Origin of the sequence: Azospirillum agricola, from assembly GCF_020005195.1 — a bacterium.
GTDB classification, from domain to species: domain Bacteria; phylum Pseudomonadota; class Alphaproteobacteria; order Azospirillales; family Azospirillaceae; genus Azospirillum; species Azospirillum agricola.
Genome location: NZ_JAIFZR010000001.1, coordinates 1 through 115343, shown reverse-complemented (window position 1 = coordinate 115343; position 115343 = coordinate 1). Strand labels below are relative to the sequence as shown.

The window sequence follows — 115343 nt, the reverse complement described above, 5'->3', positions numbered from 1 at the left end:
CCTCCATCTGGGCCAGCGTCGCGGCCTCGGCGTCGCGACGGCGCACGGCGAGGGTCTGGTCGATGACGGCCAGCGTCTGGCCCGCCGAGACCCGCTCGCCGGGCTGGACCAGGAACTCCCGCAGGGAGCCCGGCCCCTTGGCGGCGGCGGAGAACACCTCGCCGCGCGCGCTCAGCAGGATGCCGTCCCCGGCGACGCGGGTCGGCAGCCGCCCGATCAGCGACCAGGCCACCGCGGACGCCACCAGCAGCGCCAGGGCGAGAAAGGCGATCCAGTAGCCCGGCGAGGCCGCGACGAAGACGGTGTCGAGGCGCTCCGGGCTGGACAGGCGGTCGAGCGCGCTTTTGCGGAACAGGGACATGAGGGCTCGCTCGGGGGCCTGCTCAGGGAATCCGGGCGCCCAGCTTCTGGGCGACTCCGATGGCTCCCCCGGCGAAGACGGGGATGGCGACGATGGCCAGCGTGACGGCGAGGGCGCCGAAGGTCAGCGCGAGGCTGCCGCCCGTGACCTGGTCGAGCTGCTCGTCCTCCAGTTCGGCCGCCGGCCTGCCGGCGCGCTCGGCGCCGATGCGGGCGACCTCCGCGACCTCGGCGTCGGTGACGCCGTAGCCGTCCCGGTGCATCCGCTCCGCCACCTCGGCGGTGGTCGACAGGGAGCGGTAGCCGTCGGCCAGCGCCGGATCGGCGCGCAGCGCGGTGGTGAAACGCTCGAACTCCTTGAGACTCATGGCGTGCGCTCCCAGGCGGAATTGGTGGGTGTGGTGGCCGGCTCAGCCGGCCTTTGGCGGCGGCTTCACCCCATGGACGATGGCGAGCATCGCCACCGTGCCGAAGGTGGCGACCGCGCCGACCGCCGTCAGCGCGCCGAAGATGAGGCCGAGCGACCCGCCGGTGACCCGATCGAGCTGCTCGTCCGTCAGGGTCCGGCCCGAGCGGGCGGCGTCCTCGAGCTCGGCGTCGCTGACGTCGTAGCCGTCGGCGCGCAGGCGGGCCGCCATCGCGGCGGCGCTGCCCAGATCCTTGTAATCCTGTGCCAGCGCGGGGTTGTTGCTGACGGCCGCGGCGAAGCGGTCCAATTCGGTCTGGCTCATCGTTGCTTCTCCGGTGGGTCGCGGTCCGGCGGTTCGGCGACGCGGTTCGCCGTGCCGATGCGTTGCTGCAATTGGACGAAGAGGAGGTCGAGCGTGCTGGGCGCCACGGGCGACGCGGGCGCCGGATCGTCCCGCGCCGTGACGGCGGGCGCCCGGCGGGTGTCCCGGCTTGTCGGATGGCCGCGCGGCCGGCGGCCGTTCACAGGCCGCCGCTGTCCAGGCGCCGCACCCCGTTGGCGCCGCCGTTGCGCTGGGCCGGCACGCCGGTCGACAGGATCGCCGCCACGACCGTGCCGGCCACGCCGAGCACCGCGTTCGCGAATCTCTGGAGTTCCGTCTGGCTCATGCGCGTGCCTCCTTTCCGGTGTCCGGCCCGACGGCGGGTCAGGCCTTGGGCAGCGTGCCCCTCCGGGCGGAGTCGGCGACGATCCCGGCGACGGCCCCGACGAGCGCGCCGCCCAACCCGAGCGCGAAGAGGTTCGCCATGACCGTCGCCACGACGAAGCCGCCGGACACCCCGTCGAGCTGCTCGTCGGACAGTTCGCTGCCGCCGCGGTGCGCCGCCGCCAGCTCGCCGTCGCCGATGTCGTAGCCGTCGGCGCGCAGCCGGGCCGCCAGCTCCGCCGGGGTGGCGGCCGTCCCGTAGGATTCGGCCAGCGCCGGATCGGCCTGCACCGCGGCGGCGAACCGCTGTAGCTCCGCTTGGCTCATGGGGGTGTCGTCCTTTCCTGTCGGATGGTTCCGGTCGGGTGCTTCAGGACCGCCAGCCGATCCGGTAGCTGCGGGGATCGGGGGTGGCGGGGGCGGATTGCCCGGCGCCCTGGGCGATGGTGGCCACGGCCCAGATCCAGGTGCCGGCGACGCCGGCGGCGAACAGGGCGCCGGCCCCGACCGCCACGCCGATCGCGGCGGTCGCGAGGATGCTGCCGCCCGACACCTGGTCGAGCTGCTCGTCCGAGAGCTCCCGGCCACGGCTCATCCCGGCCTCGACCTCGTCGCCGCTGACGTCGTAGCCGTCGGCGCGCAGTTGGGCCGCCACCTCCGCCGGGCCGGCAAGACCGGCGTAGCGTTCGAGCAGGTCGGGCGTGGTGCGGATCGCGTCGGCGAAACGCTGAAGATCGGTCTGGCTCATGTCCGGTTCCCCCTTGGTGTCGAAAGTGTCAGCGCCCGCCGAGCGGCCGGCCCGCCCTGGCCATCTCGAAGGCGGCCCAGCCCCCCACGCCGATCAGCCCGGTGATGGCGACGACGGCCAGGGCCGTGGCGGCCACGCCGACGGCGACGAGGACGCCGCCTCCCGACACCTGGTCGAGCTGCTCGTCCGAAAGTTCCCGACCGCGCCGGATCGCCGCCGCGATCTCGTCGTCGCTGACGTCGTAGCCATCGGCGCGCAGCCGCGCCACCAGCGCGGCCGGGTCGGCGATGTCGCGGTAGGCGTCGAGAAGCGACGGGTCGGCCTGGACGGCGGCGGCAAAGCGTTGGATGTCGACTTGGCTCATCCCGGGGACTCCGATGCTCGGGAAACGGGGTGGTCAGAACCGGATCATGTTGAGAAGCAGGGCCGGCGTCGGACGCTGCTTGAGGCCGCCGGACACCCTGTCCAGCTCCCCGTCCGACAGCTCCCCATCCGGCCGCTCCTCATGGAGGCGCCCAATGTCCGGCCCTTCGGCGAGGCGGGACGCGGTTTCGGCGATCTCGTCGTCGCCGACGTCGTAGCCGTCGGCGCGCAGCCGCGCCGCCAGCTCCGGCAGATCGGCCGCCGCGCCGTAGGACTCGGCCAATTCCGGGGTTTCCCGGATCGCGGCGGCGAACCGCTCGATCTCGGCCTGACTCATGTTCGGGACTCCTGTCTCGCCTGCGTGCTGCCGGGAATGCTAGAGGCCGGGCCGGGGCGCCGCCCGCCGCCGCGTCCCAGAAACTTGCCGCGGCGTCTCATCGGGGCGCGATTCCGCAGGCCCCGGTTCAATGGGGATAGAGCTTGGAGGCGAAGTTGCGCAGGGCGTCGTTGATCACCGCCGGCCTGCCGGTGACGAGGTTGTTGATCCCGTCGGCGGCGACCACGGCGCCGAACACCAGCCCGCCGACCAGCGCCAGCCCGCCGAGGCCGAGCAGCACCCCGGCGCCCCCGCTGACCTGATCGAGCATCTCGTCGGGCAGCTCGACGCTGCGGCGGTGGGCGTCCGCGACCTCGGCGTCGGTGACGTCGTAGCCGTCGGCGCGCAGCCGCGCCGCCAGCTCGGCGAGGTTGGCCGCCGCCGCGTGGCGCTCGGCCAGCGCCGGCTCGTTCAGGGCCGCGGTGGCGAACCGCTCCAGTTCCGCTTGGCTCATGGCCGTCGTCCCCCCCGGTTGATGATCGTCGGGAGCTTAGCGGGGACGGTGGGCGCCCACCCTTCAAGGCGTCCCAGAAACTTGCCAGGCCGTCTCAAATGGTCACGGGCCGGCGGTGGAAGCCGGCTTGACAGGAGCCGGGTGCAATGATGGTGCTATGTCGGGGAACTGGCGTGAGCGCGTTCGATGGCCGACACCGGAGGGGAAGCGTCCCCCGTTCTTCGCTTCGACAGCGCCGGCATGGCGCCGGAGGAGGGATTCTGGCTCTGGCGCGATCAGATGTCGCCGATCTTCGAGATCAGCGTTCCCGACCGGGACGCCGTCGGCGCCTTCCATGGCGTGCTGGAGACCTACCACATGGGCAGCGTGCTGCTGGGCCGCTGCGCGTCGGTGACCCAGAGCTTCGAACGCAGCCGGCCGATCATCGCCCGCAGCGGCATCGATCATTATCTGGTCCAGTTCCAGCACCGGGGCGATTCACGCGGCCGGATGGGCGCGCGCGAGGTCGACGTCCGCACGGGCGACGTCTGCATCCTGGATCTGGCGCAGACGGTCAGCACCGTCGACCATGACATCGACACCCTGACCCTCTGCCTGCCGCGCGAGATGCTGGCCCCGCTGGTTGTGGATCCCGACGCGCTGCACGGGCTGGTGCTGCCCGGCCGCAGCCCGCTGGGCGCGATGCTGGCCGGCCATGTCCGATCGCTGCACCGCGTCGCGTCCACCCTGTCGGCGCGCGAGGCGCTGAGCGTGGCGCGCGGCGCCGCCGCCTTCGTCGCCGGCTGCCTGGGGCCGACCGTCGACGCGCTCGATCTCGTCCGGCCGGAAATGCAGGCGTCGCGCGTGAGGGCCATCAAGCGGCACATCGACAGCCATCTCGGCGATCCGCAGCTGGACGCGGCGCGCATCGCCGAGGCTTTCCGCATGTCGCGGCCGACGCTGTACCGGCTGTTCGAGCCGATGGGCGGGGTCGCCGCCTACATCCTGCAACGCCGGCTCGCCCGCAGCCTGGCCGACCTGATGGCGCACCGGCCCCAGCGCATCGCCGATATCGCCCGGCGTTGGGGCTTCAGCTCCGAAACCGCCTTCAGCCGCGCCTTCCGCGCCGCGTTCGGCATGGCGCCGCGCGACGCCCGCGCCAACTCGCAGCGGGTGAGCAACTCGCCCACCAACGTCTCGGATGCGTTCAAGCGCTGGTTTCATGAACTCGCCGTGCTGTGAGCCGGCGAGCCGCGGCGTCCGGCGTCCGCTACCGCCGCAGCCCGCCGGCCCGGCCATACGCCGTCGCCGCCGTCCGCGCCGCGCTGCCGCGCCGGATCGTCACGCCGAGCGCCGCCCTGGCCTCCTGCAACCGCTCGATCAGCGTCAGCAGGTCGTCGGCGAGCGCCAGCCGCTCCGTCCGCGTCGACGGTCCGGCCAGCAGCCGCCGCGCCCGCGCGACGACGCGCCTGTGGTCGAGCAGCAGCGCGTCCTCCTCGGCGAAGCGGTCCGGATCGGCGTCCATGCCCCGGCCCTCACCGCTTCATGGCGATCAGCGTGTCCAGCATGTCCTGCGCCGTCGTCACCACCTTTGAGGCGGCGGAATAGGCCTGTTGCGCGGTGATCATGCGGCTGAACTCGTCGGTCAGCTCGACCGTGGAGCTTTCCAGCGAGCCGGCGGCGATACCGCCCGCCTTGCCGTCGCCGGCGGTGCGCAGCTGGTAGGCGCCGGACTCGTAGGTCTGGGTGAAGGTGCTGCCGGTCTCGCTGTCCAGCCCGTCGGCGTTGGCGAATGTCGCGATCGGGATCTGGTAGATCGCCCGCGTCTCGCCGTTGTCGAAGGTGGCGCGGATGACGCCGCTGTCGTCGATGGTGGTGCCGGTCAGCGTGCCCGGCGCGTAGCCGTTCTGCGCGCTGCTCCAGTCGCCGACCGACGGGTCGCTGTCGCCCGACGCGTACTGCGTCAGCCCGTCGGTGCCGTTGGCCGTTCCCAGATCGAGCGTGACCGCGCTGTCGGTGGCGCCGGTGGTCCACCCGCCGACCGAGAAGGAGATCGCCGACGGATCGACCGACACCATGGTGCCGGTGCCGTCGTCCTGCGTCGCCGAGGCCAGCGAGCCGTCGCTGTTGAAGCTGATCGACAGCGGGAAGCCCGCCATCGTGCCGGTGGTCACCGTGCCGTCGGACGATTTGGCCGGGTCCGACGCGTCGAGCGACCATGTGTTGTCGGCGGTCTTGGTCCAGCTCAGCGTCACCGAATGGCTGTTGCCGAGCGTGTCGAACATCTCGACGTCGGTGGTGAAGCTGTCGCCGGTCTCGGCGTCGGACGGCAGGTTGGCCTCGACCCCCAGCGTCGAAGTCGCCTTGGGCGTGCCCTTGATGCTGGTCAGGTTGACCGCCTCCAGGCTGTCGGTGGAGGTCTTGTTGCTGGCGGTGATCTTGCCGCTCTCGTCCAGCTTCCAGCCGTAGAGGTAGTTGCCCTCGTCGTTCTTCAGGTAGCCCGACGCGTCGGCCGAAAAGGAGCCGTTGCGGGTGAAGGCGATCGCGCCGTTCGCCGAGGCGTCGGAGATGACGAAGAAGCCCTCGCCGTTGATCGCCATGTTGGTGGTGGTGGCGGAGGACTGGATCTCGCCCTGGCGGTTGATGTTGCGGGTGTTGGAGGCGATGACGCCGCCGACCTGCTCGTCGACCGTGGTCGTCTTGTTGATGTAGGAGGTGAAGCTGGTGACCGTGCCCTTGAAGCCGGTGGTGCTGGAGTTGGCGATGTTGCTGGAGATCGAGGCGAGCGCCTTGCTCTGGGCGGTCAGGCCGGACATGGCGCTGTACATCGCGCTGGTGATGCTCATGGCGGCACCTGTCGATAGATCGGGAAATTCGGGTGGATGCGGCGGTCAGGAGATGGCGGTCAGGAGATCGCCAGCACGTCGTCGGCCGAGACGCTGACCCCGCCGACGTCGAGCACGGCGGATCCCGAGCTGCTGTCGACGCCGGTCACCGTGCCCTTGATGCGGGTGGTGGCGCCGACGGCGCTGCCGCTGGAATCGAAGGCGGTGACCGCCAGGGTGTAGGTGCCGCTGGTGTAGGAGTTGCCGTTGCTGCCGGTGCCGTCCCAACTCAGCGCGTGGGTGCCCGACGCGGTTTCGCCGCTGGTCGCGTACACCGTCTTGCCCACGGAATCGGTGATGGTCAGCGTCACCCTGGAAGCGGTGGAGTCGAGGTCGTACTCCCACTCGGCGCTGCCGTCCTGGAGTGCCGTGGTGTCGCCCTCGGCCTCCACCGTGCGTCCGAGATAGCCGATGGCGCTGCTGCCGGTGCCGAGCGCCGAGACGGCGGTGGTCAGATCGTCCAGCTTGTCGCCGATCGACATCTGCTGCTCCAGCGAGGCGAGCTGCACGAGCTGGCTGGTGTATTCGCTGGCGTCCACCGGATCGGTCGGGTCCTGGACCTCCAGCTGCTTCAGCAGCAGGGTCAGGAAGGACTGGTAGTTCTCGACCAGCGAGGCCGACGAGCGGCTCGACGATGCGCTGGTCGTCGCGGTCGAACTGGTCGCGTATGTGGAGCTGAGTGCTGACACCGACATCGCCTTCTCCACCCAAATCGCGGCCCGTTCGCGGACTCCGGTCGTGGGCGTCCGCGGCGGCGAGGCCGGTGTTGTCCAGGGAAGGGCCGCGCCACGGCGCCGCCCGTTCGTTCTGTGGGTATCCACGGGACAGGGCGGGAAAGCTGGCGCGGTTTTTTCGAAGAATCGGTCGGGGCAGCAAAAAGGCCGCCGTCCGGGAGGGACGGCGGCCTGCGTGCGACGCGGAAAAAAATGCGTAGGCCGTGGCGGCGTTACGCCGCGTCGCCCCAGAAATGCGGCATGGTGGCGTCGGCGCCGTAGCCGTCGCTGCCCATCGACGACCAGCTCAGGTCATGGATGCCGTGGGAGAGCGCCGCCGCATCCTCCTTCAGCGAATAGTCGCCGTTCGCGCTGTCGGTGAAGCCGGGGTTGAACACCGCGTCGTTCGGCCCGTAGCCCTTCCCGTTGGCGGCGAGGTTGCCGTCCATCAGGAAATTCTGGCCGGGGCTCATCAGCTTCCAATACTGCTCGATCGGCATGTCGCCGGCCGTGAGGTTGCGGATGATGGTGGTGTCGTCGGGGCGCGCCTGGTCGCCGGCCTTGGGCACCCACTCGACGCGGATGAAGGCGTGGTCCGGATCGCCGACGACGCCGAAATTGTTCTCCAGCAGGTTGCCGTCGCCGCCATGGACGTAGATGCCGCCCCAGGAGAAGCCCTTGACGAAATTGTCGCGCACGGTGACGCCGCTGGTCAGGTCGTCGAGCGAGATGCCCCAGCCCTTGTGGTCGGTCAACCAGTTGCCATCCGCGTCGGTAGCAAGACCGCCGGTGTCCTGCACGTCGTTGCCGCGGATCACCGAGCCGGTCGGGGTGCCGGAGCGGCCCAGCATCTCGATGCCGCCGCCGTCGGCGGTCTCCTGCCCGACATGGTGGATGCTGTTGAACTCGACCATGTTGTTCCGGTTGATCTGGCCGTCATCCCATTCCTTCAGCGACACGCCGTAGCGCGGCGCGTGGGAGATGTCGTTGTGGCTGATGACGCTGTCGCTGCTGCCGACGCCCCCGACCCCGGCTCCGCCCTTCACGATCTCGCCGATGTGCTCCATGCGGTTGGCATAGATGTGGTTGCCGTTGGCGGCGTTGCTCATGGTGATGCCGCTGGAGCCCAGATGCTCCATGACGTTGCCGCCGATCAGGCTGTTGTCGGTGCCGTTCAGGGCGATGGCAGTGCCGACATTGACGAAATGGTTGCCGCCGACCGCGTTGCCGTGCCCGCCGGTCAGCGACAGCGCCGCGCCGTCGTATTGCCCGTCGGTGAAGGTCAGGCCGGTGATGGAGAGGTCGCTGGCGTCCTTGGCGCTGATCAGCGTGCCGAGCCGCGCCACCACGGCGCCGTCCTTGAGCAGGGCGGCGGCATCCTCCGGCTTCACCACCAGGGCGTCGTCGCCGGCACGCCAGCCGAACTCGCCGGCGTCGCGGATCAGCGTGGCGTCGTTCATCACCCGGTAGGTGCCGCCGGAGCGCAGCGCGTAGGAGGCGTCGTCGGCCAGCGTGACGCGGTCGCCGTCGATGGCGCGCACCGCCGTGATGTCGTCCTTCAGCCGCTCGGTGTCGAAGGTCTGGACGACCAGCCCGTCATGGGTGGTCAGGCCGGCCGGAATGTCGCCGTCCTTGACGGTGAAGGCGGTCTTGCTGGCCCCACCCTCGGCGGCGCGCAGGACCTGCCAGCCGCTGGCCGGGTCGGCCGGGTCGACGTCGCCGGTCTGGGCGACCGTCTGGCGGACGCCGCCGATGGTCAGGTCGAGCCCGCTGGCGTAATCGAGCTTGGCGGAATAGAGGCCGTTCCCCTCGGCGGTGAAGCCGCGCACCAGCTCGCCGCCGCTGATCACCGGCGTCTCGCCCTCGTAGGCGGCGAAGCTGTGGCCGCTGTCGCGGGAATCGAGGGTGAGCGTTTCATCGAGGCGGTAGGTGCCGCCACGGATGTGGGTGGTGTCGGTATCACCCGCCCGCATCGCATCCCGCGCCTTCTCCAGGCTGGCGAAGGGGCCGTCGGTGCCGTCGGCGTTGGGGGCCGCAAGCCGGCCGGACCAGCTGTCGTTGCCTTGCGTCGAAACGTAGAAGGCCGTCTGGTCGGTGGTCGTCATGGTCAAGTCCTCCAGTGCTGTGGGCCGGAGGAAACGCTTTTATGGTTAATGTTTCCTTTCCTGCTGGAGTGCCCCAAATGGGGAAGGATATCTGCAAGGAACCATAAAATACATCTGACACTTATTGATTCCATTGGGAAATTCGGAAAAGTTGGAACCATAAAGCGCCTCATTGGAACCATAAAATGATCCCCTGGAACGGTTTTGGAACCATAAAATAGTTCTGTGAAAATACCTTATGGACATACGAGGTCCGTTAAAAAGGTCTGTGACTTTATACTCGCTTTGCGAGAAACCTGATCGGCTGAAGCTGTGGCGGGATGACTCACCCCAGCCCGCGTGAGTGCTTGGTGGTGGCGATCCCGCTACACTGACGCATGCTTTCCGATTCAGCCGGCCCTCCGCTTCGAGCAACCTACATCGTCGCAAGCCAACTGAACTTCGATCAAGGGCGCCGTGGCGCGCACCGGCGGTGCCGGGATGGGAGTCGTCGGATCCGACGGATCCCAACCTGAACGCGAATGCATGAGCGTTCGTCGCCCCTTTGACGGATAGCGCCCATGAATGATCTCATCTTCACCGTAAAATCTTCGCCCAATCTCCCTTGCGAGTTGCTTCGGCGGCTGTGTCCGGCGTCACCTGTCGGCGTTCACACAGCGCACGCCCGATCTGCTGCGCCGTGAGCGGCCGGTTGGCGATGCGCATGACACTCATGACCTCATGCCCGAGTTCCCCACTGATACCAAAGCCGTTAAGTTTTGACCTGTAAGGCCCAGTGGTAGCCGCATGTGGAGCGGATGGGTCCTGGTTCGGCGAGGATCTGGTTCCAGACTTGGCAGCAGACATCCAGTATGGCGTTGAGATCGGCGAAGAGCCTGTGGGCCAGCAGCGTGTGGCGCATGAACTGCCAAAGCCTCTCGATGGCGTTGAGTTCCGGACTGTAGGGCGGGAGCGGGACGAGGGTGATGTTGGCTGGCACGACGAGGTCGCCGCTGGTGTGCCATCCCGCTCCGTCGATGACCACGGCGGCGTGGGCGCCGGGTGCGACGGTACGGCTGATTTCCTCCAGCATGAGGGTCATCGCCTCGGTGTTGGCGCGTGTCATGACGATGGCGGCCCCGGTGTCGCGGGCCGGGCAGACGGCGCCGAAGAGATAGGCCGACTTGAAGCGATGATCGCGCACGGCGCGTGGCCGGCTGCCACGCGCCGCCTATCGCCGGGGCAGGGTGCCTTTCTGGCCGATGCGGGCTTCGTCCTGGAACCAGACCTCCACGGCGCCCGCTTCGGGATGCTCCTTTCCGATGGCGGCGAGCCGGTCGGCAAAGTTTTTTAAACGCTTCCTGGGCCGCCGCGTCGGTCTTGGGATGGATCGGGCGCGGGGTGAGGAAGGACAGCTTCATCCGGTACAAGCGGTCCTGCATGCCGGTGCGGCTGTAGTCCGCCCCGAAATGCCGCAGGGCCAGTTCGCGGATATGTCGGACACGGCGTGTTGCAGCGAGACGACGAGTTCCGGAGATCGCCCGGTCCCACCGCCGATCAGGTGACGCGAATGGAGTTCGGGCGTCCGAGGTCGAGCATGCGGTTGAGCAAAGCGGCGCCGATGGCGATCTCGGTGAGCGCGGCACTTGCGTGCAGTGTCACAGTCCGAGCGCACCGGGCAAGGGCCGAGCAGTCGGGCACCGGCAGGTCGAGGCCGAGCAACTGTAGGACGGAGGCGATCAGCCCTTCGGTCTGGCGCAGCGCCAGCCGGAAGACGGCGCGCAGCATCAGTCCCGTCATGATCGCCAAGTCGGATCGCCAAGTCGGAGTAGCAGGGCTGTCCGCCCGGCGTGGCTCGCGGGGCCGCCTTCCAGCGTGCGATCGCGCCCTCGGTGAACCACACGGTCAGGCTGCCGCGCTGGCGCAGGGAGGCGTCGTACTCGGCCCAGTTCGTCACCTTGCGTTTCGGTCGCGGGATATGATGACGGCGAGCAGCGTTCGCCTTCTGCGGCATCGCGGGAAATCCAGCTGACGAAGAACGGTGTTCCGACCTAACCCACCAGCTCCATCCGTGCAACAACGCGAGCCACGCGCATCAGGACGTGATCCAGCTTCTGGACGAGGTCACGGGAAAGCTGAACGCGGCCGAAGCGGCTGGTGCGTGACACCGCCCCTGCCGGCGAAAGAATGACCCCGCGAAAGGGCGGCTCCGCCAGGAACGATCACGGCTTCGAGACCACGCTCTTGCGGCGCGGCGGCGCCACCGCGTCCGGATAGCCGCGCGGCGGCACGCCGAAGCGGGCGGTGAAGGCGTGGATGAAGTTGGAGACGTGGTTGTAACCGACCCGGTAGGCGATCTCCTTCAGCACCACCTCCTCCGTGGTGATGGCGCGGCGGGCGTGTTCCAGCCGTTCGTTGCGCAGCAGCTCGAACGCCGTGGTGCCGAACAGCTCGCGGAAGCCGGCGTTGAGCCGGCGCTCGGTCATTCCAACGGCGGCGGCCAGTTCGCCCAGGCTCGGCGGGCTGCGCATGTCGGCGAGCAGGCGGTCCCGCGCCTCCCCGATCAACGCGCGCTCGTGGGCCGAGACGGTGTCCGGCCGCCCCTCCCGCAACTCGACGACCGCCGCGGCCTGGAGAGCCAGGAGCTGGAGGGCGACCCCCTCCATGAACAGGATGCGCAGCGGCCCGTTCAGCCCCGGAGCGAACAGATCCTCCGCCAGCCGGCGCAGGTGCGGCGAGGCGCGGGTGGGAAGGACCGGCGTGTGGACCGGGTCGGGCGCGAACAGCGGCGCCAGCGGTCCCGGCACCGCGCCGTCGAACAGGCCGACGGCGCGGTCGAGGTCGAAGGCGTAGCCCGTCAACCGCAGGCTCTGGCCACCGCGCATGGTGACGACCGACGAGCTTTCCAGCGGGCGGAAGAGCATCGCCTGCTCCGGCGCGATGCGCAGCTCCGTGCCGTCGGTGAAACGGTGGTCGAGCACACCCGACACGCTGATCTGGCCGGTCAGCCAGTCGGTCGAGGCGCCGTTGCGCGGCTCGACCGCCATGTCGCGCAGGATGTCGGCGGCGACCAGGAAGACCCGCAGGCCCTGGGCGATCTCGATGCGCTCGACGCTGCCCCGCCAGTTCTCGTCCTCGACCGGGGTGCGCTCCTCGACCCACAGCGACTTGCGGCCGGTCGCCGCGTTCAGCAACCATTCGATGTCCGGCACGGCGCACCCTCTACGGAAACGGGACCACCCGGCGGGGTGGTGGGCAGTGGTGACGCTCGCGCATAATGTCCGGTCCGTTGATCACATAAGCCGGACGTTGATGCAGACCGATGATGTTGACAAGAGTTTATGACCGACGGGGTGGAATTTTTGGGCGGGTTTCGTGAAATTTCTGGAAAATACACGGCATCTTCGAATGCTTGAGACTGCGGGTTAACGGATGAAGCGGCTTCTGTTGGGCAGTTCCGCTCTGCGGTCCATCCTTCCCTCTCCCACCCTCCCCGACAGGTTGCCGCACCGCCGGCAAGCCGCGCTGCTGGCGACGCCGGCCGCCATCCTGGCACTGCTGGCGACGCCGGCCGGCGCGGTGAACGTCGCCAGCGAAGCGGCCTTGCGCGCTGCCATCCTTGCCAACAACACCGGCACCGGCGACGGCGTCATCAACATCACGGCGAACATCACGCTGTCCCAGTCGCTGCCGATGATCACGTCGTCGATCGCGTTCACCGGGAACACCAACTCGGCCCCCGCCGGAGGCTGGCAACTGAACGGGGCCGGCACCCACCGCGCCTTCTTCGTCCACACCGGCACGGTGTCGGTCACCGGGCTGACGATCGCCAACGTGGCGGCGGCGGGCGGCAAGGGCGGCGACAGCAACACCAGTGCCGGCGCTGGCGGCGGCGGCCTGGGTGCCGGGGCCGCCGTGTTCGTCGGTGCCGGGGCCGCCGTCACGCTGTCGGGCGTGACGGTCGGCGACGCCTCGGCCACCGGCGGCGCCGGCGGCAACGGTGGTGGCACCGGGCTCCCCGGCGGCGGCGGCGGCGGCGGCGGCGGCATTGGCGGCGCGGGCGGCGACGCGGGCGGTGTCGCCAACGGCACCGGCGGCGGCGGCGGCGGCGGCTATGCCGGTGCGGGTGGCCGGGGCGGCCTCTCCGCCGGCGGCGGCGGCGGCGGCGAGTTCGGCAACGGAGGCGGCTCCGGCACGGCCAGCATTCCCGGCGGCGGCGGCGGCGGCGGCGGCGGGCAGCAGGGCAACGGTGGCACCGGCAGCGACGCCGTCGGCGGAGGCAACGGCGCCGGCGGCGAGGGCGGCGGCGCCACCGTCGATGGCAACAACCCCACTGGAGGCAGCGGCCAGACCGGCGGCACCGGCGGCAGTCCCGAAGGCGGCGACGGCGCCAACAACGGAACCGTCACCGCGGGAGCCACGGGCGGCAATTTCGGCGGCGGCGGCGGCGGTGCCGGCGGCAGCGCCGGCACGGGCAGCGCCGGCGGCGACGGCGGCCTGTCCGGCGGCGGCGGCGGCGGCGGCCGCGACAGCAACGGCGGCAATGGCGGCATCGGCGGCGGCGGCGGAGGCGGCGCCAACGGAGTCGGGGGCAACGGCGGCCTGTACGGCGGCGGCGGCGGCAGCGGGCGCAACAGCGCCGGCAGCGCCGGCACCGGCGGCTTCGGCGGCGGCGGCGGCGGCGGTTTCCGGTTGGCCACCGGTGGCACCGGCGGCTTCGGCGGCGGCGGTGGTGGCGGCGGCACCAGCGGGGCGGGCGGCACCCTGGGCGGCTCCGGTGGAGCCAACGGAGGCGCCGGCACCGGCGGCGGCGGCGGGGCGGGGCTGGGCGGGGCGGTCTTCGTGCGGGCGGGCGGCAGCCTCACCATCACCGACAGCGGCTTCACCGGCACCTACAACGTCACCGGAGGAGCCGCCGGCACGGGAGCCGTCTCGACGCCCGCCACCGCCGGTCAGGCGCGGGGCGCGGTGATGTACCTCAACGACAACACCGCCTCGACCACCCTCGACGTCACCACCGGCACGCAGACCATCGGCGGCGCCGGCGCCATCGCCGGCGACGGCGGGCTGACCAAGTCGGGCGCCGGCGTGCTGGCGATCACCGGCGCCAACGGCAACTACACCGGCACCACGACGATCAACGCCGGGCGGATCGCCGTCTCGGCGAACAATTCGCTCGGCGCCACCAACGGCATCGTGATGAACGGCGGCGGTCTGCGGGCCGACGCCGCCGGCCTGACCCTCGCCAACACGGTCAGCCTCGACTCCGCAGGCGGCGGGATCGACACCAACGGCAACAGCCTGACGCTGAGCGGCGTCGTCTCCAGCACCGCCGTCGGCAGCCTCACCAAGAGCGGCAGCGGCACGCTGACCCTGTCGGGCGCCAACAGCTACACCGGCGCCACCAGCATCGCCGCCGGCGCGCTGACCGTCACCCACGCCACGGCGCTCGGCACCACCGCCGGGGGCACCTCGGTGACCTCCGGGGCGGCGCTCCAGCTCCAGGGCGGCATCAGCGTCGGGGCGGAGGCGCTGACGCTGAACGGCGACGGCGTCTCCAGCGGCGGCGCGCTGCGCAACCTGTCCGGCGCCAACAGCTATGGCGGCGCGATCACGCTGGGCTCGGCCACGCGCATCAACAGCGACGCGGGCACGCTGACGCTCGGCGGCGGCATCGGCGGGGCCGGGCTCGGCCTGACGGTCGGCGGCAGCGGCAACACCACCATCTCCGACGCCATCGGCACCACCACCGGCGGCTTGACCAAGGACGGAACCGGCGTGCTGACGCTGTCGGGCGCCAACAGCTACACCGGGGCGACCACGATCAACGGCGGCACCGTCCGCGCCGGGGCGGCCAACGTGATCGCCGCCGGCTCGCGGATCACGCTGGGCAACGCCGCCGGGGCGCTGTTCGACCTCGACGGCTTCGACCAGTCGGTCGGCAGCCTGGGCGGCGGCGGCAACAGCGGCGGCAACATCGCGCTGGGCAGCGCCACCCTGACGGTGACCCAGGGGATCGGCGACGTCTATTCCGGGGTGATCTCGGGCAGCGGCAATCTGGTCAAGGCCGGCGCCAGCACGCTGACCCTGTCGGGGCTCAACACCCACACCGGAACCACCACCATCAACGCCGGCACGCTGCGGCTCGGCGTGGCCAACGCGCTGGCCTCCTCCAGCGTCGCCCTCGCCGACACCGCCGGAGCCACCCTCGACCTCAACGGCTTCAGCCAGACCATCGGCGGGCTGTCGGGCGGCGGCGCCAGCGGCGGCAACTTCGCGCTGGGCAGCGCCACCCTGACCGTCGACCAGAGCGGCGACACCACCTACGCCGGCGCGCTGTCCGGCGCCGGCAGCCTGGTCAAGACCGGCGGCGGCACGCTCACGCTGGCCGGCGCCAACGCCCATGGCGGCGGCACCACCATCAACGGCGGCGCCATCACGGTGCAGAGCGCGACGGCGCTGGGCAGCGGCGCCACCTCGGTCGGCTCGGGCGGCGCCCTGCAAATCCAGGGCGGCACCACGCTGTCGAGCGGAACGCTGACGCTGAACGGCACCGGGGTGTCGGGCGGCGGCGCCCTGCGCAGCCTGTCCGGCGCCAACGAGGTCACCAGCGCCATCGCGCTGGGCCCGGCCACCCGCATCAACGCCGATTCCGGGACGCTGACCCTGTCGGGCGCGATCAGCGGCGGCCGGCTGACCATCGGCGGCGGCGGCGACACCACCATCTCCAGCGCGCTGGGCGGCGGCGTCAGCGGGCTGACCAAGGACGGCGGCGGCACCCTGACCCTGTCGGCGGCCAACAGCTACACCGGCACCACCACGCTCGACGGCGGCACGCTGCGCGCGGCGGCGGCGGGGGCGCTGTCCTCGGCCTCGGCGCTGGCGCTGTCGGGCGGCACCCTCGACCTCGGCGGCTTCGACCTGTCGGTCCAGGGCCTGTCGGGCAGCGGCGGCAGCATCGCGCTGGGCGGGGCGTCCCTGACCGTGAACCAGGGAAGCGACGGAAGCTTCGCCGGCAGCATCGGCGGATCCGGCGGGCTGACCAAGGCTGGGGGCGGCAGCCTGACCCTGTCGGCCGCCAACGGCCACGACGGCGTCACCGCCGTCACCGGCGGCACGCTGGTCATCGAGAGCGCCGGGGCGCTCGGCGGCAGCGCGGCGGGCACGACGGTCGGCGGCGGCGCGTCGCTCCAGCTCCGCGGCGGCATCGCCGTGGCGGGCGAGGCGCTGACGCTGGATGGCGGCAGCCTGCGCGGCGCCGGGGGAGCCAACAGCTATGGCGGGGCCGTCACGTTGCGGGGCTCCGCCACGATCGCCGCCGATTCCGGGACGCTGACCCTGTCGGGCGCGGTCGGCGGCACCGACAGCGGCCTGACCGTCGGCGGCGCCGGGGATGTCACGCTGGCGGGCGGGCTGTCGCTCGGCTCCGGTTCCCTGACCAAGGAGGGCGGCGGCACGCTCCTGCTGTCCAGCGCCAACGGCTATGCCGGAACGACCAGCGTCACCGGCGGCGTCCTGCGGGCCGGCGCCGCCGGCGCGGTGTCCGGCGCGGCGCTGTCGCTGGCCTCCGGTGCCACGCTCGACCTGAACGGCTTCAGCCAGAGCGTCGGCGGGCTGTCGGGCGGCGGCACCGTCGCGCTGGGCGGCGCCACCCTGACGGTCGGGGGAAGCGGGGACAACGCCTTCGGCGGCACGCTGTCCGGAGCCGGCGGCCTGACGAAGACGGGATCGGGCACCCTCGCCCTGTCGGGCGCCAGCACCTACGACGGCGCCACCACCATCAGGGCTGGCGCCCTCACCCTGGGGAACGCCGCCGGGCTCGGCAGCGCCGCCGGCGGCACCACGGTCGGCGCCGGCGGCGCGCTCCAACTCCAGGGCGGCATCGCCGTGGCGACGGAGGCGCTGACCCTCAACGGCACCGGCGTGGCGGGCGGCGGGGCGCTGCGCAGCCTGTCCGGCGCCAACAGCTATGGCGGGACGATCACGCTGGGCTCGGCGGCGCGGGTCAACAGCGACGCCGGCAGCCTGACGCTGGGCGGCGCCGTCGCCACCGCCGGCTTCGGCCTGACCATCGGCGGCGGCGGCGATACCACGCTGTCGGGAGCGGTCGGCGGGGCCGGCGGGTTGAGCAAGGACGGTGCCGGCACCTTGATCCTGACGGGCGCCAACAGCTACGACGGCGTCACGGCGATCGACGGCGGTCTGGTCCGCCTGCGCGACGCCAGCGGCCTCGGCAGCACCGTCGGTGGCACCAGCGTCGCCGCCGGGGCGACCCTGGAACTGGAGAGCGGAATCGCGGTCGGCGCCGAGACCCTGACGCTGAACGGCACGGGCATGGCCGGCGGCGGCGCCCTGCGCAGCCTCTCCGGCAGCACGAGCTACGGCGGGGCGGTCACGCTGGGCTCGGCGACGCGGATCACCACGGAGGCCGGGACGCTGACGCTGTCGGGGGGCGTGTCCGGCAGCGGCGAGCTGGCCAAGGACGGCGCCGGCACCCTGATCCTGACCGGAACGGCGAGCCACGACGGCGGCACCGTTGTTTCCGCCGGCACGTTGCAAGGCAACGCCGCCAGCCTGACCGGCGCCATCGCCAACAACGCGGCGCTGGTGTTCGACCAGACCGAGAACGGCGTCTTCGCCGGGACCGTCTCGGGCGGCGGCACGCTCGCCAAGACCGGGGCCGGCACGCTGACCTTCTCGGGCCGGAGCAGCTTCTCCGGTTCCACCGCCGTGACGGCCGGCGCCCTCAAGGTCACCGGCTCGCTCGCCTCCAGCGCGGTGACGGTGCGGCCGGGCGCCACCCTGCTCGGCACCGGCACGGTGGGCGGCGTCGTGTCCGGCGGCACGCTGGCGCCGGGGGCGTCGATCGGCACGCTGACCGTCGCCGGCAACGCGACCTTCAACCCCGGCTCCACCCTGGAGATCGAGGTGAGCCCGGCCGCCGCCGACCGGCTGGCGGTGAGCGGCGGCGTCGCCATCAACGGCGGAACGCTGCGCGTGGCGATGGAGAGCGGCGCCTATTCCATACGCAGCTATGACGTCATCACCGCGGGCGGCGGCATCACCGGCAACTTCGACAGCTTTGTCGTGCCGGAAGCCCAGCGCCTGCTGCCCTTCATCCTGACCGGCAGCAACCTGGGCAGCAGCTACCGCCTGAGCATCGGCGTCGGCTTCACCCCGGGATCCGACAGCGTGCTGCTGTCGGGAACCACCATCACCAACGATCTCGACGGGCTGGAGGATTGGGACAGCGTCACCTTCCAGGGCACCGGGAACCGGCTCCAGGCCAACATGGTCAATGTGGAGAGCCTCCAGATCGGCGACGCGCTCGGCACCCTGTCCGACCTGACGCTCCAGTCGGGCACCCAACGCGTCGAGACCACCCTGGTCCGCCCCAACGCCGCCCTGACGGTCAACGGCACGCTGAACAGCCCGGCGGTGATGGTCGCGGCCGGCGGCAGGCTGGGCGGGACCGGCACGATCAACGGCGCCGTGACCATCGGCGCGGGCGCAACCTACTCGCCCGGCAACTCGCCGGGAACCCAGACCGTCAACGGCTCCTTCGTCCAGAACGGCACCTTCCTGGTCGACATCGACGGCACCGGGACCGGCACCGGGGCCGGCAGCCACGACCGCCTGCTGGTCGGCGGGACGCCCGGCACCTACGCCATCGCCGGCGGCACCCTCACGCCGCTGCTGCGCGGCATCAGCGGCGACGCCACCAACGCCTACACGCCGACGCTCGGCCAGAGCTTCACCATCGTCCAGGCCGCGGGCGGCATCAGCGGCGGCTTCGACCGCCTGACCCAGCCGGCCGAGGGGCTGCCGGCCGGGACCCGGTTCGACACGGTCTATGGCGCCGGCACGCTGACGCTGGTGGTGACGCCCTCCGCCTACGGCAACCTCGCGGCGACCGGCACGGCCGCCACGGCCAACCGCAACGCGGTCGGCGCCGCGCTCGACACGATTCGGCCGGCGGCCGGCACACGGGACGGCAGCGCCACCACGGCCCTGTTCGACGCCCTCTACCTTGCCGACGGCGGGACGGACGGGGTGGGATCCATGCTCGACGGGCTGGGCGGGGCGCTGCACGCCGAAACCATGACCGCGACGCTGGCCACCGAACGGCTGTTCGACGAGATGCTGGACGATCGGCTGCACAGCCTGCGCCAAGGCACGGGCGGAGAGTTCGCCTCCGCGCGGTCCATTGATTTCCGCCTCGGCGGCGGCGGTCCCTCCGCCGTGGCCGGCCGGGCAGGCGGAGGGCGCCAGGGCGCCAAGGCCGCCGGTGACGAGGCGGTGGGCGGCGTGACCGTCCGCCCCTGGACCGACATCACCGGCAGCCTGTTCGTGGTGGACGGCAACGGCAACGGCCCCGGCGCGCTCAGCAAGGCCGGTGCCGGCGCCGCCGGCATCGACGCCAGCCTTCTGCCCGGTCTCGACCTCGGCGTCGCGGTCGGCTACGCCCGGACCTGGGTCGACGGCAAAAGCGGGAGCGGCAGCGGCACCGTCGACAGCTACCGCGTCGCCGGCTATGGCGGCTATCGGTTCGGCGAAGCCTTCGTCACGGCCTCGGCCTCCTACGCCCTCACCACCCACCGCACCAGCCGCGACATCACGCTGGGCGCCACGCGGATCCGCGCGGCCAGCGACGCCGACGGGCACACCATCGGCGCGTCGCTCGGCGGCGGCTACCGGTGGACTGCCGGCGACCTCGAGGTCGAGCCGTCGGCCGGATTCCGCTACAACCGCGTCACCCGCGACGGCTTCACCGAGACAGGCGCCGGCCCCCTCGGGCTGACAGGACAATCCGCCACGCTGGACGGGCTGGAAAGCTGGCTCGGGGTGCGCGCCGGCCGCCGCTTCGAGACCGCGAGCGGTCTGGTGGTGGCGCCGTCGGCCCGGCTCGGCTGGAGTCACGACTGGCTCGACGTCGGCGGGCACAGCGACGCCGCGCTGGGCGGCCTCAATTTCGGCGTCGACGCCAGCCGGCCCGGCCGCGACGGCGTGACCTATGGCGCCGGGGTGACGGTCCTGTTCAGCGACATGACCGGTCTGTTCGTTGATTACAGCGGCGAATCCCGCTCCAACACCGGCCGGCACGCGCTCCGCGCCGGCTTCCGCACGACGTGGTGAGACCCGGCGCGCCTTGCCGAAGCACGTTTCCCGCTCCGGCGGGCGGAACTGTCGGCAGGCACCAGATCCCCTTATCAGAGTGCGGCGCGATAGGTGTCATACCAAAGCCGTTAAGTTTTGACCTGTAAGGCCCATGAGTAGCCGCATGTTGCTCGGATACGTCCGGGTTCGGCGAGGATTTGGTTCCAGACCCGACAGTAGACATCCAGAATGGTGTTGAGGTCGAGGAAGAGCCTGTGGGCCAGGAGATTGTCGCGCATGAACTGCCAAAGCCTTTCGATGGCGTTGAGTTCCGGACTGTAGGGCGGGAGCGGAACGAGGGTGATGTTGGCTGGCACGACGAGGTCGCCGCTGGTGTGCCATCCCGCTCCGTCGATGACCACGGCGGCGTGGGCGCCGGGTGCGACGGTACGGCTGATTTCCTCCAGCATGAGGGTCATCGCCTGGGTGTTGGCGCGTGTCATGACGATGGCGGCCCCGGTGTGGCGTGCCGGGCAGACGGCGCCGAAGAGATAGGCCGACTTGAAGCGGTGATCGCGCACGGCGCGTGGCCGGCTGCCACGCGACGCCCATCGCCGGGTCAGGGTGCCTTTCTGGCCGATGCGGGCTTCGTCCTGGAACCAGACCTCCACGGCGCCCGCTTCGGGATGCTCCTTTCCGATGGCGGCGAGCCGGTCGGCAAAGTTTTTTAAACGCTTCCTGGGCCGCCGCGTCGGTCTTGGGATGGATCGGGCGCGGGGTGAGGAAGGACAGCCTCATACCAGTACCGGAAAGTTCCGACCTGTGGTCGGAACTTTCCGGTCCCTCAAACGCCGGGCGGCCCGCCTCCGCGGGCCTTGGCTTCGCGGGCATGGGCCCGCGCGGCCGCAGTCGCGGCCGATACCAGAGCCAGAAGTCAAAACTTTCTGGCTCTGGTATCATCCGGTACAAGCGGTCCTGCATGCCGGAGCGGCTGTAGTCCGCCCCGAAATACCGCAGGGCCAGTTCGCGGATATGCCGAACCCGGTATTCGACGATGCCGTCCCGCTCGCTATCGGGCCCGGCGGCGATCAGGGCGGCCAATTCCGCCTCCAGGGCATCGGCCAGAAGCGGCGGTCGGCCGGTGCGGGTCCGATCCCCCAGGCCCTCCACGCCTTCGGCGTTGTAGCGCACGACCCAGTCGCGCAGCGTCTGCCGGTCCATGCCGGCTTGCCGCGCCGCCGCCTCCCGGCTGGTGCCGTCCAGCGCCATGGCGATCGCCAGCAGGCGTCGGCAAACACGGCCGTCGCTCTCGCCACGGGCCAAGCGACGCAATTCCTCGGAACTCAGATCAGTGCAGATCTTCAAGGCAGGCATGGCGGGGGGCGCTCGAGGGTGAGGTCCAACACAGGGAATCACCACCGACCCCAAACCGCAACCCACAGCCACACAGAGTCAGAAATTTCCGGCTCTGGTATAACCGGGCGGTCGAACCACTGTCGCGAAAGGGGCCATGGCCACCTTGCCGGCATGCCGTCGGCGACCAGCTGGGCCAGCACCGGCCCGGCCGGCTCTTCGATCTCCACCGCGACCGCCAGCAGATCGACGTCGAGGCCCTGCGCCTAGTGCCCGCTGTTCGGCGCCGACGGCGCGGCGCCGCCCTGGGCGATCCGCTCGCCGGCAGTCAACATCGATCAAAATTTTCACGCATCCGATGATTCGTGGAGTAGAATACACTCGGTAAAAGGGTGTCACGAAAAGGAATAATTTCGCGCACAAAGGTGTGCGTGATACCGGAGCCGGAAATTTCTGACTCTGTGTGGCTGTGGGTTGCGGTTTGGGGTCGGTGGTGATTCCCTGTGTTGGACCTCACCCTCGAGCGCCCCCCGCCATGCCAGCCTTGAGGATCCGCAGCGATCTGAGTTCGGACGAGTTGCGCCGTCTGGCCCGTGGCGAGAGCGACGGCCGTGTTTGCCGACGCCTGCTGGCGATCGCCATGGCGCTGAATGGCACCAGCCGGGAGGCGGCGGCGCGGCAAGCCGGCATGGACCGGCAGACGCTGCGCGACTGGGTCGTGCGCTACAACGCCGAAGGCGTGGAGGGCCTGGGGGATCGGACCCGCACCGGCCGACCGCCGCTTCTGGCCGATGCCCTGGAGGCGGAATTGGCCGCCCTGATCGCCGCCGGGCCCGATAGCGAGCGGGACGGCATCGTCGAATACCGGGTTCGGCATATCCGCGAACTGGCCCTGCGGCATTTCGGGGCGGACTACAGCCGCTCCGGCATGCAGGACCGCTTGTACCGGATGAGGCTGTCCTTCCTCACCCCGCGCCCGATCCATCCCAAGACCGACGCGGCGGCCCAGGAAGCGTTTAAAAAAACTTTGCCGACCGGCTCGCCGCCATCGGAAAGGAGCATCCCGAAGCGGGCGCCGTGGAGGTCTGGTTCCAGGACGAAGCCCGCATCGGCCAGAAAGGCACCCTGACCCGGCGATGGGCGTCGCGTGGCAGCCGGCCACGCGCCGTGCGCGATCATCGCTTCAAGTCGGCCTATCTCCTCGGCGCCGTCTGCCCGGCACGCCACACCGGGGCCGCCATCGTCATGACACGCGCCAACACCCAGGCGATGACCCTCATGCTGGAGGAAATCAGCCGTACCGTCGCACCCGGCGCCCACGCCGCCGTGGTCATCGACGGAGCGGGATGGCACACCAGCGGCGACCTCGTCGTGCCAGCCAACATCACCCTCGTTCCGCTCCCGCCCTACAGTCCGGAACTCAACGCCATCGAGAGGCTCTGGCAGTTCATGCGCGACAATCTCCTGGCCCATAGGCTCTTCGCCGATCTCAACGCCATACTGGATGTCTGCTGCCAAGTCTGGAACCAGATCCTCGCCGAACCAGGACGCATCCGCTCCACATGCGGCTACCACTGAGCCTTACAGGTCAAAACTTAACGGCTTTGGTATCACTCCTCGGGCTCGGGAGCCGCGTCGGCGCCGTCCGGGTCGGGCTGGGACGCCGGGCCGGCAGCCTCCGGGGCGGGCTTGCGGGTGTGGCGCTGGTGGTGATAGCCGACGGCGAAGCGGCCTTGGCCGAGCGGCTACAGCTGACGCGGCAGGCTCATGTCCATCCCGCGCATGATCTCGTCGATCTCGCGCTCGAACCAGACAGCGAGGCGGCGGGTCCGGCGATCCCGGTGCAGCGCCGCCAGATGATGGGTGGTGGTGCGCAGCAGGCCGGGGAACACGTTGGCCGGGGTCGCCGAGGCGGCACCGTAGTAGCGGTCGCGGACGCTGGCGTTGAGCCGCCCGAGGGCGGCACGCTGCGCGTTCTCGAGGACGGCGAACAGCCGTCCCAGCCGGTAGGCTTGGTCGGATTCCGTACGGTCGAGGCTCACGGGCACCCCCTGGGTCGGGTTGGTGGACGGATCGGCGGCACCCCGCCGGTGCAGGCGGGCTTCGCGCTGGAGGATGGCCTTGCACAGGGCGGCGCGTGGGCCGTCGGCCAGCTCGCCGGCGCGCAGGCGCTGGATCACCGCCGCCAGCAGGGCCCGCGGGTAGCGGTCGCCGGTGAGGATGGCCCGCATCAGTTCGCCGGCGAGCTGGGGCGGGATGTCTCGGGCCGCCCCTGCCGCGCCAGGGCGTGGAGCAGCGCCTCCGGTGCCGGTGGCCGTCTCCAGGCCGGTGGCTCGAGCCGCAGATCGTCCCAGTGGGCGGTCAGCCGCTCGAGCAGCGCCCCTGCCGTCAGCACCTGCCAGAAGCGCACCGACAGGCGCGGGCCGTTCGGCGCGAGGCCGAGGACATGCACGCGGACCTCGGGCTCGACACCGAGCGCGGCGGCCCGGCCGGCGGACGGTGCGTCCAGCCAGGCCCAGCTCCGGACAGGGGCGGGTCGGTCGCCCTCATCGCGGTGACGATCGGGCGGGCCGGTCGGGAGCAGCACGGCGGCGACCAGCGCCTCGACCCGGCGGGCCGCCGCCTCGCCGTGGACGGCGGCGTCGGCCCAGAACACCGTGGTGGTGTCGCCGATCCGCAGCCGGCAGCCGCTGCCCGGCGCCAGCAGGGCGTTGAGCGCCGCGCCGTACTGAAAGGCGGCGGCCTCAGAGACCGGGGCGTTGTCGCCCTGCCGCTTGCCGTGCGAGGTGAAGGCGGCTTGGTGGAAGGAGACCAGCGACGCACCGGTTTCGCGGGCGCCCGACACGCCCTTGATGGCGGGGTGCAGGCGGGCGACCAGACACACCGCGTCCGGCCGGTTGCCGTTGGCGGCGTGGGTTTCCCAGAGCGCCCGCGCCGCCGGCCGGTCGTGCAGGAAGCGGGGCCGGCCGGCGGCATCGCTGTCGCCGGCGAGGCGGAAGGCCAGGGTGCGGTCGAGCAACGCCGGCGAGAACGGTGGTTCCGCGAAGCGCTCCGGGGTCCAGCGGCGCAGGAAGCGCAGCAGCGTCCGCAGGCCGGGGTCCTCGGTGCCGGCGAGAAGCCGCTCGTGCCAGGCGCGGAAGGCGTCGGCGCGGGCCGCGTAGGCTGCAGGCTCGCCGCCCTCCGCGGAACGGCCGAGGCCGAGGACGTAACGGCTGTTGTCCCACAGGAAGAAGGGCGGCGGCCGGATCCCCGAGCGCTTCGCCGAGCGCGGCACCGTCAGCGCTTGGCCTCGGCCCGGCGCCTTGCCAAGCCGCAAGTCGTCGCAGGCGACCGGCTCGCCGTCGGCGGCGAGCACGAGGCCGAAGGCGATGGCCTCGGAGCTGTAGCCGAAGGGGGCAACGGCGTGGCGGCGCTCCAGCCGGCGGTAGTGGGCGGTGAGGGCGGCGAGGACGCTCATGGCCGCACCGCCGCCGCGACGAAGGGCGGAACGTCGATGACCCCGTCGCGCAGGACGGCGTGGAAGAAGCGGGAGGCGCGGTCGGCGGCGTAGTCGATGTCGAGCAGCATCAGGCCGAGATCGCGGTCGCGCTGGTCGTCGGGCAACCGGTGCGCCGGCGGCGGGCCCTCCCACAGCGCGACGTCGGCGGGAAACTCGCGGGTGCCGAGACACGGGGTGCGGAAGCATTGGCCGCGGCGGGCACGGCGGGTGGCGATGGCCAAAGGCTCGTCCAGCCGGTCGCCGGCCGGAGCGTCGTCGGTCAGGATGAGATGGGCGGTGACCAGATAGTCGACCTCGACCAGGATGGTGGCGGCGCGGCGCTGGTGGTTCTCGGTCGCGGCGCGCGGCAGGGCGTGAAGGTCACCGGTGCGCATGGCGTGGCGCACGGTGGCGACCGGGACGCGATCCCCGACCTCGTTGCGGCTGAGCGACTGGAAGCGGATGGGGTTGAGCACGTGGATGCGGTCGATCACCCAGCGCAGGCCGGGACGCCAGTACACGGCATCGAAGATGCCACGGGCCGCGGAGGGCGTGATCACCTCATAGGAGGCACGTTCGGTCTTGAACTCGGCTCGGGAAAAACAAGCGCGCGCGCCCGAGACACGCAGTGTGAGGCTGTAAGACATGAGGCCTCCTACGACGACGGTTCGACAATAGAATAAGCGAGCCTCAGACTTGGTGAAGAGGGTTATTCGTGATAGACTTCCGATAAAACTCCCTAACATATATGCTAATCTAGCGAAACATTGTTTTTTATTGGCACTTGTCTTGTACCTTTTGCAATGCTCTGAAGGCCGCTGTCTTCAAACGATATCTTGCGACCTGGATAACAGGAGGAGCCGAAGGCTTCTCCTGTGAGAGGTCACAACGGCATGTCAGTCAAAATCCGGATGGCAGGCATCCAGGCGTGGCGCCGACCAAGCGATCGCTGCCCCTGGAGGCGTTGGGAATTTACAAGGAGGCTCGCTGGGCGGGAACCGTTTTCACAGCGGTTCCGCGTCCTCGTCCGCCGCGTTGGCGTGCGGTTGTGGACGGATCATTTTATGTGTCCACTGTGACAGGTTATGGGGGCTGGCGGAACAGGTTATGGTTCCATCCAGAGAAGAAGTCTGCAAGGAACCATAAAGTGCATCTAGCACGTATTGATTTCATTGAGGAATTCAGAAAATCTGGAACCATAAAGTGCCTCACTGGAACCATAAAATGGTCCCCAGAGGCGGTTTTGGAACCATAAAGTGGTTCTGTGAAAAATGCCGATGAACATAGGAATCTCGTTAAAAAGGCCTGTAATTTTATGCCCGCTTCGCGGGAAATCGCTCTCCTCTATGGTGGTCGCAGTTGATCCGTTGCCCCAATCTGTCCGCAGGCAAAAAAGGCGGGGAAGGTATCATGCCTTTCCCGCTGAAGGTTCACACAGTCACAAACCAGGAAGCCGACACCGCGGCAGCCTGAACGCCAACCAGGGTCAGGTCATCCGAAATGCCGAAGACGATGCGCGCATCGCTGTGAATCGGCGCGGGGGTCTGATACCGATCGGTATGGGAGCGCGTTGGTAATGATGGAAACTCTGGGGGCCCGGCCGCGTGCTGTTTCACACCCCGTCAACAGCCGATAGCTTGGACCATCACCCTGTCAGCGCGACTTTCGAAGCGGGCTGTTACACTGCGACAAATTATGTCGAAGTCACGGCAACGCACAAGACTTGACTGCGCACGCTTGATAAAGCAGTGGCAGGAGCTGTCATTGCGCCCGATTCTGCCACCGGTCATAATTCAGCGCGCGGTGGTGGCGGCACACCACCGATCCGCAAAACACGGCGATCATGGCAAGAATGCGGAAATCCAGCGAGCATAACGGGTCGCGTCCCGGTGAGTGGTGTCCGAACGTGAGGCTGGCCCGCCGGAGCGCTCCCCCCTAGCTGGCGCAGGCGGGCCAGCCGTTCGGAAGCAGGCGGTCACCGTGTGTCTTCGGTAAGTTGAGGTTGCTTGACGACCATCAACTGTGACGGAGACCACGATGACCGAGGACAGGATCGCTCTTCAGGACCTGATTGGGAAGAGCGCCGACGCTGACTTCCTGCGCGAGATGGTCGGTTTCGCCGCCCAGCGGCTGATGGAACTGGAGGTCGAAACCTTGTGCGGCGCCGGTTACGGCGAGCGCACGGACGAGCGGCAGACCAAGCGCAACGGGTATCGCGAGCGGAGCTGGGAAACCCGCGCCGGGGCCATCGACCTTCGGATCCCCAAGCTTCGGCGCGGCTCCTACTTCCCGGCCTTCCTGGAGCCACGGCGCACGGCGGAGAAGGCGCTGGTCGCGGTGATCCAGGAGGCCTACGTGCAGGGCATCTCGACGCGCAACGTCGATGACTTGGTCAAGGCGATGGGCATGACCGGCATCTCGAAGAGCCAGGTCAGCCGCCTGTGCCAGGACATCGACGAGCGCGTCCAGGCGTTTTTGAACCGGCCGCTGGAGGGTGACTGGCCCTTTGTGTGGCTGGACGCCACCTATGTCAAAGTGCGCCAGGACGGCCGCATCGTCTCGGTTGCCGCCATACTCGCCATCGGCGTCACCACCGATGGCCGGCGCGAGGTGCTGGGGCTCGGTCTCGGGCTGTCGGAAGCCGAAATCTTCTGGAGCGAGTTCCTGCGCTCCTTGACGCGCCGGGGGCTGCGCGGAGTGAAACTGGTGATCGCCGATGCTCATCTCGGGCTGAAGGCCGCCGCTTCCAAGGTGCTGGGCGCGACACTCCAACGGTGTCGTGTTCATTGCATGAGGAACCTCCTGGCCTGCGTCGGCAAGGCGCACCAGACGATGGTCGCCGCCACCATCCGCACCGCCTTTGCCCAGGAGACCGCCCAGGCCGCCCACGAGCAGTGGCGACACGTCGCCGACAGCCTGCGGCCGCGCTTCTCCAAACTGGCCGCCTTGATGGACGAGGCCGAGTTCGACGTGCTGGCCTACATGGCCTATCCCAAGGACCTGCGCACCAAGCTGCACTCCACCAACCCCTTGGAACGCCTGAACGGCGAGATCAAGCGGCGCACCAATGTCGTCGGCATCTTCCCATGCGAAGCCGCCGTCACCCGACTGGTCGGCGCCCTGCTGCTGGAGCAACACGACGAGTGGGCTGTATGCCGACGCTACATGACCATGGAAAGCTTGGCCGTGCTGTGCAACCCTGCGGGCGACCCGCTTGTCATCTCAGCGGAGTAAACCGGCAGCCTCAGCGCGCCGAGGAACACGAAGCCTCCTCAGACACCACACCCCGGGGCACGATCCGCCCGCGCGCTCGATGGGTGCCGACGCCGGCAAGGTCGCCATCCGCGACAATATTCGGGGTAAGCGAACGCGGACGGTTTCTGGTGTCTCCGGCCCAACCGCGAGCACAATGCAGTCGCGAGCCCCATCGAGCGGTCGGTGTGGATCGATGGCGCCCGCAGCGTGCTGGCGCAAGAACTGTCGCCAAGTCTTGCCCATTTCGGACGCTGGACGCGCCGAATGTTCGATTCGTCGTTTAGCTTGGATGTAGATGCGTCCGCCCTGGGACGTGATGGCCATCCAATCGTCGGTATCCTGGCCGGTTTCGCTGGCCACATGAACAAGCAGAGTTGGGTTCGGCAGCCCGAAGGGAGGCAGTCCAGCAAGGAAATGAGCGAGGAGATAAGCGCCGACGGCATCCTGATACCGGCCACCGCCGGACATCGCGGCGCCACCAGCGCTCTGCCGTTCGGCCTTGCTGACGTTATGCGATCGTGCCCCGGGGTGTGGTGTCTGAGGAGGCTTCGTGTTCCTCGGCGCGCTGAGGCTGCCGGTTTACTCCGCTGAGATGACAAGCGGGTCGCCCGCAGGGTTGCACAGCACGGCCAAGCTTTCCATGGTCATGTAGCGTCGGCATACAGCCCACTCGTCGTGTTGCTCCAGCAGCAGGGCGCCGACCAGTCGGGTGACGGCGGCTTCGCATGGGAAGATGCCGACGACATTGGTGCGCCGCTTGATCTCGCCGTTCAGGCGTTCCAAGGGGTTGGTGGAGTGCAGCTTGGTGCGCAGGTCCTTGGGATAGGCCATGTAGGCCAGCACGTCGAACTCGGCCTCGTCCATCAAGGCGGCCAGTTTGGAGAAGCGCGGCCGCAGGCTGTCGGCGACGTGTCGCCACTGCTCGTGGGCGGCCTGGGCGGTCTCCTGGGCAAAGGCGGTGCGGATGGTGGCGGCGACCATCGTCTGGTGCGCCTTGCCGACGCAGGCCAGGAGGTTCCTCATGCAATGAACACGACACCGTTGGAGTGTCGCGCCCAGCACCTTGGAAGCGGCGGCCTTCAGCCCGAGATGAGCATCGGCGATCACCAGTTTCACTCCGCGCAGCCCCCGGCGCGTCAAGGAGCGCAGGAACTCGCTCCAGAAGATTTCGGCTTCCGACAGCCCGAGACCGAGCCCCAGCACCTCGCGCCGGCCATCGGTGGTGACGCCGATGGCGAGTATGGCGGCAACCGAGACGATGCGGCCGTCCTGGCGCACTTTGACATAGGTGGCGTCCAGCCACACAAAGGGCCAGTCACCCTCCAGCGGCCGGTTCAAAAACGCCTGGACGCGCTCGTCGATGTCCTGGCACAGGCGGCTGACCTGGCTCTTCGAGATGCCGGTCATGCCCATCGCCTTGACCAAGTCATCGACGTTGCGCGTCGAGATGCCCTGCACGTAGGCCTCCTGGATCACCGCGACCAGCGCCTTCTCCGCCGTGCGCCGTGGCTCCAGGAAGGCCGGGAAGTAGGAGCCGCGCCGAAGCTTGGGGATCCGAAGGTCGATGGCCCCGGCGCGGGTTTCCCAGCTCCGCTCGCGATACCCGTTGCGCTTGGTCTGCCGCTCGTCCGTGCGCTCGCCGTAACCGGCGCCGCACAAGGTTTCGACCTCCAGTTCCATCAGCCGCTGGGCGGCGAAACCGACCATCTCGCGCAGGAAGTCAGCGTCGGCGCTCTTCCCAATCAGGTCCTGAAGAGCGATCCTGTCCTCGGTCATCGTGGTCTCCGTCACAGTTGATGGTCGTCAAGCAACCTCAACTTACCGAAGACACACGGTGACCGCCTGCTTCCGAACGGCTGGCCCGCCTGCGCCAGCTAGGGGGGAGCGCTCCGGCGGGCCAGCCTCACGTTCGGACACCACTCACCGGGACGCGACCCGGGCGTGGGCGTCGAACACCATCTCCTGGGTCTGGCGCGGGTAGACCGCCACGAACGGCATGCGGCTGTGGCACAGGCGGGCATGGGCCACCTGCACCTTGGTTGTCACCCCGTCCAGGATGATCCACTCCTCCGCCCAGTCGAACTGGTACGCCTCGGCCGGGGCGAAGGTGAGCGGAACGTAGGCGTTCACCGGCCCACTCGGCGGCTGGCGCTGCTTGAAGCGCTTGATGTAGCGCCGCACCGTGTCGTAGCCGCCCTGGAACCCGGCATCCTTCAGCCGTCCGAAGAGCCCCAGGTAGTCGAGCCGGTCACGCACCGGCCGCCGCTCGTTCTCCGTGATCAGCCGTTCCAGCTCCTCCTGGAACCCGGCCAACTTCGGAAGCGGCTGGTGCTGGCGTTCGTAGCGCGGCGCCGTCTCGCCCGAACGCAGGTATTTCGTCACCGTCTCCCGCGACACCTTCAGCGACCGGGCAATGGCCCGGATGCTTTTCCCCTTCGCGTGCTCGCGTCGTATCCGTGCGATCGTCTCCACCGTCAACATCCCTGTCCGCCACCCTGTCGTCCAAACCCAGGGTCGTAGTCTGCCAGATCAGGGGTGGCTGGTTATTGGACGCCGATCACCCCTGAAACTGGCCCAGTGTTGCAGGCCGATGCACAGCGCGCTCCTCAGGCTCTGCCCTACGGGCCCGCTGGAATTGTCGATGACCGCGTGAACGCACGCTCCAGCCCTCCATCGGCGAGACGGCAAACGTATCGTGATCCCGGGTCGGACTGGCAGGGAGCACCCGCATGTGGCGAGCGGCAGGCAAAGCGCACAAGAAAAATTGTCGAACCCGGCGAAATTGTCTGATTATGGTGGCGATGACGGCCGAATCACCGCTCTGAAATAGAATAAACTGATTTTACGTTCTAATTTTTCTGGAAACAGGCTATCCTGCCTTCGGAAAGGACGGATCCTCCCCTCTCTGTAAACTGCGGGTTCAAAGTGGTTCAGCTGCTCCGGTGCCCGAAGAGGAAAAAACCATGTATGAGCTGAGAGAACTGTTGGACTCCGGCAGATTCACCGCTGAAAGCAGTGCGATGACCCGGGTCGCGCTGCTGCACCGCAGCTTTCGGGTCCTGGACCGTGAGCGCGGGATCGGCAGAAAGGCGTTCGCGGCGCATTTTCCTCCACTCGGCCTGCTCAATCTTGTCCAGTCCCTTCGCGACGACGCGTCGTTGGGGCTGGTGAGCCTCCCGGAATTCCAGGTTTTCGACGAGGAATCCTTTTTCTCGGAGGATGAGCTTTTCCATGCCGTGCAGGAATATCTGGCGGGCGCCCCACGGCGGATTCTGGCGTCCAGCACCTACACGTTCTCGATCGACGGACTCGAGCGGTTCCTGAGCCGGTTCGACCGGCGGGAAACACTGCTCCTGCTTGGCGGCGCCCACGTCACCGTAGCCCCCGAATCCGATTTTGCGCACATTCTGGTCCGGGGCGAGGGCGGGGCCGCGATGCGGCATATCCTGAATGCGCTCGGCACCACCGGTTTGGGGCAGGGCGAGGGCGGAGAGGGGCTTTGCTTCAAGCTGGACGGCGTCGTCCGCCGGGGGCGGGCGGTCTTCGACCGGTCGCTGGAAACCGTCTCCAGCCCCGGTTTCGCCTATAACCTGCTGGAATCGGGCGGCGACGGCCAGCGGGCGGCATTCGAAACCAACCTGACCCGATTGATGGGGCAGCGGCCCCAGATCTATGTCTGCACCCAAAGCTGCCGAGCGCGGTGCACGTTCTGCTCCACCTATCTGGTGCATGGACACAGCAAGGCGCGCCCCGTCCCGCTGATCGAGCGCGACCTTGCCTATCTGACCGGGGATCTCGGGCATGACTGCATCGAGTTTCACGACGACGATCTGCTCCAGCACCCGCGATTCGACGATTTGCTGACGGTGCTGGAGAGGATCGGCGTCCCGTGGTTCTGTTTCGGCCGGGCGGAAACCATCGACGGCAATGTGGCGGAGCGGATGGCGCGAGCCGGGTGCCGGCGGATCTTCCTGGGCATCGAGGCGATGGACCAACCGACACTGGACTACTTCAACAAACAGACGAGCGTGGCCCACAACCGGGAGGGGGTGATCGCTCTGGCCGCGGCGGGGATCGACACGGTGGCCGGCTTCATCATCGGCGCCCCGCACCATACCGTCGAGGGGATGCTCACGGCTTTCGACACGTTTCTCGAACTTCCTCTCTACGGGATCGCCTGTAGCATTCTCAGCCCGGATCCGGGGACCGTCGAGTTCCGCCGCGCGGTCAACAGCGGCGGCGACATGCTGGCCGTCCTTGGCGGAGACCGCCACGCAAGCCGGGTCAAGCCGGATCTGGAGCGGTTCGGCGCGCTGCAGCCCGCCGGCCTGCCGACGGTCTGCGAGGCGGTCGACAAGGCTGAACTGAACCGCATGCACGTCCTCATGGAGACGGCGTTCTATCACCGCTGGCCGGTCTATGAGCGGCTCGTGGAGGGTCGAAGCGACCGGCAGGTAGCGCGCATACAGGCGTTCTACGCCTATCTGCGGACGGCCTTCCTAAATCTGGACATGTCTTCGGCGCATCCTTTGGTGCGTGACAGGGCCCACGCCTTGAGGACAACATTGGAGAGCGACTGGCATGACGCTGCAAGAATGTGTGGCTAAAAGCGCCGATTGTCAGCTTGAAGACGCGGTCCAGCTGTCGGCGGGCGCTGTCGCCTCTTACCGCGAGAGTGGGTTCATCCGTGCGCCCGCCGCCCTCGGCGCGGCGGTGGTGGCGTCGTTGCGGGAGGCGGTCGCCGACCTGCGGGCCGGACGGCGATGCAGGGCGCTGGACCCAATACGGTCCGAAATCTGCCGTGAGGCCAGCGCAAACGCGGTCTGGCGGATCAACCAAGCGTGGTGGCTGCACGAGACCATCGAGCGGCTGGCCACCAGCACCTTTCTCGGTTCGGTGGTCTCCGCACTGATCGGCGAGGACGGAGCCCGGCTGTGGGGGGACGTGGTGATCGGTAAACCTCCCGGCGCGGCCTCTTCGGGGGGCGTGGTCGGGTGGCACCAGGACGCCGCCTATTGGAACGGCCTACAGCGGGACAACATGTGCACGGCCTGGGTCGCGCTACAGGACACGGACGAGAACAACGGCGGGCTGATATATCTGGACGGATCCCACCGATGGGGCCTTCTCGCAGGCTCCCGCGCCTTCTTCGAACAAAATCTGGACGATTTGCGCGATCGCCTCCAACGCCCGGGAGAGGTATGGCGTCCGGTCCCCATGGCGCTCAGGGCCGGCGAAATCACCCTTCACCACGGGCTGTGCCTGCATGCTTCCGGGCCGAATCCGGGCAAGAACGAACGGGTCGGGATCGCTATCCATTTCATGCCCATCGGCTGCCGGTTCACCGGGGGGCCCGAAGCCCATCGGATCCTGGGCGCCGTGCGGCCCGATCTGGTGGCCGGAGACATCCTGGACGGCCTGGACTTTCCCGTGGTGTGGCCTCGGTGACGGGGGAGCATAGTCTGCGGCCGGGGCAAGGCCATGGCGGCGGCTTGTCCGAGGCGGAGGCGCTCGCCTTCGCCCGATCGGGCTGGAGCGGCCCGCATCAGCTTTTCGACGAAGCCACCGCCCGCCGCCTAGTCGCCCATCTGGATCGGGCAGTTCTCTGCTCGCCGTCAGCGGCGGGTGGACATCCCCAGAAATCCCGCTATCTCGACGATCCGTTGACCGCGGCGATCTGCACCGATCCCCGGATCGTGGCGAAGGCGCGCAGCATCCTCGGCGGATCGCTGATGCTGTGGCGGTCCCGCTACTGGGACAAGCCTCCGGGGGGACACGCCATTGGCTGGCACCAGGATGGCGCCGACTGGCCCATCGAGCCCATGGCAAACGTCACCGCCTGGGTGGCGCTGACCGATACGACCGAGGAGAACGGGGCGCTGGAAGTCTTCGCAACCCGGGAGCCCGGCTATCTGCCACATATCCGGACGCCGCGCCCGGACCTCATGTTCAACAATCGGATCCCGAAGGAGTGTCTGCCGCAGGGCGTCGGCACCCGGCTCCTGGAACTCAAGGCGGGGCAGTTCGTGCTTTTCGACGAAACCGCCCTGCATCGCTCCGGCCCCAACCGGTCGTTGGGGCGCCGACTGGCGTTGGCGGTCCGGATCACCCGGCCCGACGTGCTGGTGCGGCACGACGCCATCTTTGCCGAGCACGGCTGCGTCACCCTTGCCGGACAGGAGTCGACGGTGAACAGGCTCGTGCAGCCGCCGAACGGTGGCCGCAACGTTCTTGACGTGCTGGAGGACTATGAAACGGAAACGGGCCGGTGACGGTTCGTCCCACACACCGGACACCGTTCCACAGCAAACAACCGCTATGCGGGTTCTAGAGATATGATACGCCCTCTGCGGATATATCTTGGTTTCCCAACCACCATGCAGAGAAATAGCACAAGGGCCGGGGCTCGGCGATGGGGTGCTGGCGCAGCCGGCCATGGCGCCCCGAAGTGGCCGGCATCGGCTTCAGGGGAATCCGGCATTGGGACATGGAGCGACGGGGAGATTTGCCGTGTATGGGATCAGATACGACGAGATGGCTTGGCGCTCGGATGTTCCCGAAGACGTCCGGTCGGAAATCGAGACCGGCAGCGGTGCTGTCATGCTCACCGGGATGCCGCTCGATGACGGCAACGCGGCTTTGCTGCTGGTGGCGGGCCAATTCGGCGGCGTTCTGACGGACGGCATCTCGTTCTCGTCGAATCCGTTGGAGCCGGGCGGGGTGTACCGGATCGAGGCGAAAGGCGACGGGGTCGCCGACGACGAGGGGCATCTGGTCTACTCGACCTCCCCCTGCTTCTTTCCACTCCACACCGACGGATACAGCGCCTCCGTCGCGCCCGATATCCTTGTTCTTCTCTGCGTCCGTCCGGACCGCCAGGGCGGCGGCGGGTCGCTCCTCGCAGCGCTGGACGACGTCCTGCCCCGCCTGTCGCAGGAGGAAAAGGCTAGGCTGGCGGAGCCTGTCTACCCCTCCCTGTCCGGCGCGCGACGGATCGTCGCGGACGGGGAAATCCGGTTCAATCCGATGGAAGTCGCGCGGTGCCGGCGGCTGGGCTTCACGCCGCCCCCGGAGGAGAATCTCGCCGCGCACGCCCGGCTGAACGAGCTTTTCAACAGTGACGGCATCCTGAAGCAGGTCCATTTGACCGACGGCGACTGCCTGATCATCAACAACCGCCGCGTCGTGCACGGGCGGCACGAATATTCCCCCAGGGGCTCAAGGCTCCTCAAGCGGCTATGGATACAGGCGCCGGAGAGGGGGCGCCCGCCATGCGCGTAGGAATTGTCCCGGCCATTTACTTTCACAGCAATTCGCGCTTCACGCAGCCGAGGGTACCGTTCGAATGTCTGGAAGTGGCCGGGGTCGCCCGCGCCCACGGGATCGGCGTCACCATCACGGATTTCAACAACCGCCAAGCCAGCATCCGGTGCCAGGACGACGACGCCCTGTTTCCCGGCCTGCCCCTGGACGGCCAGTTCTATGGCCGGGCTTCGGCCGTTCTGGCCGAAACCGGGGCGGATCTGTTCATCTTTCCCGTCACCATCCACACCTCCGGAACGTTGTTCCATTCGTTGAAGATCGCCGAATCCCTACGCGAACGCACGGATGCGCCGATTGTCTTTTGCGGAGTGGCCCCCTCGGCGGTGGACGAATCCCTGCTGCGCCGATACCCGTGTGTGGACGTGGTGATAAAGGGCGAAATTGAGGCGACCCTCGACTATCTGCTGGAGTTGGCGGCGGCGGGCACGGTGCTCGACCGGACCGCCCTGGCCGCGGTTCCCGGCCTCGCCTACCGTGGCGTTGGTGGCTTCGCGCGCACTCCGGAGCGCCCCCTCATCGCCGACTTGGACACTCTTCCGCTGCCCGCCTTCGACCTTTACGGGGATGTGATCCGGGCCATCACCGCCCTGTCGCGAACCCGCCCGCATCTGTCCGTCGAAGAGCACACCCATGTGGAAGCCGGCCGAGGCTGTCCCTTCAGTTGCAATTTTTGCGCGAATCCCGGCTTATGGAGGCGCCGTTACAGGGTGAAGTCGCCTCACCGCTGCGTCGAGGAAATTCTTTACTGCGCCCGGAATTTCGGCGCCGACAAGTTCGTTCTCCATCACCAGCTGTTCACCGGCAACAAGCGTTGGACCGCCGCGTTTTGCGAGGCGCTGACGGCGGCTGGCCTCGCTGTCGAATGGTCGTGCTTCACCCGTGCCGACTGTGTGGACGAGCCCCTGCTCGGAATGATGGCCGCAGCCGGGTGCAACACCATCCTCTACGGCATGGAAAGCGCCTCCGATGCCATGCAGGCAAGCACTGGTAAAAGGCTGAAGCGAACCGACGCAGCCAGGAACATCCTGGCCACCTCGGCCTGCGGCATCAAGCCGCACATGTCCTACATCGTGGGCCTCCCCGGCGAGACCATGTCCGACCTTGAGGAAAGTTTCCGCGAGTATCTGCACTACGACCAGATGGCCGGCTTCGATTCCCAAATCGGCTTTCTGTCGCCGGTTTCCGGTTCGTCGATCCAGGAAACGCACCAGGCCGCGCTGCGCTATGACGGGCTTTCCACGACCACCTGGTACAACCGTTTTTTCGACAGCGTGTCTGAAGCCGAATTGATCGGCGCCCCCGATGTGTTTCCAAGCAATTTCTATCTGGAAAGCGGCGTCCCCAGAGAGGTATACCGGTCCCTGAAATTCTTCGAGTTCACCGCGTCCTACTTCCCGGCGACCGTCCGACGCCTCATGGAACACGGGCATTTCGCCACGGTGGAACGGACGCATTCGGCGGCCATGGCATGGCTGTCGGGGCGGGTGGGCGACGCGGAGCTGCTCCAGGGATTGCTGCATTGGCGCACGGAACTCCGTGACATTATCGTGCACGTCTTCGGCTTCGTGTCCTTCCTTGCCGAGGAAGAGGGAGAAGCCGCGCCGTTTCTCAAGGATCTCGCCCGGTACGAACACTTATGCGCCCAGGCCAGCATCTGGACGATGGAACAGGATCTGGAGGAAATCGCCAACGGCGCGCCCGCTGCCGATGCCGAGGCGCGGTTGGACATTCTGCGGCCCCATTTTTTCGCCTACCCCGTCGACCAAGCGGCTGTAGCGCCTGAGCCGCTCCCCGATCGACGCCCGACCCGGATCACCCTGGCCCGCGCGCCGCAGGGGCGCCTGTCCATGGCGGTGGAGCGGGACGGCGAAACCCTGATCCGGGACGTACACCGCCTCCACCAAGTGGAATTCTGAGACCATGTGGATTTAGACAAAGAAATCCAATTGCCAAGAAGGAAGACTCAGCCGATGACGTCCGTTGCCCATACTCTCTCGCTTATGGCTGCCGAGCACGAAGTGACCCCAAAAGCGGTTCTCATTCATAATCCCGTCCATTGCGGCGCGCTTGATGTCTTCGACGGCGACGCGGACCTTGATTACCTGCTTTTCCGCGAGCGCCCGGACACCCGGCGTTTCGCCGCACAATACGATGCGTTCCACGACACGCTTTCCCAACATGTCGCACAGGTCATCGTGCTGGAATCGCTCCTCGGACCGGTGGAGCGTGCGCGTCTTGGGACAAATCCCAATCAAGTCTACACCCGGGACGCCATGATCACATTGCCCTGGATGCCGGGCAACTGCATCCTCTGCAACATGGGGCCGTCCATCCGCAAGCCAGAGCGCGACACCATGGCCGCGGCGGCCAAGGCCCTTGGCCTGCGGAACCTCGTCGACGTGCCGCCTCATCTGACGCTCGAAGGCGGCGACGTCATCCCGTTTTCCAGGGCTGGGCGGCGGACGCTGCTGATCGGCTACGGGCCGCGGACCCAGCTGGACACCGCCCGGTTCCTTGCCCAAGCGCTGATTCCTCATGCGGTGGACGAGATCATTGCCATCGAACTCGGCAATTGGCGGATCAACTTGGATGGCGGCTTCGTACCGGTGGCGGCCGATGTGGCGGTGGCGCACCTGCCGAGCCTGCTGTCGGCAATCCAGATCGATCTTCACGGCACCCGCCCGATCGACCTGCCCACGATGCTGCGCGACAGCGGCTTCACGATCATCGACGTCAGCTTCGAGGAATCCCGGTTTCTGCAAGCGTGCAACTGCTTCTGCCTCGGCGATCGCCGGATCGTCTGCTACGACCTGTGCCCCCGGGTTCTCGACCTTTTCCGCGAATCCGGCATAACGGCGCATGCCGTTCCCGGCTCGGAACTGGTCAAGGGCACCGGCGGCCCCCGTTGCATGACCCGTCCCCTTTACTGAGGAGCGGGACATGCCCAATGTCCTGCGAGGGGTGAACCATGTCGACGCCCCCCACTTGCCCCCCGCCGAGTCCGAGTCCGCTTGGCACGCGCTCCGGGAAATGCAGTCCCTGGGGGTGCGCTTCGGCGACATCGAGACTTTTCCCTGGCTGGTGGGCAGCGCGCCATTCCGCTTGCCCCGTTATGTCTGGGACCGGCTGCAATTGGCGGGCGAAGCGACGTTCGCCTTCGTCGATGCCGTCCAGCAGTTCTACCGGGACGGGGAGCCGGTGGTGCGCAGCACGCTGGACATCAACACGCCGAACAATCTGAAGGGATTGCAGATCGAACGGCCGATCCACACCTTCCGGCTGGACATCATCCTGGAGCGAGGGCAGCCGCGAATCACCGAAATCGAGGAGGTATATGGCAATGTGGGCAAGCTCCATGCCATGGAAGCCGCCTATGGACTCCGCTTCGACCGGTTGTTCGAGAACTTTGCGGAACGGAAAATCGAACACATCTATGTCGATGACAGCGTCACCAATTATTCCGGTGAACTAACGCTGATGCGAAGCCGACTGAAGCGCAGTTTCGGCATGGATGTGCCCCACACCTATTTTTCCGCGTTCGACAGGAATGGACAGGGACGATCAGCGTGGCGCTTCTGCTACACGCGGGACTTTTCCCAATATGACCAGGACCATCAACACCGGATCGTCGGGTCCGACTGGAACTTCACTAACCCGCTGTTTCATGGCTACGGCACCAAGGCGTTGCTGGGCTTGGCCTATGACGAGGAGATTGCGCCCGCTCTGCGCTTGCACATGGGCGAGGCTCTGTTCTCGGCCCTCCGGGACGCGGTTCCCCGCTGCCGCATGGTCAAGTTGAACGAGGATCCGCGCCCGCTCTATGCACTTCATAAGCAAGGGGTCTTGAAGATCGTTGACTGCCCTGGCCATCCCCAATACGCCTGGGGAAGCCGGGGCGTCTTTTTCGGCTTGGGGGCTCGGTCCCGCTGGCAAAACACCGTCGACGCGGCGGTCGCCGGAAGCGTGGTCGGCCGGCCGGACATCTCGGGCGTGGCCTATGTTCTCTCCGAACTGGTGGAAAGCGACCAGTTCGATGTGCCGTTCCTCCACCCTGTGACCCACAAGATCGCGATCATGCCCCGAGCGAGAATGCGCTTGGCGCCTATTTTCTTCCGCAATGGATCGCGGGTCGAACAGGTTGGCGGCCACGCCACCTTCGTCAACACCAGCCGCAAGGTCCATCTGGGGCAACACGCGGTCTGCGTCCCGATCGCGTCGCCCGCTTGATGAGAGCATGCAGAAGTGTGGGGCGGTCGAGTAGATCGGCGGATCCGGGGGGTGGAGGGTCGGAACTTCTGGAAAACGGACCTCCTGATGCCCCGACGCCCGCTCCTGTGGAGTGCCCGCGGTCGCGACGTTCGCCGCCGGCTTGGAGCAGGATGGCGCTGCCGTCCGGGCCGCGCTGACGATACCTTGGAGCAGCGGGCAAGCCGAGGGACAGATCAACCGCCTCAAACTGCTCAAGCGCCAGATGTACGGCAGGGCCAATCTGGACCTCCTCCGGCGACGAACGCTGCTCGCTGCCTGATCCACGCAAAGGGCGGAAGAACCCGATTCGGAGGAGGCTCACGTTGGACATCACCGGCCGCGTCGGCATGCCGATTCTTCCCTTTTGCGTCCCATGCAGTCATAATATTCTTTGAGCGGTCATAAATAATTGTTCGCACACTTCGGAATGCTTTGATGATCTTTTCCTGGCTCAAATGTCTGCTGCCTAAGAGCGTGAAGAACCGGTTACCTGCCCTTCTCTATACGGAAGCACCGAAAACGGTCATCCTTCCCGGTGCGGCCCGTTACGGCATTTGGCCGACAGTAATAAAGCAGCCCTCGGATCGTGACGATCAGGGAAAGCCGGAGTGGGCCCAGTGACACGGGGTAATCGCGGACGCGTGGGGGCTTTCCGCCAAAGCGGTGAGCTGTGAATCGGCGTGGGGTTCTGACGCCGATCGGCACGGGAGCACGTTGATAATAATGGAAACCAAGGGGACCCAGCCGCGTGCTGTTTCACACCAAACGCGGATGCAGGCGCCCGGCTCCGCGAGATGATCCAGAATCCTCACGGCGAGCTGGTCGACGGCGAGCAGATCGTGGCGACCGGACCCAAGCGAGAATTGCCGCTCCGGGCTGTGCACGTACGGTGGCGTCGCCACGTCGACGCGTTGGCCCCACCGATCGAGCGTCGCGAACACGGACAGTGGAATCCCAGCCTTGCGCTCCCTGACCCACAGGGCGACGGCGGGATGATCGTTGATCCAGGCGCTGAGCATGTTGCCGTCGTAGACCTGGACCGAGACAAGCCTGGTCGGATCGCCGCCGGCTGCGGTGATGCCGGCCCGGATGGCCGTTGCCCGCTCCTCGGCCTTGGTCCCGACCAGCGGCGTGGCCGTGACACCGATGTAACTGCCGCCACGCGCGATCACCTCGGTGACTGCCGGATTGAGGGCCTTGGACTTGACCTTTCCGTTCTGCGTGCCCTTGGTCCAGACTTCCTTTTTCCATTGGGCGTCCCCCTGGTCGGTCGCCTTGCACTGGAAGACGATGTCGCGCCCCGGAAAATAGGGGGTGGAGGCTTCGCCGTTCTCCCAACGAACCGACGCGTCCTGGCCACCGTCCGCGATGGTGATCTGCAACGGAACAGCGACGTTGCGCAGGGGCACGCCGGCCTTGCGCGCTTCGCGCGTAGACCAGGACGCGCAGCAGCTCGACCAGCTGTTGGCCGTCGAAGCGCTCGATGTCCTCTGGGCTGATCTCAAACATCATTGGTGCTCAGGGCCCTATGGGATTGCCGGTCGAACAGTTCAATTAAAGCACAACCATGGGCCATTCGGGGAGGTCATCCGCTCGCTTTCCCGCGCCGGACCTTTGCCACGGCGCTCCGGGTCGCACGCAGGCGCTCGGTGTAGCGGGCCGGCATCGCCGGCGTCGACCACCGCCCCGCCTGCATCAGCCCGGGCAGGTCGACGCCGGCGGCGAGCAGGTCCTGGGCGGCGCCGACCCGCAGGCTGTGGCCGCTGAAGCCGACGGCGCACGGGTCGGCCTCGCCGGTGCGTCGCGCCACCACCCGCTGCACCACCTCGGTGCTCATCCGCTCGCCGGCGCCGCTGCGCGACAGGTGGCAGAACAGGTAGACCCCTTCCCTGGTGAGCGGCCCCTGCCCGCCCGGCTCGGCCGGCCACCGCGGCGCCACGGCGCGCCAAGCGGCGAGCGCGGCCGCCGTCTCAGCCGACAGCCAGGCCTCGGCGCCCTGCCCCTCCTGGTCGGTCTTCGAGCGGCGGATGCGGATGGTTGCCTCGCCCGGGTGCGCGTCGGGATTGAGAACGGGATCGACCGGGTGCAGGTCGGCCCAGCGCAGCGCCACGAGCTCGTCGGCGCGGGCCAGCGTGTCGCGGCCGACCAGCAGCAGCGCGCGGTCCCGCCGATCGATCGGCTTCAGCTGCCTCTACCAGCCGGACTGGCCCAGAAGCTAGAGTCTGTCTGATTTAAGTAGGATCGTATCCTGCATGTCGGATATATGCGGCGCACTCGTGAGGCTGGAAGTGCTCCAGCAGGTTTCCGATGCGCCGCCATACGGCTTCGATCGTCCTTTCCTCGGCTTTCCGGACCAAGGTTTTGAGCTTTGCGAACATCATCTCGATGGGATTGAGATCAGGACTGTAGGGCGGCAGGAAGAGCAGATGGGCGCCGACATTCCGTATGGCGTTGCGCGCCGCGGCTCCTTTGTGACTGCCCAGGTTGTCGAGAACGACGACATCGCCCGGTGCCAGGGTGGGCACCAGGAATTGCTCGACCCAGGCCGTAAACATGGTCCCGTTGATCGGCCCATCCAGGACCAGAGGAGCCACGATCCTGTCGTGACGCAGGCCTGCCAGGAAAGTCAGCGTCTTCCAATGGCCGTGGGGAACTTTGGCGAGGTAAGGCTGGCCCTGCGCACACCAACCCCGGGTGCGGGTCATGTTGGTCTTCACCCAGGTCTCGTCGATGAAGACCAGGCGCTTGGGATCGATCTTATGCTGGTGGGCTTTCCAGCGCGCTCGGAAGCGAGCCAGCTTCGTCCCATCCTGCTCCTTGGCCAGCAGCGTTTTTTTTGAAGCTGAGGCCCAACCGGCGCACGCATCGCCAGACGGTGTCCGGCGTCACCACTGTGCCGCGTTCCGCCAACTCCGCCGTCAGCGCCCGGATCGTCAGGTCGCCCTTCTCAGCCAGCCGCTCGCGCAGCCAATCCACCGCCTCCGGCCCCAGCACGAAGGGACGATGACCGCCCATCTTGCCCGGCTCAAGCCCTTGTCCGGCACGTTGCTTCTGACCGATCCGCACTGCCGTCGCAACTGAGACGCTGAACTGCTGCGCCACCGCGCGGGTCGTCAGGCCACTCGCCAACGCCGCCGCAATCCGCTCACGAAGATCCAGAGACAACGGACGTGCCATCAGGGTTGATCTCCCAAATCAGTCAACCCGTTGAATCACACATCCGCTCCCTCGGGAATCCCCATCTCCGATTCAGACACAAACAGACAGACTCTAGGCGGTCGAGGGTTAGCTCCGTCTAAGGGTTGCTCTAATAGATGGTCTAATAGAGCGCATCCAGATACCTCCGGTCTGCGTTTGTTCACACCAAGCAGTTGCTTCCCTCATTACACTCAACCTCACGCAATTTTGCTGACGATAAGCCGATAAAATTGCAACTGATGCTAGTCAACGCTACAGAAGCACGACATAATACCGATGCGATAGCTGTGTACCTGGATCCGCCATGGCCCGCTGTCTCCATCCGCGTGCTGACGTCGCGATCGTCAACACAACACGCGCCGGCCCGATCGACGGGCCGGGTGTGGAGCGGCACGTCGTCCAGCGGCGGCTGAGGCTCACAGCACTAGTTCCCCCGCGAAACGATAACAAATCGCCAGTCCGCCGGCACACGGGAACATCGGCATACCATGTAGCCGCATTCAGCCGCTACCATGACGATGCCAGACGTGCCAACCACCCAAAGCCAACATGTAGGGAGAAACACCATGCGACAGTTGCTGCTCGCGGCCGTGATGACGACCGCCATGGCCCTACCTTCAGCCGCCCAGGACAGCAAGATCCGGCCTGCGATCATGCCCGACGCCAAGGTCCAGGTCGTCCAACCGTCTAGCGTGGCCACCTTTGGGAAACCTGCCACCCAAGTGATCAAGGCCAGCTGCCAGACCGAGGCGTCCGATTGGGATGGACGCCAGGACACCTGCGAGAGCGGGTGGCAGGTGCTGGAGGCTCCTGAAGGCACCGTGATCGTCGAGAACGACATGCAGCGGGCCACGTCCGGGAATGGCACCTGGGGCTGCAAGGAGGTCTTCGGGGAGCGCGTCGAGATCATCCCCGGCTCCGGCATCACCATGCCGCGCAGATTCCACCTCCAGGCCTGGGCCTGGAGCCATGAAGGCCCCCGCGGCGGCGCGGGTCACTCCAACTGCGATTACACGGTCAAGTTCGCCACCTACAAGAAGTAGGAGGAAAGGGAGCCCAGCTTTAGCGCGGCGCGCCAAAGCTGGGCCGCTTGGCCCCCTGTGGCCAGGGCCGGGCTGTGGTCCGACTTGACGATTCCGCTGACCGACATCGAGGAGCGGTACCGGGCACCCGACGGACGCCGTGCAACCTGCAGGCTCTGTGCGCCATCTGCGCCGACAAGCGGCAGGGATCGCTGCGGCCCGGCCAGTCGGTCGGTCGGTCGGTCGGTCGGTGCGGTGCTGATAGCGCCGACGTCGATCGGAACTTTAACGCATGTCGACACGTAGGCGATAGAGCTGCCGTTCAGCAGCCGCCGCCTCGATGCCAACCCGCCGCAGGCCCGGCGCCTGGGCGGCGGCGCCCCGCCGATCAGCACCTCCAGCACGCCGGCGGGTCGGCGCTGCGCCTGGGCGGGCCGCCGGTCGGCCACCGCCGCCTCACTTTCCTTTGACCTTTTCCCGCCGGACCCGCGCCACCGCCCCCCGCGTCGCCCGCAGGCGCTCGGTGTAGCGCGCCGGCATCGCCGGCGTCGACCACCGCCCCGCCTGCATCAGCCCGGGCAGGTCGACGCCGGCGGCCAGCAGGTCCTGGGCGGCGCCGACCCGCAGGCTGTGGCCGCTGAAGCCGACGGCGCACGGGTCGGCCTCGCCGGTGCGCCGCGCCACCACCCGCCGCACCGCCGCCGGGCTCATCCGCTCGCCGGCGCCGCTGCGCGACAGGTGGCAGAACAGGCAGACCCCTTCCCTGGTGAGCGGCCCCTGCCCGCCCGGCTCGGCCGGCCACTGCGGCGCCACCGCGCGCCAGGCGGTGAGCGCCCCCACCGCCTCGGCCGACAGCCAGGCCTCGGCGCCGTGCCCTTCCTGATCGGTCTTCGATCGCTGGATTCGGATCGTTGCCTCGCCCGGGTGGGCGTCGGGATTGAGGACCGGATCGACCGGCCGCAGGTCGGCCCAGCGCAGCGCCACCAGCTCGTCGGCGCGGGCCAGGGTGTCGCGGCCGACCAGCAGCAGCGCGCGATCGCGCAGATCGATCGGCTTCAGCGGTTTCCGCCGGTCGGGCTGGTCGGGATCGAGGCGGCCGAGGATCAGCGCCAGCACCGCGTCGGTCACCCGCGCCTGCCGGTCCGCTCGCACTGGCACGCGAGCGATGCTCGTCCATACCCGCGCCCCTCGGTCCTGGCGAAACCTGTGGTCAGCACCACAATAAACGCGCAACTATGTTGCTCACATCCCTAATGGGTTGCATAAATTATAGATAACGCATTATTTTTGGTGTGAATTCAACCGGCGGGGTTTCGATGCGCCAGCCATTGACCGATCCTGTGAGACCGCAGACCCACCAGGCATCTGCACCCGACCAAACCCGCCGCTCGGCCGGCGGCGTGACGATCGTGTTCGGCGTCGCCGGCCTGCTTCTGGCCGGATGCGCCGACGATCTCGTGATCTCCCGCAAGCTGAGCGCGGTGAGCGGAACACCGAGCGGGTTGGTTTACGGGCTGCCGAAGGGGCGCGTCCAGTTGACCGCGCAACGGCGGCTGGTCACCGCCACGGATGTCGCCAAAGCGAAGGCGGCCGCCAGCGAGGCGGCCGACGCGGCCAAGACCACCGCCGAGGCCTTGGCCACAGCTGAGGAGGACCTCACAATCCTCAACGGAACGCTCAATGCCGCCGGAGCGACCCCTCCGATCGAGCTTGTCACACGCGTCACCGTCGCCACGGCCAAAGTCGCGTTTCTGACCAGGACGGCCGCCGACAAGAAGAAGATCGCGGCGCTGACGAAGGCGCAGGCCGAACGCACCGCTGACTTGGATGGGACCTACGAGGAGAGCGCCACCATCACCACGCTGCCGGTCATCGCCGATACGGCCCGCGGCTACATCGCCAGCATCAACCACTCGCCTCTGCGCAGCGACAAGCTCAAACTGGCCGTGGCGAACGGGCTTCTGTCGACCACGACCGCAAGCTCGGCCGATGAGACCAAAACCATCCTGACGAGCCTCGCCAGCCTCATCGGGGTGGTAGCATTGCCGACGCTACCCCCGCTCGTCCGACCCTACACCTACCGCGCGCCGGCGCGGCCGGCGACACCGGAGGCGCCGGCCGCGCGCTGCGAGCTCTATGCCATCACCGAGGAGTTCGATCCCACCGACCGCCAGGAGACGATCGCTGCCCTGTCCCGCCTGTCGGCGGCTGGCAGCCTGCTGACCGTCGAGGTCGATGGCCTCCACTGCACTGCCGCGCCCAGGTCCACGCCGGGTCTCTGCCCGACCAGCGGGGCGCCGTCGGGTGGGCTCCCCGCGGACGCGGGGCCACCGCTCCCGGACTCCGCCACCGGTGACCCGGGCTCTCTCGGGCAAACCGAGGAGGCCCTCGCGCGTGGAAGCCGGGCCCACTTGGCTCTGTCGGCCGGGGACGAGGTGCGTGGGCTGGTCTACCGGGTCCCGCGGCCGGTCCGGATCGCGGTGGCGGCGGCCGGCAGCATCCCGGGAGTCACCACCTCTTCCGCCCCCTGCGAGCTGGCGAGTCCCCCGCCGACCGTCGCCACCACGGTGATGGTGCCGGACTCCACCGCCTCGTTCGTGCTGCCCGCCCAAGCGGGGGGCTTCACGAGCTCGACGATTGGCCACGTCTTCAAGGACGGGATGCCGACGGAATACAGTGTCGACCGGCCGAGCGAGGTGGCGGGCGCGCTCGGCATCCCCGTCGAGGTGCTGAAGGCGGCGATCTCGGTCCCGGCGGAGCTGATCAAGGTCCGGGTGAACTATGACTCCGAGGTCAACGCGCTGATCGAGGCGCAAACGCAGGAGCGGCAGAAGCGAAAGGACCTGCTGGAGGCGCAACGGGCGCTGGACGCAGCCCAGCGCCAAGCGCCGACGGCGGAGTGAGCCCGGCACGATCACCGTGGTGGCCGCGGTCGGCTTCGCGCGCCGGTCGAAGCCGGCGGCGAGCAGCCCCTGGACAACCGCTCGTAGCCCACGGCACCGTCGGGCGCTAGACTTCGACGGTGAGCAGGAGCTCAAGAAGGCTCACTTCATTTTGCCCTTTTCCCGTCGGACGCGGGCGACCGCACCACGCGTCGCCCGCAGACGCTCGGTGTAGCGGGCCGGCATCGCCGGCGTCGACCACCGCCCCGCCTGCATCAGCCCAGGCAGATCGACGCCGGCGGCCAGCAGATCCTGGGCGGCACCGACGCGCAGGCTGTGGCCGCTGAAGCCGACGGCGCACGGGTCGGCCTCGCCGGTGCGTCGCGCCACCACCCGCCGCACCGCCTCGGTACTCATCCGCTCGCCGGCGCCGCTGCGCGACAGGTGGCAGAACAGGTAGCCCCCCTCCCTGGTGTGCGTCCCCTGCCCGTCCGGTTCGGCCGGCCACCGCGGCGCCGCCGCGCGCCAGGCGGCGAGCGCCGCCGCCGCCTCGGCCGACAGCCAGGCCTCGGCGCCCTGCCCCTCCTGGTCGGTCTTCGAGCGGCGGATGCGGATGGTGGCCTCGCCCGGGTGCGCGTCGGGATTGATACCAAAGCCGGAAAGTTCTGACTCGGTATGACTTCGGGTTGCGAATTGGCGCTGGAGGTGATTCGCTGTATGGGCCCTCCCCACCGAGCCAACCACCGCCATGCCTGCCTTGAAGATCTGCACTGATCTGAGTTCCGAGGAATTGCGTCGCTTGGCCCGTGGCGAGAGCGACAGCCGGGTTTGCCGGCGCCTGCTGGCGATCGCCATGGCGCTGGAGGGCAGCAGCCGGGAAGAAGCGGCGCGGCAAGCCGGCATGGATCGGCAGACACTGCGCGACTGGGTGGCGCGCTACAACGCCCAAGGGGTGGACGGCCTGCGGGATCGGGCCCGCACCGGCCGGCCGCCACTGCTGGCCGCTGCCTTGGAAGCGGAGTTGGCCGACCTGATCGCCGCCGGCCCCGATGTCGAGCGGGACGGTGTCGTCGAATACCGGGTTCGGCATATCCGCGAACTGGCCCTGCGGCATTTCGGGGCGGACTACAGCCGCACCGGCATGCAGGACCGCTTGTATCGGATGAAGCTGTCCTTCCTCACGCCGCGCCCGATCCATCCCAAGACCGACGCGGCGGCCCAGGAGGCGTTTAAAAAAACTTCGCCGACCGCCTCGCTTTCATCGCACAGGACCACCCCGAAGCGGGCGCCGTGGAGGTCTGGTTTCAGGACGAAGCCCGCATCGGGCAGAAAGGCACCCTGACCCGGCGATGGGCGTCGCGTGGCAGCCGGCCACGCGCCGTGCGCGATCATCGCTTCAAGTCGGCCTATCTCCTCGGCGCCGTCTGCCCGGCCCGCGACACCGGGGCCGCCATCGTCATGACACGCGCCAACACCCAGGCGATGACCCTCATGCTGGAGGAAATCAGTCGGACCATCGCTCCTGGCGCCCATGCCGCCGTCGTCATCGACGGGGCGGGATGGCACACCAGCGGCGACCTCGTCGTGCCAGCCAACATCACCCTCGTTCCGCTCCCGCCCTACAGTCCGGAACTCAACGCCATCGAAAGGCTCTGGCAATTCATGCGCCACACCCTGCTGGCCCACAGGCTCTTCCTCGACCTCAACGCCATTCTGGATGTCTGCTGTCGGGTCTGGAACCAAATCCTCACCGAACCCGGACGTATCCGAGCAACATGCGGCTACTCATGGGCAGTGCAGGTCAAAACTTAACGGCCTTGGTATCAGAGCGGGATCGACCGGCCGCAGGTCGGCCCAGCGCAACGCCACCAGCTCGTCGGCGCGGGCCAGCGTGTCGCGGCCGACTAGCAGCAGCGCCCGGTCGCGCAGATCGATCGGCTTCAGCGGCTTGCGCCGGTCGGGCTGGTCCGGATCGAGGCGGTCGAGGATCGGCGCCAGCACCGCGTCGGTCAGCGCCGCCGCCTGCCGTTGCTCCGAGCCCCCGTCGCGCGCGTGCCCGCGCCGCTCCAGCGTCACACGCCAGTGCCGGCACGGCTCGCTGTGCCCGGCGGCGCGGTGGATCAGGGCGATCGACGCGAGATACCGCGCCACCGTCGCCGGCTTGCGGGACGGCCCAATCTCCCGGATGTAGCGCCCCACAGTCGCCGGTTCGGCCGGGAGCCAGGGCAGACCCTGCTGGACGCACCAGCCGGCGAACCGGCGGACATCGGCCTCGGTGGCGCGCAGCGTCGCCGGCGCGTAGCCGCGCTGGGCCAGATCCATGAAATCGCGCAGCGCCGCCATGGCGGTGTCGGTCACGTCCGGCTCGGGCACCGGCACGGCGACGGCCGACCCGCCGCACGGGTTGGCGAAGCCGCCGGCGGCGTGCCACCACGCCAGCGAGCTGCGGTAGCGCCGCAGGGTGGCGGCCGACCGGCCGTCGGCCGCCGCGGCCGCCAGGAACGCCACCACCGTCTCCCGGCTGGCCGGCATCGCCTGGCGCTTGGCCTGGCTGCACCAGGTCACGAACAGTTTCCCGTCGCCGCGCAAGGCCCGCCGGGTCGACGGCGCCATGGTCCGGGCTGCAAAGGCCGCGCGCAGGGCCTCGACATCGCTGCGGGACAGCGACGGCACGAAGGCGAACGGAATGGCGATGACCGCCGCAGCGTCCGCCTCATCCAGGGCCGCTCCGCCTTTCCGCCTCACCGAAGTCATGACCACACCATCGCGAACGGGATATCAGCCCAAGCGGCCAGGATGTGGCTGTCGGGTGCGCCGGACCAGGGGCCAGTGGCCATTATGCGGCTCCCAGACGTTGAGCGGCTCTCAGACGGGCTCGTTGGGTCCGGGACTCACTCCATGCGGGAGCCTGGGCATCGACCGTGTTGAAGCGCCACCGCAAGATCGCGGTGTCAACGAACCGCTCGAGGACATCCTCTTCGACAGACCCCTCCCCGTAGAAGGCCCGGACAAACCGGACCAGCGCGGCGTCGTCGTGCTGAATCTGTCGGGTCATCGCCTCGCGGTGCTCCGCTCCCCAGGCCTCCACCTCATGGGCCAGCAGCAGCGGCTCCGCGCTTTCGACGCTGGCGAGCAGCCGGTCACCGGTGTGGGCGGCCACGACGGCGGCGCCCAAACCATGGGCCAGTTCCCGTACAATCGCGGCCGGAAGCCACCCGCTGGGCTCCCGTGCGGGCCGGCCGAAGAGCCCATGGGCAAAAAAATGGTGGCGCAGGAGCCAACTCGGGGCATCGAACTCACCGGCGCCGATGAGAGTTGACAGGGCGCTCCGGACCATCTCCAGCCGCGCCCCATCACCACGACGGCACACAATCTCGGCGAATTGGTCGAACCAGCGGCAGAGCGCGGTGACGGTGCCGCTCCCAGTACCGCTGTCAACGCTGGCCACCGAGACGACCACACGGGGCATCGCGCCGAGCACCCGCAGGGTTCGCTCCGGATCACGATCTCCGACATCGTCGTAAACATTCGCCAAGCGGTCGAGCAAGGTCCAGAGCCGCCGCTCCGCCGCGGCGGTCCGAACATGCTCCAGCATGGCGTCGTCAGCGCGACTGAGAAAGGCCACGACGTCCTGTCGGGAAATGGCGCCGGGCAGCAGGCCGAGGCGCAACAGGGTCATCAGAGCGCCATACCGGCGCAGGCCGTCCGGTGGTTCGCGATCCCCCCGGACCTCGCCGGGGTTCAGGCGCGGGAACAGCACCCCGAGCAGAGGCGCCGCCGGCGACGCCGCGTCAACGCCCAACCGGAGCATCCGCTCACCCGGATTGGCCCGCCCTCCCTTGAGACCCTCTTGCCAGTTGGCCCCCTCCCTCAGATGGAACGGCGGGTCCTGCACGACCAGCGCCGGCTGCCGGCGGATGGCTTCGATCACCTCGGGGGCCTTGGCCCGCAGGATGATGAAGCCGAGCAGGTCGACTGGGTCGACCTCGCCGGCGACCATCGGCGCCAGAGCCGCATACATGCCGCAGACCCGCCGGACGTCGCGGGGGGTGGCCACCAGCGTGCCGATGGCGCTCGCCAGGACCCGGCCAAGGCGCGGGTCATCGCGCCAGCCAACCGGGAGGAGCCCCGCCGGCGCCACCGCGTCCAGTTCAGCGGCCAGCAGCTCACTGATCTCGTCCGGCAAGGTGACGGGCAACGGCAACTCCAACTGGACGATCTTCTCCAGATAGGCGTTGCCACGCGCCTCCCTCCCGGTGGTCGCTCCGGCACCCAGCGCCTCGACGACGCGGTCGCGGTCGTAAGCCAGCAGGTAGGAGATTCCCGGAAAGTCGGCAACGGCGCGAACCAGTTGCGCGACAGCGCGGACCTCCGCATCCTCGACGCGGTCGAGCTCGTCGATCAGCACGACGATCGGCACCTCGACACCCTCGAGGCACGTTTTCAGGTCCTTATGCTGATCGGCAAGGCTTTCCGTCCGATCCAGCGCCTCTCCGACCGCCTTTAACGCTTCCCGCAGCCCGGGGATGGGCAGGCCCAACAACGCCGTCCCCGGCGCCAAGTTGGCCGCGTACTTGGTCAGGCGGCCGGTCAGCTGAGCCGCGACCTTGCCGGTCTGCGGACTGGTGGTGCCTACCTTTTTGATTGTGGCCAGCAGCTCGGCGAAGAACTGGGTGATGACGTCGTCGCGCCCGCTGACCAGCCAGGGGTCGAAGCGCACCACCACCGCGCCGGGGTGCGTCTTCTTGATCTCGCCCTCGAGCAGGTTGAGGATCGACGACTTGCCGCTGCCCCACGGCCCGGTCAGCCCGACGACCACGCCGCTGGCCCGGCCGTCGCGCACCAGGGCGCGGGCGAGGCGGGCGACGAACCCGTCGCGGCCGAGGCGGTCATCGCCGGCGGTGGCGATCGGCCGGTCGGGCCGGTGGTCGGGGGTTACCTCGGCCGGTGGGTCTTGACGGTCGCTCATCGCGGGCGCATCCTTGCGGCGTGGGGGCGGACCGCCCGCCGGCCGACCGTTGCGACGGGCGGACCAGGGACGGGTCCAGGGGAGGCCCCGCCCCGCCGGAAGGGCGGGGGAAACGGCCGGATCGGGCGCCAGGATGGCGCCTTTTTTTGGGTCCGTTGTCACCGCAAAGTAGTTCGCGCAAAATCCTGGCGAGGAAATGTAAGCGATTCTTCGCGTCTTCGTCATCCATTTGATGCAAAAAGCAGAGAGGATGCTGCGAAAAGCAGAAAGTGGATCGGGTGAAAAGTGCCGCGGCATCCGCACAGCTCCCAGGCGCTGACGACCGTCTCCGAAGAGGACTGGGCTCTTGCCCGTGAGCGCGAACCCATCGTTCGCGACCTGGTGCAGAACCCTCCCGCCTATGGCGCCCGGGCGGAAGCGATGGCGGCGGCGGCCAGCGAACTCGCGCTCACGCCCAATCACCTCTACCGTTTGCTCAAGGCCTACGAAGCCGCCCCCCGGACCCGCTCCCTGCTGCTGAAGGCGCCGGGTCCCGCCAGTGGCGGAAAGCGCCTGGATGACCGGGTCGAGGCGATCATCGAGGAGGAGATCAAAGGCACCTACCTCACTCTCCACCACCCCAAGAAATCGCTGCTGATGAAGGGCATCCACGCCCGGTGCGCGGCGGAGGGCCTGACCAGGCCGGCCCGCCAGACCGTGGACACCCGGCTGGCGGCGATCAGCAAGCGGGAGCAGACCAAGCGCCGCCATGGACGCAAGAGGGCGCGGGACGAGTTCAACCCGATCCGGGGATCGCTTGAGGCCGAGCGCGCCTTGGAGATCATCCAGATCGACCACACCCCGACCGACCTGATGGCCGTCGAGCCCGACAGCCTGGAGGTGATCGGTCGCCCGTTCATCACCTTGGCCGTCGACATCCGGACCCGCATGTACTGCGGCTTCTACCTGACCTTCGATCCGCCCTCGGCGACCAGCGTTGCCGCCTGCATCGCCCACGCCGTGATGGACAAGAGCGAGTGGCTGGCGTCGCGGGGGTTGCCGGCCCGCTGGCCGGTCATGGGCCTGTGCGAGGTCGTCCACACCGACAATGGCAAGGAGTTCCACTCCAAGGCCTTCACCCGCGCCTGCGAGGATTACGGCATCGAGTTGCGCTACCGGCCGCCCGGCACGCCGCACATGGGCGGGCATGTCGAGCGCCGCATCGGCCATCTGAGCCAGGAGCTGCATCTGCTCCCCGGCACCACCTTCTCCAACATCAAGGAGCGCGGCGTCTACGACGCCGCCGGCAACGCCTGCCTCACCATCACCGAGATCGAGTGGCTGGTGGCCAGCATCATCCTGGAGCACCACGCCTCCTTCCATGAAGGCATCGGCACGTCGCCCAACGCCAAGTGGGCGGCCGACACCGAGGGCAGGGTCTTCCGGATGCCGGCTGACCTGCGGACCTTCCACCGCGACTTCCTGCCGTTCGAGGAGCGGACGGTGCAGCGCGACGGCGTCCACCTGTTCAACATCTCCTACTGGCACGAGGCGCTGACACCCTTCCTCCACGACAAGCGCAAGGTCACGGTCCACTACAACCCCGCCGACCTCTCCAAGGTCTTCATCCGCGGCGTGTCGGGCGAGTACCTGGAGGTTCCCTACCGCAACCTGCGGCGTCCGGCCATTTCCATGTGGGAGCACAAGGCCGCGAACCGGGCGCTGCGTCGTCAGGGTCGCGCCGGCGTCGACGAGGCCATGATCTTCGACATGGTGCTGGCCCGGCGCAAGCTGGTGGAGGAGGCCAGCGGCCGCAGCCGGCGGACCCGCCTGGAGCGGGCGCGGGGCGCGGGTCCACGGTCGACACCGGCCCTGCCGGCGGCCCCCACCGCGCCGGTCATCGACGCGGCGTATCGGGTCTTGCCTGACGGCGCGGACGACGCCCCGCTCGAACTGCCCTACTACGACACGGAGACCTGGGATGACTGACGACGCCTACCGGCATCTCGGACCGTCGGCGCTGGAGGTGATCGCCCTGTCTCCGGAGGAGCGGATCGCCCGCATGCAAGGCCGACGCTTCACCGAATACCCGCGCTGCCGCTTCGTCCTCGACCTCATGCTCGACCAGCTCGAACAACCGGCCGGCACGATCAAGCCCAACCTGCTGATCTGGGGCGAATCCGGCCAGGGCAAGTCGACGATCATGCGCAAGCATCTGCGCGACCATCCCGCGGTGTTCGACCGGAACTCCGGCGTGCGTCGCACCAGCGTGGTCGGGCTGGAGATGCCGCCGATGTGCGACGTGAAATGGTTCTACACCCAGTTGCTCCGGGCCATCGACGCCCCGGTCAACGAGAGCCGCGTCAACATCCCGGTCATGGCGGACCGCGTCGTCACCCTCTACCGGCTGACCGGGGTGCGCCAGATCCTGATCGACGAGGCGCACAACATGCTGATGGGCACGCTGCGCCAGCAGCGGATCATGCTGACGGTGATCCGCCACCTGAGCAACGTGCTGGGCATCCCGCTCGTCCTCTTCGGCACCCAGGACGCCCGCGAGGCACTGATGCACGACCATCAACTCACCCGCCGCTTCCGCTTCGTCGAGCTGCCGGTCTGGGAGGCCGGGGAGGAGTTCCAGACGATGGTCGGCAGCGTCGTGCGCACCCTGCCGCTGCGCCGGCCCTCGACTCTCACCACGCGCTCGATCCGGGCGCTGCTGTCCCACTGCGGGGGAACCACCGCCAAGCTCTTCGAGACGCTCATTGACCTCGGCATCGACGCGATCCAGGTCGGCGAGGAACGGATCACGGCTGACATGGTCAACGACCTCATCGGCCGGCCCGGGATAGCGTGACCGGGATGCGGCTGTTCGCCTCCATCCCGGACTTGCCCGTTGTCCCCCGGCCGGCGCCGGGCGAGGCGCTGGGCGGTTGGGTGGAGGCGATCGCCAACCTCTACGGCCTGAGCCGGGCCGACTACCTGGAGCGGCTCGGCGTGCCGCGCCGCTGGGTGACCGAGGCAATCAACCGGGACCTCGTGTTCCGGCCGCTGCCCACTGTGATGGCGCGGCTGCAGGTCGACACGGGGATCGCTGGGGAGGTGCTGCGGGGCATGACCTTCGGGGGGCTCGACCGCCCGCTGGAGGACCCTTGCCGGACCCATCACGTCCCCTGTCCGGAGTGCGCCTACGAGGCCGAGCGCCGGGCGGATCGGCCGGTCGAACTGCTGTTCGCGCGCGCCGCCTGGCGCGTGGTCTGTCCGCTCCATCCTCCCGACCTGAACCCGTGGGAGGTGGTGGCCGGGGTACCGCTGCCGGCTTTCTACGATCAGGTGCGGCACGTCATCGGGTTCCTTGATCGGGCGGCCTTCGACCGCTCCGTCTTCCAGGAGGTGGTGGGCACGCGTCTGGCACCCGCCTATTCCGTCGACGTCTTCCTCTGGTTCGTCCACCTGCTCAACAGCTTCCTCAGGGTCGAGATCGCCGACATCGACACGATGCGCGAGTGCTGCGAGTTCCGCATCCTGGATGCCTTTGATGCGAGCGCCGACGGCCGGCCGGTGCCGCTGCCCACGGAGGAGCGCAACGGGCTGGCCGTGTCGCTCGTCTTGGCTTGGCAACTCGTCGCGACGCCCTTCACCACCCTGTTCGCCGGTCTGCGCACGGCCAACCGGGCTGGCCGCAAGACGGACCGCGACGAGGGGCAGTTCACGGCCGTGGTCCGGCTGCTCCTGGAGGTCTGGCCGGGCGAGATGCTGGCGATGCCGATGATCGGCCGGGCTCTGTCGGTCGAGTGGCGGTCGAAGGATACGGTCGCCACGCGCACGGCCCAGACCCTCGCCAAGCCGTGGAGCAACCACCCCAGCTACGCGGACCGTCTGGCCGAGGCACATTGGAACCACATGGCCTGGGCCAGGGCGCTGCTGGCCGACCGGCCTCCGGTCATGGGGAATCACCACGTTTCGCGCTTTCCGTCGGTTGGCCCCTTCCATTACCGGCCCGTGGCGTCCAACACCCAGGCCGCGTCGCGCATCGGCGCCGCGCGTCGAACAGCGTGGGACGAGCGGAACCTTGCTCTTGGCAAGCGGCCGGGCTTGCCGCGGTTTCCTGAGAAGGCGATGCGGCGCGCCCGACGGCACCCCAAGTCGCCCCCGAGCCGAACGGCCCTTTCCCTGACGATCAGCCCGCACATCCTGGATGCCGTCCGGCAGGTTCTGGAGGCTCATGGGCCCTTGCCGAAAAAACTCCGCGCCCGTGAGCGCCGGGCTCTGCTTCGCAAGCTGTCCGCGGCAGCCGCCAAGCACCTGGCCGAGACAGCGGGGCGGGAGTTGTCCATCCGCCACGACGACACCATCGGGTCGACCCTTCAGCGCGAACACCAAGTTCCTGGGGTTCCGTCTCGACCCAATGGGCGGTGACATGGCCCTCGCTTTCGAGGCAGTCTCGAACGTCCGAATCTGACCCAAAGCGGACATGCCCGGCGTATGATATGCGGCTCTCGTAACGGTATGCTGCCCGGATGATGGAGAGGCGGGGAAGGCATTTTTGCCTCCCCCACCAGAGGTTCACACAGTCACAAACCAGGACGCCGACACCGCGGAGGCCTGAACACCAGCCAGGGTCAGAGCATCCGAGGTGCCGAAGACGATGCGCGCATCGCCGTTGATGTCGCTGGTCACGGTGTAGGTCCAGTCGCCCGCCACCCCGATCCGATCGCCCAGCAGGGCATCGAAATCGGTGATGAGGTCCTGGCCGTCGCCGGTGGCGAACACGAACAGATCGGCCCCCTCGCCACCGGTGAGAAGGTCGTCGCCCAGGCCGCCGGACAGCGTGTCGTTGCCGGACCAGCCCTCCAGGCTGTCGTTCCCCGATCCACCGATCAGGGCATTGTCCAGCGCGTTGCCGATCCCGAGACCGGCACCGCCTTGCAGCAGCAACCGCTCCACGTTGTCGCCCAGCGTGAAGACCGTCAACGTCGTCCGCACCTCGTCGATGCCGCCATCGGCCGTTTCGACCACCACGTCGCCAACGCTGTCGATCCGGTAGACATCATCGCCGAGGCCACCGATCAGCGTGTCGTTGCCGGCTCCGCCGTCAAGCGTGTCGGCCCCCGCCCCGCCTTGCAGCCGGTTGTCCAGCCCGTTGCCGTCCCCACTGAAGGAACCCAAACCGGTGTAGGTGAGGATCTCGACCCCATCGGTCAGGGTGTAGCCGGCCAAGGCGGTCCGGACCTCGTCGATGCCCTCGCCAAGCAGTTCGACGATCTGGTCGTCCAGGCTGTCGACGATGTACAGGTCATCGCCGAAACCGCCGACCAGAAGGTCACCTCCAGCACCGCCATCGAGCGTGTCCGACCCGAAACCGCCATTGAGCGTGTCGCTGCCGATGCCACCCACCAGCCGGTTGTCGAGGTCGTTGCCGGTTCCGGCGAAGGCGCCGGTTCCAGAGAAGGTCAGCGCCTCGACATTGACGGTCAGGCTGTAGGAGGACAGGCCGGTGCGCACCTCGTCCCAGCCTTCCCCGGCAAGCTCGATGACCTGCCCACCCGCGCCGTCAGCCAGATAGACATCATCGCCAAGCCCACCGGCCAGGCTGTCCGCGCCCAGTCCGCCAGCGAGGGTGTCGTTTCCAGCATCGCCGACCAACGTGTCGTCATCCGCCCCGCCCGTCAGGAGATTGTCCAGGCTGTTGCCGGTACCGCTGAACGAGCCGCCGCCTGTGTAGGTCAGCCGTTCGACGTTGGCGCCCAGCGCGTAGACCGACAGGCTGGTGCGCACCTCGTCCGTGCCTTGGCCGACCAGTTCCGTCACCACGTCGCCGGCATCATCGACGATGTAGACGTCGTTCCCCGCCCCGCCGGCCATGCTGTCCGCGCCCAGCCCGCCGTCGAGCACATTGGCGCCGCCGTTGCCGGTGAGAACGTTGCCCAGGTCATTGCCGGTGGCGTTGATCGCGCCCGAGCCGGTCAGCGTCAGATTCTCGACGTTGGCGCCGAGCATCCAGGACACCGAGGCGTTCACTGTATCGGTCCCTTCGTCGGCCAGTTCGACGACGCTGTCGCCGGCGTTGTCGACAACGTAAAGGTCGTTGCCCGTTCCACCGACCAGCGTGTCGGCCCCACCGCCGCCGTTGAGCGTGTCGTCACCGGCCAGCCCGCTCAGCACGTTGGCGGCGCCGTTGCCGGTGAGCAGGTTGTTGGCCGCGTTGCCGGTGCCGCCGATGGCGGCCGAGCCGGTCAGAGTGAGATTCTCGAAATCCGCCAGCAGCATGTGGGTGATCGAACTCTGCACGGTGTCGGTGCCTTCGCCGGGCAGTTCGACCAGCACATCGCCGATGTTGTCGATGACGTAGGTGTCGTTGCCCGTGCCACCGATCAGGGTGTCGGCTCCGGCTCCGCCGTTGAGCGTGTCGTTGCCGCCCAGGCCGGTCAGCACATTGTTGCCGGCCGTGCCGGTCAGGCTGTTGTTCAGTTCGTTGCCGGTGGCGTTGAGGGCGGAACCGGTCAGCACCAGCGCCTCGAGGTTGGCGCCCAGCGTGTAGTCGATGGCGCTGCGCACCGTGTCGCTGCCCTCGTCGGCCAACTCCACCACCACGTCACCGGTCTGGTCGACGATGTAGGTGTCGTTGCCCACCCCACCGACCAAGCTGTCGGCACCGCTGCCGCCGTCGAGCCAGTCGTTGCCGGCGGCTCCCGCCAGCGTGTCGGCGCCAGCCCCGCCGCGCAGGGTGTCGTTGCCGGCGCTGCCGGTGCCGGCGAAATTCCCCGGGCCGGTGTAGGTAAGCACCTCGACGTTGGCCGCGAGGGTAAAGGCGGACAGCGAGGTCCGAATCTCGTCGGTGCCTTCACCGGCGTTTTCGATGACGAGATCGGCCATGTCGTCGATCAGGTAGAGGTCGTTGCCGTCCCCACCGGTCAAGGTGTCGAGGCCGAGCCCGCCGGCCAGCGTGTCATTGCCCGCTCCACCCCGGATAGCGTTGGCGAGGGCGTTGCCGGTGCCGGCGAAGGGGCCGCTTCCTGTGTGGGTGAGGTTTTCGAGATTGTTCCCAAGCGTATAGGCGGCAAGACTGGTCCGGACCTCATCGGTGCCTTCGCCGGCCAGTTCGACCACCACATCGCCGACGTCATCCACGAGGTAGACATCGTTGCCGATGCCGCCGGTCAGGGTGTCGGCTCCAGCCCCGCCATCCAGCGTGTCGTTGCCGTCTCCATCCAAAAGGGTATCCCGGCCTGAGCCGGAAATCATGTGGTTGTCCAGTGAACTCCCGAAACCGCTGAAGTTCTCAGAGCCGGTGTATACTAAATTTTCCACATGATAGGCGCTAGATAGGGAATAGCTTGTAAGCGATGTTTTTACAGTGTCGCACCCTTGATTGTTGATTTCGAAGATATTGGTGTTTCGTGATGAGACGATATAGGTGTCGTCACCTTCGCCTCCCTCAAGATTTTGCGCGGGGTTGCTCAGGGCCACTTGGACGGCGCTGTAGGCGAAGCCGATGATGTCGGCTTGGCCGTCGCCGTTGACGTCGGCGATCGTGCGGGGATAGGCGTTCTGGCTGGTCCAACCGTTGCCGGCGCCGAAAGAGTTGGTGAGGACGATCTGATTGTTGGTGAAAGTCCCGTCTGCTTGCCCGTACGTGACGTAGACGGCGTTGTTCCCAAAGCCGATGATGTCGGCGCGGCCATCGCCGTTGATGTCGGCGACGGCGCGGGGGCCAAAGTCGTCCGACGTGAAGCCGCTGCTGTAGACATAGGCTCCAGATAGTGCGGTCATGGCCGGCGCGAATGTGCCGTCAGCCTGAGAGAGGGCCACCTGAATGGAGCTGTAGGCAAAGCCGATGATGTCGGCCCGACCGTCACCGTTGACATCAGCGACGGTGCGCGGAAAGACGTCTTGGTTTGTCCAGCCATTGCCGACACCGAAGTTGTTCGTGATGGCGATGTGATTGTTGGCAAAAGTCCCGTCGGCCTGTCCATAAGCGACGTAGACGGCGTTGTTGCCGAACCCGATCAGGTCGGCGCGGCCGTCCCCGTTCACATCGGCGACGGAGCGGGGGCTGAGATTGTCCGAGGTGAAACCGCTGCCGTAGACATAAGCTCCAGGCAAAGCGGTCATGGCCGGTGCGAAGGTGCCATCCGCCCGCGAAAGGGCCACCTGAACGGAACTGTAGGCAAAGCCGATGATATCGGCCCGGCCGTCGCCATTCACATCGGCAACAGTGCGCGGAAAGACATCTTGATTCGTCCAACTGTTACCAGCGCCGAAGTTGTTCGTAATGGCAATGTGATTGTTGGCAAAAGTCCCGTCGGCCTGTCCATAAGCGACGTAGACGGCGTTGTTGCCGAACCCGATCAGGTCGGCGCGGCCGTCCCCGTTCACGTCGGCGACGGAGCGGGGGCTGAGATTGTCCGACGTGAAGCCGCTGCTGTAAACATAGGCTCCGGGCAGCGCAACCATGGCCGGCGCGAACGTGCCATTGTGGCTGGCATCCACAGTTCCTGAAGAGCCAATCAGAGTGTCGTTGCCGGCACCTCCGATCAGTCGGTTGGCTCCTCCCCCTCCATCAAGCCAATCATCACCACCCAGACCGTAAATTGCATCATCCTCCAAGCTACCCAGGAGCGTGTCGTTTCCATTGGTACCGATTAACGCAGACATTGATCATCCCCCGGTAACAGGCTTTGTATTAATAATTCATTTTTAGATCACTTAGCACATGTTGTAAGCAACTAGAAGTAGATATCTCCAATGCCGAAGCGCTTGTGCTGCCAAAGAAAGGCATATTCTGAACCCACTTCCGCTTTTGGCGCATTGAGGCCGTTTGGAAGTGATCGGCTGGCGCACTACCATGAGGCATGGCGCGTCACAGCTTGGCCGCTTGGCGGGCCCGCCACGTCGATACCAGAAATGTCGCCACTGTCCCGGCGAGGTTCACCGCCAGCTCCGCATGCCGCGCCGCTGGACGGACCGCCTTGCGTCCGCGGCCGTGGGCGTCGCTCAGCTTGTTGCGGATGCTGGCCAAGCTGTTCACGACGTTCTGACAGTTGCCAAGGATTGTCTTGAACACCTCTTCGGTGTGCTGGTCCGGGGCAAGCTGGAGGTGCTCAGCGGCGGTCCGGTAGAGCTTCGGCAACTCGTCCCGATCGCTGTAGGTGCCGCCGGCCTCCTCGATGATATGCTTGCAGACGGTTTCCAGCAGTGTGCGGGCCAAGGTGATCGCCCCCTCCGGATGGGTTGCACGCCGCTGTAGCGCCCGGGTCCAGGCTTCATGCACGCTGGCCTCGTCGAAGGCGGCAAGCACTTCCGAAATGAGAGGGTCGGCCGGCGCCTCGGCGGAGCCGCCGATGGCTTTGATGGTGAACACCGGATAGCCCGACACGGAACCGGTTTCGGCCAGATGAAAGCCATCGCGCTGTAGGAGAGGATTCAAGATGGCGACCAGTCGGCGCTGTTCATCCTCCTCTCGGGTGCGTGGATGGATCAGAGCTTCCAGGAATCGGAAGAAGCGGCGCTGGGAGCCGCTGTAGGCACCGACCGCTTCCAGAGCGTCCTCATTGTCCATGTCCGCATTTCGGTGCATATGACGGTCAAGGTCGTCCTGTACGGTTTCGCCGTGATTGAGGCGGGATGGCAACCGGTCGATTGGCCAGACGTCCCGCAGAAACTCGTTCAACGGTATGTGACCCGACAGATCGAACGGGATGAGCGCCCGGCCGATCGCACGCCGAAGGAGGTCCGACATCAGCCGTTCGCTGGCTTCCTCCACCCGCGCCACCGCCTCTTCCAGCTCGAAGTTCGGCCCATCCTGCAAAAGCTGGTGCGCGACCTGAAGCAAACGGTCGCGCGACAGCCCGCTGATCCGCCCCTGCACATAGTTGCGTTTGCTGGCGAACGCCTTGTCGCGGTCGCCGGATGCAAGCCCCAACCCCTCACACACCGCCGGCAGGATGTTGGCGCTGGTCGGGTACAGGGCTTCGATGATGGCGCTGCGCAATGGAGCAAGCGGGGCGGAAGGAGGTGGCGGCATGTGGGACAGTCCAACCATGGGGGACGCACAAATCTTAAGCTCAAGCCTCGCTGCCAACAACGCCACGGTATCAGACTGCCACGACCGCATTGCGGCGAGGCCGGCAGACCAAGCGCGGTAAGAGGAGCATCAGGGTTTGTCATCGGCGAGGTCGAGCAAGCCCTGGTCGCGCGCTCGGTCAAGCAGGGCCTTGACGCTCGACGGCGCCCAGGTTCGAGCTCCGGTCTTGGTCGGGATGTTCTGACGCTCCAACTGGCGGCCGATGCGGGCGAGCGTCGGCTTCTCACCGTCGGCGGCGTTGTGGATGGTCGCGACCAGTTCGACCAGCCGCTTGTCCTGCGCCATCGCCTTCTTGGAACGGCGCGGCGCCGCCTTGAGCAGGCCGGGATCAGCGAGACCGTCGCCGACCAGGCGACGGACGGCTCGGATCAGCGCGTCCCGGGTCCAGGGCGCCGGGTTGTCGCCCGGGCGCTTCTTCACCGCGGTATTGAGCACATCGACGACGCGGTCCCAGGGGTGCGCCGGCCGCAGTCGCTCGACGATCGGGAGAAACTCCCCGGCCCCCTCGGCAACCCGCTCGCTGAGGCGGTCGTCCCGGGCGCGGGCCACCCGGCGCCGGGCGAGTGGGTCCTTGGCGATCAGTCCTGGGTTGCCCGGCTGCTTGCCGATCGCCTTGGCAGCCCGCACGCCGGCCTTCGTCCGCTCACGGATCAGGGAGCGCTCGAACTCGGCTACGGCGCCGAGGATCTGGAGGGTGAACTTCCCCTGAGGGCTGCCGGTGTCGATCGGGTCGCCGAGCGACTTGAAGGCCGCTCCCTTGCGCTCCAGGTCGTTGATCACAGCGAGCAGGTGGGCGAGGGAGCGCGCCAAGCGGTCGATGCGCACCACCACCAGCGTGTCGCCCTTGCGGAGCCGGTTCAGCACCGCCTTGAGTTGGGGGCGCTCGCGGTCGGCGCCCGACGCGTTCTCCCGGAAGATCTCGGTGCAGCCGAATCTCTTCAGGTCGAGGAACTGCGCCTCGGTCGACTGGTCCTCGGTGGAGACGCGTGCGTAGCCGATGAGGGCCATGGCCGACGGATTACTGTGATGCGAGGGCTCCCCGGCCAGAAAACGGAATTTCCATCCCAGCCGGCTGCGCCAGTATACCCCATTTTCAGGCCATTCGCTTTCTGATAACCGTCCGGTTGAATATCAGCGGAAAAATTTTGGCCGCCACGCTGGCCCCGATCCTCTCCGCAGGCAGCGAGACAAGACGCCAAACCGGATGGTCGGCTGGTAAGCGCCGGCCGAGACGGTCGGAAGCGCGCCCCCGTGCTGGGCAGGATTCGGGCGCCTGGAAGAAGCCGTTTTTTATCAGCGGGTTGAAGTGGATGCGGAGGGGCTTTGACCAGCTTTTTGCATGAACCTCTGACATTTTGCATGAACCGGTTTGCAAAGCCGAGGCATGGGAGGCCCCCAACCCCTCCGGATCCGGCTTTTCGCATCAACTGCCTGACAACGACACTCCAGCCAAGGAACCTTTTAGCCGTTTTGATATCATCTGGCTCTGACGCACCACAATCGCCGTAGACCACTGTCGGTTTCGATTATCGACTGGACTGAGACCCCGCGTGCGAGCCTTGGGCGGCGGACCCGGAACACTGGCTTGAAAGGAAAGATTTCAGCGGCAAGACAATTATGAGCCGCGATGGTTGGGCATAACATGTTGATTCTCCGATACGAACCCGGCTGCAAGCAGCGAAGATTCTCAGGAGGAAGCGACAACAGGCATCATCTTGTGCATCGGCCTGCAACACTGGGCCAGTTTCAGGGGTGATCGGCGTCCAATAACCAGCCACCCCTGATCTGGCAGACTACGACCCTGGGTTTGGACGACAGGGTGGCGGACAGGGATGTTGACGGTGGAGACGATCGCACGGATACGACGCGAGCACGCGAAGGGGAAAAGCATCCGGGCCATTGCCCGGTCGCTGAAGGTGTCGCGGGAGACGGTGACGAAATACCTGCGTTCGGGCGAGACGGCGCCGCGCTACGAACGCCAGCACCAGCCGCTTCCGAAGTTGGCCGGGTTCCAGGAGGAGCTGGAACGGCTGATCACGGAGAACGAGCGGCGGCCGGTGCGTGACCGGCTCGACTACCTGGGGCTCTTCGGACGGCTGAAGGATGCCGGGTTCCAGGGCGGCTACGACACGGTGCGGCGCTACATCAAGCGCTTCAAGCAGCGCCAGCCGCCGAGTGGGCCGGTGAACGCCTACGTTCCGCTCACCTTCGCCCCGGCCGAGGCGTACCAGTTCGACTGGGCGGAGGAGTGGATCATCCTGGACGGGGTGACAACCAAGGTGCAGGTGGCCCATGCCCGCCTGTGCCACAGCCGCATGCCGTTCGTGGCGGTCTACCCGCGCCAGACCCAGGAGATGGTGTTCGACGCCCACGCCCGTGCCGCGGCCTTCTACGGCGGCCTGTGCGAGCGCGGCATCTACGACAACATGAAGACGGCGGTGGACGCCGTATTTGTCGGCAAAGAGCGCCGCTTCAACCGCCGCTTCGCCCAGATGTGCTCGCATTACCTGGTCGAGCCGGTGGCCTGCACCCCGGCTTCGGGCTGGGAAAAGGGCCAGGTCGAGAACCAGGTCGGCACCTTGCGCCAGCGGCTGTTCACGCCGCGGCTGCGGGCCAAGACGCTGGAAGAGGTGAACGAACGCCTGCACGACGAGGTGATCGTCTGGGCCCAACAGACGTCGCATCCAGAGGATAAAAGCCGGACGGTGTGGGAGGTGTTCCAGGCGGAGCGGCCGGCGCTGATCACCGTGAGCGATCCTTTCGACGGCTTCCACGAGGCCACGCTCAGCGTCTCGAAAACCTGCCTGATCCACTTTGACCGCAACCGCTACAGCGTGGCCGCGGTCGCCGCCGGAAAGCCGGTGCAGGTCCGCGCCTACGCGACACGGATCGTGGTGTGGTTCAACGGGGCGATCGTCGCCGAGCACCCTCGAGCTTTCGGGCACGGCCACACGCGGTACAATCCGCTGCACTACCTTCCGGTTCTCGTCCGCAAGCCGGGGGCGCTGCGCAACGGGGCGCCGTTCCGGGACTGGGATTTGCCGCCAGCCCTGGCGACGGTGCGGACCCGCCTGGGCCGCGGCGACGACGCTGACCGGCAGTTCGTTGGCGTGCTCGCCGCCATCCTCACCGATGGCCTGGAGGCGGTGGAGGTCGCCTGCCGCGAGGCACTGGCGAGCGGTACGCACAGCCGGGACGTGATCCTGAACATCCTCGCCCGGCACCACGACGTCACACCGGCACCGGCCATGGCGGTGCCGACGGCGTTGACGCTGTCCATCGAGCCGGCCGCCGACTGCGGGCGCTACGACCGCCTGCGCGCGGTGCGGGAGGGCTGCCATGGAACGGCATGAGCTGATGGCGCTGATGGCCGAGCTCAGCTTGGCCGGCATGCGTGCCGCCTACGACGAGGTGATGGGCGACGGGCTGAAGCGGCAGCGCACCGTCCAGCAGATCCTGGGCGATCTGCTGGCCGCGGAGCGGGCGGAGAAGCAGGCGCGCTCGATCCGTTACCAGCTCGGCGCCGCCAAGCTGCCCCTGGCCAAGACGCTGGCCGAGTTCGACTTCACCGCCAGTCCCCTCAACGAGGGGCTGGTGCGCGACCTGCACGATGGCGGCTTTCTGGAAACCCAGCGCAACGCCGTGTTCATCGGGGGAACCGGGACCGGCAAGACGCACATGTGCATCGCCATCACGGCCAACTGCGTGCGCCGCGGCGCCCGTGCCCGGTTCTTCAACGTCATCGACCTGGTGAACCGGTTGGAGGCCGAAGCCCGAACCGGGCAGGCGGGCAAACTCGCTGACCAGTTGACCCGCGTTGATCTCGTGGTGCTGGACGAACTCGGCTACCTGCCGTTCTCACAGAGGGGCGGCCAACTGCTGTTCCACGCGCTCAGCCAGTTGTACTCGCGGACCTCGGTGTTGATCACCACCAACTTGAGCTTCGCTCAATGGCCGACGGTGTTCGCTGGCGACGCCAAGATGACCACCGCTTTGCTCGACCGGCTGACGCATCACTGCGACATCCTGGAAACCGGCAACGAGAGCTGGCGGTTCAAGAACCGCTCCTGATCCAAAGCCTTCCCTCCGTCCGTTGCCCAGGGGGCCCACAGGCCCCTCCCGTGGACTCCCTGGACAACAGGTTCTGCAACCGCAAGCGTGGCTGGAAATTGCAAGCCGATGCCGGCTGGAAATTGGAAGCCGATTGACAGCCCCCGCCTTGCGTGGCCGCCCGCCCGGGCGCGCCGCGCTCGGCCTGCTTGGCCGAGACGAAGCCATGAACCCGGTACAGCGCGTAGGGCACCCGGTGCTTGCGCCCCATCGTCCGGTTCTCCCGCCGCTCGTCCTCCTCCGCTCCCCTGCCACCCTCCTCCACAGCCGGGTCGGCGTCCGCGTCCAAGGCCGCGCCTCGCCCGTTGCCGGCCCGCCTTCCCCGGGCCTTCTTGCGGCGGCGCTCCTCCGGCTCCTCGGTGGCGGCCATGCGGGTGATCGTCAGCTCCTGCGGCACGATCGGCTCGAGCGACTGGGCGAAGGCCAGTTGCACCGGTCCCAACACCTGGCCGCAATTCACCCCGGTGCTCATCACCGCCCCGAAGGCGCGGACGTCGAAGAAATGGTCGCACATGAAGCGGCGCACCGCCGCCGCCTCGTCCTCGTCGCGCGGCGACAGCCGGGCGGCCGTCGCCACCATCGTCTCGCCGGGCCGCACCGCTTGGTAGGCGGTGCGGTGGGTCCGGTTGAGGATGCCACCGTCCTGTAGATAGATGCCGAAGCGTGGATCGTCGCCATGGAACAGGCTGACGTAGTTGCGGATCTTGCGCTTCAGGCAGACGTCGGTGACCAGCCCGTGGCTGGTGTCGGGATCGAGGCGCGGCTGGTTGCCGCTGTCCGGATCGCCGTTGGGGTTGCCGTTGGTCACGTCGAACAGCAGGACGAACTCGTGACGCTTGGCGATGACGGGCATGATGTCACTCCTCGGGCTCGGGAGCCGCGTCGGCGCCGTCCGGGTCGGGCTGGGACGCCGGGTCGGCAGCCTCCGGGGCGGGCTTGCGGGTGTGGCGCTGGTGGTGATAGCCGACGGCGAAGCGGCCTTGGCCGAGCGGCTGCAACTGACGCGGCAGGCTCATGTCCAACCCGCGCATGATCTCGTCGATCTCGCGCTCGAACCAGACGGCGAGGCGGCGGGTCCGGCGATCCCGGTGCAGCGCCGCCAGATGATGGGTGGTGGTGCGCAGCAGGCGGGGGAACACGCTGGCCGGGGTCGCCGAGGCGGCGCCGTAGTAGCGGTCGCGGACGCTGGCGTTGAGCCGCCCGAGGGCGGCGCGCTGCGCGTTCTCGAGGACGACGAACAGCCGTCCCAGCCGGTAGGCTTGGTCGGATTCCGTACGGTCGAGGCTCACGGGCACCCCCTGGGTCGGGTTGGTGGACGGATCGGCGGCACCGCGGCGGTGCAGGCGAGCCTCGCGCTGGAGGATCGCCTTGCACAGGGCGGCGCGCGGGCCGTCGGCCGGCTCGCAGGCGCTGGATCACCGCCGCCAGCAGGGCCCGCGGGTAGCGGTCGCCGGTGAGGATGGCCCGCATCAGCTCGCCGGCGAGCTGGGGCGGGATGGTCTCGGGCCGCCCCTGGCGCGCCAGGGGGTAGAGCATCGCCTCCGGTGCCGGTGGCCGTTTCCAGGCCGGCGGCTCGAGCCGCAGATCGTCCCAGTGGGCGGTCAGCCGCTCGAGCAGCGCCCCCGCCGTCAGCACCTGCCAGAAGCGCACCGACAGCCGGGGGCCGTTCGGCGCCAAGCCGAGAACATGCACACGGACGTCGGGCTCGACACCGAGCGCGGTGGCCCGGCCGGCGGACGGTGCGTCCAGCCAATCCCAGCTCCGGACAGGGTCGGGTCGGTCGCCCCCGTCACGCTGGCGACCGGGCGGACCGGTGGGGAGCAGCACGGCGGCGACCAGAGCCTCGACCCGGCGGGCCGCCGCCTCGCCGTGGACGGCGGCGTCGGCCCAGAACACCGTGGTGGTGTCGCCGATCCGCAGCCGGCAGCCGCTGCCCGGCGCCAGCAGGGCGTTGAGCGCCGCGCCATACTGGAAGGCGGCGGCCTCCGAGACCGGAGCGTTGTCGCCCTGCCGCTTGCCGTGCGAGGTGAAGGCGGCCTGATGGAAGGAGACCAGCGACGCCCCGGTTTCGCGGGCACCCCACACGCCCTTGATGGCGGGGTGCAGGCGGGCAACCGGCGCGGTGCGGCCGGTGACCAGACACACCGCGTCCGGCCGGTTGCCGTTGGCGGCGTGGGTTTCCCAGAGCGCCCGCGCCGCCGGCCGGTCGTGCAGGAAGCGGGGGTAGCCGTCGGCACCGGTGTCGCCGGCGAGGCGGAAGGCCAGGGTGCGGTCGAGCAACGCCGACGAAAACGGTGGCTCTGCGAAGCGCTCCGGGGTCCAGCGGCGCAGGAAGCGCAGCAGCGTCCGCAGGCCGGGGTCCTCGGTGCCGGCGAGAAGCCGCTCGTGCCAGGCGCGGAAGGCGTCGGCGCGGGCGGCGTAGGCCGCGGGCTCGCCACCCTCCGCGGAACGGCCGAGCCCGAGGACGTAACGGCTGTTGTCCCACAGGAAGAAGGGCGGCGGCCGGATCCCTGAGCGCTTGGTCGAGCGCGGCACCGTCAGCGCTTGGCCTCGGCCCGGCGCCTTGCCAAGCCGCAAGTCATCGCAGGCGACCGGTTCGCCGTCGGCGGCGAGCACGAGGCCGAAGGCGATGGTCTCGCGGCTGTAGCCGAAGGGGGCGACGTCGTGGCGGCGCTCCAGCCGGCCGTAGTGGGCGGTGAGGGCGGCGAGGACGCTCATGGCCGCACCGCCGCCGCGACGAAGGGCGGAACGTCGATGACGCCGTCGCGCAGGACGGCGTGGAAGAAGCGGGAGGCGCGGTCGGCGGCGTAGTCGATGTCGAGCAGCATCAGGCCGAGATCACGGTCGCGCTGGTCGTCGGGCAGCCGGTGCGCCGGCGGCGGGCCCTCCCACAGCGCGACGTCGGCGGGAAACTCGCGGGTGCCGAGACACGGGGTGCGGAAGCATTGGCCGCGGCGGGTGGCGATGGTGAGGGGCTCGTCCAGCCGGTCGCCGGCCGGAGCGTCGTCGGTCAGGATGAGATGGGCGGTGACCAGATAGTCGACCGGGACCAGGATGGCCGCGGCGCGGCGCTGGTGGTTGTCGGCGGCGACGCGCGACAGGGCGTGAAGGTCACCGGTGCGCATGGCGTGGCGCACGGTGGCGACCGGGACGCGATCACCGACCTCGTTGCGGCTGAGCGACTGGAAGCGGATGGGGTTGAGCACGTGGATGCGGTCGATCACCCAGCGCAGGCCGGGGCGCCAGTACACAGCGTCAAGAATGCCACGGGCCGCGGAGGGCGTGATCACCTCATAGGAGGCACGTTCGGTCTTGAACTCGGCTCGGGAAAAACAAGCGCGCGCGCCCGAGACACGCAGTGTGAGGCTGTAAGACATGAGGCTTCCTGCGACGACTGTTCGTCAACAGGATATTCAAATCTTGGTTCTAAGGAAGGGGAGTATTCGTAATAGGCTTCTGATAAAATTATCCAATATATTAGATAATTTTCTGAATTATTCCTCTCTTCTTGACCGATCGCTTTGCGCCTTTTGTGAGTCGGTGAAAGCCATTGTGTTCAAACGATATTTTGCGGCTTCGATGACAGGAGGGGCCGAAGGCTTCTTCTGCGAGAGGCCACAACAACACGTCAACCAAGTTTCGGATGGCGGGCGCTTGGAGGTGGACGCCTGGAGGTGGACGCCGATCGGGCGGTCGCCACAACACTCACAGTGCGGGAGATTTTACAAACCGATCCGCTTGGTAGGGGGGCGATTTCACAGCACTCCCACACTCTCCACTGGTCCCGGAGGCGTGCGGTTGTGGCGGACCATTTTATGGTTCCAAGGAGTGCAGGTTATGGGTGCTCTCGTAACACTTTATGGTTCCATCCAGAGAAAGAGAGAGCATTCCTGCACAACGGTTGCGCAAAGTTTCCAGTCGCCCCTTAATGTTGGTTTGGCGCACATGAAGGGCAACATCACACAACGCTGCGTCAGCAAACATTCCGTGGGAGGACAACGCCAATGACCACCGAACTCCATCACCTGATCGGCGGCAAGCTGGTTGCCGGCACGTCGGGCCGCTTCTCCGATGTCTTCTCCCCCATGACTGGCGAAGTTCGTGCCCGGGTTCCGCTGGCCAGCGTCGCCGAGATGCGCGGCGCCGTGGAGAACGCCAAGGCCGCCCAGCGCGGTTGGGCCGCGCAGAACCCGCAAAAGCGCGCCCGCGTGCTGATGCGTTTCCTCGATCTGGTCCAGCGCGACTATGACCAGCTGGCGCTGCTGCTGTCGCTGGAGCATGGCAAGACCATCGTCGACGCCCGTGGCGACATCCAGCGCGGCCTGGAAGTGGTCGAGTTCGCCTGCGGCATCCCGCATCTGCTGAAGGGCGAATACACCGAGGGCGCGGGCCCCGGCATCGACATCTACTCCATGCGCCAGCCGCTCGGCGTCGTCGCCGGCATCACGCCGTTCAACTTCCCGGCCATGATCCCGATGTGGAAGTTCGCCCCGGCCATCGCCTGCGGCAACGCCTTCATCCTCAAGCCGTCGGAGCGCACCCCCGGCGTGCCGGTCAAGCTGGCCGAGCTGATGCTGGAGGCCGGCCTGCCGGCGGGCGTGCTGAACGTCGTCCATGGCGACAAGGTGGCGGTGGACGCCATCCTCGACGACCCCGACATCAAGGCCATCGGCTTCGTCGGCTCGACCCCGATCGCCGAATACATCTACAACCGCGGCTGCGCCAACGGAAAGCGCGTGCAGTGCTTCGGCGGCGCCAAGAACCACGCGCTGGTCATGCCCGACGCCGACCTCGACCAGGCGACCGACGCGCTGATCGGCGCCGGCTATGGTGCCGCCGGCGAGCGCTGCATGGCGATCTCGGTCGTCGTCCCGGTCGGCAAGAAGACCGCCGACGCGCTGATGGAGCGTCTGATCCCGCGCGTCGAGAGCCTGAAGATCGGCCCCTCGACCGATGGCGCCGCCGATTTCGGCCCGCTGGTGACCCGCGAGCATCTGGAGAAGGTGAAGTCCTACGTCGAGATCGGCGTCAAGGAAGGCGCCACGCTGGCGGTCGACGGCCGCGACTTCAAGATGCAGGGCTACGAGAACGGCTACTACATGGGCGGCTGCCTGTTCGACAACGTCAAGCCGGACATGCGCATCTACAAGGAGGAGATCTTCGGTCCGGTCCTCTCCGTTGTCCGCGCCGACACCTATGAAGAGGCGCTGTCGCTGCCGAACGACCACGAGTACGGCAACGGCGTCGCCATCTTCACCCGCGACGGCGACGCCGCCCGCGACTTCGCCAGCCGCGTCGACGTCGGCATGGTCGGCATCAACGTGCCGATCCCGGTTCCGCTGGCCTACTACACCTTCGGCGGCTGGAAGCGCTCGGGCTTCGGCGACCTGAACCAGCACGGACCGGATTCGGTGCGCTTCTACACCAAGACCAAGACCGTCACCTCGCGCTGGCCATCGGGCATCAAGGAAGGCGCCAGCTTCGCCATCCCGACGATGGACTGACCATCGCTCTCGCGCGTCACGCCCTTTCCCGACGAATTGGTTTCCGGCGGGGGCGTGACGCGGTGGGAAGACGCAGCCGGTCTTGACTGTCCAGGGTGACGCGATGTCCTTCGAACTGTCCGACGATCAACTCGCCATCCGCGACATGGCGCTGTCCTTCGCCCGTGACGAACTGGCGCCCTTCGCCGTCGAATGGGATCAGAAAAAGCATTTTCCGGTCGACAAGCTCCGCGCCGCCGGCGACCTCGGCATGGGTGGCATCTATGTGGCGGAGGAGCATGGCGGCTCGGCCCTGTCGCGCTTCGACGCCGTCGTCATCTTCGAGGCGCTGAGCCAGGGCTGCCCGACCATCGCCTCCTACATCTCGATCCACAACATGGTGGCGGGGATGGTCGATGCCTTCGGCTCGGCGGAGCAGAAGACCCATTGGCTGCCGAAGCTCTGCCGGATGGAATGGCTCGCCAGCTACTGCCTGACCGAGGCCAACGCCGGCTCCGACGCGGCGGCGCTGCGAACGCGGGCGGTGCGCGACGGCGATTCCTATGTGCTGAACGGCGCCAAACAGTTCATCTCGGGAGCGGGAAGCTCCGACCTCTACCTCGTCATGGCCCGCACCGGCGAGGACGGCCCCGGCGGCATCAGCGCCTTCCTGGTGCCCCGGGACACGCCCGGCCTGTCCTTCGGCGCCAACGAGCACAAGATGGGCTGGAACGCCCAGCCGACCCGCGCCGTGATCCTGGAGGACGCCCGCATCCCGGCCTCCGCCCTGCTGGGGCAGGAGGGGATGGGCTTCAAGTTCGCCATGAAGGGGCTCGACGGCGGCCGCATCAACATCGCCGCCTGCTCGATCGGCGGCGCCCAGGCGGCGCTCGACGCGGCGCTGAGATACATGGGCGAGCGCAAGGCGTTCGGCCAGTCGCTCGACCGTTTCCAGGCGCTCCAGTTCCGCATCGCCGACATGGCGACCGAGCTGGAGGCGGCGCGCACCTTCGTCCACCGCGCGGCGGCGGCGCTCGACGCCAAGAGCAGGGACGCCACCCGTCTCTGCGCCATGGCCAAGCGCTTCGGCACCGACACCGGATTCGAGGTGGCCAACAGCGCGCTGCAACTCTTCGGCGGTTATGGCTACCTGTCCGACTATGGGGTCGAAAAGATCGTGCGCGACCTGCGGGTGCACCAGATCCTGGAGGGCACCAACGAGATCATGCGCCTGATCGTGTCGCGCAGCGAGATCGCCCGCCTGGGGTGACCGCCGGCCAAGCCGCAACAGCCAACAACCAAAAGCAACACACCGAGGGAGAAGCGCATATGGCCGTCATCGGTTTCATCGGTTTGGGGAACATGGGCGGCCCGATGGCCGCCAATCTGGTCAAGGCCGGGCACAGCGTGCGCGGGTTCGATCTCGTCCCGGCGGCGATCGAGGCCGCCCGCGAGGCCGGCGTGGCGATCGGCGCCTCCCCGGCCGACGTGGCGCGCGAGGCCGACATCGTCATCACCATGCTGCCCAGCGGCAAGCATGTGCTGGGTGTCTATGACGGCGCCGAGGGCATCGTCGCGGCGGCGCGGCCGGGCGCCCTGCTGATCGACAGCTCCACCATCGACGTGGATTCCGCGCGCAAGGCGCACGCCCTGGCGGCGGCCAAGGGGGCGGCCTCGCTCGACGCGCCGGTGTCGGGCGGCGTCGGCGGGGCGGCGGCCGGCACGCTGACTTTCATGGCCGGCGGCGAGGCGGACGCCTTCGAGCGCGCCCGCCCGGTGCTGGAGGCCATGGGCAAGAAGATCGTGCTGTGTGGCGGCGCCGGGGCCGGGCAGGCGGCGAAGATTTGCAACAACATGATCCTCGGCATCTCGATGATCGGCGTCTGCGAGGCCTTCGTGCTGGCGGAGAAGCTGGGGCTGTCGCACCAGTCGCTGTTCGACGTCGCCTCCACCGCGTCGGGCCAGTGCTGGTCGCTGACCAGCTATTGCCCGGTCCCCGGCCCGGTCCCGGCCAGCCCGGCCAACCGCGACTATCAGCCGGGCTTCGCGGCCGCGCTGATGCTGAAGGATCTGAAGCTTGCCCAGGAGGCCTCGCAGAGCGCCGGCGCCCCGACCCCGCTGGGGGCGGCCGCGACCCAGCTCTACGCCATGATGGCGGCGGCCGGCGAAGGCGGCGCCGACTTCTCCGGCATCATCCGCATGCTGCGCGGCGACAACGCCTGACCGTGCCCAGGGACGGACGGTGCCTGGACCGGGGGGAGGATTGCGTCCTCCCCCGCCCTCTTCCGTCCTCCCGCCCTTCCCACGCCTCTCCAGGCGCTCCTCACGACGGCAGGAACAGCCCCTGCTCCCGCCGCACGGTCTCGGCGATGAAGTCGGCGGCCACGGCGATGCGCGCCATCGACCGCATGTCCTCGTGGACGATCAGCCAGAAGGAGCGGGTGATCGTCACCTCCTCTTGCAGAACCGGCACCAGCGCCGGCTCCGATCGGGCGATGAAGGCCGGCAGCATGCACAGCCCCGCCCCGGCCAGCGTCGCCTTCATCTGCGCGACCAGACTGCTGCTCTTGATGCGCGGGGTGATCGTGCCGATGGCTTCGATGTAGTCCAGCTCCGGCGCGAAGATCAGATCGTCGATGTAGCCGATGAAGTCGTGGCTGGCCAAGGCCGCGCGATTGCCGATGGGCGGATGCGCGTCGAGGTAGTCGGCCGTCGCGTAGAGACCCAGCCGGTAGTCGGTGAGCTTGCGGGCGTAAAGCCGCCCTTCCTGCGGGCAGGACAGGCTGATGGCGAGGTCGGCCTCGCGCTTCGACAGGCTGAAGACGCGCGGCATGGCGACAAGCTGCACCTCCAGATCCGGATGGCGGTCGCACAGGCCGCCGATGCGCGGCGCCAGGAAGCAGCTGCCGAACCCCTCCGGCGCTCCGATCCGCACCGGGCCGGACAGGGAGGAATCCCCATCGGCGACCATGCTCTGCGCCAGGAAGGCGGCGCTTTCCATCGCCTCGGCGGTGTCCTTCAGCCGTTCGCCCTGGGTGGTCAGGGTAAAGCCGCTGGGACGGCGTTCGAACAGCGTCACCCGCAACGCCTCCTCCAGCGCGGTGATGCGGCGGCTGACCGTGCTGTGATCGGCCCGCAGGCGCTGCGCCGCCGTGGTCAGCGTGCCGGCGCGGGCCACCGCCAAGAAGTAGCGCAGATCGTTCCAGTTGAAGTCGGCCATCGTCGCTGCTGCGTCACGGAATCCGGGGCGGAGGGGGCCGAACTGTCCCATCAACCCGCGCGCAAGACAAGTGCGGCACGATCGCCCGTCGCACCGCCGCCACGGACCTCCCCTCCCCTGCCGCCCCCGCCGGGTTACCACGATTCCGATGCCGCGCTCCCATTTCGCACGGACGAAAGAAGCGTGGCGGGCGTTTATCTCTGGTGATCGGGACCGGCGACGAACGGGGAGCGTGATGGCGCGGCGCGGCTGGCTCTGGGTGGTGATCGCGGCGGTGGGAATCGGCGCGGCGGGGACCGGCATGGGCAAGGCCCATGCCGCCGTCGATTGCTGGCTGCTCGATGGCGACCGGAAGGAGCAGGCGGCCGACAACGGCCTGTGCGGCGACGCCTTTTCCCGCAACAGCAAGCCCGGCGAGCCGCCGACCCTCGGGCCGACCGCCAGCCTGCCGGAAGCGCCGCCCCCGCCTCCACCCACGATGGTGACGCCGTCGCGGAAACCGGTTCCCAAGGCGGCATCGGTCCGCTCCCGCCCTCACGCCGGCGGTCCGCACGCATCACGCCGGATTCCGGTCCAGACCGCTCAGGTCCGCTCCGGCGGCGATTTCTTCGACAACCTCCAGCGGGATTTCGGGAAGCTGGTCGACCTGCTGGGCGGCGACGCCTCACAGGGCACCCGGCGGGCGGGCGGCGACGGCTCCAGCTATCCGTCCCATTCCGGACGCTGACGCGGACGCGGACGCGCCGGGCGGGCGGGTGCCGGGCGGGCGGAGATCAGGAGGCGGCCCCGACATCCTCCGCTTCGACGTCGATGGTGATTCCGCCCGTCGGCTTGTCCGGATCGACGCCATGGTCACGCAGAAGCTCCGCGCGGATCTCGGCAAGCCGCGCCATGTGGCGGGCGTATTCGGCCAGCAGCTGCTTGCGGCGGTCGGGCGTGCTTTCCGGCTTCGGCGCGCGCAGGGACTGCTTGAAGTCGATCAGCTGCCGCCGCGTGACGTCCGGGCGGATGAGGCCGACCGCCTTGGCCCGCTCCAGCTCGTCCGGCTTCATCGTCACGATCTGGTAGGCGACGCTTTCGGCCCCCGGCAGCATCTCCATCGTCAGCCGGCCGGTGTCGATGGCGTCGGCGACCGCACGGAAGCGGAAGGCGGTCTCCACCGAGAAGGGCATGTCGCTCTCGATCATCGCCTCGAACTCGCCGTGGGGAAGGGTTTCCTTGGCACGGTTCAGATAACGGCCGATCGACAGGAACTCCTTCCGGCTGCGGTTCCAGTGATAGCGGATCTCCTGCGTGAACTCCTGCCGGGTGCGGCAGGGAACGATGGCGTCGCTGATGTCGGCGGCGCGGCGGTCGGCCTTCGATGCGGGCAGCGCCGCCGGCGCCGCGGGGACGGCCGGGCTTCCGCCGGGCGCGGGCGCCGCCCTGCCCTGCTCCGCCGCTTTCTTCATGAAGGACTTGACGTTCACCATTTCTCTCACAGTCCCAATTCGTGCCGGACGAAATACCAGGCGCCCAGACATTCATCCGCGCCGTTCACCGCGCCGACATCGACGATGGAGCAGCCGATGTCGTCGACCCGGTGCATGTCCTCGATGTCCGGGACCTCGTGCGGCACCAGCCGGCCGATGCGGCCCAGCTCAAGCTTGGCCTCGCGCAGGCTGACCGAGCGGCGCTTGACCCGATTCAGCAGGAAGGCGGCCGGACGGCCATAGTCGCGCAGGAACTCCATCCAGGGAATGACGCTCATCTTGTCGAACCGCCCGACGCCGGTCGGCACCAGCACCAGATCGGCCCGGCGCAACAGAATCTTCGTGGCCTCGGGAAACAGCTCCACCGACGGCGGGGTGTCGACGAAGACGACGTCATAGGCGTCCGGAGCGATCTGCGCCAGCGCGGCCCCGGCATCCTCCAGAGAGCCCTCGAAATGGTCGATGCGGGCGACGTCGTGCGGGCGGCGCAGCTCGTGCCACTGGCCGAGCGTGCGCTGCGGGTCGAAGTCCAGCGTGGCCACCCGCATGCCGTCGCGGGCCGCCGCGACCGCGGTGTTCTTGCAGCTCGTCGTCTTGCCGGTGCCGCCCTTGGGCGCGCTGTAGACCACCCAGCGGGCGGCGGCTGAGTCTGTCTTCTTTACGGGTTTCGGCGGGCGCGGGCCCGGACGTTTCTTCGCAGCGACGGCGGTCGGACTGGCCATCGGTTCCCCCTGCATCGGCATGATAGGCTCTTGTAGCGGATCGGCCGGCGCACCGGAAGGCCAAAGAAATTTACCGATCAAGCCGGCAGCGGATGACGTTACCGGTAACGCTTTTGCCGGCTCCGGCGCATCAAATCCGTCGCCGGTAACGCTTTTCCGTCATGAGGGCGGAGGGATTGCATCCAAAGCGGGCGGCCCAAGAACAGTTGCAAAAAGATTCAACAATTTCCTTGCTATAACAATATCGCCGACCGAAGAAACATCGGGCTGTCGGCAATTTCGGGTGGAGACTCGACCGAAAGCGCAGTACAGTGGTGAAAACAATCCGGCTCCGGATGACGCTGTCCGCAAGAGCCGTTCACGACAGCCGGACGCGGAGCGATGCGGCCGCCCGGCAACTTGGTTGATTGGGCGCGGGGGCTGGTTTCGTCATGTCGGGTGAATTTGCGGATCGTGACGCGTCGTTCCAGCGAAGCGGAGAGCATCGCCCTGTCGAGCATTCCCGATCCGCGTCGGCGCTGCTGCCGCGCCTGCGCGCCAGCACGGCGCTCGCCGGGGCGGCCGGGCTGCTGGTGCTGGCGGCCTCGCTGGCGCCGTCCGCCGCCCTGGCAAACCCGGAGGGCGGCGCCGTCGTCGCCGGGCAGGCGGCCATCCGCTCCAACGGGCCCGGACAACTCGACGTCATCCAAACCACCTCCAAGGCGATCATCGACTGGCAGCGCTTCGGCGTCGGCGAAGGCGAGCACACCCGCTTTCAGCAGCCCGACGCCAACGCCATCACGCTGAACCGGGTGGTCGGGACCGAGCGCTCCGACATCCTGGGGCGGCTGTCGGCGAACGGGCAGGTCTGGCTGGTCAACCCCAACGGCATCCTCTTCGGCCCCAACGCCAGGGTCGACGTCGGCGGGCTGATCGCCACCACCCACGACATCCGCAACGAGGATTTCCTCGCCGGACGCTACAATTTCGAAGGCCGCGCCGGCTCCACCGCGACGGTGGAGAACGCCGGGACCATCACCGTCGCCCAGGCGGGCCTTGCCGCCTTCGTGGCGCCGGGCGTCGCCAACCGCGGCACCATCGAGGCGCGGCTCGGCGAGGTGGCTCTGGCCTCGGGGCGGAAATTCGTCGTCGACCTGTTCGGCGACCAGAAGATCAACATCGCAATGGACGCCAAGACCGACGCGCGTCCCGTCGGCGCCGACGGCAAGCCGGTCGATGCGCTGGTGGCGAATTCGGGCAAAATCTTCGCCGACGGCGGCCGCGTGCGGATGTCGGCCGCCGCCGCCAAGGGGCTGGTGGACCGGGTGGTCAACATGACCGGCACCGTCCAGGCCCGCACGGTGGAGCAGAGGGACGGCGAGATCGTCCTGCTCGGCGATGGTGGCGACGTCGAGCTGTCCGGCACGCTGGACGTCTCGGGTACCGGGGCGGGACAGACGGGCGGCAGCGTCGCCGTGTCGGGCGACCGCACGGCGCTGACGGCGACGGCGCGCGTCGAGGCTTCCGGCCGGGCCGGGGGCGGCGAGGTGCTGATCGGTGGCGACGTGCAGGGCGGCAAGGCCTCGGCGGCGACGCTTGCCGGCCACAACATCCGCCCGGCGCGCAAGCCGGTGCCGCCGTCGGCCGTCACCGTGGTGCAGGCCGGGGCCACCATCGGCGCCGACGCCGTCGAGAGCGGGCAGGGCGGCAAGGTGGTGGTGTGGGCCGAGGACCGCACCCGTTTCGACGGCGCCATCTCCGCGCGCGGTGGCGCGGCCGGCGGCGACGGCGGCTTCGTCGAGACGTCCGGCAAGCTGACCTTGCAGGTGGGGGGAAGGGTCGACGCGCGCTCGGCCGGCGGCCGGGCCGGCTCCTGGCTGCTCGACCCGAACAGCGTCACCATCGTCGACGGCGCCACCGGCACCCTGACGGGCGGGCTTTACGACCCTCCCGGCGCGAGCAGCATCGCGCCCTCGACGATCGAAGCCGCGCTCGACGCCGGCACCTCCGTGACCATCATGACCACGTCGTCCGGAACCGGCGGAACCGGCGACATCGTGGTCAGCAATTCCATCGAGAAGACGGCCGGCGGCGATGCCACCCTGACGCTCCAGGCCTACCGCAACGTCGTCGTCAACGCCGACATCACCTCCACCGCCGGAGCCCTGAATCTGGAGCTGATCGCCAGCAGCGAAGGGCAGGGCGGCGTGGTCAAGGTGAACGGCGCCTCGGGCGCGGAGCGTCTCATCAGCACCAACGGCGGCTCCTTCTGGGCCGGCGGCATGCCGGGGGTAGAGCCGGACCCGGCGGAGGGGCTGAGCGGCAACGACGGCAGCCAGATTTACCGCTCCGGCATCGATTTCTCCTACACCACCGTCCGGACCACCAACAGCGGCGGCGGCGGAACGGGCGGCATCACCCTGCTGGGCAAGGGCGGCGACGATCTCGGCGGCCAGAACCACGGCGTCCTTCTGACGGAAAGCCATCTCCAGACCGGCTCCGGCGCGATCACCCTGACCGGCATCGGCGGAAGCGACCGCGAGGATCCCTATTCCCCCTACAACACCGGCATCACCCTGACGAACTCGACCCTGACCTCGGCAAGCGGCGCGATCCGTTTGACCGGCACCGGCGGTAGGGCGAACATCCAGGACAACGAAGCCATCGTGCTGGCGAACGGCACGGCGCTGTCGACGGCCGGCGACATCACGGTCACCGGATACGACCGCGACGTCCGGCTGGACCAAGTGTCCCTGGTCAGCAGCGGCGGCCAGGTTTCGGTGGACGCCCAGGATTTCGATCTCAGGATCACCGGCGACTCGTCCAACCACAGCACCATCAGCGGCCAGACGGTCCGTCTGTCCGGCGATTTCAGCGTGTCCGTCTCGGACACCGACATCTCGGCGTCCAACTGGGCCAGGCTGTCGGCCAAGGGCGACGTGAGCCTGAGCGAGAGCAGCATCCTCGCCGGCGGAGCGGTGACGCTGAACAGCGACACCGACGAGTCGGACGACGGCGCCGTCATCCTGGATCACGCGACCATCACCTCCACCGGAGGCGGCGCCATCACGCTGGGCGGCGGCGACGATCCGTTCGCGAAGGCGGCCAAGACCCAGTCGGGAATCCAGGAAGCCGGCGTGTCGATCCGCGACAGCCAGCTGGCGTCCAACGGCGGCGACATCTCGATCATCGGCGAAGGCCTCGTCTCCGGCACGTCGGAGGTCAGGGGCGTCGCCATCATCGGCGATTCGACCTCGATCAACGCCGGCTACGGCCGGATCCTCATCCGCGGCACGACGACCTACGAGGCGGGCGGCTACTCCACTCCATCGTTGATCGGCGGCGTGCTGATCGATTCCGGCAGCGAGAGCAACGCCCTGACGATCACCTCGAACTCCGCCGCCGCCGACGCGATCGTGATCGAGGGAAGCGCCGCCCCGGTGACGGCCAGCCAGACCCCCGGCCTGTACATCACCCACGCGACCATGATCAGCGCCCAGGGCGGCGTTCGGCTGAAGGGGCAGAGCGGCCAATCCTCATCGAACACCGTCGTGGCCGGCATCGACCTCCACGCCAACAGCTCCGCCGGCATCAAGGTGATGTCGCACGCCGGCACGGTCACACTGGAAGGGCTGAGGAGCGCCGACCCCAAGTCCACCGGCATCCGCATGACGGACCATGTGCAGGTCGGCAACGGCGTCACCGGCAACGCGGTGAACGTCACCCTGACGGCCGATTCGATGGAGCTGGAGGACAACGGCAACGGCTACCGCCCGCTGATCCTCGGCGGCGGCGCGCTGGTGGTGCAGCCCTGGAGCACGACGGGAACGATCGGGGTCGGCAGCGGCAGCGGCCTGCTGCGGGTGGCCACCGACGGGGAAGGCAACCTGTGGAACTTCGGCGATGATTTCTCCTCCGTCACCATCGGGCGGGCCGACGGGGAGGGGCTGATCACCGTCGGCGGCCTCTTGAGGCTGAACGGGCATCTGACCCTGCGCGCGCCATCGGTGGCCAGCACCCAGCCGGCCATCAGCCTGGATGGCGTCGTCAGGATCATCAACGGCACGCTGACGCTGAACAGCGGTGGCGCGGTGACGCAGAGCGAGCGCATCGAGACGACCCACCTGGAGCTGCTGGGCTCCGGCTCCCACACGCTGGACCACGCCGACAATTCCGTGACCAAGCTCGCCGGCACCACCGGGGCCGTCACACTGACCAACGCCGGCGGCCTGGAGATCGGAAGCGCCGGCGGCAGCGCCGGGCTGACCCTCAACAACGGCACGCTGTCCCTGACCACCACGGGTGGAGGCGTCTATCAGACGGCGGCGCTGCGGGGCGTCAGCCTCCTGACGCTCTCCTCCGGCGGCGCCATCGAGCTGGACCGTTCGGGCGTGGACAACGGGATCGCGGCGCTGGGCAGCGTCCAGGGGCAGGGCAACCTGTTCCTGTCCAACAGCGGCAACGGCCTTCGCCTGACCGGGGCGGTCGGCGGCGGCAACGTCTCCATCCGCACGGCCGGCAACCTGACGCTCGACAGCGGCGCCAGCGTCGCGGCCACCGGCATCGGCAACATCGTGCTGGCGGCCGGCGGACGCTTCGTCAACACCAGCACGCCGCCCACCGGCTCGTCGAGCCTGAGCGTGCAGAACGGCCGCTGGCTGGTCTACGCCGCCAGCCGGGCCAACATGGTCACCGGCGACCTGACGGCCGGCACGATCTATGGCCAGACCTACGCCTCCTACGGCCCGCAGGCGGTGACGGAAAGCGGCAACCTCTTCATCGTCGCAGGCGCGGCTCCGACGTCGCCGCCACCACCGCCGCCGCCCGTATCGCCCCCGGTATCGCCGCCGGTGTCGCCACCGGTTTCCCCCCCGATCTCGCCGCCGGTTTCCCCCCCGGTCTCGCCACCCGTCTCGCCACCGGTTTCCCCTCCGGTGTCGCCGCCGGTCTCACCGCCGCCGCCCCCGCCGGTAACGACGGATCCGGAAACGCCGGCCACACCCGTGTCGCCGCCGGTCTCCCCCCCGCCGCCCCCTCCCGGCGCGACGCCGGTGTCGCCACCGGCGGCCACGGCGAATCCGAACGTCCAGAGCACGCTGCAAACGGTGGCGGCCGTCACCGCCACGCCGGTCACGACGCCTCCGCCCCCGCCATCGGGGGTTGGATCGGCCTCGGCCCAGAACACCGACCCCGTCCGCTTCCTGAACCGGCTCCAGCAGGGCGAACCCCTGTCCCAGGACGGCGGCGGCGACCCGGCCGACACCCCGCCGAACGCTCCGGCGCAGGCTCCCCCGCCACCCCCGGCCGGCGGCGGCAGCGGGCGGCCGTCGGCGCCGGCCGGATCGACGACCGTGACTCTGGCGTCGGGATCGACGATCACCTTCTCGGCCGGCGCCAACGCCGCCCATTCCGCCGGGGCGATGCTGACCCAGCCGAGCCCGCAGATGCTGGCCTCGCCCCAAATCCAGGCGGCGGCGGGCAGCCTCATCCAGGCGGCGTCCGGCGGCGGCATGGCCCAGGCGGTCGCCGAGATCGCCGGCAGCGGGCTGTCGCCGATGGAGCAGCGCGCGGTCCTTCAGAACGTGCCCGTCGCCACCCTGATCGGCGGCTTGGCGCAGAGCGGCGATCCGGTCGCCACCGGCGTCGGCGCCATCCTCCAGGGCATCATGGGGGGAGGGCAGAACGGCTACGCCGAGGTCCGGGCCGCCGTGCAGCAGGCCGGGGTTCCGTCCGCGGTGGCGCGCACCTATCTGGCGATGGCCCAGCGGGTCCAGCGCGAGCAGCGCACCCGGAGCCTGAACGGCGCCCTGCGGCAGCTCGTCGCCGATCCGTCGGCCTCCGACATGTTCACCCGCCCGGCCATCTTCACGACGCTGCCCAGCCTGCGGCAGGGGCGGGGAACGCGCACGCGCGGCAACACCATGACGCTGCGCGGCGTCGTCACCGACAGCGCCAACGTGGCGGAGGCGCGGGTCAACGGGCGCTGGGTCTTCATCGACGAGCAGGGGCAGTTCCGCACCAGCATCCCGGCCACCCCCGGCGAGACCGAAGCCACCCTGACCATGACCGACGAGGCCGGCGCCACCACCGAGCAGCGCATCCGCATCGACACCAACGCCACCGCCGAGCCGGTTCCCTCGGGACTGGGCGGGCGCAAGATCGCGCTGATGATCGCGGTGGACACTTACAAGGACAGCGGCATCCCCGCCCTGGCGACCCCCGCCGCCGACATCGCCCTGGTCGGCAAGGAGCTGAACGATCGCCTCGGCTACGAGACGCGGGTGCTGCGCAACCCGACCAAGGCGCAGATCGGCGAGGCGCTGCGCAAGCTGGGCCGCGAGGTCGGCGACCAGGACCAGGTGATGGTCTATTACGCCGGCCACGGCTACGAGCTGGCGGAGACCGGAACCGGCTACTGGCTGCCGGCCGACGCCAACACCGACAGCGCGAAGAACTGGGTGTCGAACAACGACATCGGCCGCTTCCTCAGCCGCATGCCGGCCCGGCACGTCATGGTGGTGTCGGACAGCTGCTATTCCGGGGCCTTCACCAAGGAGCAGAAGATCGACGCCGGCGCGATCGGCAACGACGACGAGCTGCGCCAGCGCCGTTCGGTGATGGCGCTGTCGTCGGGCGGCGACGAGCCGGTGGCCGACGGCGACGTGAACTCCCCCTTCGCGGCGGCGCTGGTCGAGCGGGTCCGGACGTTGCCGGCTGACAGCAACGGCTTCGGCCTGTACCAGCAGGTCCGCGAGGATGTGACGAAGGAAGCGCCGCAGACCCCGCAGTACGGTGTCATCAAGGCGGCGGGCTACGACGAGGGCGGCGATTTCCTGCTCGCCCTCAACAAGCCGCTGGTGAATTGAGACGGGGGTTCGCCGCGCATGTCGTCCTCACCCTCGGAGCGGCTGTTCCGCAAGGCCGCTCTCGACCGCCTGTCCTCGCCGGAGGAGCTGGACCGTCTCGTCACCCTGACGAGCCCGCGCGGCTGGCTGGCGCTGTCGGCGACGGCGGCGCTGCTGGGGCTTGCGGTGGTCTGGGGCTTCGCCGGCAGCCTGCCGACGCGGGTGACCGGATCGGGCATCCTGGTCAGCGGCGGCGGCCGGGTGTTCGACGCGGTCGCCCCGGCGGCCGGCCTGCTGGTCGAGCCCGCCGTGCGCTCCGGCGACACGGTGACGGCCGGGCAGCTTCTGGCCCGCATCGATCGGGCGGACCTGGAGCAGACCCTGTCCCACGCCCGCGCCGTTCTGGCCGAGCGCGAAGCGGATCTCGACCGCCGCGCCGAGCAGCTCGAGCGCGAGGCCAAGGCGCGGAGCGCCAATTTCGCCAGCCGCCGCGCCGCCCTGGGCCAGGTCGTGGCGGCGGCGGAGACGCGCGTGCAGTTCCTCGACACCATGCTGCGCGGGCAGGAGGACATCGCCGCGCGCGGCTTCGCCACCCGCCAGCGCGTCGAGGAGACCCGGCAGGAGCTGGCCGCCGCCCGCCAGAGGGTCAGCGACGCGAAGAGCCAGCGGCTCCAGATCGACACCGAGGAACTGGACATGGCGAGCCGCGCCGAGCAGGCGCTGTCGGACGGCCGCGACCGTGTCGCCGACGCCCGCCGCCACGTCGCCGAGACGCGGTTGCAGATCGAGCAGACCACCCGAATCCTCAGCCCGGCCGCCGGCCGCGTCACCGAATGGAAGGTGGCCGAGGGCACGCGGATCACCGGCGGCACCCCGGTGGTCAGCGTCGAGAGCGGGGCGAGCCATCTGCAACTGATGCTCTACGTGCCGCCGGAACACGGCAAGAAGCTGAAGCCCGGCATGGACGTCCGCATCGCTCCCTCCACCGTGCGCAAGGAGGAGTACGGCACGCTGGTCGGCACGGTCGCCGAGGTGTCGGACTTCCCCTCCACCCCGCAAGGCATGCTGGCGGTGTTGCAGAACGACCGGCTGGTCCAGCAATTCTCGGCCAAGGGCCCACCCTTCGCGGTCCGGGTCGACCTGCTCCGCGACGCCGGCTCGGCCACCGGCTACCGCTGGTCGTCGGGCGGTGGACCGCCGACCAGCGTCACCAGCGGCACCCCGGCGGAGGGCGAGGTGACGGTGCGCGAACAGCCGCCGATGGCCTTCGTCATCCCGGCGCTGCGCAAGGCGACCGGCCTGTGAGCAAGACCGCGGGCACGCCGGCCGGAAAGCCGCCGGCCGCGAAGCCGGCCGCACCGAAGCAGACGCGCGTCCGTACCCCCACCATCCTGCAAATGGAGGCGGTGGAATGCGGCGCCGCCTCGCTCGCCATCATCCTGGCGCATTTCGGGCGCTGGGTGCCTCTGGAGGAGCTGCGCGTCGCCTGCGGCGTGTCGCGCGACGGCAGCAAGGCCAGCAACCTGCTGCGCGCCGCCCGCGGCTACGGCCTGACCGCCAAGGGCTTCAAGAAGGAACCGGACAGGCTGGCCGACATGCCCTGGCCGCTGATCGTCCACTGGAACTTCAACCATTATCTGGTCTTCGAGGGCTTCAAGGGCGACCGTGCCCATCTGAACGATCCGGTGACCGGCCCGCGCAACGTCTCCCGCGCCGAGTTCGGCGAGGCCTTCACCGGCGTCGCGCTGGCCTTCGAGAGGGGGCCGGAGTTCAAGCCGGGCCGCAAGCCGCCGGGTTTCACCCGCCTGCTGGGACGGCAGCTGGCGCGGTCGCGCGCGGCGGTGGGCTACGCGCTGGCCGCCACGGTCGCGCTGGTTCTGCCGGGGATCGCGCTGCCGGCCTTCACCAAGGCCTTCGTCGACGAGGTGCTGATCGGCGGCCAGCGCGGCTGGCTGGTGCCGCTGCTGCTGGGAATGACGGCGACGGCGCTGGTGCGCGCGCTGCTGACCGCCTTGCAGCAGAGCGCGCTGCTGAAGCTGGAGACCAAGCTCGGCATGGTGCTGGCCAGCCGCTATCTGTGGCGGCTGCTGCAACTCCCGGTGCCCTTCTTCGGCCAGCGCCATCCCGGCGACATCGCCGGGCGGGTCGCCGCCAACGACCGGGTGGCGCGGCTGCTGTCGGGCGAGCTGGCGACGGCGGCGCTGAACCTGCTGACCGTCCTGTTCTTCGGGCTGGTCATGCTGGCCTACGACCCGCTGCTGGCCGGGATCACCGTCCTCCTGACCGCCGGCAACCTGCTGCTCCTGCGCGGAGCCTCGCGCGGGCGCGACGACGCCGGCCGCCGGCTGCTGGCGGAGCAGGCCAAGCTGGGCGCCGTCACCGTCGGCAGCATCCAGGCCATCGAGACGCTGAAGTCCGCCGGGCTGGAAGGGCAGGCGTTCGAGCGCTGGGCCGGCCATCAGGCGCGCCTGCTGTCGGTGCGCCAGACGCTGGGCGTGCATTCGGGGCTGCTGACGGTGGCGCCGGGCTTCCTCAACGCGCTGGGCACGGCGGCGATCCTCGGGCTGGGCAGCGTCCGCGTGATGGACGGGGCGCTGACGGTCGGCGCGCTGGTCGCCTTCCAGAGCCTCGCCGCCAGCTTCTCGGCGCCGGTGGCGACGCTGGTCGGCATGGGCGGCACGCTGCAACGGGTGACGGCGGATCTGCAACGGCTGAGCGACACGCTCGACCATCCGGTCGATCCGCATTCCGGCCTGGCGGGGGAGGGCGGCGCCGCGCTCCAGCCCGACGGGCCGGCGCGGCCCGACGCCGCCAGACTTGACGACGCCAGGCTTGGCGGCGCCGTCGAACTGGTGGACGTGTCCTTCGGCTACAGTCCGCTCGACCCGCCGCTGATCGAGGGGCTGTCGCTGTCGCTCGCCCCCGGCATGCGGGTGGCGCTGGTCGGCGGGTCGGGCAGCGGGAAATCCACCGTCGGCCGGCTGATCTGCGGGCTGTGCCGGCCCTGGTCGGGGCGCATCCTGTTCGACGGACGGCCGGCCGCCGAGATTCCGGCGGGACTGCGCGCCGCCTCCGTCGCCTATGTCGACCAGGATGTGTTCCTGTTCGACGGCACGGTGAGAGACAATCTTACATTGTGGGACGCGACCGCTCCCGAGGCGTCCCTGACCGCCGCGCTGGCCGACGCCGCCATCCTCGACGAGGTGGCCGGGCGTCCCGGCCAGCTCGACGCCCCGGTCGCCGAGGGCGGGGTGAATTTCAGCGGCGGACAGCGCCAGCGCCTGGAGATCGCCCGCGCGCTGTCCGGCAACCCGTCGATCCTGGTGCTGGACGAGGCGACCGCCGCGCTCGACGTGGCGACCGAGGCGCTGATCGACGACAACCTGCGGCGGCGCGGCTGCACCTGCGTCATCATCGCCCACCGGCTGAGCACGATCCGCGACTGCGACGAGATCATCGTTCTCGACCACGGCCGGGTGGTGGAGCGCGGCACCCACGAGGCGCTGCTGGCGCGCGGCGGCGAATACGCCTCGCTGATCGCGGCGGGGTAGGGGGGTGATCTTGATTCGGCAGACCCGGCTTGGCATGGCTGTGACGCCCCCCCGCTTTCATCCTCCTCTCCCCCGCGGGAAGGGGGGATGGTCCACGGAGCCGGGGTGGTGGGGGCCTGCGTCCGCATGAAGCCCGACCTCATTCTCGACCATTCCGCCGCCCCCGCCGCTCCGGTCGCCCCCGTCCTCATCGAGGGCGGCAACCACCGGCCGCTGCTGCTCGACGACCCGGCGCTCGGCTGGCGGGTGGAGGACGGCTACGCCGACCTCTTCCACGTCGCGTTGAAGGACGGTGTTCCGGTCGGACGCCGCCGCCACCTGTTCCGTGCCGAGGCCGGCGCCCTGCTGTTCGGCACGCCCACGCAAGGTGGCGCTGCGCTGGTCGCGGTCGGCTCGATCGGCGCCCGGCTGCGCGGCGTCGACCGCCGGGAACTGGCGGCCGCCGGCGATTTCCAGCCGCGCGCCGAAGCCTGGATCCTGCGCCTGACCGACGCGGCCACCGGCGGCGAGGCCATCTGGCCCGACCGAGTCGCCGAGCCGGGCACGCATCGCCTCGGTCCTGCCGGGCGTCTGCACGCCGATCCCCGCCGTCCGCTGTGGCTGCGGGTGGAGGACGGCGCGGCCTCCTGGCTCGGCAGTCCCGACCTTCCGACGGGCGCCCCACCGCTGCCGCTGACCGAACGCTCCTGGGTCGAGGCGGCCGGCGGCGCCACCTTGTCGCTAGCCGAGGCCTGGCCCGACGCGCCGCTGCTGTGGCCGGCGCTCGACCGCTTCCACGCGCTGGTGCTCGACCGCATCGGGACACGCGTCTCCACCCAGGCGGATCAGGAGGCGCAGCGGGCCCGGCGCAGCCGCGACTCCTCGCGCGACGCGCTGGCCCACGCGCTGGGCGCCATGAGCGGGCTGGTCGATGGCGCGGCGCCCGACGCCGTTCCGCTTCCCGACGGGGGCGACCCGCTGGCGACGGCGTTGACGGCGGTGATGGTCCACATCGGGGCGATAGAGCCCCTGCCGCGCCCGGACGCCGGCCAGGACGGCGCCACCCCCGCCGCCCGCCTGACCGGCCTGCTCGCCGCGGCGCGGCTGCGCAGCCGCAAGGTCCTGCTGCGCGAGGGCTGGTGGCGGGTGGAGGGCGTGGCGATGCTCGGCTGGCTGGGCGCGGAGCGGCAGCCCGTCGCCCTGCTGCCCGGCCCCACCGGCTTCGTGATGCGGTCCGCCGCCGACAGCCGCCGCGTCACCGCCCTCATCGCCGGGCAACTCGCCCCCGACGCCCTGCATGTCTACCGCCCGCTGCCGGCCCGCGCGCTGTCGGCGATGGAGGCGATCCGCTTTCCCCTGCGCGGTCTCGGCGGCGACGGTCTGCGGCTGGCGCTGTGCGGGCTGGGCGGGGCGCTGCTGGCGCTGCTGACCCCGGTCGCCACCGGCCTCCTGTTCGACGACATCATCCCGCGCGCCGAGCATGGGCAGCTCGCCTTCGTCATCGCCGGGCTGGTTGCCGCCGCCGTCGGCGGGGCCGCCTTCGATCTGGTCAAGACGCTGGCGGTGCTGCGGCTGGAAAGCCGGATCGACGGGACGATGCAGGCGGCCTTCATGGACCGGCTGCTCACCCTGCCGGTCGGATTCTTCCGCCGCTTCACGGCGGGCGACCTCGCCGACCGCACGCTGGGGCTCCAGACGGTGCGCGAGATCCTGGCGGCGAGCACCATGGCCGGGCTGCTCGGCTCGGTCTTCGGGCTGGTCAGCCTCGGCCTGCTGCTGGTCTACGACGCGCGCCTCGCCCTGCTGGCAGGGGGGCTGGCGCTGCTCTCCGCGCTGGTGACGGGGGCGCTGTCCTACGGCCAGCTCCGCCACGAGCGCGAGCACATCCGCCGCCAGGGCCGGCTCGACGGGCTGGTGCTGCAATTGATCGTCGGCATCGGCAAGCTGCGCGTCGCCGCCGCCGAGCCGCGCGCCATGGCCGAATGGGCGCGCGGCTTCACCGGGCAGAAGGCCCGCGCCGTCGCCGCCCAGCGCTACGCCAACGCGCTGGAAAGCTTCCACGCCGCCTTCCCGACCCTGGCGTCGGTCGCCGTCTTCGCCGCCGTCGCCCTGCTGATGGAGTCCGACGCGAAGGAGCAGGCGTTGCGGGCGCTGGCCGCCACCCCCGGCGAGGCGCCGCCGGAGCCCTTCTCGACCGGCAGCTTCCTCGCCTTCACCACCGCCTTCGGGCAGTTGCTCGCCTCGCTGACCGCGATGGCGCAGGCGCTGACCAAGAGCCTGACCGTCCTGCCGCTTCTGGAGCGCGCCCGCCCGATCCTCGACACGGCGCCCGAGGTGCCGGCGGGCCGCGACGCGCCGGGCGATCTGGCCGGCGGCGTGTCGCTCAGCCGTGTCGCCTTCCGCTACGGTCCCGACGCGCCGTTCGTGCTGCACGACCTCAGCCTGTCGATCGAGCCGGGGGAGTTCGTCGCCGTCGTCGGCGCGTCCGGCAGCGGCAAATCCACCCTGCTGCGCCTGCTGTTGGGGTTCGAGCGGCCCGACCGGGGCGAGGTCTTCTTCGACGGCCGCGCGGCGGAACGGCTGGATCTGGCCGCGGTGCGCCGGCAGATCGGCGTCGTGCTCCAGAACGGCCGGGTCACCGCCGGCAGCCTGTTCCAGAACATCGTCGGCTCCGCTCCGCTCGGCCTCGACGACGCCTGGCACGCTGCCCGGCTGGTCGGGCTCGACCTGGACATCGAGGCGATGCCGATGGGCATGCACACGGTGCTGATGGATGGCGGGGGCACCCTGTCGGGAGGGCAGCGGCAGCGGTTGATGATCGCCCGCGCGCTGGTCCACCGCCCGCGCATCCTGCTGCTGGACGAGGCGACGAGCGCGCTCGACAACCGCACCCAGGCGGTGGTGACGGCGTCGCTCGCCAAGCTCAGCGTCACCCGCGTGGTGATCGCCCACCGGCTCAGCACCATCCGCGACGTCGACCGCGTCTTCGTGCTGGAGGGCGGGCGGCTGGTCCAGTCGGGGCGTGGCGAGGATCTGATGGCCGTGGACGGACCTTTCAGAAGGCTGGCCAGCCGGCAATTGCTCTAGGATAAGCGGGGGAGGGGAACGATCATGCGCAAGGTGCTGTATATCCTGGGCAATCTCAGCGACGAGGACGTCGAGTGGATGGCGCGGGCCGGCAAGCGGCTGGACGTCGGCGACGGCCATGCGCTGGTCCGCCAGGGCCAGCCCGCCGAGCAGCTCTACATCGTGCTCGAGGGGCACGCCCTGGTGGAGGTCGCCGGGGTCGGCACCGTCGCCCGACTGGGCAGCGGCGAGGTGATCGGCGAGGTCTCCTTCGTCGATTCGGCCCCTCCGTCGGCCACCGTGTCGGCCGACGGCCGCTGCATCGCCCTGGCGCTGAACCGCCGCGACGTCGAGGCGCGGCTGCGGACCGACGGCGGCTTCGCCGGGCGCTTCTACAAGGCGCTCGCCATCTTCCTGGCCGACCGCCTGCGCGGCACGGTGGACCGGCTGGCCTACGGCAAGGGGCAGGCCATGGCGGCCGGCGCCATCATGGAGGACGAGCTGGACGAGGGGCTGCTCGATCAGGTCTCGCTCGCCGGCGCGCGCTTCGACCGCATGCTGAAGACGCTGATGGGGGCTCCCGCCTGACGGCGGTCCTTATCCCGATGAAGCCACGGGACGCGGGCGGCCCCCTTTCGATCAAGGGGTGACGCCGCCGGCCATGCATCATGGCCGGCGGCGTCCCTTGTCCTTCCGAACCGGCCGCGCCGGATCACCGCCACGCGGCGGTGATGGCGTTGTCGACCTGCGGATAGGCGCTGCCCTCGATGCTCAGCGTGCCGGCCGCCGGCGGCGCGAAGCCCGCCATCGCCTGCACCAGCTGGTCCACCATCGAATCCGCCAGCACCGCGCCGTCGCTGGTCTCGATGCTGTCCATGCGATGGCTGGTGCCGCTGTACCAGCCGGCGACCGTGACCTTGTCAGCCGACCCCACGACCTGGATCTCCAGATCGCTGCCGGTCTTGCGAAGCCACAGCTGGTGCCGGTCGATCCCCTCGCCGAACACCAGGCGATCGTTGCCGGCGTCGGCGTCGTTCTCGACGATGCGGTCGCTGCCGCCGCCGCGGCCGAACCGGTAGACGTCGTTGCCGGTGCCGCCGGCCAGGACGTCGTTGCCCGCCCCGCCGTCCATGTCGTCGTCGCCGTCGCCGCCCGACAGGCTGTCGTTGCCGCCGCCGCCCCACAGCGTGTCGTTGCCGGCCTCGCCGTAGGCCTCGTCGTAGAACCCCGAACCGGCCGGGTCGGCACGGCTGTCCAGCAGGTCGTCGCCGTCACCGCCATGCAGCGTGTCACGGCCGAGACCACCGGCCAGGGTGTCGTTGCCGCCATAGCCCGACAGGAAGTCGTTGCCCCCCTGGCCGTCGATGAGGTCGCCGTTCGCGTAGCCCAGCAGCGCTTCCGCGGCGCTGCCGCCGACGGTCTCCAGCGTCAGGGCGGGGGAGGACAGGTCCACCTCCCGCCCATCGGCGAAGCGCACCGTCTGGAGATAGTTCACCCCGTCGCCAGCCCCGTTGAAGCGGTTGGAGATGACGATCTGCTCCGGCCGGTCGCGGAACCGCAGCACGAGGTTGTTGTCGAAACGCGCGAAATACAGGTTCTCGGCCGCGAAGCCTTCGCCCATCAGCAGCACGTCGGAACCGCCGCCGCCGAGGATGGTGTCCTGCCCGCCATCATACAGCACGAGATCGTCGCCGGCACCGGCGTCGATGGCGTCGTCGCCGGCCCCACCGGACAGCGTGTCGTTGCCGGCCTCGCCAAAGAGGATGTCGTTGCCGTCGCCGCCATGCAGCCGGTCGCCATCGGCCCCGCCAGACAGCGTGTCGTTGCCGAGGCCGCCGGCAAGGTCGTCGGCACCGGCATCGCCCTGGATGTAATCGTTGCCGGCGCCACCCTCGATGGAATCCGCGCCGTCGCCGCCGAACAGCGTGTCGTTGCCGTCGCCGCCGAACAGCGTGTCGCCGCCGCTGCCGCCCTCGATGTAGTCGCTGCCGCCCCCGCCGTCGACGCGGTCGTCGCCGTCGCCGCCGTAGAGCGAGTCGCCGCCGCCGCCGCCCAGCAGCGTGTCGTCGCCGGCCTCGCCATAGAGCGAGTCGCGGCTGGCGGTGTCGTCGCTGCTGTCGATGAAATCATTGCCGTTGCCGCCACGGACCACGTCGATCCCCGCGCCGCCATAGAGGTGATCGTCGCCGTCATAGCCGAAGATCGCGTCGTTGCCGCCGGAACCCCGGATGGTGTCGTTGGCGTTGTAGCCCTCCAGCGTGCGGGCGACGTCGTCGTCCCGCGTGTCGATCACGAGATCCGGCCGGGTGAGATCGTAGGTCGACTGGTCGGCGAAGCGCAGGGTCTGGAGATAGTTGGCGCCGTTCCCGTTGCCGTTGAAGCGGTTGGCGATGACGATCCGCTCGGTCCGGCCCTCGAACAGGACGTGCAGGTCGTTGCCGTAGCGTTCGAAGCGCAGGGCGGCCGCGTCGAAGCCCTCGGCGAAGTCGAGGATGTCGTTGCCGCCGCCGCCGGTCACGGTGTCCTGTCCACCCTGGTACAGCACCACGTCGTCGCCGGCCCCGGTGACGATCCAGTTGGCGCCCAGGCCACCGGCCAGCGTGTCGTTCCCGTCCTCGCCGAAGAGGCTGTCGTTGCCGTCGCCGCCGTCGAGGCGGTCGTCATCCGCCCCGCCATAGAGCGTGTCCTTGCCGGCTCCGCCGAGCAGGACGTCGGCACCGGCCCCGCCGACCAGGCTGTCGTCGCCGGTCCCGCCGTCGAGCAGGTCGTCGCCGTCGCCGCCATGGAGCGCGTCGCCGAGCGCCCCGCCATAGAGCGTGTCGTTGCCGGCCTCGCCATAGGCGGTGTCGGCGCTGGCGGTGTCGTCGCGGCCGTCGATGAGGTCGTTGCCGTCGCCGCCATAGAGCAGGTCGGCCCCGGCCCCGCCATGGAGCGTGTCGTCGCCGCCGTAACCATAGATGGCGTCGGTCCCGCCGCTGCCACGGATGACATCGCCGGCGTTGTAACCGTCCAGCGTGTGGCCGACGTCGCTGTCGATGGTGCGGATGACCAGATCCGGACGGCTCAGGTCGATCTCGCCGCCATCGGCGAAACGCAGGGTCTGGATGTAGTCGGTCCCGTCGGCCGTGCCTTTGAGGGCGAAGCGGTTGGCGACGACGATCCGCTGCGCGGCGGAGTCGAACACCAGGTGGAGATCCTTGCCGAAGCGTTCCATCCGCAGGCCGGCCACCGTGTAGCCTGCGCCGAAGACCAGCACGTCGTTGCCGCCGCCGCCGACGATGGTGTCCGCCCCGCCGCCATAGACCACGGTGTCGTTGCCGGCCCCGCCGTCGATGGCGTTGGCGCCGGCCCCGCCGGTCAGCGTGTCGTCGCCGGCCCCGCCGAACAGCGTGTCGTTGCCGGCGTCGCCCGACAGGCTGTCGTTGCCCTCGCCGCCCTCCAGGGAATCGTTGCCGTCGCCGCCCTCCAGCGTGTCGTTGCCGCCGTATCCGAGGATGGTGTCGTTGCCCGCCCCGCCGTCGATCCGGTCACCCGACTTGTAACCGCGCAGAGTCTCGCTCGCCGCTTGTCCATGGGTTTCCAGCCCGATGTCCTGCGCCGTGAGATCGACCTCGGTCCCATCGGCGAAGCGCAGCGTCTGGACGAAGTTGGCGCCGTCGGCGTCGCTGTTGCCGTTGAAGCGGCCCACCACGACGATGCGGTCCCCCGTATCGCGGAAATTGAGATGAAGGTCGTTGCCGATCCGGGAGACATACAGTTGGTCGCGTGCCAGCCCGGCTCCCAGTTCCAGAACGTCGCTGCCGCCGCCGCCGATGACGGAGTCCTCGCCGGCCCCCGGCCCGGCGTAGCGGATCAGGTCGTCTCCGGCACCGCCGTCGATGACGTCGTTGCCGGCGCCTCCGTCCAGCGTGTCGTTGCCCGCCTGGCCATAAAGGGCGTCGGCTCCGTCACCGCCGAAGATCGAATCGTCGCCACCCTCGCCGTAGAGTTGGTCGGCCCCGCCGCCGCCGTCGATCAGGTCGTCGTCGGCGCCGCCATAGACCAGATCCACGCCGCCGCCGCCGTAGATGGTGTCGTTGCCGGTGCCGCCATAGGACTGGTCGTTGATGTTCGCGGCGCTGGGGTCGTCGCGGTTGTCGATCAGGTCGTTGCCGGCGCCGCCGTGCATTTCGTCGGAGCCGGTGCCGCCCTTGATCGTGTCGTTCCCCGCTCCGCCCAGGATCGTGTCGTTGCCGGTGCCGCCATCGAGGCTGTCGTCGCCGACGCCGCCGTTGACCGCGTCGTTGCCATCACCGCCCGCGACGATGTCGTTGCCGGCCGGTTCGCTGGGGGAGGGGGAGGGCAGGACCGAATTCAGATCCCACACCCCATCGCCATAGGTTTCCCAGATGTAGCCGTTGGCACCGATCGGGTAACCGTTGATCTCGATGCCGCCGACATAGACGGCCTTCTTGGCCCTGTTCCAGCCGCCGGTCTCGTCGACGACATGGATTTGCAGCCGGTCCGCCTCGCTCCGATCCCGAACGGTGAAGGTGTAGTCGCGCATGTTTCCCGAATAGATCATGGTGTTTCCGTCGGAGGCCAAGGTGGAGTAGAGCACGTCCACGATGCCGTTCATCAACACCACGCCGTCGAGGGTAACGACCACCTTCGGCCAGTAATACACATTGTGGGCGCCCATGCGGATGCGGACGGTGATCACCTCGTTTCCGGTCGTCGAAAACTCGTCGCCCCACAGCCGATCTTCGCCGGCTCCTCCGGTTATCGTGTCGTCGCCGTCACCACCGAAGGCGATGTCGTTCCCGCCGCCGCCGTCCACGGAATCCTCCCCGGCGCCGCCCCGCAGCCCGTCGCCGCCGGCCCCGCCATAGAGGGTGTCGTTGCCCGCTTCGCCGTAGAGGTTGTCGCCCGCGCCCGCGCGGCTGTCCAGCACATCGCCGCCGTCACCGCCATAGAGAGCGTTGTACCCGGCCCCGCCGGTCAGCGTGTCGGCGCCGCCATAGCCATAGATCGTGTCGTTGCCGGCCCCGCCGTCGATGACGTCGCCGACGTTGTAGCCCTCCAGCTTCTCCGAGGCGCTGGTCCCCGTGGTGGCGATCACCAGATCCGGGCGGGTCAGATCCATCAGGGTTCCATCGGCGAAGCGCAGGGCCTGGGAGTAGCTGGTCCCGTTCCCGTTGCCGTTGAAGCGCCCCTTGACGATGACCTCGTCGGCGACGCCTCTGAAACGGACATGCAGGTCGTTGCCGAAGCGGGCGAAATAGAGCGCTTCGGGAGCGAAGGCGCCGGCAAGCTCGATCACGTCGGTGCCGCCGGTGTTGTAGACGCTGTCCTGGCCGCCGGTGAAGCGGATGAGGTTCTCGCCGGCCCCGCCGTAGACCGCGTCGTTGCCGGCCCCGCCGACCAGCGTGTCGTTGCCGGCGTCGCCCAGCAGCGTGTCGTCCCCGGCGCCGCCCTCCATCGAATCGTCGCCGTCGCCGCCTTCCAGCCGGTCGCCGCCGTCGCCGCCGAGCAGAAGGTCGTCGCCGGCATAGCCGTAGAGCGTGTCGTTGCCGATCCCGCCGTCGAGCGTGTCGTCGCCGGCATAGCCGTGGATGGTGTCGTTGCCCCCGGTGCCCTGGATGGAATCGCCGACGTTGTAGCCCTCCAGCGTCTCGTTGGCGGCGGTCGCCACCGTCTCGATCTTCAGATCCGGGGCGGTGATGTCGACCAGCGTGCCGTCGGCGAAGCGCAGGGTCTGGACGTAGCTCGCCCCATCCAACGCCCCGTTGAAGCGCCCGACCAGCACGATCTCGTCGGTGGCGTTGCGGAAGCGCAGGTGGAGGTCGTTGCCGAAGCGCGCGTAATAGAGGTCGGCGGCCGCCAGCCCCTCGCGGATCTCCAGCACGTCCCGGCCGCCCTCGTTGGTGATGATGTCGCGCCCGCCGCTGTGGCGGATGAGGTCGTCACCGAGCCCGGTCAGGATAGTGTTGGTGCCGAGCCCGCCCTCCAGCGTGTCGTCGCCGTCACCGCCCTGGAGGGAGTCGTTGCCCGCCCCGCCGTCCAGCCGGTCGTTGCCGGCGTTGCCTTCCAGCCAGTCGTTGCCGGCGTTGCCGGCAAGGCTGTCGTTGCCGTCGCCGCCGGAGAAGGTCTCGCCCCCGTCGCCGCCGAGGATGGTGTCGTCCCCGGCCTCGCCATAGGCGACGTTGGCCGAGGCGCCGGTCCCGGTGTCGTTGCGGTTGTCGATCAGGTCGTTGCCGGCCCCGCCATAGATCTGGTCGGCGCCGAGCCCGCCTTCCAGCGTGTCGTCGCCCGCCCCGCCGACGAGGCTGTCGTTGCCGTCGCCGCCTTGCAGAAGGTCGTCACCGTCGCCGCCCTCCAGCCGGTCGGCGCCGGCCCCGCCCAGCAGCGTGTCGTCGCCGACTCCGCCGTAGAGCTGGTCGTTGCCGGTGCCGCCGTCGAGCGTGTCGTCGCCGGCATAGCCGTAGACGGTGTCGTTGCCGTCGGCGCCCTGGATGGAATCGCCGACGTTGTAGCCCTCTAGCGTCTCGTTGGCGGCGGTCGCCAGCGTCTCGATCTTCAGATCCTGGGCAGTGAGGTCGACCAGCGCCCCATCGGCGAAGCGCAAGGTCTGGACGTAGCTCGCCCCGTCGGCCGCCCCGTTGAAGCGGTTCTTCAGCACGATCTCGTCGGTGGCGTTGCGGAAGCGCAGGTGGAGGTCGTTGCCGAAGCGCGCGTAATAGAGGTCGGCGGCCGCCAGCCCCTCGCGGATCTCCAGCACGTCCTGGCCGCCCTCGTTGCCGATGACGTCGCGCCCACCGCTGTGGCGGATAAGGTCGTCGCCCAGCCCGGTCTGGATGCTGTTGGCGCCCGCTCCGCCCTCCAGCGTGTCGTTGCCGGTGCCGCCGTACAGCGCGTCGTCGCCGGTGCCGCCGCCGAGGGAATCGTCGCCGACGTCGCCGTAGAGGGTGTCGTTGCCGGTCCCGCCGGTCACCGTGTCGTTGCCGTCGCCGCCCTCGGCGTAGTCGTTGCCGTCGCCGCCCGCGATGACGTCGTTGCCGGCCCCGCCGTAATGCAGGTCGTTGTCGGCCCCGCCGTCGAGCGTGTCGTCGCCGTCGCCGCCTTCCAGCCGGTCGGCACCGGCCCCGCCCAGCAGCTCGTCGGCACCGGCCCCGCCGAACAGGATATCGTTGCCGGCTCCGCCATCCAGCCGGTCGTCGCCGGCATAGCCGTAGATGGTGTCGCTGCCGCCCAGGCCCTGGATGGTGTCGTTGGCGTTGTAGCCTTCCAGCTTCTCGGCCGCGTCGGTCGCCACCGTGTCCAGCACCAGATCCTGGGCGGTGATGTCCACCAGCGCGCCGTCGGCGAAGCGCAGGGTCTGGACATAGCTCGCCCCGTCGCCGGCCCCGTTGAAGCGGTTGACCAGCACAACCTCGTCGCTCCGGTTGCGGAAACGCAGGTGGAGGTCGTTGCCGAAGCGCGCGAGATAGAGGTCGCCCACCGCAAGGCCGCCGCCGATCTCCAGCACGTCCTGGCCGCCCGCGTTGGTGATCGTCTCGCGCCCGCCGTCGAAGCGGATCAGGTCGTCGCCCAGCCCGGTGAACAGGGTGTCGGTGCCGCCGCCGCCGGTCAGCGTGTCGTTGCCGTCGCCGCCGTCGAGCGTGTCGTTGCCCTCGCCGCCGTTCAGGATGTCGGCCCCGTCGCCGCCCGACAGGAAGTCGGCCCCGTCGCCACCGTCCAGGGAATCGTCGCCCGCGTCGCCGTGCAGGCTGTCGTTGCCGGTGCCGCCGGACAGCGTGTCGTCGCCCTGGTCACCGTTGAGGACGTCGGCCCCGTCGCCGCCCTCGACGCTGTCGTTGCCGGCACCGGCGTAGAGGAAGTCGTTGCCCGCCCCGCCGTCGAGCGTGTCGTCGCCCGCGTAGCCGTAGACGGTGTCGTTGCCGCCCAGCCCCTGGATGAGGTCGCCGACGTTGTAGCCCTCCAGCTTTTCGCTGGCGTTGGTCGCCACCGTCTCCAGCGCCAGGGTCTGGGAGGCCAGATCGAGGGTGGAGCCGTCGGCGAAGCGCAGGGTCTGCACGAAGCTCGCCCCGTCGCCCGCCGCGTTGAAGCGGCCGGTGAGGATGATCTGCTCGCTCGATCCCCGGAAGCGGACGTACAGGTCGTTGCCGAAGCGGGCGAAATAGAGGTCGCTCCGCGCGATGCCCGGCCCCATCTCCAGCACGTCGCTGCCGCCCTCGTTGGTGACGGTGTCGCTGCCGCCGCCGTAGCGGATGAGGTCGTCGCCGGTGCCGCTGTAAAGCGTGTCGTTGCCGGCGCCGCCGGCCAGCGTGTCGTTGCCGGCGCGGCCGTAGATCGTGTCGGCCCCGTCGCCGCCGCTCAGGTCGTCGTCGCCGTCCTCGCCGTCGATGCTGTCGTTGCCGGCCCCGCCCTCGATGCTGTCGTTGCCGGTGCCGCCGAACAGGATGTCGCCGCCGCCGCCGCCATAGATGGTGTCGTTGCCGTCGCGGCCATAGGCCACGTCGCCACCCGCGCTGTCGTCGCGCCCGTCGATCAGGTCGTCGCCGGCCCCGCCGTCGAGGGAATCCGCCCCGGTGCCGCCGATCAGCGTGTCGTTGCCGGCGTAGCCGAGGATGGTGTCGTTGCCGGCCCCGCCGACGATGCGGTCGCCGACGTTGTAGCCCTGCAGATACTCGGCGGCGCTGGTCGCCACCGTCTCCAGCGCGATGTCGGTGCGGGTCAGGTCGAAGCTGGTGCCGTTGGCAAACGCGATCCGCTCGACATAGGCCGTGCCGTCGCCGGCCGCGTTGAAGCGGCCGACCACGACGATCTCGTCGGTCGCGCTGTTGCGGAAACGGATGTGCAGGTCGTTGCCGAAGCGGGCGAAGTAGATCCCGTCGCGGTCGATCCCCGGCCCCATCTCGATGGTGTCGAGGCCGCTGCTGTCCATGAGCAGGTCGCGGCCGTCGCCGGCGCGGTAGACATACACGTCGTTGCCGGCCCCGCCGTCGAGCGTGTCGTTGCCGATGCCGCCGATCAGCGTGTCGTTGCCGGCCCCGCCGCTCAGGCGGTCGTCGCCGTCCTGGCCCAGCAGCACGTCGTCGGTGGCGGTGCCGGTCAGCAGGTCGCCGCCGGTGCCGCCGAGCACCGCCAGCTCGCCGAGCGGCAGGGTGGTGCCGTCGGCGAAGGTCAGCCCGGCCAGCCCGGTGGTGCCGTCGGTGGCGGAGAAGTGGTTGACGACGACGATCCGCTGCCCGGTGGCGCGGACCACCACGACGAGGTCGCCGCCCGAGCGGGTCAGCACGACGTCGCGCCAGTCGAGCCCGCCCGGCAGCCCGACCGTGTCGCCGTCGCCGGGGAACACCGTCTGGTCGGCCCCGCTGTCGTCGAGCTGGAAGACCGACGGCCCGTCGCCGCCGATCCACACATGGCCCGATCCCAGGTTCCACGGCGCCCCGGACGTGAAGGTCACCCGATCGAGCTGGTTCTGGAAATGGTTGACCACCAGCACGTTGATGGCGCCGTCGGCCGAGGTGATGCGCAGGTCGTCGTGGATGCGCACCAGCCGCAGGTTGGCCGGCGGAACGCCGGCGCCGAAGCTGAGCTGGTTGACGGCGTCGCCGGCCGGGTGGATGGTCGTCGGACCAGCGCCGGCCCCCACCACGAAGTTGCTGTTGCCGCGGCTGCCGATCAGGATTCCGTTGCCGCCGATCGCCCAGCTCTGCCCGCCCTCGAAGGTCACGGTGCCGAGGCCCGAGCCGGCGCCCGCCACCCCGGTCGGTCCGAAATGGTTGACCGCGATCAGGTCGATGCTGCCGTCATCGGTGTAGAAATGCAGGTCGACGCCGATCCGCTCCATGCGCACCAGGGCCGGGTCGATGCCGGGGCCGAAGCTGAGGGCGTCGGTGCCGCCGCCCGCGAAGATGTACTGGCGGCCGTGGCCGGGCAGCACCGTGAAGCTGTCGGTCCCCATCTCGCCGAACAGGACGTTGTCGCCGACGACGTCCCAGGTGACGCCGCCGGAGAAGCTGACGGCGTCGAGGCCGCGCGACACCCCGTCGGTCGGCGCGACGAACTGGTTGACGATCCGCACGGTCCGGCCGCTGCCGATGAAGACGACCACGAGGTCGGTGCCGTCCCGCGCCAGCGTGACGTCGCCCGGCCCGACGTCGGGGCCGAAGACGATCTGGCTGCCGCCGCCGCCCGCGTGGATCTCCTGGCGGGCCGGGCCGGTCTTGCCGATCTGGAAGCGGTCGCCACCACCCTCGCCGATCAGCGTGAAGGGGGAGGACAGGTCGAAGGTCCGCCCGTCGTCGAACTCCAGTTGGCCGATCGCGCCGAAGTAGTTGAGGACGGTCACCACCTGACCGGTGCGGTCGATGAAGAGTTCCAGGTCGGAGCCGGTGCGGACGAAGCGCACCTCGGTGCTGTCGATCCCGTCGAGCTTCACCGTGTCGCCGCCCTGGGCGTAGATCGTCTTCGATCCGGAATCCGGACCGATCAGGAAGGTGTCGCGCCCGGCGCCGCCGAACACCAGCGTGTCGCCTGTCAGGTGCAGGACCGAGCCGTCGGGGCGCGTCAGCGATTTCAGCGGCGCGCCGGCGAAATGGTTGACGATGGTCAGGGAATCCGCCGTGCCGTCGACGGTGATCCGCAAGTTGACGCCGTCGCGCGCCACCCGGATCTTCGATCCGTCGACGGTGTCGACGAAGCGCAGGCTGTCGTCGCCGTTGCTGTCCGGATAGACGATCATGTCGCCCATGCCGCGCTGGATCAGGTACTCGTCGTGGCCGGAGCCGCCGATCAGCACCTTGCCGCCCTGGATGTTCCAGGTGGTGCCGTTGTCGAAGGTGATGTCGCCGATGCCGTTCAGCGTGAAGTGGTTGACGACGACGATGGCGTCGGGCCGGCCCTCGATGTGGATGTGCAGGTCGTTGCCGACGCGGACCACCCGCGTCGTGCCGGGATCGGCGTCGAGCTGGAGATGCTGGCCGGGCGCGCCGGGGTAGATGATCGAGGCGTCGCGGATGGTCTCCGGCCCGGTGCCGCCGATGTGGATCGTGGTGCTGGCGATGGGCCAGATCACGCCGTTGGGGAAGACGATCTCCGGAATCGCCACGACGCCGCCGGGCGCGAAGTGGTTGACGATGGTCATGGTGTCGCCGCCGGCGGTGACGCGCAGGTCGGCGCCGACGCGGGTCAGGCGGACGCTGCCCGGATCGATTCCGGGCGCCACCTCGATCCGGTCGCCGGAGGCCTGCCCGCCGGGATAGACCGTGACGTTGCCCATGCCGGGGTTGAGGACGAACACGTTGTCCGCGTCGGAACCGATGCGGACATTGGCGCCGCCGACCGTCCACAGCGTGCCGTCGGCGAACGCGATGTCGCGGGCGGCGTTGCCGAGGAAGTGGTTGAGGACGGTCACCACGTCGGCGCCGTCGCCCAGCACGATCTGGAGGTCGTCGCCGACCCGGCGCGCCACGGTGGCGAGGCTGTCGAAGCCGGCGCCCATCCGCAGCCGGTCGGTGCCGCCGCCCGGATAGAGCGAGACGTGACCGATGCCGGGCTCGAAGGTGAAGGTCTCGGTGCTGCTGCCGCCGACGCGGATCTCGTGGCCCCAGATGTTCCAGACGGCGCCGTCGAGGAAGCGGATGGTGTGGACACCGCCGCTGGCCCCGCCGGAGAAATGGTTGAGCACCGTCAGGGAATCGCTCAGCCCGTTGACCGTCACCACGAGGTCGTCGCCGACCCGCTGGATCTTCAGGCTGGCCTTGTCGATGCCCTCGCCGATGGTGATCCGGTCGTTGCCGGTGCCGGGCAGCACGATGCGCGCGCCGCTGCCGGGGGTCAGGGTGAAGCTGTCGTCGCCGCTGCCGCCGACCAGGACGTTGGTGCCCGACAGGCTCCAGTTCCGCCCGCCGACCACCACATTCTCCAGCGCCGAGGCGCCCCAGTCGGTGGAGAAATGGTTCAGCACGGTGATGCGGTCCGCCGTGCCGCGGACCGAGACGATCAGGTTGTCGCCCTCGCGCACGAACTCCAGCTTGTCGGTGGCGACACCGGCGCCGAACTTCAGGCTGTCGAAGCCCTTGCCGGCGAACAGGCTGACCGCGCCGTCCCCGGCGTTGACGGTGAAGACGTCGGCGGTGTCGCCGCCGATGCGGAAGCCGTGGCCGGCGTCGACGCTCCACACCGTGCCGTCGGCGAAGGTGACGGAGGAAAGGCCGCCGTTGCCGGCGCCGGTCCCGTTGAAGTGGTTCAGCACGGTCACGCGGTCGGCGGTGCCGGCGATCTCCAGCACCAGCGTGTCGCCGACCCGGCGCAGAGCGACGTCGGCCGGATCGATGCCGGCGCCCAGCACCAGCCCGTCGCGCCCGCCGCCGGCCGCCAGCACGCGCTCGCCCAGCCCCTTCTGGACGCTGAAGCTCTCGTCGCCGCCGGTGCCGGCGATCAGGCGGGTGTTGTCGATGGCCCAGCTCGTGCCGTCGCCGAAGCGGATGCTGGCGTAGCCGTCGGGGTTGCCGTCGAAGTGGTTCTTGACGATCCAGGCGTCGGAGCCGGCGCCGTAGGTGATGCGCAGATCGTCGCCGTCGCGGGTCAGCCGCATCCGGTCGGGATCGACGTTCAGCGCGAAGCGGATGGTGTCGCTGCCGCCGCTGCCATACAGGGTGGTCTCATTGCCCCCTTGGCCGCTCCCGAGCCCGAAGACGACGCTGTCGTCGCCGGTGCTGCCGATCACCACATCGTCGCCGCGGACGCGCCAGCGGGTGCCGTCGGCCAGCTCGATGGTCTGGATCCCTCCGTTGCCCGCCCCGGCCAGCGCCTCGGCGGAGAAGTGGTTGAAGAGCCGGACCGAGCGGTCGGTGCCCGCGATGCGGATCTCCAGGTCGTCGCCCAGGCGCGACAGGCGCAGGTCGTCGGCCGTCACGTCCGCGCCGAAGCGGATGGTGTTCTCGCCGCCGTCGGCGTGCAGGGTGCGGGTGCCGAAGCCGGCATCGATGGCGATGGTGTCGTCGCCGGTCGTGCCCATCCGCAGATCGTCGCCCCAGACCGGCCAGACCACGCCGTCGGCGAAGGCGATCCGGCGGACGCTGCCGTCGCCGGCCGCCTCGGCGCCGTTGGGGGCGAAATGGCCCATGATGGTGACGCGGTCGCGGGCGTAGCCGTCCTCGCCCGCCGGGCCGCCCTCGGCGTCGAACAGGATGTGCAGGTCGTCGTCGATGCGGACCAGATGGGCGATCTCGTGCCGGAAGCCGGCGCCGAGTTTGACGGTGTCGTCGCCGCCCTCGCCGAAGACGACGACATGGCCGACGCCCGACGGTGCGGTGAGGGTGTCGTCGCCCGGCGTGCCGGTCACGACGAGGTCGCCGAACATCCGCACGCCGTCCTGCACGTAGACGACCGCCTCGCCCCGGCCGTAGCTGTTGTAGAGCACCGAATCGACGAGGATCCCGCTGCCGGTCTTCCGCCAGCCGGACTCCTTGAAGGTCACCAGATCGTCGCGGTCGCCGGTGACCCAGAGCGGCGTGCCGCCGCCGTTGGCCAGCACGCCCTGCTCGTTGAGGATCACGACCTGCCGGTCGGCGCCGGTCAGGTCGAGCGTCTCGATGCCGTGGACACCGCCGGCGTCGGCCCCCACCATCGACAGCCGGTCGCCCTCGAAGCGCAGCGTGTCGATGCCGTCGCCGCCGTCGACCGAGACGAAGCCGTCGTCCAGGATCCGCAGCGTGTCGTTGCCGCCGCCGCCCGACAGGATGTCGGCGCCGCCGCCGCCGTCCAGCCGGTTGTCGGCGCCGTCGCCGGTCAGCCGGTCGGCGAAGCCGGTGCCGATGACGATCTCGACGCCGCTCAGCCGGTCGCCCTGGGCGTCGCCGCCCGATCCGATGCCGGTGGCCAGATTGACCGTCACCCCGGCCCCGGAGGCCGAATAGTCGGCGGTGTCGAGGCCGGCGCCGCCGACCAGCGTGTCGGCCCCGGCACCGCCGATCAGCGTGTCGTTGCCGGAACCGCCGTCGAGCCGGTTGGCGCCGCCGTCGCCGGTCAGCCGGTCGTCGCGGCCGGAGCCGGTCAGGTTCTCGATCCCGCTCAGGACATCGCCTTGGGCATCGCCGCCCAGGCCGGTCCCGGCGGACAGGTCCACCGTCACCCCGGCGCCCGAACCGGAATAATCCGCCGTGTCGCTGCCGCCGCCGCCGGTCAGGGTGTCGGCGCCGCCGCCGCCCTTCAGCACGTTGTTGCGCTCGTCGCCGGTCAGCACGTCGTTCCGGGCCGAGCCGACCAGATTCTCGATGCCGCTCAGCACATCGCCCTCGGCGGTGCCGCCGAGGCCGGTGCCGGCCGCCAGATCCAGCGTCACGGCGTCGCCGGAGGCCGAATAGTCGGCGGTGTCGGTGCCGGCGCCGCCGATCAGCGTGTCCGCCCCCGCGCCGCCGACCAGCGTGTCGTTGCCGGCGCCGCCGTCGAGCCGGTTGGCGCCGCCGTCGCCGGTGAGCCGGTCACCGTGAGCGGAGCCGGTCAGGTTCTCGATGCCGGAGAGCCGGTCGCCCTGGGCGTCGCCGCCGCTGCCCGTACCGGTGGCGAGGCTGACCGTCACCCCGCCCCCGGAGGCCGAGTAATCGGCGGTGTCGATGCCGTCGCCGCCGATCAGCGTGTCGGCGCCGCCCAGTCCGGCCAGCGTGTCGTTGCCGCCGCGTCCGTCCAGCCGGTTGGCGTTGGCGTCGCCGGTCAGATAGTCGTCATGGTCGGAACCGTCGATGTTCTCGACGCCGGTCAGGACGTCGCCCTCGGCGTCGCCACCGACGCCCGTGCCGGCGGACAGGTCCACCGTGACGCCCGCGCCGGAAGCCGAATAATCCGCCATGTCGATGCCGCCGCCGCCGACCAGCGTGTCGGCGCCCAGGCCACCGATCAGGGTGTCGGCGCCGTCCCCGCCGTCCAGACGGTTGTCACCGCCGTCGCCGGTCAGCCGGTCGTCATGGTCGGAACCGTCGATGTTCTCGACGCCGGTCAGGACGTCGCCCTCGGCGTCGCCGCCAGCGCCGGTTCCGGCGGACAGGTCCACCACCACGCCGGCATCCGACGCCGAGTAGTCGGCGGTGTCCGTGCCCTCGCCACCGACCAGCGTGTCGGCTCCCGCGCCGCCGGTCAGCGTGTCGTCACCGCCGCCGCCGCTGATGAGGTTGGTTCCGGCGTCGCCGGTCAGCCGGTCGTCATGGGCGGAGCCGGCAAGGTTCTCGATGCCGCTCAGGACGTCGCCCTCGGCGTCACCACCGGAGCCGGTCCCGGCGGACAGGTCCACCGTCACGCCGCCGCCGGAGGCCGAATAGTCGGCGGTGTCGGTGCCCTCGCCGCCCACCAGCGTGTCGGCGCCGTCCAGCCCGGCCAGCGTGTCGTCACCCTCACTGCCGTCGATGAGGTTAGCGCCGGCATCGCCGGTGAGGGAATCGCCATGGGCGGAGCCGGAGAGGTTCTCGATGCCGCTCAGGACGTCGCCCTCGGCGTCGCCGCCACTGCCGGTTCCGTCGGCCAGGCTGACCGTCACGCCACCGCCGGAAGCCGAATAGTCGGCGGTGTCGATGCCATCACCACCAACCAGCGTGTCGGCGCCCAGGCCACCAACCAGGGTGTCGGCGCCGTCCCCGCCGTCGATGAGGTTGGCGCCGCCGTCGCCGATGAGGGAGTCGCCGTGACCGGAACCGATGATGTTCTCGATGTCCGCCAGAACGTCGCCTTCGGCGTCGCCGCCGGTGCCCGTGCCGGCCGCCAGATCCACCGTCACCCCGGCCCCGGAGGCCGAATAGTCGGCGGTGTCGGTGCCCTCGCCGCCCACCAGCGTGTCGGCGCCGTCCAGCCCGGCCAGCGTGTCGTCACCCTCACCGCCGTCGATGAGGTTGGCGCCGGCATCGCCGGTGAGGGAATCGCCATGGGCGGAGCCGGTGAGGTTCTCGATGCCGCTCAGGACGTCGGCCTCGGCGTCGCCACCGCTGCCGGCTCCGTCGGCCAGGCTGACCGTCACGCCGTCGCCGGAGGCCGAGTAATCGGCGGTGTCGATGCCGTCGCCGCCGATCAGCGTGTCGGCGCCGCCCAGTCCGGCCAGCGTGTCGTTGCCGCCGCGTCCGTCCAGCCGGTTGGCGTTGGCGTCGCCGGTCAGATAGTCGTCATGGTCGGAACCGTCGATGTTCTCGACGCCGGTCAGGACGTCGCCCTCGGCGTCGCCACCGACGCCCGTGCCGGCGGACAGGTCCACCGTGACGCCCGCGCCGGAAGCCGAATAATCCGCCATGTCGATGCCGCCGCCGCCGACCAGCGTGTCGGCGCCCAGGCCACCGATCAGGGTGTCGGCGCCGTCCCCGCCGTCCAGACGGTTGTCACCGCCGTCGCCGGTCAGCCGGTCGTCATGGTCGGAACCGTCGATGTTCTCGACGCCGGTCAGGACGTCGCCCTCGGCGTCGCCGCCAGCGCCGGTTCCGGCGGACAGGTCCACCACCACGCCGGCATCCGACGCCGAGTAGTCGGCGGTGTCCGTGCCCTCGCCACCGACCAGCGTGTCGGCTCCCGCGCCGCCGGTCAGCGTGTCGTCACCGCCGCCGCCGCTGATGAGGTTGGTTCCGGCGTCGCCGGTCAGCCGGTCGTCATGGGCGGAGCCGGCAAGGTTCTCGACGCCGCTCAGGACGTCGCCCTCGGCGTCACCGCCGGAGCCGGTCCCGGCGGACAGGTCCACCGTCACGCCGGCATCCGAGGCCGAGTAATCGGCCGTGTCGGTGCCCTCGCCGCCGATCAGGGTGTCGGCCCCGCCGCCGCCGGTCAGGAGGTCGTCGCCCTCGCCACCGTCGAGCCGGTTGGCGTCGGCGTCGCCGGTCAGCCGGTCGTCGTGGACGGATCCGACGACGTTCTCCACTTCGGCGATCCGGTCGCCCTCGGCGTCGCCGCCGCTGCCCGTGCCAGCGGCCAGATCCACCGTCACGCTCGCATCCGAGGCCGAATAGTCGACGGTGTCGATGCCGTCGTCGCCGGTCAGCACGTCGGCTCCGCTGCCGCCTTCGAGCCAGTCGTCGCCAGCCCCGCCGGAGAGGCTGTCGTCGCCGCCGCCGCCCGACAGGCTGTCGGCGCCGGTACCGCCCGTCAGGGCGTCGGCGCCGGAGCCGGCCAGGATCTTCTCGATGCCCGACAGGCTGTCGGTCATCCACCCGCCATGCCCGACGCTGCCGGTGGCGAGATCCACCGTGATCGCGCCGGTTTCCGCCGAGTAATCGACCGTGTCGATCCCGTCGCCGCCGATCAGCACGTTGTTGCCGCCGCCGCCGGCCAGGACATCGTTGCCCGCCCCGCCGATCAGCGTGTCGGCGCCGGAGCCGCCGACCAACGTGTCGTCGCCGTCGCCGCCGTCCAGCAGATCGCCGTTGTAGTCGTCCGCCACGGTCAACCGGTCGTTGCCGGCCCCGCCGATCAGCGTGTCGCTGCCGTAGCCGCCGTCGATGGTGTCGTCGCCGTCGCCGCCGTCGAAACGGTCGTTGCTCCAGTAGGAGCCGCCCTCGCCCAGCCGGTCGTTGCCGGCGCCGCCGAGCAGGGTGTCGGCCCCCTCGCCGCCGGTGAGCACGTCGTCGCCGTCCCCGCCGTCGATCCAGTCGTCGCCCCCGCCACCGATGACCGTGTCGTCGCCGGCCCCGGCGGTGACGCGGTCGGCGCCGCCCCCGGCGTCGATCACGTCGTCGCCGCTGCCGCCGTCGATGGTGTCGGCGTTCTCCCCGGCGTCGATGGTATCATTGCCGGCCCCGCCCCGGATGCTGTCGTCGCCGCTGCCGGCGGTGATGGAATCGTCGCCGCTGCCGCCGTCCAGCAGGTCGGCGTTGTCGCCGCCGATCAGGGTGTCGTTGCCGGCGCCGCCGTAGAGGGTGTCGGAATCGGTTCCTCCGTCCAGATAATCGTCACCCAGCCCGCCGTAGAGCAGGTCGTTGTTGCTTCCGCCCAGCAGGGTGTCGTTTCCGCTGCCGCCGTCCAGCGTGTCGTTCTCGCTGCCGCCGTCCAGACGGTCGTCGCCCGAGCCGCCCGACAGGGAATCGCTCTGGGCGCCGCCGACGAGCGTGTCGTTGCCGGAGCCGCCGCGCAGGGTGTCGTCGCCCCAGTCGCCGTTCAGCGCATCGTCGCCGGCCCCGCCCAGCAGGACCCCGCCGCCGCCACCGCTGTTGAGGGTGTCGTTGCCGGCCCCGCCGTCGAGGGTCTCGGCCCGCCAGTCGCCGCTCACCGCGTCATCGGTGCCGGCCTGCGCCTCCGTCATCTCGCGGGTCCGCTCGTCGGCCGGCGATTCACCCTCAACGTCCGCGACGCCGTCGTTGCCGGTCCCCGTCACGCCGATGACCAGCACGCTGTCGGTGCTCAGGCCGCCGCTGTCGGTAACGCGCACGGTGATGGCGTGGGTCGGCGCCGCGTCGTGGTCCAGGACCGCGCCCTCGGCGACGGTGATCCGGCCGGTCGCCGCGTCGATGACGAAACGGCCCCCGGCGTCGTCGGCCAGGCTGTAGGTCAGCGCGCCGTCTTCCACGTCCGTCGCGTGGGCGGTGCCGACCAGGGTGCCGGCAGCCGCCGTTCCGGAGACGCGGCCGCCGCTCAGGGAGACGGCCGAGGGGGCGTCGTTGACCTCCTCCAGCGCGATCGTCACCGTCTGGCTGGCGACCCCGCCGCGCCCGTCCGACACCGCGATCCGGAAGCTGTCGGCGCCCGCGTAGTCGGCGTCGGGCGTGTAGGTGAAGGTTCCATCGGCGGCCAGACGCAGGCGGCCGTGGCCCGGCCCGTCGGCCACGGCGTAGCTCAGCGCGTCGCCGTCGGCGTCCACCGCCCCGACCGAGCCGGCGAGCACCGTGTCCTCGCGGCCCTGCAGCGTCTGGTCGGCGGCCACGGGAGCGCTGTTGCTCACGACGACGAGGGCGGCCAGCGCGCCGACGTCGACGACGCGGCCGTCGACCGTCACCTCCAGCGCGTTCCAGTTGCTGGCCTTGAGCTTGAGGGCGTCGCCGGTGAAGATCTGGTTGTCGTCGCCGTGCTGGCGCACGAAGTCGCTCAAGCGGACGAGATCGGCGGCGATCCCGGCGGTGATCTGGCCGGAGGCGAGCTGGACGCGCAGCCGGTCGTTGCCGGCCCCGCCGTCCATCGTGTCGTGGCCGCTCTGGGCGGACAGGGTGTGGACAGCGAGATCGTCGCCGCCGCCCGCCTGGACGAGGTCGGCGCCGGCCCCGCCGGTCAGCGTGTCGGCCCCCATGCCGCCGGTCAGCGTGTCGTCGCCGTCGCCGCCGTCCAGCAGATCGCCGTTGTAGTCGTTGGCGACGGTCAGCCGGTCGTTGCCCGCCCCGCCGATCAGCGTGTCGCTGCCATAGCCGCCGTCGATGGCGTCGTCGCCGTCGCCGCCGTCGAACCAGTCGTTGCTCCAACCGTTGCCGTCGCTCAGCCGGTCGTTGCCGGCACCGCCCAGCAGGGTGTCGTTGCCATCCCCGCCGGTCAGCACGTCGTTGCCCGCCCCGCCGTCGACCCAGTCGGCCCCGCCGTCGGCGTTGACGGTGTCGTCGCCGTCGCCGCCCCAGACGCTGTCGTCGCCGCCGCCGGCCTGGACGAGGTCGTTGCCGGCGCCGCCGTCGAGCCGGTCGCTCGCGCTGTTGCCGACCAGGGTGTCGTTGCCATCCCCGCCGATCAGGGTGTTGGCGTCGGTTCCGCCGTCCAGATAGTCGTTGCCGTCACCGCCATCCAGCAGGTCGTTGTTGCTGCCGCCATAGAGCCGGTCGTCGCCCGCCCCGCCGCGGATGGTGTCGTCGCCCCAGTCGCCGGTCAGCAGGTCGTCGCCGGCCCCGCCGTCCATCACGCCGCCGCCGCCGCCGCTGGTGATGGTGTCGTTCCCGGCGCCGCCCTCCAGGGTTTCGGCGCGCCAGTCGCCGCGCAGGGTCTGGTTGGCGGCGGTGGTGGTCGGCGTGTCGGTCATCGGTTTTCCCCCTGCGGGCTTTCTGCCCGGTTCGAATTCATTTCGGCGGCAACGGGTCGAGGCGGTCGGTGGTCGGAGATCGGCCTGTGCCGGTCATCGCTCGCGCATGGCGTCGTGGACATGGGCGAGCACCGGCGACAGCAGGTAGTCGAGGATGCGGCGGCGGCCGGTCTTGATCTCGGCCGTCACCGCCATCCCGGGAGCGAGCGCGATGTCCTCGCCGTCTTCCCCCCGGATGACGGCACGGTCCAAAGCGATCCGGGCGGCAAACTTCGGGCCGTCCGGGTTGGCGGACGCCGCCGGGTCGGTGGCGCCGGTGCGTGCGGCGGCTCCGTCGGGCGGCAGGATGACGTCGTGGGAAACCCCCATCACCACGCCCGGCAGCAGACCGTAGCGGGTAAAGGGAAAGGCATCGACCTTGACCGCCGCCGGCATGCCGGGGCGCAGGAAGCCGATGTCCTTGTTGTCCACCTGGGTCTCGACGATCAGCGTCCGGCTGGCCGGCACGATCACCATCAGCGGTTCGGCGGTGGTCACCACGCCGCCCACGGTGTGGACCGCGAGCTGCTGGACCACGCCGGCGACCGGCGCCGTCATCACCTGGCGGGCGCGGCGGCGGTGCGCCTTGGTCAGTTCCTGGCGCAGGGCGGCGATGCGGTTCTCGGCGTCGGCCAGATCGGTCATCGCCTTGCCCTCGAACTCGGCGACCACCCGCCGCCGCTCGTCGCCCAACCCCTTCAGCGCGGCGTCGACCTCCTCCTCGCGGTTCCTCGCCGCGACGCCGCCGAACTCGACCTCCGCCAGCTCCTTCTCCAGCTCCAGCAGGTCGAAGCGCGGGCTGTAGCCGCGCTGCGAGAGGCCGCGCTTGGCCTGCACCTGCTCGCGGATCAGCGGCAGCGTCGCGGCCAGCCGGGCCTTCTCGGCGGCCAGCGCCGCCTTTTCCGCGCGGCGCTGGCGTTCCTGGCTGTCGATGGCGGACAGGCCCGCCTCGCGCGCGGTGAGCTGGTTGACCAGGATGGAGCGCTGGAGGGTGACCAGCGCGGCGTCGGCCTGCTCCGGCGGCTGGAACTGCCGCTCCCCGGCCAGCGCGGCGCGCAGGCGGGCCGCCTCGGTCTCGGCGACCTCCAGCTCCCATTCGGCGCGGCCGGCGTCGGCGGCGCTGTCGGTCGGGTCCAGTTCGAGCAGCCGGGCGCCTTCCTCGACTCGCTGGCCCTCGACGACGTGGATGCTGCGGACGATGCCGGGCTCCAGCGGCTGCACCAGCTTGTTGCGCTCGCTCGGGATGACGCGCCCGCGGGTGACGGCGGTGATGTCGATGTGGCCGATCCAGGCCCAGGCCAGCGCGATGAAGGCGAACAGCGCGATCAGCAGCGCGACCGCGCGGGCCACCGGCGAGGCCGGCGTCTCCACCGCCTCCAGCGCGGCGGGCAGGAACTCCAGCTCGTGCCCGAGCCGCCGCCGGAGCGGACGCGCCGCGCGGCGGGCGGGCTGGGGCGACGGCGCTTCCGCCGCAGGAGGGGCCGCTTCGGCGGCGCCGTCAGGCGATGCCATGCTCGGCCCCCATCTGCATCCGCCACAGCTCCGCGTAGCGCCCGCCCTGGCGGATCAGGGACTCGTGCGTGCCCTGCTCGGCGATCCGCCCTTCCTCCACCGTGACGATGCGGTCGCAGTTGCGCACGGTGGAGAGCCGGTGGGCGACGATCAGCACCGTGCGGTTCTCGCAGATGCGGCGCATGTTGGCCTGGATCGCCGCCTCGCTCTCCACGTCGAGGGCGCTGGTCGCCTCGTCGAAGATCAGGATGCGGGGGTTGGTGGCCAGGGCGCGGGCGATGGCGATGCGCTGGCGCTGGCCGCCGGACAGGCTGGCGCCACGCTCGCCGATCACCGTGTCGTAGCCTTCCGGAAGCCCCAGGATGAAGCGGTCGGCCCCGGCCAGCCTCGCCGCCGCCACGATGTCCTCCATCGCCATGCCGGGATCGGCCAGCGCGATGTTGTCGCGGATCGAGCGGTTGAACAGGACGTTCTCCTGGAGGACGACGCCGATCTGGCGGCGCAGCCACGCGACGTCGACCAGCGCCAGATCGACGTCGTCGACCAGCACCCGCCCCGATTCCGGCACGTAGAGCCGCTGCACCAGCTTGGTGAGCGTGCTCTTGCCCGAGCCCGAGGAACCGACGATGCCGACCGTCTCGCCGGGCTGGATGGTCAGGTCGATGGATTGCAGGGTGGGCGAGGCGTCCGGGCGGTAGCGGAAGCCCACCCGGTCGAAGCGGATGCCGCCGCGGATGGCCGGCAGCGGCAGCCGGCCCGGCTTGGCGGCCGGCTCGGCGGCGGTGTTGAGGATGTCGGCCAGCCGCTCGACCGAGATGCGCGCCTGCTGGAAGTCGTTCCACAGCTGGGCCAGCCGCAGGACCGGGGCGGACACCCGGCCGGCGAGCATGTTCACCGCCACCAGCGCGCCCACCGTCAGCGTGCCGTCGATCACCTCCAGCGCGCCGAAATACAGCAGGGCCGCCATCGCCAGCTTGCTGACCAGTTGGACGCCCTGCCCGGCGATGGCGCCGAGGTTGCCGGCGCGGAAGGCGGCGCCGACGAAGGCGGCCGAGCGTTCCTCCCAATGGCGGCGCATCTCCGGTTCCACCGCCATCGCCTTCAGCGTCTCGATGCCGGAGATGCTCTCGACCAGGAAGGCCTGGTTCTCGGCGCCCAGCGCGAATTTCGCCTCCAGCCGGCGGCGCAGGATCGGGGTGGCGATCAGGCTGATCGCGGCGTAGACCGGCAGCGACGCCAGCACGATGCCGGTGAGCGTCGGGCTGTACCACCACATCACCGCCAGGAAGACGACGGTGAAGAACAGGTCCATCACCAGGGTCAGCGCCGAGCCGGTCAGGAAGTCGCGGATACGGTCCAGCTCGCGCACCCGCGCCACGCTGTCCCCCACCCGCCGCGCCTGGAAATAGGAGAGCGGCAGCGCCAGCAGATGGTCGAACAGCCGGACGCCGAGCGTCACGTCGACCCGGCTGGTGGTGTGGGAGAAGATGTAGGTGCGCAGGCCCCCCAGCACCGTCTCGAACAGCGAGACCACGACGAGCCCGATGATGAGGATGTCGAGCGTGGTCAAGCCCCGGTGCGCCAGCACCTTGTCGACGACCACCTGGAAGAACAGCGGGCTGACCAGCGCGAACAGTTGCAGCACGAAGGAGGCGAGCAGCACCTCCGCGAACGGGCGGCGGTACTTGAACAGGGCCGGCACGAACCAGCCGATGCCGAACCTCACCTGGGCCAGATCGAGGCTGGCGCGGCGCGTCATCAGCAGGAGTTCGCCCGACCAGGCCGGCTCGACGACGGCGCGCGGCAGGGTCAGCGGACGCTGTTCCAGCGGGTCCTGGATCAGGACCCGGTCGCCGTCCACCTTCGCGATGATGAAGAAACGCCCGTCGCGCCGCTTCGCGATGGCGGGAAGCGGCGTCGCCGTCAGGCGATCCCAGCTGGTGGTGACCGAACGGGCCTTGACGCCGAACCCCTTGGCCGCCCGCAGGATGTCCAGCGTGTCCATCGCCCGGCCGCGCGCCGCCTGCGCGTGGAGGATCTGTTCCGGATCGGCTGGATTTCCCAGGAGGCGCAGCAGGATCACCAGGCAGGACAAGCCGGTGTCCGGGACCGAATTCTCTTCCACCAGCCTCGGCATGATCGAAACACTCGAATTGTGCGGTTTTACAATTTTTCTACTTTTCGACTTTTCCTGTTCCAGAAGCGCTTGCGATAATTGATCGTTTCCGTGGGAAATTTTTATCAACAAGACAGGTCACTGTATTTCGCAGCAATCTTTGGGCTGCGATTTACTGTAAATCAATATTTCATGGAGGATTTTCTCATCGAAAATGCAACGTGCGGATGATAGCGATGCTTGTGTCGGGGCGCAATGATTTTTCACCACATATGCGTGAAAAATACGAATTCAACTCATTCATTAAGTGTCTATAATGATTGGACGACTTCTTAGAGTCTGTCTGTTTGTGTCTGAATCGGAGATGGGGATTCCCGAGGGAGCGGATGTGTGATTCAACGGGTTGACTGATTTGGGAGATCAACCCTGATGGCACGTCCGTTGTCTCTGGATCTTCGTGAGCGGATTGCGGCGGCGTTGGCGAGTGGCCTGACGACCCGCGCGGTGGCGCAGCAGTTCAGCGTCTCAGTTGCGACGGCAGTGCGGATCGGTCAGAAGCAACGTGCCGGACAAGGGCTTGAGCCGGGCAAGATGGGCGGTCATCGTCCCTTCGTGCTGGGGCCGGAGGCGGTGGATTGGCTGCGCGAGCGGCTGGCTGAGAAGGGCGACCTGACGATCCGGGCGCTGACGGCGGAGTTGGCGGAACGCGGCACAGTGGTGACGCCGGACACCGTCTGGCGATGCGTGCGCCGGTTGGGCCTCAGCTTCAAAAAAAACGCTGCTGGCCAAGGAGCAGGATGGGACGAAGCTGGCTCGCTTCCGAGCGCGCTGGAAAGCCCACCAGCATAAGATCGATCCCAAGCGCCTGGTCTTCATCGACGAGACCTGGGTGAAGACCAACATGACCCGCACCCGGGGTTGGTGTGCGCAGGGCCAGCCTTACCTCGCCAAAGTTCCCCACGGCCATTGGAAGACGCTGACTTTCCTGGCAGGCCTGCGTCACGACAGGATCGTGGCTCCTCTGGTCCTGGATGGGCCGATCAACGGGACCATGTTTACGGCCTGGGTCGAGCAATTCCTGGTGCCCACCCTGGCACCGGGCGATGTCGTCGTTCTCGACAACCTGGGCAGTCACAAAGGAGCCGCGGCGCGCAACGCCATACGGAATGTCGGCGCCCATCTGCTCTTCCTGCCGCCCTACAGTCCTGATCTCAATCCCATCGAGATGATGTTCGCAAAGCTCAAAACCTTGGTCCGGAAAGCCGAGGAAAGGACGATCGAAGCCGTATGGCGGCGCATCGGAAACCTGCTGGAGCACTTCCAGCCTCACGAGTGCGCCGCA

At 69.1% G+C, this 115343-nt stretch carries 68 protein-coding genes and 7 pseudogenes (1 of these 75 running past the window's edge); 30 read left to right on the top strand and 45 right to left on the bottom strand.

What is annotated here, in order from left to right:
- The 9 genes from JN22_RS00360 to JN22_RS00320 all read right to left on the bottom strand — a co-directional run.
- Nucleotides 1-361: the 5' end (the start) of an NHLP bacteriocin system secretion protein gene (locus tag JN22_RS00360; protein ID WP_085552021.1), read on the bottom strand. Its footprint begins 887 nt before the window's first position; only the first 361 of its 1248 coding nucleotides appear in the window; the start codon lies at nucleotides 359-361; its stop codon lies off the left edge, out of view.
- A 22-nt stretch (nucleotides 362-383) separates the two neighbouring features.
- Nucleotides 384-728: a Nif11 family protein gene (locus JN22_RS00355; protein WP_085552020.1), complete on the bottom strand. Its 345-nt coding sequence runs from the start codon at nucleotides 726-728 to the stop codon at nucleotides 384-386.
- A 42-nt stretch (nucleotides 729-770) separates the two neighbouring features.
- Nucleotides 771-1091 carry a Nif11-like leader peptide family natural product precursor gene (locus tag JN22_RS00350; RefSeq protein WP_085552019.1) on the bottom strand — a complete coding sequence of 107 codons (321 nt, stop codon included), beginning with the start codon at nucleotides 1089-1091 and terminating at the stop codon, nucleotides 771-773.
- A gap of 199 nt (nucleotides 1092-1290) precedes the next feature.
- Nucleotides 1291-1437: a hypothetical protein gene (locus tag JN22_RS00345; protein WP_179166002.1), complete on the bottom strand. Its 147-nt coding sequence runs from the start codon at nucleotides 1435-1437 to the stop codon at nucleotides 1291-1293.
- 38 nt (nucleotides 1438-1475) lie between these two features.
- The gene (locus JN22_RS00340) at nucleotides 1476-1802 is read right to left on the bottom strand and encodes a Nif11-like leader peptide family RiPP precursor (RefSeq protein ID WP_085552017.1); all 327 of its coding nucleotides are present in this window, start codon (nucleotides 1800-1802) and stop codon (nucleotides 1476-1478) included.
- A gap of 43 nt (nucleotides 1803-1845) precedes the next feature.
- The gene (locus JN22_RS00335) at nucleotides 1846-2223 is read right to left on the bottom strand and encodes a Nif11-like leader peptide family RiPP precursor (RefSeq protein WP_085552016.1); all 378 of its coding nucleotides are present in this window, start codon (nucleotides 2221-2223) and stop codon (nucleotides 1846-1848) included.
- A 28-nt stretch (nucleotides 2224-2251) separates the two neighbouring features.
- Entirely contained in the window at nucleotides 2252-2587 is a 336-nt protein-coding gene (locus JN22_RS00330; protein ID WP_085552015.1) for a Nif11-like leader peptide family RiPP precursor, read from the bottom strand.
- 33 nt (nucleotides 2588-2620) lie between these two features.
- On the bottom strand, nucleotides 2621-2923 hold the full coding sequence (locus JN22_RS00325; RefSeq protein ID WP_085552014.1) for a Nif11-like leader peptide family natural product precursor: 303 nt from the start codon (nucleotides 2921-2923) through the stop codon (nucleotides 2621-2623).
- 127 nt (nucleotides 2924-3050) lie between these two features.
- Nucleotides 3051-3416 (bottom strand): Nif11-like leader peptide family RiPP precursor, encoded by a 366-nt coding sequence (locus JN22_RS00320; protein ID WP_085552013.1) that lies wholly within the window; start codon nucleotides 3414-3416, stop codon nucleotides 3051-3053.
- A 186-nt stretch (nucleotides 3417-3602) separates the two neighbouring features.
- On the opposite strand from JN22_RS00320, the gene JN22_RS00315 reads away from it, so the two are divergent.
- On the top strand, nucleotides 3603-4637 hold the full coding sequence (locus tag JN22_RS00315; protein ID WP_085552012.1) for a helix-turn-helix domain-containing protein: 1035 nt from the start codon (nucleotides 3603-3605) through the stop codon (nucleotides 4635-4637).
- 28 nt (nucleotides 4638-4665) lie between these two features.
- On the opposite strand, the gene JN22_RS00310 is transcribed toward JN22_RS00315, so the two are convergent.
- The 8 genes and pseudogenes from JN22_RS00310 to JN22_RS35125 form a co-directional block, all read right to left on the bottom strand.
- Nucleotides 4666-4920 carry a hypothetical protein gene (locus JN22_RS00310; protein WP_085552011.1) on the bottom strand — a complete coding sequence of 85 codons (255 nt, stop codon included), beginning with the start codon at nucleotides 4918-4920 and terminating at the stop codon, nucleotides 4666-4668.
- A gap of 10 nt (nucleotides 4921-4930) precedes the next feature.
- On the bottom strand, nucleotides 4931-6241 hold the full coding sequence (gene flgE, locus JN22_RS00305; RefSeq protein WP_085552010.1) for a flagellar hook protein FlgE: 1311 nt from the start codon (nucleotides 6239-6241) through the stop codon (nucleotides 4931-4933).
- 59 nt (nucleotides 6242-6300) lie between these two features.
- The gene (locus JN22_RS00300; protein WP_085552009.1) at nucleotides 6301-6975 is read right to left on the bottom strand and encodes a flagellar hook assembly protein FlgD; all 675 of its coding nucleotides are present in this window, start codon (nucleotides 6973-6975) and stop codon (nucleotides 6301-6303) included.
- Nucleotides 6976-7226: 251 nt separating this feature from the next.
- Complete coding sequence (locus JN22_RS00295) at nucleotides 7227-9098, bottom strand: right-handed parallel beta-helix repeat-containing protein (RefSeq protein ID WP_085552008.1); 1872 nt, start codon at nucleotides 9096-9098, stop codon at nucleotides 7227-7229.
- Between the two features lie 576 nt (nucleotides 9099-9674).
- Complete coding sequence (locus tag JN22_RS34690; protein ID WP_263300698.1) at nucleotides 9675-9803, bottom strand: hypothetical protein; 129 nt, start codon at nucleotides 9801-9803, stop codon at nucleotides 9675-9677.
- 46 nt (nucleotides 9804-9849) lie between these two features.
- Nucleotides 9850-10582, bottom strand: a pseudogene (locus tag JN22_RS00290) (IS630 family transposase); the annotation flags it as partial.
- Between the two features lie 157 nt (nucleotides 10583-10739).
- Nucleotides 10740-11091 (bottom strand): annotated as a pseudogene (locus tag JN22_RS00285) (transposase); the annotation flags it as partial.
- Between the two features lie 208 nt (nucleotides 11092-11299).
- Nucleotides 11300-12289 (bottom strand): helix-turn-helix transcriptional regulator, encoded by a 990-nt coding sequence (locus tag JN22_RS35125; protein WP_085552007.1) that lies wholly within the window; start codon nucleotides 12287-12289, stop codon nucleotides 11300-11302.
- Nucleotides 12290-12524: 235 nt separating this feature from the next.
- On the opposite strand from JN22_RS35125, the gene JN22_RS00275 reads away from it, so the two are divergent.
- Nucleotides 12525-20213 carry an autotransporter-associated beta strand repeat-containing protein gene (locus JN22_RS00275; RefSeq protein WP_179166001.1) on the top strand — a complete coding sequence of 2563 codons (7689 nt, stop codon included), beginning with the start codon at nucleotides 12525-12527 and terminating at the stop codon, nucleotides 20211-20213.
- Between the two features lie 110 nt (nucleotides 20214-20323).
- On the opposite strand, the pseudogene JN22_RS00270 reads toward JN22_RS00275, so the two are convergent.
- A pseudogene (locus JN22_RS00270) lies at nucleotides 20324-20972 on the bottom strand (IS630 family transposase); the annotation flags it as partial.
- A gap of 162 nt (nucleotides 20973-21134) precedes the next feature.
- Nucleotides 21135-21548: pseudogene (locus JN22_RS00265) on the bottom strand (helix-turn-helix domain-containing protein); the annotation flags it as partial.
- Nucleotides 21549-22062: 514 nt separating this feature from the next.
- Between JN22_RS00265 and JN22_RS00260 the strand changes: the two are divergent.
- Nucleotides 22063-23105 (top strand): IS630 family transposase gene (locus JN22_RS00260; protein ID WP_143268071.1). Its coding sequence is split into 2 segments (ribosomal slippage): nucleotides 22063-22546 and nucleotides 22546-23105, totalling 1044 coding nucleotides; the frame shifts between segments, so codons are not numbered across the junction.
- A 167-nt stretch (nucleotides 23106-23272) separates the two neighbouring features.
- On the opposite strand, the gene JN22_RS34680 is transcribed toward JN22_RS00260, so the two are convergent.
- Genes JN22_RS34680 through cas5c (JN22_RS00250) form a run of 3 tightly spaced genes read right to left on the bottom strand, consistent with a single transcriptional unit; the run spans nucleotide 23273 to nucleotide 25652 of the window.
- Complete coding sequence (locus JN22_RS34680; protein ID WP_143268070.1) at nucleotides 23273-23758, bottom strand: type I-C CRISPR-associated protein Cas8c/Csd1; 486 nt, start codon at nucleotides 23756-23758, stop codon at nucleotides 23273-23275.
- Nucleotides 23758-24984, bottom strand: a complete 1227-nt coding sequence (gene cas8c / locus JN22_RS00255; RefSeq protein ID WP_143268069.1) for a type I-C CRISPR-associated protein Cas8c/Csd1 — start codon at nucleotides 24982-24984, stop codon at nucleotides 23758-23760. Before cas8c (JN22_RS00255) ends, JN22_RS34680 begins: the two co-directional genes overlap by 1 nt.
- Nucleotides 24981-25652 (bottom strand): type I-C CRISPR-associated protein Cas5c, encoded by a 672-nt coding sequence (cas5c, locus tag JN22_RS00250; RefSeq protein ID WP_085552006.1) that lies wholly within the window; start codon nucleotides 25650-25652, stop codon nucleotides 24981-24983. The genes cas8c (JN22_RS00255) and cas5c (JN22_RS00250) overlap by 4 nt, the downstream gene beginning before the upstream one ends.
- Nucleotides 25653-27042: 1390 nt before the next feature.
- Here cas5c (JN22_RS00250) and JN22_RS00245 point away from each other — a divergent pair.
- Nucleotides 27043-28239, top strand: a complete 1197-nt coding sequence (locus tag JN22_RS00245; protein ID WP_085552005.1) for an IS256 family transposase — start codon at nucleotides 27043-27045, stop codon at nucleotides 28237-28239.
- A gap of 600 nt (nucleotides 28240-28839) precedes the next feature.
- Here JN22_RS00245 and JN22_RS00240 read toward each other — a convergent pair.
- Together JN22_RS00240 and JN22_RS00235 are read right to left on the bottom strand one after the other, a co-directional pair.
- Nucleotides 28840-30036: an IS256 family transposase gene (locus JN22_RS00240; protein ID WP_085552005.1), complete on the bottom strand. Its 1197-nt coding sequence runs from the start codon at nucleotides 30034-30036 to the stop codon at nucleotides 28840-28842.
- 144 nt (nucleotides 30037-30180) lie between these two features.
- Entirely contained in the window at nucleotides 30181-30732 is a 552-nt protein-coding gene (locus tag JN22_RS00235) for a helix-turn-helix domain-containing protein (RefSeq protein WP_179166000.1), read from the bottom strand.
- Between the two features lie 491 nt (nucleotides 30733-31223).
- Between JN22_RS00235 and JN22_RS00230 the strand changes: the two genes are divergently transcribed.
- The 8 genes and pseudogenes from JN22_RS00230 to JN22_RS00195 all read left to right on the top strand — a co-directional run.
- Nucleotides 31224-32867, top strand: a complete 1644-nt coding sequence (locus JN22_RS00230) for a B12-binding domain-containing radical SAM protein (RefSeq protein ID WP_085552003.1) — start codon at nucleotides 31224-31226, stop codon at nucleotides 32865-32867.
- Nucleotides 32842-33708 carry a phytanoyl-CoA dioxygenase family protein gene (locus JN22_RS00225; RefSeq protein WP_085552002.1) on the top strand — a complete coding sequence of 289 codons (867 nt, stop codon included), beginning with the start codon at nucleotides 32842-32844 and terminating at the stop codon, nucleotides 33706-33708. Before JN22_RS00230 ends, JN22_RS00225 begins: the two co-directional genes overlap by 26 nt.
- A 44-nt stretch (nucleotides 33709-33752) precedes the next feature.
- Nucleotides 33753-34532, top strand: a complete 780-nt coding sequence (locus tag JN22_RS00220) for a phytanoyl-CoA dioxygenase family protein (RefSeq protein WP_179165999.1) — start codon at nucleotides 33753-33755, stop codon at nucleotides 34530-34532.
- 163 nt (nucleotides 34533-34695) lie between these two features.
- Entirely contained in the window at nucleotides 34696-35541 is an 846-nt protein-coding gene (locus JN22_RS00215) for a TauD/TfdA family dioxygenase (RefSeq protein ID WP_396021883.1), read from the top strand.
- On the top strand, nucleotides 35532-37499 hold the full coding sequence (locus tag JN22_RS00210; RefSeq protein ID WP_179165997.1) for a B12-binding domain-containing radical SAM protein: 1968 nt from the start codon (nucleotides 35532-35534) through the stop codon (nucleotides 37497-37499). Before JN22_RS00215 ends, JN22_RS00210 begins: the two co-directional genes overlap by 10 nt.
- Nucleotides 37500-37553: 54 nt before the next feature.
- Nucleotides 37554-38513 carry a dimethylarginine dimethylaminohydrolase family protein gene (locus JN22_RS00205; protein WP_085551998.1) on the top strand — a complete coding sequence of 320 codons (960 nt, stop codon included), beginning with the start codon at nucleotides 37554-37556 and terminating at the stop codon, nucleotides 38511-38513.
- Nucleotides 38514-38523: 10 nt separating this feature from the next.
- On the top strand, nucleotides 38524-39810 hold the full coding sequence (locus tag JN22_RS00200) for a hypothetical protein (RefSeq protein WP_085551997.1): 1287 nt from the start codon (nucleotides 38524-38526) through the stop codon (nucleotides 39808-39810).
- Between the two features lie 94 nt (nucleotides 39811-39904).
- A pseudogene (locus JN22_RS00195) lies at nucleotides 39905-40111 on the top strand (transposase); the annotation flags it as partial.
- Nucleotides 40112-40424: 313 nt separating this feature from the next.
- On the opposite strand, the gene JN22_RS00190 reads toward JN22_RS00195, so the two are convergent.
- From JN22_RS00190 to JN22_RS00180, 3 genes are all read right to left on the bottom strand, one after another.
- The gene (locus JN22_RS00190; protein WP_085551996.1) at nucleotides 40425-41240 is read right to left on the bottom strand and encodes a hypothetical protein; all 816 of its coding nucleotides are present in this window, start codon (nucleotides 41238-41240) and stop codon (nucleotides 40425-40427) included.
- Nucleotides 41241-41416: 176 nt separating this feature from the next.
- Nucleotides 41417-42007 (bottom strand): tyrosine-type recombinase/integrase, encoded by a 591-nt coding sequence (locus tag JN22_RS00185; RefSeq protein ID WP_223677532.1) that lies wholly within the window; start codon nucleotides 42005-42007, stop codon nucleotides 41417-41419.
- Nucleotides 42008-42062: 55 nt separating this feature from the next.
- A protein-coding gene (locus tag JN22_RS00180) for an IS630 family transposase (protein ID WP_143268068.1) occupies nucleotides 42063-43008 on the bottom strand; the annotation gives its coding sequence in 2 pieces (ribosomal slippage) (nucleotides 42063-42668 and nucleotides 42670-43008; 945 coding nt in all).
- Nucleotides 43009-43595: 587 nt separating this feature from the next.
- Here JN22_RS00180 and JN22_RS00175 point away from each other — a divergent pair.
- Complete coding sequence (locus JN22_RS00175; RefSeq protein ID WP_085551994.1) at nucleotides 43596-44072, top strand: hypothetical protein; 477 nt, start codon at nucleotides 43596-43598, stop codon at nucleotides 44070-44072.
- Here the strand turns inward: JN22_RS00175 and JN22_RS00170 are convergent.
- Nucleotides 44060-44500, bottom strand: a complete 441-nt coding sequence (locus JN22_RS00170) for a hypothetical protein (RefSeq protein ID WP_143268067.1) — start codon at nucleotides 44498-44500, stop codon at nucleotides 44060-44062. The two genes, JN22_RS00175 and JN22_RS00170, sit on opposite strands and share 13 nt — an antisense overlap.
- Before the next feature lie 7 nt (nucleotides 44501-44507).
- A complete protein-coding gene (locus tag JN22_RS00165; RefSeq protein WP_179165996.1) occupies nucleotides 44508-45209 on the bottom strand; it encodes a tyrosine-type recombinase/integrase in 702 nt (233 codons plus the stop codon).
- Between the two features lie 242 nt (nucleotides 45210-45451).
- On the opposite strand from JN22_RS00165, the gene JN22_RS00160 reads away from it, so the two are divergent.
- Nucleotides 45452-46954, top strand: a complete 1503-nt coding sequence (locus tag JN22_RS00160) for a hypothetical protein (RefSeq protein ID WP_085551992.1) — start codon at nucleotides 45452-45454, stop codon at nucleotides 46952-46954.
- A gap of 141 nt (nucleotides 46955-47095) precedes the next feature.
- On the opposite strand, the gene JN22_RS00155 is transcribed toward JN22_RS00160, so the two are convergent.
- The gene (locus JN22_RS00155; protein ID WP_143268066.1) at nucleotides 47096-47704 is read right to left on the bottom strand and encodes a tyrosine-type recombinase/integrase; all 609 of its coding nucleotides are present in this window, start codon (nucleotides 47702-47704) and stop codon (nucleotides 47096-47098) included.
- Between JN22_RS00155 and JN22_RS00150 the strand changes: the two genes are divergently transcribed.
- A protein-coding gene (locus JN22_RS00150; RefSeq protein WP_143268065.1) for an IS630 family transposase occupies nucleotides 47682-48745 on the top strand; the annotation gives its coding sequence in 2 pieces (ribosomal slippage) (nucleotides 47682-48165 and nucleotides 48165-48745; 1065 coding nt in all). The two genes, JN22_RS00155 and JN22_RS00150, sit on opposite strands and share 23 nt — an antisense overlap.
- On the opposite strand, the gene JN22_RS00145 is transcribed toward JN22_RS00150, so the two are convergent.
- Complete coding sequence (locus JN22_RS00145) at nucleotides 48719-49687, bottom strand: site-specific integrase (RefSeq protein WP_179165995.1); 969 nt, start codon at nucleotides 49685-49687, stop codon at nucleotides 48719-48721. The two genes, JN22_RS00150 and JN22_RS00145, sit on opposite strands and share 27 nt — an antisense overlap.
- Nucleotides 49688-49769: 82 nt before the next feature.
- A complete protein-coding gene (locus JN22_RS00140) occupies nucleotides 49770-51902 on the bottom strand; it encodes a KAP family P-loop NTPase fold protein (protein WP_179165994.1) in 2133 nt (710 codons plus the stop codon).
- Between the two features lie 285 nt (nucleotides 51903-52187).
- Between JN22_RS00140 and JN22_RS00135 the strand changes: the two genes are divergently transcribed.
- The 3 genes from JN22_RS00135 to JN22_RS00125 are packed head-to-tail and all read left to right on the top strand — an operon-like array spanning nucleotide 52188 to nucleotide 56300.
- The gene (locus tag JN22_RS00135; protein WP_085551990.1) at nucleotides 52188-53870 is read left to right on the top strand and encodes a Mu transposase C-terminal domain-containing protein; all 1683 of its coding nucleotides are present in this window, start codon (nucleotides 52188-52190) and stop codon (nucleotides 53868-53870) included.
- Complete coding sequence (locus JN22_RS00130) at nucleotides 53863-54738, top strand: TniB family NTP-binding protein (protein WP_085551989.1); 876 nt, start codon at nucleotides 53863-53865, stop codon at nucleotides 54736-54738. Before JN22_RS00135 ends, JN22_RS00130 begins: the two co-directional genes overlap by 8 nt.
- Nucleotides 54739-54743: 5 nt before the next feature.
- A complete protein-coding gene (locus JN22_RS00125) occupies nucleotides 54744-56300 on the top strand; it encodes a TniQ family protein (protein WP_085551988.1) in 1557 nt (518 codons plus the stop codon).
- 147 nt (nucleotides 56301-56447) lie between these two features.
- Here JN22_RS00125 and JN22_RS00120 read toward each other — a convergent pair whose 3' ends face one another.
- The 3 genes from JN22_RS00120 to JN22_RS00110 all read right to left on the bottom strand — a co-directional run bounded on the left by JN22_RS00120 (nucleotide 56448) and on the right by JN22_RS00110 (nucleotide 62976).
- Nucleotides 56448-60539 carry a beta strand repeat-containing protein gene (locus tag JN22_RS00120; protein ID WP_085551987.1) on the bottom strand — a complete coding sequence of 1364 codons (4092 nt, stop codon included), beginning with the start codon at nucleotides 60537-60539 and terminating at the stop codon, nucleotides 56448-56450.
- Between the two features lie 205 nt (nucleotides 60540-60744).
- Nucleotides 60745-61875, bottom strand: a complete 1131-nt coding sequence (locus JN22_RS00115; protein WP_223677493.1) for an abortive infection family protein — start codon at nucleotides 61873-61875, stop codon at nucleotides 60745-60747.
- A gap of 162 nt (nucleotides 61876-62037) precedes the next feature.
- Nucleotides 62038-62976 carry a recombinase family protein gene (locus JN22_RS00110; protein ID WP_085551986.1) on the bottom strand — a complete coding sequence of 313 codons (939 nt, stop codon included), beginning with the start codon at nucleotides 62974-62976 and terminating at the stop codon, nucleotides 62038-62040.
- An 824-nt stretch (nucleotides 62977-63800) separates the two neighbouring features.
- On the opposite strand from JN22_RS00110, the gene istA reads away from it, so the two are divergent.
- Nucleotides 63801-65321, top strand: coding sequence for an IS21 family transposase (gene istA / locus JN22_RS00105; RefSeq protein ID WP_085551985.1), 1521 nt, complete (start codon nucleotides 63801-63803; stop codon nucleotides 65319-65321).
- Nucleotides 65308-66039: an IS21-like element helper ATPase IstB gene (istB, locus tag JN22_RS00100; RefSeq protein WP_085551984.1), complete on the top strand. Its 732-nt coding sequence runs from the start codon at nucleotides 65308-65310 to the stop codon at nucleotides 66037-66039. The genes istA and istB overlap by 14 nt, the downstream gene beginning before the upstream one ends.
- On the opposite strand, the gene cas7c is transcribed toward istB, so the two are convergent.
- The 4 genes and pseudogenes from cas7c to cas5c (JN22_RS00085) all read right to left on the bottom strand — a co-directional run bounded on the left by cas7c (nucleotide 66023) and on the right by cas5c (JN22_RS00085) (nucleotide 69455).
- Nucleotides 66023-66931: a type I-C CRISPR-associated protein Cas7/Csd2 gene (gene cas7c, locus JN22_RS00095; RefSeq protein WP_085551983.1), complete on the bottom strand. Its 909-nt coding sequence runs from the start codon at nucleotides 66929-66931 to the stop codon at nucleotides 66023-66025. The genes istB and cas7c overlap by 17 nt on opposite strands.
- A gap of 4 nt (nucleotides 66932-66935) precedes the next feature.
- A pseudogene (locus JN22_RS34675) lies at nucleotides 66936-67457 on the bottom strand (type I-C CRISPR-associated protein Cas8c/Csd1); the annotation flags it as partial.
- Nucleotides 67458-67530: 73 nt separating this feature from the next.
- A pseudogene (cas8c, locus tag JN22_RS35305) lies at nucleotides 67531-68796 on the bottom strand (type I-C CRISPR-associated protein Cas8c/Csd1); the annotation flags it as partial.
- Nucleotides 68793-69455 (bottom strand): type I-C CRISPR-associated protein Cas5c, encoded by a 663-nt coding sequence (gene cas5c, locus JN22_RS00085; RefSeq protein WP_085551982.1) that lies wholly within the window; start codon nucleotides 69453-69455, stop codon nucleotides 68793-68795. The pseudogene cas8c (JN22_RS35305) and the gene cas5c (JN22_RS00085), both read right to left, overlap by 4 nt.
- Nucleotides 69456-70082: 627 nt before the next feature.
- Between cas5c (JN22_RS00085) and JN22_RS00080 the strand changes: the two genes are divergently transcribed.
- From JN22_RS00080 to mmsB, 3 genes are all read left to right on the top strand, one after another.
- Nucleotides 70083-71582: a CoA-acylating methylmalonate-semialdehyde dehydrogenase gene (locus tag JN22_RS00080; RefSeq protein ID WP_085551981.1), complete on the top strand. Its 1500-nt coding sequence runs from the start codon at nucleotides 70083-70085 to the stop codon at nucleotides 71580-71582.
- Between the two features lie 103 nt (nucleotides 71583-71685).
- The gene (locus JN22_RS00075) at nucleotides 71686-72831 is read left to right on the top strand and encodes an acyl-CoA dehydrogenase family protein (RefSeq protein WP_085551980.1); all 1146 of its coding nucleotides are present in this window, start codon (nucleotides 71686-71688) and stop codon (nucleotides 72829-72831) included.
- Complete coding sequence (gene mmsB / locus JN22_RS00070; protein WP_396021873.1) at nucleotides 72828-73784, top strand: 3-hydroxyisobutyrate dehydrogenase; 957 nt, start codon at nucleotides 72828-72830, stop codon at nucleotides 73782-73784. The genes JN22_RS00075 and mmsB overlap by 4 nt, the downstream gene beginning before the upstream one ends.
- A 100-nt stretch (nucleotides 73785-73884) precedes the next feature.
- Here the strand turns inward: mmsB and JN22_RS00065 are convergent, their stop codons facing one another.
- The gene (locus tag JN22_RS00065) at nucleotides 73885-74781 is read right to left on the bottom strand and encodes a LysR family transcriptional regulator (protein WP_085551978.1); all 897 of its coding nucleotides are present in this window, start codon (nucleotides 74779-74781) and stop codon (nucleotides 73885-73887) included.
- A gap of 232 nt (nucleotides 74782-75013) precedes the next feature.
- Here JN22_RS00065 and JN22_RS00060 point away from each other — a divergent pair, with 232 nt between their 5' ends.
- The gene (locus tag JN22_RS00060) at nucleotides 75014-75508 is read left to right on the top strand and encodes a hypothetical protein (RefSeq protein WP_143268062.1); all 495 of its coding nucleotides are present in this window, start codon (nucleotides 75014-75016) and stop codon (nucleotides 75506-75508) included.
- A 46-nt stretch (nucleotides 75509-75554) separates the two neighbouring features.
- Here JN22_RS00060 and JN22_RS00055 read toward each other — a convergent pair whose 3' ends face one another.
- Nucleotides 75555-76253: a DUF3102 domain-containing protein gene (locus JN22_RS00055; RefSeq protein WP_223677492.1), complete on the bottom strand. Its 699-nt coding sequence runs from the start codon at nucleotides 76251-76253 to the stop codon at nucleotides 75555-75557.
- 5 nt (nucleotides 76254-76258) lie between these two features.
- Entirely contained in the window at nucleotides 76259-76975 is a 717-nt protein-coding gene (locus JN22_RS00050; RefSeq protein WP_223677491.1) for a ParA family protein, read from the bottom strand.
- 431 nt (nucleotides 76976-77406) lie between these two features.
- On the opposite strand from JN22_RS00050, the gene JN22_RS00045 reads away from it, so the two are divergent.
- From JN22_RS00045 to JN22_RS00025, 5 genes are all read left to right on the top strand, one after another.
- Nucleotides 77407-83820: a two-partner secretion domain-containing protein gene (locus tag JN22_RS00045; RefSeq protein WP_085551977.1), complete on the top strand. Its 6414-nt coding sequence runs from the start codon at nucleotides 77407-77409 to the stop codon at nucleotides 83818-83820.
- Nucleotides 83821-83838: 18 nt separating this feature from the next.
- Entirely contained in the window at nucleotides 83839-85104 is a 1266-nt protein-coding gene (locus tag JN22_RS00040) for an NHLP bacteriocin system secretion protein (protein WP_085551976.1), read from the top strand.
- The gene (locus JN22_RS00035) at nucleotides 85101-87350 is read left to right on the top strand and encodes an NHLP family bacteriocin export ABC transporter peptidase/permease/ATPase subunit (protein ID WP_223677490.1); all 2250 of its coding nucleotides are present in this window, start codon (nucleotides 85101-85103) and stop codon (nucleotides 87348-87350) included. Before JN22_RS00040 ends, JN22_RS00035 begins: the two co-directional genes overlap by 4 nt.
- A gap of 87 nt (nucleotides 87351-87437) precedes the next feature.
- Nucleotides 87438-90416, top strand: coding sequence for an NHLP bacteriocin export ABC transporter permease/ATPase subunit (locus JN22_RS00030; RefSeq protein WP_085551975.1), 2979 nt, complete (start codon nucleotides 87438-87440; stop codon nucleotides 90414-90416).
- 24 nt (nucleotides 90417-90440) lie between these two features.
- Nucleotides 90441-90983 (top strand): cyclic nucleotide-binding domain-containing protein, encoded by a 543-nt coding sequence (locus JN22_RS00025; protein ID WP_085551974.1) that lies wholly within the window; start codon nucleotides 90441-90443, stop codon nucleotides 90981-90983.
- Between the two features lie 124 nt (nucleotides 90984-91107).
- Here JN22_RS00025 and JN22_RS35120 read toward each other — a convergent pair whose 3' ends face one another.
- The 3 genes from JN22_RS35120 to JN22_RS00010 all read right to left on the bottom strand — a co-directional run bounded on the left by JN22_RS35120 (nucleotide 91108) and on the right by JN22_RS00010 (nucleotide 114022).
- Nucleotides 91108-110334, bottom strand: a complete 19227-nt coding sequence (locus JN22_RS35120; RefSeq protein ID WP_179165993.1) for a calcium-binding protein — start codon at nucleotides 110332-110334, stop codon at nucleotides 91108-91110.
- A 93-nt stretch (nucleotides 110335-110427) separates the two neighbouring features.
- Nucleotides 110428-111885 (bottom strand): HlyD family type I secretion periplasmic adaptor subunit, encoded by a 1458-nt coding sequence (locus JN22_RS00015; RefSeq protein ID WP_085551973.1) that lies wholly within the window; start codon nucleotides 111883-111885, stop codon nucleotides 110428-110430.
- Nucleotides 111872-114022: a type I secretion system permease/ATPase gene (locus JN22_RS00010; RefSeq protein WP_085551972.1), complete on the bottom strand. Its 2151-nt coding sequence runs from the start codon at nucleotides 114020-114022 to the stop codon at nucleotides 111872-111874. Before JN22_RS00010 ends, JN22_RS00015 begins: the two co-directional genes overlap by 14 nt.
- Nucleotides 114023-114430: 408 nt before the next feature.
- Between JN22_RS00010 and JN22_RS00005 the strand changes: the two genes are divergently transcribed.
- A protein-coding gene (locus JN22_RS00005; RefSeq protein WP_223677489.1) for an IS630 family transposase occupies nucleotides 114431-115343 on the top strand; the annotation gives its coding sequence in 2 pieces (ribosomal slippage) (nucleotides 114431-114771 and nucleotides 114770-115343; 915 coding nt annotated over the 2 pieces). This gene is flagged as partial in the annotation.

Bases quoted from the DNA above. Each gene is read 5' to 3' on its own strand.
- JN22_RS00355 (WP_085552020.1), bottom strand. From the start codon at position 728: ATGAGTCTCAAGGAGTTCGAGCGTTTCACCACCGCGCTGCGCGCCGAT.
- JN22_RS00350 (WP_085552019.1), bottom strand. From the start codon at position 1,091: ATGAGCCAGACCGAATTGGACCGCTTCGCCGCGGCCGTCAGCAACAAC.
- JN22_RS00345 (WP_179166002.1), bottom strand. From the start codon at position 1,437: ATGAGCCAGACGGAACTCCAGAGATTCGCGAACGCGGTGCTCGGCGTG.
- JN22_RS00340 (WP_085552017.1), bottom strand. From the start codon at position 1,802: ATGAGCCAAGCGGAGCTACAGCGGTTCGCCGCCGCGGTGCAGGCCGAT.
- JN22_RS00335 (WP_085552016.1), bottom strand. From the start codon at position 2,223: ATGAGCCAGACCGATCTTCAGCGTTTCGCCGACGCGATCCGCACCACG.
- JN22_RS00330 (WP_085552015.1), bottom strand. From the start codon at position 2,587: ATGAGCCAAGTCGACATCCAACGCTTTGCCGCCGCCGTCCAGGCCGAC.
- JN22_RS00325 (WP_085552014.1), bottom strand. From the start codon at position 2,923: ATGAGTCAGGCCGAGATCGAGCGGTTCGCCGCCGCGATCCGGGAAACC.
- JN22_RS00320 (WP_085552013.1), bottom strand. From the start codon at position 3,416: ATGAGCCAAGCGGAACTGGAGCGGTTCGCCACCGCGGCCCTGAACGAG.
- JN22_RS00315 (WP_085552012.1), top strand. From the start codon at position 3,603: ATGGCCGACACCGGAGGGGAAGCGTCCCCCGTTCTTCGCTTCGACAGC.
- JN22_RS00310 (WP_085552011.1), bottom strand. From the start codon at position 4,920: ATGGACGCCGATCCGGACCGCTTCGCCGAGGAGGACGCGCTGCTGCTC.
- flgE (WP_085552010.1), bottom strand. From the start codon at position 6,241: ATGAGCATCACCAGCGCGATGTACAGCGCCATGTCCGGCCTGACCGCC.
- JN22_RS00300 (WP_085552009.1), bottom strand. From the start codon at position 6,975: ATGTCGGTGTCAGCACTCAGCTCCACATACGCGACCAGTTCGACCGCG.
- JN22_RS00295 (WP_085552008.1), bottom strand. From the start codon at position 9,098: ATGACGACCACCGACCAGACGGCCTTCTACGTTTCGACGCAAGGCAAC.
- JN22_RS34690 (WP_263300698.1), bottom strand. From the start codon at position 9,803: ATGCGCATCGCCAACCGGCCGCTCACGGCGCAGCAGATCGGGCGTGCG.
- JN22_RS34680 (WP_143268070.1), bottom strand. From the start codon at position 23,758: ATGCGGGCCATCCTCACCGGCGACCGCTACCCGCGGGCCCTGCTGGCG.
- cas8c (WP_143268069.1), bottom strand. From the start codon at position 24,984: ATGAGCGTCCTCGCCGCCCTCACCGCCCACTACCGCCGGCTGGAGCGC.
- cas5c (WP_085552006.1), bottom strand. From the start codon at position 25,652: ATGTCTTACAGCCTCACACTGCGTGTCTCGGGCGCGCGCGCTTGTTTT.
- JN22_RS00245 (WP_085552005.1), top strand. From the start codon at position 27,043: ATGACCGAGGACAGGATCGCTCTTCAGGACCTGATTGGGAAGAGCGCC.
- JN22_RS00240 (WP_085552005.1), bottom strand. From the start codon at position 30,036: ATGACCGAGGACAGGATCGCTCTTCAGGACCTGATTGGGAAGAGCGCC.
- JN22_RS00230 (WP_085552003.1), top strand. From the start codon at position 31,224: ATGTATGAGCTGAGAGAACTGTTGGACTCCGGCAGATTCACCGCTGAA.
- JN22_RS00225 (WP_085552002.1), top strand. From the start codon at position 32,842: ATGACGCTGCAAGAATGTGTGGCTAAAAGCGCCGATTGTCAGCTTGAA.
- JN22_RS00215 (WP_396021883.1), top strand. From the start codon at position 34,696: ATGGCGCCCCGAAGTGGCCGGCATCGGCTTCAGGGGAATCCGGCATTG.
- JN22_RS00210 (WP_179165997.1), top strand. From the start codon at position 35,532: ATGCGCGTAGGAATTGTCCCGGCCATTTACTTTCACAGCAATTCGCGC.
- JN22_RS00205 (WP_085551998.1), top strand. From the start codon at position 37,554: ATGACGTCCGTTGCCCATACTCTCTCGCTTATGGCTGCCGAGCACGAA.
- JN22_RS00200 (WP_085551997.1), top strand. From the start codon at position 38,524: ATGCCCAATGTCCTGCGAGGGGTGAACCATGTCGACGCCCCCCACTTG.
- JN22_RS00175 (WP_085551994.1), top strand. From the start codon at position 43,596: ATGCGACAGTTGCTGCTCGCGGCCGTGATGACGACCGCCATGGCCCTA.
- JN22_RS00145 (WP_179165995.1), bottom strand. From the start codon at position 49,687: ATGACTTCGGTGAGGCGGAAAGGCGGAGCGGCCCTGGATGAGGCGGAC.
- JN22_RS00140 (WP_179165994.1), bottom strand. From the start codon at position 51,902: ATGAGCGACCGTCAAGACCCACCGGCCGAGGTAACCCCCGACCACCGG.
- JN22_RS00130 (WP_085551989.1), top strand. From the start codon at position 53,863: ATGACTGACGACGCCTACCGGCATCTCGGACCGTCGGCGCTGGAGGTG.
- JN22_RS00125 (WP_085551988.1), top strand. From the start codon at position 54,744: ATGCGGCTGTTCGCCTCCATCCCGGACTTGCCCGTTGTCCCCCGGCCG.
- JN22_RS00120 (WP_085551987.1), bottom strand. From the start codon at position 60,539: ATGTCTGCGTTAATCGGTACCAATGGAAACGACACGCTCCTGGGTAGC.
- JN22_RS00110 (WP_085551986.1), bottom strand. From the start codon at position 62,976: ATGGCCCTCATCGGCTACGCACGCGTCTCCACCGAGGACCAGTCGACC.
- istA (WP_085551985.1), top strand. From the start codon at position 63,801: ATGTTGACGGTGGAGACGATCGCACGGATACGACGCGAGCACGCGAAG.
- istB (WP_085551984.1), top strand. From the start codon at position 65,308: ATGGAACGGCATGAGCTGATGGCGCTGATGGCCGAGCTCAGCTTGGCC.
- cas7c (WP_085551983.1), bottom strand. From the start codon at position 66,931: ATGCCCGTCATCGCCAAGCGTCACGAGTTCGTCCTGCTGTTCGACGTG.
- cas5c (WP_085551982.1), bottom strand. From the start codon at position 69,455: ATGTCTTACAGCCTCACACTGCGTGTCTCGGGCGCGCGCGCTTGTTTT.
- JN22_RS00080 (WP_085551981.1), top strand. From the start codon at position 70,083: ATGACCACCGAACTCCATCACCTGATCGGCGGCAAGCTGGTTGCCGGC.
- JN22_RS00075 (WP_085551980.1), top strand. From the start codon at position 71,686: ATGTCCTTCGAACTGTCCGACGATCAACTCGCCATCCGCGACATGGCG.
- JN22_RS00065 (WP_085551978.1), bottom strand. From the start codon at position 74,781: ATGGCCGACTTCAACTGGAACGATCTGCGCTACTTCTTGGCGGTGGCC.
- JN22_RS00055 (WP_223677492.1), bottom strand. From the start codon at position 76,253: ATGGTGAACGTCAAGTCCTTCATGAAGAAAGCGGCGGAGCAGGGCAGG.
- JN22_RS00050 (WP_223677491.1), bottom strand. From the start codon at position 76,975: ATGGCCAGTCCGACCGCCGTCGCTGCGAAGAAACGTCCGGGCCCGCGC.
- JN22_RS00045 (WP_085551977.1), top strand. From the start codon at position 77,407: ATGTCGGGTGAATTTGCGGATCGTGACGCGTCGTTCCAGCGAAGCGGA.
- JN22_RS00040 (WP_085551976.1), top strand. From the start codon at position 83,839: ATGTCGTCCTCACCCTCGGAGCGGCTGTTCCGCAAGGCCGCTCTCGAC.
- JN22_RS00030 (WP_085551975.1), top strand. From the start codon at position 87,438: ATGGTCCACGGAGCCGGGGTGGTGGGGGCCTGCGTCCGCATGAAGCCC.
- JN22_RS00025 (WP_085551974.1), top strand. From the start codon at position 90,441: ATGCGCAAGGTGCTGTATATCCTGGGCAATCTCAGCGACGAGGACGTC.
- JN22_RS35120 (WP_179165993.1), bottom strand. From the start codon at position 110,334: ATGACCGACACGCCGACCACCACCGCCGCCAACCAGACCCTGCGCGGC.
- JN22_RS00015 (WP_085551973.1), bottom strand. From the start codon at position 111,885: ATGGCATCGCCTGACGGCGCCGCCGAAGCGGCCCCTCCTGCGGCGGAA.
- JN22_RS00010 (WP_085551972.1), bottom strand. From the start codon at position 114,022: ATGCCGAGGCTGGTGGAAGAGAATTCGGTCCCGGACACCGGCTTGTCC.